The sequence below is a fragment of the Spirillospora sp. NPDC048823 genome, assembly GCF_043198445.1.
Classification (GTDB): domain Bacteria; phylum Actinomycetota; class Actinomycetes; order Streptosporangiales; family Streptosporangiaceae; genus Spirillospora.
Genome location: NZ_JBICUT010000005.1, coordinates 164,764 through 278,086, shown reverse-complemented (window position 1 = coordinate 278,086; position 113,323 = coordinate 164,764). Strand labels below are relative to the sequence as shown.

Annotated in this window: 105 protein-coding genes (2 of these 105 running past the window's edge); 62 read left to right on the top strand and 43 right to left on the bottom strand. The window is 72.8% G+C overall.

The window, feature by feature from the left end; genetic code table 11:
- Positions 1-156 carry the 5' portion of a magnesium/cobalt transporter CorA gene (gene corA / locus ACGFK0_RS14735; RefSeq protein WP_392904738.1) on the bottom strand. It extends 816 nt beyond the left edge of the window, so the window shows 156 of its 972 coding nt (coding positions 1-156); its start codon is at positions 154-156; the stop codon falls past the left edge of the window.
- A gap of 76 nt (positions 157-232) precedes the next feature.
- Here corA and ACGFK0_RS14730 point away from each other — a divergent pair, with 76 nt between their 5' ends.
- From ACGFK0_RS14730 to ACGFK0_RS14720, 3 genes are read left to right on the top strand one after another with little or no spacing between them, the layout of a single operon-like run.
- Positions 233-946, top strand: coding sequence for a histidine phosphatase family protein (locus tag ACGFK0_RS14730; RefSeq protein WP_392904736.1), 714 nt, complete (start codon positions 233-235; stop codon positions 944-946).
- Positions 947-956: 10 nt separating this feature from the next.
- Positions 957-1,505, top strand: a complete 549-nt coding sequence (locus ACGFK0_RS14725) for a DUF3090 domain-containing protein (RefSeq protein WP_392904733.1) — start codon at positions 957-959, stop codon at positions 1,503-1,505.
- A 53-nt stretch (positions 1,506-1,558) separates the two neighbouring features.
- Positions 1,559-2,347 carry an SCO1664 family protein gene (locus ACGFK0_RS14720; protein WP_392904730.1) on the top strand — a complete coding sequence of 263 codons (789 nt, stop codon included), beginning with the start codon at positions 1,559-1,561 and terminating at the stop codon, positions 2,345-2,347.
- 13 nt (positions 2,348-2,360) lie between these two features.
- On the opposite strand, the gene ACGFK0_RS14715 is transcribed toward ACGFK0_RS14720, so the two are convergent.
- From ACGFK0_RS14715 to ACGFK0_RS14645, 15 genes are all read right to left on the bottom strand, one after another.
- Positions 2,361-3,104 (bottom strand): arylmalonate decarboxylase, encoded by a 744-nt coding sequence (locus ACGFK0_RS14715; protein WP_392904728.1) that lies wholly within the window; start codon positions 3,102-3,104, stop codon positions 2,361-2,363.
- Entirely contained in the window at positions 3,101-3,712 is a 612-nt protein-coding gene (locus ACGFK0_RS14710; RefSeq protein WP_392904725.1) for a hypothetical protein, read from the bottom strand. Before ACGFK0_RS14710 ends, ACGFK0_RS14715 begins: the two co-directional genes overlap by 4 nt.
- Positions 3,709-4,497, bottom strand: a complete 789-nt coding sequence (locus ACGFK0_RS14705) for an SDR family oxidoreductase (RefSeq protein ID WP_392904722.1) — start codon at positions 4,495-4,497, stop codon at positions 3,709-3,711. The genes ACGFK0_RS14710 and ACGFK0_RS14705 overlap by 4 nt, the downstream gene beginning before the upstream one ends.
- Positions 4,494-5,441, bottom strand: coding sequence for a hypothetical protein (locus ACGFK0_RS14700; protein ID WP_392904720.1), 948 nt, complete (start codon positions 5,439-5,441; stop codon positions 4,494-4,496). Before ACGFK0_RS14700 ends, ACGFK0_RS14705 begins: the two co-directional genes overlap by 4 nt.
- Positions 5,434-6,195 carry a hypothetical protein gene (locus tag ACGFK0_RS14695; RefSeq protein WP_392904718.1) on the bottom strand — a complete coding sequence of 254 codons (762 nt, stop codon included), beginning with the start codon at positions 6,193-6,195 and terminating at the stop codon, positions 5,434-5,436. Before ACGFK0_RS14695 ends, ACGFK0_RS14700 begins: the two co-directional genes overlap by 8 nt.
- Positions 6,192-7,445, bottom strand: a complete 1,254-nt coding sequence (locus ACGFK0_RS14690) for a Rieske 2Fe-2S domain-containing protein (RefSeq protein ID WP_392904715.1) — start codon at positions 7,443-7,445, stop codon at positions 6,192-6,194. Before ACGFK0_RS14690 ends, ACGFK0_RS14695 begins: the two co-directional genes overlap by 4 nt.
- Positions 7,446-7,454: 9 nt before the next feature.
- Entirely contained in the window at positions 7,455-8,384 is a 930-nt protein-coding gene (locus ACGFK0_RS14685) for an alpha/beta hydrolase family protein (protein WP_392904712.1), read from the bottom strand.
- On the bottom strand, positions 8,381-9,184 hold the full coding sequence (locus ACGFK0_RS14680) for an oxidoreductase (RefSeq protein WP_392904709.1): 804 nt from the start codon (positions 9,182-9,184) through the stop codon (positions 8,381-8,383). Before ACGFK0_RS14680 ends, ACGFK0_RS14685 begins: the two co-directional genes overlap by 4 nt.
- On the bottom strand, positions 9,181-10,788 hold the full coding sequence (locus tag ACGFK0_RS14675) for a nitrilase-related carbon-nitrogen hydrolase (RefSeq protein ID WP_392904707.1): 1,608 nt from the start codon (positions 10,786-10,788) through the stop codon (positions 9,181-9,183). The genes ACGFK0_RS14680 and ACGFK0_RS14675 overlap by 4 nt, the downstream gene beginning before the upstream one ends.
- A 145-nt stretch (positions 10,789-10,933) precedes the next feature.
- Positions 10,934-11,926 (bottom strand): hypothetical protein, encoded by a 993-nt coding sequence (locus tag ACGFK0_RS14670; RefSeq protein ID WP_392904704.1) that lies wholly within the window; start codon positions 11,924-11,926, stop codon positions 10,934-10,936.
- 153 nt (positions 11,927-12,079) lie between these two features.
- Positions 12,080-13,519, bottom strand: coding sequence for an aldehyde dehydrogenase family protein (locus tag ACGFK0_RS14665; protein WP_392904701.1), 1,440 nt, complete (start codon positions 13,517-13,519; stop codon positions 12,080-12,082).
- Positions 13,516-14,655: an FAD-dependent oxidoreductase gene (locus ACGFK0_RS14660; RefSeq protein WP_392904698.1), complete on the bottom strand. Its 1,140-nt coding sequence runs from the start codon at positions 14,653-14,655 to the stop codon at positions 13,516-13,518. Before ACGFK0_RS14660 ends, ACGFK0_RS14665 begins: the two co-directional genes overlap by 4 nt.
- Positions 14,652-16,100 carry an aldehyde dehydrogenase family protein gene (locus ACGFK0_RS14655; RefSeq protein ID WP_392904695.1) on the bottom strand — a complete coding sequence of 483 codons (1,449 nt, stop codon included), beginning with the start codon at positions 16,098-16,100 and terminating at the stop codon, positions 14,652-14,654. Before ACGFK0_RS14655 ends, ACGFK0_RS14660 begins: the two co-directional genes overlap by 4 nt.
- The gene (locus tag ACGFK0_RS14650) at positions 16,097-17,362 is read right to left on the bottom strand and encodes an acyl-CoA dehydrogenase family protein (RefSeq protein ID WP_392904692.1); all 1,266 of its coding nucleotides are present in this window, start codon (positions 17,360-17,362) and stop codon (positions 16,097-16,099) included. The genes ACGFK0_RS14655 and ACGFK0_RS14650 overlap by 4 nt, the downstream gene beginning before the upstream one ends.
- Positions 17,363-17,387: 25 nt before the next feature.
- Positions 17,388-18,647, bottom strand: a complete 1,260-nt coding sequence (locus ACGFK0_RS14645; RefSeq protein ID WP_392904689.1) for a flavin reductase — start codon at positions 18,645-18,647, stop codon at positions 17,388-17,390.
- A gap of 155 nt (positions 18,648-18,802) precedes the next feature.
- Here ACGFK0_RS14645 and ACGFK0_RS14640 point away from each other — a divergent pair, with 155 nt between their 5' ends.
- Entirely contained in the window at positions 18,803-19,648 is an 846-nt protein-coding gene (locus ACGFK0_RS14640) for an IclR family transcriptional regulator (RefSeq protein WP_392904684.1), read from the top strand.
- Here the strand turns inward: ACGFK0_RS14640 and ACGFK0_RS14635 are convergent.
- Positions 19,626-20,333, bottom strand: coding sequence for a hypothetical protein (locus ACGFK0_RS14635; protein ID WP_392904682.1), 708 nt, complete (start codon positions 20,331-20,333; stop codon positions 19,626-19,628). The genes ACGFK0_RS14640 and ACGFK0_RS14635 overlap by 23 nt on opposite strands.
- A gap of 71 nt (positions 20,334-20,404) precedes the next feature.
- Positions 20,405-21,085: a class E sortase gene (locus ACGFK0_RS14630; RefSeq protein WP_392904679.1), complete on the bottom strand. Its 681-nt coding sequence runs from the start codon at positions 21,083-21,085 to the stop codon at positions 20,405-20,407.
- A 265-nt stretch (positions 21,086-21,350) separates the two neighbouring features.
- Between ACGFK0_RS14630 and ACGFK0_RS14625 the strand changes: the two genes are divergently transcribed.
- From ACGFK0_RS14625 to mshC, 10 genes are all read left to right on the top strand, one after another.
- Positions 21,351-22,670 carry a hypothetical protein gene (locus ACGFK0_RS14625; RefSeq protein ID WP_392904676.1) on the top strand — a complete coding sequence of 440 codons (1,320 nt, stop codon included), beginning with the start codon at positions 21,351-21,353 and terminating at the stop codon, positions 22,668-22,670.
- 84 nt (positions 22,671-22,754) lie between these two features.
- On the top strand, positions 22,755-23,849 hold the full coding sequence (locus ACGFK0_RS14620) for a hypothetical protein (protein WP_392904674.1): 1,095 nt from the start codon (positions 22,755-22,757) through the stop codon (positions 23,847-23,849).
- Positions 23,846-24,973, top strand: a complete 1,128-nt coding sequence (locus ACGFK0_RS14615) for a hypothetical protein (protein WP_392904672.1) — start codon at positions 23,846-23,848, stop codon at positions 24,971-24,973. Before ACGFK0_RS14620 ends, ACGFK0_RS14615 begins: the two co-directional genes overlap by 4 nt.
- Complete coding sequence (locus tag ACGFK0_RS14610; RefSeq protein WP_392904669.1) at positions 24,970-26,871, top strand: hypothetical protein; 1,902 nt, start codon at positions 24,970-24,972, stop codon at positions 26,869-26,871. Before ACGFK0_RS14615 ends, ACGFK0_RS14610 begins: the two co-directional genes overlap by 4 nt.
- A complete protein-coding gene (locus ACGFK0_RS14605; RefSeq protein WP_392904666.1) occupies positions 26,868-27,467 on the top strand; it encodes a neocarzinostatin apoprotein domain-containing protein in 600 nt (199 codons plus the stop codon). The genes ACGFK0_RS14610 and ACGFK0_RS14605 overlap by 4 nt, the downstream gene beginning before the upstream one ends.
- A complete protein-coding gene (locus ACGFK0_RS14600) occupies positions 27,464-28,102 on the top strand; it encodes a neocarzinostatin apoprotein domain-containing protein (protein WP_392904664.1) in 639 nt (212 codons plus the stop codon). Before ACGFK0_RS14605 ends, ACGFK0_RS14600 begins: the two co-directional genes overlap by 4 nt.
- A gap of 113 nt (positions 28,103-28,215) precedes the next feature.
- Positions 28,216-28,980, top strand: coding sequence for an NRDE family protein (locus ACGFK0_RS14595; RefSeq protein ID WP_392904662.1), 765 nt, complete (start codon positions 28,216-28,218; stop codon positions 28,978-28,980).
- A gap of 177 nt (positions 28,981-29,157) precedes the next feature.
- Positions 29,158-30,204, top strand: coding sequence for an ABC transporter permease (locus ACGFK0_RS14590; protein WP_392904660.1), 1,047 nt, complete (start codon positions 29,158-29,160; stop codon positions 30,202-30,204).
- Positions 30,205-30,210: 6 nt separating this feature from the next.
- The gene (locus ACGFK0_RS14585; protein WP_392904656.1) at positions 30,211-31,155 is read left to right on the top strand and encodes an ABC transporter permease; all 945 of its coding nucleotides are present in this window, start codon (positions 30,211-30,213) and stop codon (positions 31,153-31,155) included.
- A gap of 103 nt (positions 31,156-31,258) precedes the next feature.
- Positions 31,259-32,509, top strand: a complete 1,251-nt coding sequence (gene mshC, locus ACGFK0_RS14580) for a cysteine--1-D-myo-inosityl 2-amino-2-deoxy-alpha-D-glucopyranoside ligase (RefSeq protein ID WP_392904653.1) — start codon at positions 31,259-31,261, stop codon at positions 32,507-32,509.
- 46 nt (positions 32,510-32,555) lie between these two features.
- Here the strand turns inward: mshC and ACGFK0_RS14575 are convergent, their stop codons facing one another.
- From ACGFK0_RS14575 to ACGFK0_RS14565, 3 genes are all read right to left on the bottom strand, one after another.
- Positions 32,556-33,089: a TrmH family RNA methyltransferase gene (locus ACGFK0_RS14575; protein WP_392904650.1), complete on the bottom strand. Its 534-nt coding sequence runs from the start codon at positions 33,087-33,089 to the stop codon at positions 32,556-32,558.
- Positions 33,090-33,200: 111 nt separating this feature from the next.
- Entirely contained in the window at positions 33,201-34,049 is an 849-nt protein-coding gene (locus ACGFK0_RS14570) for a PAC2 family protein (protein WP_392904647.1), read from the bottom strand.
- 168 nt (positions 34,050-34,217) lie between these two features.
- Entirely contained in the window at positions 34,218-34,676 is a 459-nt protein-coding gene (locus tag ACGFK0_RS14565; protein ID WP_392904644.1) for a universal stress protein, read from the bottom strand.
- Positions 34,677-34,783: 107 nt separating this feature from the next.
- Here ACGFK0_RS14565 and ACGFK0_RS14560 point away from each other — a divergent pair, with 107 nt between their 5' ends.
- From ACGFK0_RS14560 to ACGFK0_RS14530, 7 genes are all read left to right on the top strand, one after another.
- On the top strand, positions 34,784-35,452 hold the full coding sequence (locus ACGFK0_RS14560; protein WP_392904641.1) for an HAD family hydrolase: 669 nt from the start codon (positions 34,784-34,786) through the stop codon (positions 35,450-35,452).
- 254 nt (positions 35,453-35,706) lie between these two features.
- A complete protein-coding gene (locus tag ACGFK0_RS14555; RefSeq protein WP_392904639.1) occupies positions 35,707-36,129 on the top strand; it encodes a hypothetical protein in 423 nt (140 codons plus the stop codon).
- 438 nt (positions 36,130-36,567) lie between these two features.
- Entirely contained in the window at positions 36,568-37,560 is a 993-nt protein-coding gene (locus ACGFK0_RS14550) for an ABC transporter permease (RefSeq protein ID WP_392904636.1), read from the top strand.
- Positions 37,561-37,613: 53 nt separating this feature from the next.
- Positions 37,614-39,368, top strand: coding sequence for an ABC transporter substrate-binding protein (locus tag ACGFK0_RS14545; RefSeq protein WP_392904632.1), 1,755 nt, complete (start codon positions 37,614-37,616; stop codon positions 39,366-39,368).
- Between the two features lie 105 nt (positions 39,369-39,473).
- Entirely contained in the window at positions 39,474-40,487 is a 1,014-nt protein-coding gene (locus tag ACGFK0_RS14540; protein ID WP_392904630.1) for an ABC transporter permease, read from the top strand.
- Positions 40,487-41,554, top strand: a complete 1,068-nt coding sequence (locus ACGFK0_RS14535; protein ID WP_392904627.1) for an ABC transporter ATP-binding protein — start codon at positions 40,487-40,489, stop codon at positions 41,552-41,554. The genes ACGFK0_RS14540 and ACGFK0_RS14535 overlap by 1 nt, the downstream gene beginning before the upstream one ends.
- A 23-nt stretch (positions 41,555-41,577) precedes the next feature.
- Complete coding sequence (locus tag ACGFK0_RS14530; protein ID WP_392904625.1) at positions 41,578-42,702, top strand: ABC transporter ATP-binding protein; 1,125 nt, start codon at positions 41,578-41,580, stop codon at positions 42,700-42,702.
- Positions 42,703-42,840: 138 nt separating this feature from the next.
- Here ACGFK0_RS14530 and ACGFK0_RS14525 read toward each other — a convergent pair whose 3' ends face one another.
- The 5 genes from ACGFK0_RS14525 to ACGFK0_RS14505 all read right to left on the bottom strand — a co-directional run bounded on the left by ACGFK0_RS14525 (position 42,841) and on the right by ACGFK0_RS14505 (position 49,699).
- Positions 42,841-45,342, bottom strand: a complete 2,502-nt coding sequence (locus tag ACGFK0_RS14525; protein WP_392904623.1) for an ABC transporter permease — start codon at positions 45,340-45,342, stop codon at positions 42,841-42,843.
- A complete protein-coding gene (locus tag ACGFK0_RS14520) occupies positions 45,339-46,178 on the bottom strand; it encodes an ABC transporter ATP-binding protein (RefSeq protein WP_392904620.1) in 840 nt (279 codons plus the stop codon). Before ACGFK0_RS14520 ends, ACGFK0_RS14525 begins: the two co-directional genes overlap by 4 nt.
- 326 nt (positions 46,179-46,504) lie before the next feature.
- Entirely contained in the window at positions 46,505-47,185 is a 681-nt protein-coding gene (locus ACGFK0_RS14515; RefSeq protein ID WP_392904617.1) for a response regulator, read from the bottom strand.
- A gap of 189 nt (positions 47,186-47,374) precedes the next feature.
- Positions 47,375-48,598, bottom strand: coding sequence for a sensor histidine kinase (locus tag ACGFK0_RS14510; protein WP_392904614.1), 1,224 nt, complete (start codon positions 48,596-48,598; stop codon positions 47,375-47,377).
- 132 nt (positions 48,599-48,730) lie between these two features.
- Positions 48,731-49,699 (bottom strand): RecB family exonuclease, encoded by a 969-nt coding sequence (locus ACGFK0_RS14505; RefSeq protein WP_392904611.1) that lies wholly within the window; start codon positions 49,697-49,699, stop codon positions 48,731-48,733.
- A gap of 106 nt (positions 49,700-49,805) precedes the next feature.
- On the opposite strand from ACGFK0_RS14505, the gene ACGFK0_RS14500 reads away from it, so the two are divergent.
- The 12 genes from ACGFK0_RS14500 to ACGFK0_RS14445 all read left to right on the top strand — a co-directional run bounded on the left by ACGFK0_RS14500 (position 49,806) and on the right by ACGFK0_RS14445 (position 63,092).
- Complete coding sequence (locus ACGFK0_RS14500) at positions 49,806-50,981, top strand: site-2 protease family protein (protein WP_392904609.1); 1,176 nt, start codon at positions 49,806-49,808, stop codon at positions 50,979-50,981.
- A gap of 75 nt (positions 50,982-51,056) precedes the next feature.
- Positions 51,057-52,010, top strand: coding sequence for a tRNA (adenine-N1)-methyltransferase (locus tag ACGFK0_RS14495; RefSeq protein ID WP_392904606.1), 954 nt, complete (start codon positions 51,057-51,059; stop codon positions 52,008-52,010).
- A gap of 280 nt (positions 52,011-52,290) precedes the next feature.
- Complete coding sequence (arc, locus tag ACGFK0_RS14490; protein WP_392904604.1) at positions 52,291-54,054, top strand: proteasome ATPase; 1,764 nt, start codon at positions 52,291-52,293, stop codon at positions 54,052-54,054.
- 132 nt (positions 54,055-54,186) lie between these two features.
- Positions 54,187-55,704, top strand: a complete 1,518-nt coding sequence (gene dop / locus ACGFK0_RS14485; RefSeq protein WP_392904601.1) for a depupylase/deamidase Dop — start codon at positions 54,187-54,189, stop codon at positions 55,702-55,704.
- Positions 55,705-55,987: 283 nt separating this feature from the next.
- On the top strand, positions 55,988-56,197 hold the full coding sequence (locus ACGFK0_RS14480) for a ubiquitin-like protein Pup (protein ID WP_392904599.1): 210 nt from the start codon (positions 55,988-55,990) through the stop codon (positions 56,195-56,197).
- A 77-nt stretch (positions 56,198-56,274) separates the two neighbouring features.
- The gene (locus tag ACGFK0_RS14475; protein WP_392904596.1) at positions 56,275-57,417 is read left to right on the top strand and encodes an endonuclease VII domain-containing protein; all 1,143 of its coding nucleotides are present in this window, start codon (positions 56,275-56,277) and stop codon (positions 57,415-57,417) included.
- Positions 57,418-57,625: 208 nt separating this feature from the next.
- The gene (gene prcB / locus ACGFK0_RS14470) at positions 57,626-58,414 is read left to right on the top strand and encodes a proteasome subunit beta (protein ID WP_392905124.1); all 789 of its coding nucleotides are present in this window, start codon (positions 57,626-57,628) and stop codon (positions 58,412-58,414) included.
- A 21-nt stretch (positions 58,415-58,435) separates the two neighbouring features.
- On the top strand, positions 58,436-59,239 hold the full coding sequence (gene prcA / locus ACGFK0_RS14465; RefSeq protein ID WP_392904593.1) for a proteasome subunit alpha: 804 nt from the start codon (positions 58,436-58,438) through the stop codon (positions 59,237-59,239).
- A 219-nt stretch (positions 59,240-59,458) separates the two neighbouring features.
- A complete protein-coding gene (pafA, locus tag ACGFK0_RS14460; RefSeq protein ID WP_358466927.1) occupies positions 59,459-60,817 on the top strand; it encodes a Pup--protein ligase in 1,359 nt (452 codons plus the stop codon).
- A gap of 100 nt (positions 60,818-60,917) precedes the next feature.
- Complete coding sequence (locus ACGFK0_RS14455; RefSeq protein WP_392904590.1) at positions 60,918-61,847, top strand: FKBP-type peptidyl-prolyl cis-trans isomerase; 930 nt, start codon at positions 60,918-60,920, stop codon at positions 61,845-61,847.
- Between the two features lie 54 nt (positions 61,848-61,901).
- Complete coding sequence (locus ACGFK0_RS14450) at positions 61,902-62,561, top strand: helix-turn-helix transcriptional regulator (protein WP_392904588.1); 660 nt, start codon at positions 61,902-61,904, stop codon at positions 62,559-62,561.
- A gap of 33 nt (positions 62,562-62,594) precedes the next feature.
- The gene (locus ACGFK0_RS14445; RefSeq protein ID WP_392904581.1) at positions 62,595-63,092 is read left to right on the top strand and encodes a DUF3291 domain-containing protein; all 498 of its coding nucleotides are present in this window, start codon (positions 62,595-62,597) and stop codon (positions 63,090-63,092) included.
- Between the two features lie 4 nt (positions 63,093-63,096).
- Here the strand turns inward: ACGFK0_RS14445 and ACGFK0_RS14440 are convergent, their stop codons facing one another.
- A complete protein-coding gene (locus tag ACGFK0_RS14440; protein WP_392904578.1) occupies positions 63,097-64,179 on the bottom strand; it encodes a DUF3866 family protein in 1,083 nt (360 codons plus the stop codon).
- A gap of 101 nt (positions 64,180-64,280) precedes the next feature.
- Here ACGFK0_RS14440 and ACGFK0_RS14435 point away from each other — a divergent pair, with 101 nt between their 5' ends.
- From ACGFK0_RS14435 to ACGFK0_RS14410, 6 genes are all read left to right on the top strand, one after another.
- Positions 64,281-65,306 (top strand): helix-turn-helix transcriptional regulator, encoded by a 1,026-nt coding sequence (locus ACGFK0_RS14435; RefSeq protein ID WP_392904575.1) that lies wholly within the window; start codon positions 64,281-64,283, stop codon positions 65,304-65,306.
- The gene (locus tag ACGFK0_RS14430) at positions 65,303-66,331 is read left to right on the top strand and encodes a helix-turn-helix transcriptional regulator (RefSeq protein ID WP_392904573.1); all 1,029 of its coding nucleotides are present in this window, start codon (positions 65,303-65,305) and stop codon (positions 66,329-66,331) included. The genes ACGFK0_RS14435 and ACGFK0_RS14430 overlap by 4 nt, the downstream gene beginning before the upstream one ends.
- Positions 66,332-66,353: 22 nt before the next feature.
- Positions 66,354-66,575 carry a hypothetical protein gene (locus ACGFK0_RS14425; protein WP_392904571.1) on the top strand — a complete coding sequence of 74 codons (222 nt, stop codon included), beginning with the start codon at positions 66,354-66,356 and terminating at the stop codon, positions 66,573-66,575.
- 24 nt (positions 66,576-66,599) lie between these two features.
- Complete coding sequence (gene tatA, locus ACGFK0_RS14420) at positions 66,600-66,923, top strand: Sec-independent protein translocase subunit TatA (protein WP_392904568.1); 324 nt, start codon at positions 66,600-66,602, stop codon at positions 66,921-66,923.
- Between the two features lie 83 nt (positions 66,924-67,006).
- A complete protein-coding gene (gene tatC, locus ACGFK0_RS14415) occupies positions 67,007-67,828 on the top strand; it encodes a twin-arginine translocase subunit TatC (protein WP_392904565.1) in 822 nt (273 codons plus the stop codon).
- A gap of 72 nt (positions 67,829-67,900) precedes the next feature.
- Positions 67,901-70,672, top strand: a complete 2,772-nt coding sequence (locus tag ACGFK0_RS14410) for a DEAD/DEAH box helicase (protein WP_392904563.1) — start codon at positions 67,901-67,903, stop codon at positions 70,670-70,672.
- On the opposite strand, the gene ACGFK0_RS14405 is transcribed toward ACGFK0_RS14410, so the two are convergent.
- Both ACGFK0_RS14405 and ACGFK0_RS14400 read right to left on the bottom strand, forming a co-directional pair.
- Positions 70,654-71,487 (bottom strand): hypothetical protein, encoded by an 834-nt coding sequence (locus ACGFK0_RS14405; protein ID WP_392904560.1) that lies wholly within the window; start codon positions 71,485-71,487, stop codon positions 70,654-70,656. The two genes, ACGFK0_RS14410 and ACGFK0_RS14405, sit on opposite strands and share 19 nt — an antisense overlap.
- 22 nt (positions 71,488-71,509) lie before the next feature.
- The gene (locus tag ACGFK0_RS14400; protein ID WP_392904557.1) at positions 71,510-72,370 is read right to left on the bottom strand and encodes an oxygenase MpaB family protein; all 861 of its coding nucleotides are present in this window, start codon (positions 72,368-72,370) and stop codon (positions 71,510-71,512) included.
- Positions 72,371-72,588: 218 nt separating this feature from the next.
- On the opposite strand from ACGFK0_RS14400, the gene ACGFK0_RS14395 reads away from it, so the two are divergent.
- A complete protein-coding gene (locus tag ACGFK0_RS14395) occupies positions 72,589-72,948 on the top strand; it encodes a hypothetical protein (protein WP_392904555.1) in 360 nt (119 codons plus the stop codon).
- Positions 72,949-73,038: 90 nt separating this feature from the next.
- Here the strand turns inward: ACGFK0_RS14395 and ACGFK0_RS14390 are convergent, their stop codons facing one another.
- Complete coding sequence (locus ACGFK0_RS14390; protein ID WP_392904552.1) at positions 73,039-73,908, bottom strand: aldo/keto reductase; 870 nt, start codon at positions 73,906-73,908, stop codon at positions 73,039-73,041.
- A gap of 190 nt (positions 73,909-74,098) precedes the next feature.
- On the opposite strand from ACGFK0_RS14390, the gene ACGFK0_RS14385 reads away from it, so the two are divergent.
- The 9 genes from ACGFK0_RS14385 to ACGFK0_RS14345 all read left to right on the top strand — a co-directional run bounded on the left by ACGFK0_RS14385 (position 74,099) and on the right by ACGFK0_RS14345 (position 81,678).
- Positions 74,099-75,076 carry an ABC transporter ATP-binding protein gene (locus ACGFK0_RS14385; RefSeq protein WP_392904550.1) on the top strand — a complete coding sequence of 326 codons (978 nt, stop codon included), beginning with the start codon at positions 74,099-74,101 and terminating at the stop codon, positions 75,074-75,076.
- Positions 75,073-75,918 carry an ABC transporter permease subunit gene (locus ACGFK0_RS14380; protein WP_392904547.1) on the top strand — a complete coding sequence of 282 codons (846 nt, stop codon included), beginning with the start codon at positions 75,073-75,075 and terminating at the stop codon, positions 75,916-75,918. Before ACGFK0_RS14385 ends, ACGFK0_RS14380 begins: the two co-directional genes overlap by 4 nt.
- 164 nt (positions 75,919-76,082) lie before the next feature.
- Complete coding sequence (locus tag ACGFK0_RS14375; protein WP_392904544.1) at positions 76,083-76,742, top strand: TetR/AcrR family transcriptional regulator; 660 nt, start codon at positions 76,083-76,085, stop codon at positions 76,740-76,742.
- A complete protein-coding gene (locus ACGFK0_RS14370; protein ID WP_392904542.1) occupies positions 76,729-77,493 on the top strand; it encodes an ABC transporter ATP-binding protein in 765 nt (254 codons plus the stop codon). Before ACGFK0_RS14375 ends, ACGFK0_RS14370 begins: the two co-directional genes overlap by 14 nt.
- 13 nt (positions 77,494-77,506) lie before the next feature.
- Positions 77,507-79,876 (top strand): FtsX-like permease family protein, encoded by a 2,370-nt coding sequence (locus ACGFK0_RS14365; RefSeq protein ID WP_392904539.1) that lies wholly within the window; start codon positions 77,507-77,509, stop codon positions 79,874-79,876.
- Between the two features lie 47 nt (positions 79,877-79,923).
- On the top strand, positions 79,924-80,211 hold the full coding sequence (locus tag ACGFK0_RS14360; RefSeq protein WP_392904537.1) for a hypothetical protein: 288 nt from the start codon (positions 79,924-79,926) through the stop codon (positions 80,209-80,211).
- Positions 80,178-80,312: a hypothetical protein gene (locus ACGFK0_RS14355; RefSeq protein ID WP_392904534.1), complete on the top strand. Its 135-nt coding sequence runs from the start codon at positions 80,178-80,180 to the stop codon at positions 80,310-80,312. The genes ACGFK0_RS14360 and ACGFK0_RS14355 overlap by 34 nt, the downstream gene beginning before the upstream one ends.
- 49 nt (positions 80,313-80,361) lie before the next feature.
- The gene (locus ACGFK0_RS14350; protein ID WP_392904532.1) at positions 80,362-80,841 is read left to right on the top strand and encodes a MarR family winged helix-turn-helix transcriptional regulator; all 480 of its coding nucleotides are present in this window, start codon (positions 80,362-80,364) and stop codon (positions 80,839-80,841) included.
- Positions 80,842-80,949: 108 nt separating this feature from the next.
- Positions 80,950-81,678 carry a DUF4142 domain-containing protein gene (locus tag ACGFK0_RS14345; protein WP_392904529.1) on the top strand — a complete coding sequence of 243 codons (729 nt, stop codon included), beginning with the start codon at positions 80,950-80,952 and terminating at the stop codon, positions 81,676-81,678.
- 14 nt (positions 81,679-81,692) lie between these two features.
- Here ACGFK0_RS14345 and ACGFK0_RS14340 read toward each other — a convergent pair whose 3' ends face one another.
- Together ACGFK0_RS14340 and ACGFK0_RS14335 are read right to left on the bottom strand one after the other, a co-directional pair.
- Positions 81,693-82,505: an NAD-dependent protein deacetylase gene (locus tag ACGFK0_RS14340; protein WP_392905121.1), complete on the bottom strand. Its 813-nt coding sequence runs from the start codon at positions 82,503-82,505 to the stop codon at positions 81,693-81,695.
- Between the two features lie 217 nt (positions 82,506-82,722).
- Positions 82,723-83,694 (bottom strand): DUF3068 domain-containing protein, encoded by a 972-nt coding sequence (locus tag ACGFK0_RS14335; RefSeq protein ID WP_392904527.1) that lies wholly within the window; start codon positions 83,692-83,694, stop codon positions 82,723-82,725.
- Positions 83,695-83,914: 220 nt separating this feature from the next.
- On the opposite strand from ACGFK0_RS14335, the gene nirB reads away from it, so the two are divergent.
- From nirB to ACGFK0_RS14320, 3 genes are all read left to right on the top strand, one after another.
- Positions 83,915-86,413 (top strand): nitrite reductase large subunit NirB, encoded by a 2,499-nt coding sequence (gene nirB, locus ACGFK0_RS14330; RefSeq protein WP_392904525.1) that lies wholly within the window; start codon positions 83,915-83,917, stop codon positions 86,411-86,413.
- Positions 86,414-86,469: 56 nt separating this feature from the next.
- On the top strand, positions 86,470-87,954 hold the full coding sequence (locus ACGFK0_RS14325; RefSeq protein WP_392904523.1) for an FAD-dependent oxidoreductase: 1,485 nt from the start codon (positions 86,470-86,472) through the stop codon (positions 87,952-87,954).
- Positions 87,955-88,265: 311 nt separating this feature from the next.
- Complete coding sequence (locus ACGFK0_RS14320) at positions 88,266-88,484, top strand: hypothetical protein (protein WP_392904520.1); 219 nt, start codon at positions 88,266-88,268, stop codon at positions 88,482-88,484.
- Between the two features lie 38 nt (positions 88,485-88,522).
- Here the strand turns inward: ACGFK0_RS14320 and ACGFK0_RS14315 are convergent, their stop codons facing one another.
- The 3 genes from ACGFK0_RS14315 to ACGFK0_RS14305 form a co-directional block, all read right to left on the bottom strand.
- Positions 88,523-89,956: an RNB domain-containing ribonuclease gene (locus ACGFK0_RS14315; RefSeq protein ID WP_392904517.1), complete on the bottom strand. Its 1,434-nt coding sequence runs from the start codon at positions 89,954-89,956 to the stop codon at positions 88,523-88,525.
- 85 nt (positions 89,957-90,041) lie between these two features.
- Complete coding sequence (locus tag ACGFK0_RS14310) at positions 90,042-90,767, bottom strand: Crp/Fnr family transcriptional regulator (RefSeq protein ID WP_392904515.1); 726 nt, start codon at positions 90,765-90,767, stop codon at positions 90,042-90,044.
- Between the two features lie 216 nt (positions 90,768-90,983).
- Positions 90,984-91,904: a 5'-3' exonuclease H3TH domain-containing protein gene (locus ACGFK0_RS14305; RefSeq protein WP_392904512.1), complete on the bottom strand. Its 921-nt coding sequence runs from the start codon at positions 91,902-91,904 to the stop codon at positions 90,984-90,986.
- Positions 91,905-92,002: 98 nt separating this feature from the next.
- Between ACGFK0_RS14305 and ACGFK0_RS14300 the strand changes: the two genes are divergently transcribed.
- The 5 genes from ACGFK0_RS14300 to ACGFK0_RS14280 all read left to right on the top strand — a co-directional run bounded on the left by ACGFK0_RS14300 (position 92,003) and on the right by ACGFK0_RS14280 (position 98,317).
- Positions 92,003-93,112 (top strand): M24 family metallopeptidase, encoded by a 1,110-nt coding sequence (locus ACGFK0_RS14300; RefSeq protein ID WP_392904510.1) that lies wholly within the window; start codon positions 92,003-92,005, stop codon positions 93,110-93,112.
- A gap of 265 nt (positions 93,113-93,377) precedes the next feature.
- Positions 93,378-94,607: an ABC transporter ATP-binding protein gene (locus tag ACGFK0_RS14295; protein ID WP_392904508.1), complete on the top strand. Its 1,230-nt coding sequence runs from the start codon at positions 93,378-93,380 to the stop codon at positions 94,605-94,607.
- Positions 94,608-94,678: 71 nt separating this feature from the next.
- Positions 94,679-95,983, top strand: a complete 1,305-nt coding sequence (locus ACGFK0_RS14290; protein ID WP_392905119.1) for an ABC transporter substrate-binding protein — start codon at positions 94,679-94,681, stop codon at positions 95,981-95,983.
- A gap of 10 nt (positions 95,984-95,993) precedes the next feature.
- On the top strand, positions 95,994-97,382 hold the full coding sequence (locus ACGFK0_RS14285; RefSeq protein ID WP_392904506.1) for an ABC transporter permease subunit: 1,389 nt from the start codon (positions 95,994-95,996) through the stop codon (positions 97,380-97,382).
- Positions 97,379-98,317, top strand: coding sequence for a carbohydrate ABC transporter permease (locus tag ACGFK0_RS14280; protein ID WP_392904504.1), 939 nt, complete (start codon positions 97,379-97,381; stop codon positions 98,315-98,317). The genes ACGFK0_RS14285 and ACGFK0_RS14280 overlap by 4 nt, the downstream gene beginning before the upstream one ends.
- Before the next feature lie 82 nt (positions 98,318-98,399).
- On the opposite strand, the gene ACGFK0_RS14275 is transcribed toward ACGFK0_RS14280, so the two are convergent.
- On the bottom strand, positions 98,400-99,653 hold the full coding sequence (locus ACGFK0_RS14275; protein WP_392904501.1) for an ABC transporter ATP-binding protein: 1,254 nt from the start codon (positions 99,651-99,653) through the stop codon (positions 98,400-98,402).
- A gap of 151 nt (positions 99,654-99,804) precedes the next feature.
- Here ACGFK0_RS14275 and ACGFK0_RS14270 point away from each other — a divergent pair, with 151 nt between their 5' ends.
- Together ACGFK0_RS14270 and ACGFK0_RS14265 are read left to right on the top strand one after the other, a co-directional pair.
- Entirely contained in the window at positions 99,805-100,824 is a 1,020-nt protein-coding gene (locus tag ACGFK0_RS14270; protein ID WP_392904499.1) for a LacI family DNA-binding transcriptional regulator, read from the top strand.
- A 50-nt stretch (positions 100,825-100,874) separates the two neighbouring features.
- Positions 100,875-101,315: an Lrp/AsnC family transcriptional regulator gene (locus tag ACGFK0_RS14265; RefSeq protein ID WP_392904496.1), complete on the top strand. Its 441-nt coding sequence runs from the start codon at positions 100,875-100,877 to the stop codon at positions 101,313-101,315.
- Positions 101,316-101,328: 13 nt separating this feature from the next.
- Here ACGFK0_RS14265 and ACGFK0_RS14260 read toward each other — a convergent pair whose 3' ends face one another.
- The 5 genes from ACGFK0_RS14260 to ACGFK0_RS14240 form a co-directional block, all read right to left on the bottom strand.
- On the bottom strand, positions 101,329-101,868 hold the full coding sequence (locus ACGFK0_RS14260; RefSeq protein WP_392904493.1) for an FHA domain-containing protein: 540 nt from the start codon (positions 101,866-101,868) through the stop codon (positions 101,329-101,331).
- Between the two features lie 147 nt (positions 101,869-102,015).
- The gene (locus tag ACGFK0_RS14255; protein WP_392904490.1) at positions 102,016-103,230 is read right to left on the bottom strand and encodes an acyl-CoA dehydrogenase family protein; all 1,215 of its coding nucleotides are present in this window, start codon (positions 103,228-103,230) and stop codon (positions 102,016-102,018) included.
- A gap of 85 nt (positions 103,231-103,315) precedes the next feature.
- Entirely contained in the window at positions 103,316-104,395 is a 1,080-nt protein-coding gene (locus ACGFK0_RS14250; protein WP_392904488.1) for a DUF3616 domain-containing protein, read from the bottom strand.
- 61 nt (positions 104,396-104,456) lie between these two features.
- Positions 104,457-105,641, bottom strand: coding sequence for a cytochrome P450 (locus tag ACGFK0_RS14245; RefSeq protein WP_392904485.1), 1,185 nt, complete (start codon positions 105,639-105,641; stop codon positions 104,457-104,459).
- Positions 105,642-105,716: 75 nt separating this feature from the next.
- Complete coding sequence (locus ACGFK0_RS14240; RefSeq protein WP_392904483.1) at positions 105,717-107,105, bottom strand: KamA family radical SAM protein; 1,389 nt, start codon at positions 107,103-107,105, stop codon at positions 105,717-105,719.
- A gap of 154 nt (positions 107,106-107,259) precedes the next feature.
- Here ACGFK0_RS14240 and ACGFK0_RS14235 point away from each other — a divergent pair, with 154 nt between their 5' ends.
- The gene (locus tag ACGFK0_RS14235) at positions 107,260-108,333 is read left to right on the top strand and encodes an L-erythro-3,5-diaminohexanoate dehydrogenase (RefSeq protein ID WP_392904480.1); all 1,074 of its coding nucleotides are present in this window, start codon (positions 107,260-107,262) and stop codon (positions 108,331-108,333) included.
- A 56-nt stretch (positions 108,334-108,389) separates the two neighbouring features.
- Positions 108,390-109,721 carry a DUF2252 domain-containing protein gene (locus ACGFK0_RS14230; protein ID WP_392905117.1) on the top strand — a complete coding sequence of 444 codons (1,332 nt, stop codon included), beginning with the start codon at positions 108,390-108,392 and terminating at the stop codon, positions 109,719-109,721.
- Between the two features lie 16 nt (positions 109,722-109,737).
- On the opposite strand, the gene ACGFK0_RS14225 is transcribed toward ACGFK0_RS14230, so the two are convergent.
- A complete protein-coding gene (locus tag ACGFK0_RS14225; protein WP_392904478.1) occupies positions 109,738-111,327 on the bottom strand; it encodes a SpoIIE family protein phosphatase in 1,590 nt (529 codons plus the stop codon).
- Between the two features lie 98 nt (positions 111,328-111,425).
- On the opposite strand from ACGFK0_RS14225, the gene ACGFK0_RS14220 reads away from it, so the two are divergent.
- Positions 111,426-112,220: an SAM-dependent methyltransferase gene (locus ACGFK0_RS14220; RefSeq protein ID WP_392904476.1), complete on the top strand. Its 795-nt coding sequence runs from the start codon at positions 111,426-111,428 to the stop codon at positions 112,218-112,220.
- 29 nt (positions 112,221-112,249) lie between these two features.
- On the opposite strand, the gene ACGFK0_RS14215 is transcribed toward ACGFK0_RS14220, so the two are convergent.
- Positions 112,250-113,323 carry the 3' portion of a hypothetical protein gene (locus ACGFK0_RS14215; protein ID WP_392904474.1) on the bottom strand. It continues 1,008 nt past the right edge of the window, so 1,074 of the gene's 2,082 nt are visible here — the last part of the coding sequence; its start codon lies off the right edge, out of view; the stop codon is at positions 112,250-112,252.

Here is a 113,323-nt window from a genome sequence, read left to right as displayed (position 1 = left end):
GTCCCTGACCAGTTCGAACTCGGCCTCGTCCGGCTCGAACATGCCGATCCAGAGGAAGCAGTCGCCGTCCTGGCGGGCGAGGTCGAAGGCGTCGCTGATGTCGCCCTCGATGTCGCGGCGCGTGCCGCGCGCGTAGATGGCCTTGTCCACGATCACGGCACGCATTCTCCCGTATCCGCCGGCGCGGGGGCGCCCACCACCAGGCTGCCCGTCATCTCCTAGAGTGGCTGCTGTGACCACACTCCTGCTGGTGAGGCATGGCCTGACCGCGATGACCGGACCCGTGCTCGCCGGCTGGACGCCCGGGGTCCGGCTCGACGACCGAGGCCGCGCGCAGGTCGCCCGCCTCGCCGGCCGCCTGGCGTCCCTCCCGCTCGCCGCGGTCGTCACCAGCCCCCTGGAACGCTGCGCCGAGACCGCCGAGGCGATCGCCGCCGGGCACGACGGCCCCATCGAGAAGATCGAGACGGACGAGCGGTTCGGCGAGGTCCGCTACGGCGACTGGACGGGCCGTCCCCTCAAGGAACTGGCCGAGGAGCCGCTCTGGCGGGTCGTGCAGGCCCATCCGAGCGCCGTCCGGTTCCCCGGCGAGGCCGGCGAGTCCCTCGCGGGCGCGCAGCACCGCGCCGTCACCGCCGTCCGCGACTGGAACGAGCGGATCGCCGCCGCGCACGGCCCCGAGGCCCTCTACGCGGTGTGCAGCCACGGCGACATCATCAAGTCCGTCGTCGCCGACGCGCTCGGCCTCCACCTCGACCAGTTCCAGCGGATCCAGGCCGACCCCGCGTCGCTCACCGTCATCCGGTACACCGAAACGCGCCCGTTCGTCGTCCGCGTCAACGACACCGGCGGCGATGTGGCCGGTCTCGTTCCAGAGCAGCCGGTGGAAGGTTCCGGGAAAGACGGACTCGGGCCGGGGGACGCGCCCGTCGGCGGCGGCGCGTAGGGTCGATGTCATGCCCGTCATCTCCTACGACCCGCCGGAGCGTTTCGTCGCCGGCGCCGTCGGGCGGCCAGGCGACCGCGCCTTCTTCCTGCAGGCCCGCTCGGGCCGCCGCGTCACCAGCGTCGGCCTGGAGAAGTTCCAGGTGACGCTGCTGGCCGAACGGCTGGAGGAGTTGCTCGACGAGGTGCTGCGGCGCACCGGCGGGGAGGCCACGGTGCCGGCGGTCACGCCGTCGGAACTCCAGGACGACGGCCCCCTCGACCAGCCGGTGGAGGAGGAGTTCAAGGTCGGCACGATGGCGCTGGCCTGGGATCCGGACGACGAGCAGGTCGTCATCGAGGCGCAGGAGGTCACCGAGGCGGAGGAGGACGCCGAGGTCGGGGAGGAGGACCCGGCCATCGCGGTGCTGCGGGTGCGGATCAGCGCCGCGCAGGCCCGCGCGTTCGCCGAGCGGGCCCTGAAGGTCGTCGCCGCCGGGCGGCCGCCCTGCCCGCTGTGCGGCCTGCCCCTCGACACCGAGGGGCACGTGTGCCCCCGCCAGAACGGATACCTCGGCTGAGATGACCTCCACCCATGCTGGATCATGGACGACGCGGCCGGGAGAATGATCGCATGACGCAGTCCTCCCGCGACCGGGCGCCCGCGGACGGCTCCGGGCGGAGCGAGCCCGGACGCCGGGTCTCCCCCCGCGACGTCGAGGGAGCCGAGCGGCTGCTGTCGGCCGGGCGGCTCAGCGTGGAGGGCAGGCTCGTCCAGGCGTCCAACGCCACCCTGTACTGCTCCGTCGACCACGACGGCCTCTCCGCGGGCTGCGTCTACAAGCCGGTCGCCGGGGAGCGCCCGCTGTGGGACTTCCCCGACGGCACCCTCGCCGAGCGGGAGGTCGCCGCCTACGAGGTCTCCAAGGCGATGGGGTGGGGGACCGTCCCGCCCACCGTGCACCGCGACGGCCCGTACGGGCCGGGCATGGTTCAGCTGTGGGTCGAACCCGATCCCGACATCGACCTCGTCGCCCTGTCCCGCTCCGACGACGACGCGATCCGCCGCATGTCGGTGTTCGACGCCGTCGTCAACAACGCCGACCGCAAGATCGGCCACCTGCTGCCGCCCGGCGACGGCCACGTCTACGGCTGCGACCACGGCGTCTGCTTCTCCGCCGACTACAAGCTCCGCACCGTCCTGTGGCAGTGGCGCGGCAAGCCGCTGACGGCCGAGGCCCTGGAGGCCCTCGGCCGCGTGGACGACGGCCTGCGCGGCGGCGCCCTCGGCGCGCGTCTGGCCGAACTCCTCACCCCCGACGAGGTCGACGCCACCCGCCGCCGGGTGGAACTGATGCTCAAGCACCGGATCCACCCGTATCCGCCGGAGGACTGGCCCGCCATCCCCTGGCCGCCGCTGTAGCCGGCCCCCGGGGTCAGTGGTCGCGCAGGAGGCCGCCGGCGCCTTCGACCCGGTCGTCGACGCCGTTGTCGCGCAGGGCCATCCACCAGGTGGCGGCGTTGATCGCGATGACGGGCAGGCCCAGCCACCGTTCGGCCTCGTCGGCCAGGCCGACCATCGACAGGTTCGTGCCGCACTGGACGATGGCGTCCACCTCGCCGGCGGCCAGCTCCCGCAGGGCCGTGCGCAGCTCGTCCACGGTGACGTGCGCGATGGACACCGCCGTCGGGCATTTCAGGCCGATGATCTCGTCGACGGTGAAACCGATCTCGGTGAAGAACCGCCGGACGTTCTCGTCGCCGACCGGCTGGTAGGGCGTGACGACGCCGATGCGCCGGGCGCCGTACAGCTTCAGGGCCCGCTCGCACGCCTCGGCCCCGGTCGCCACCCGCAGGCCGGTGATGCCGTGGATCTGGCGGACGAACTCCTTGTTGCCCTCCACGCCGCCCCAGAACGTCTCGGCGGACATGCCCATCACCATGTAGTCCGGTTCGCAGGTCAGCACGCGTTCGCAGGCCGCGCCGATCTCGTCGCGGATCTGCTCCAGCAGCCGCTCCATGCCCGCGTCGCCGTCCATGTTCTGGTCGCGGATGTGGATGCGGGAGAAGTGCGACGTCACGCCGGCGACGCCCATCCGGTGGAAGTCGGGCTCCACGATGGTGTTGGTGGACGGCGCGATGACTCCGAACTTGCGCCGCCAGCCGAGTGCGTCGGTCATGCCGGCACCGCCTCCTTGGTCTCGTTCGCTTCGGTGGTGCGGGCGAGCCGCCAGGCGGCGGCCGCGAAGGCCGCCTGGGCGATGGTGTTGCAGGACTGCTCGGCCCACTGCAGGGCGATGGACTGCTCGGCCCGTGCCGCCATCGGGCCGAGCAGGTACTGGGCGGCCAGCCACAGCGTGAACAGCGCCGCCGTTAACGGGTCGCCGCGGCGGCGGGCCTCCAGCGCCAGCAGCACCGCCGCGGCGGTCACCGCCGCGATCGTCCACACCATGGCGGGCCAGGTGTCGCGCAGGGCCGCCGAGGCGGCCAGGGCGGCGGCGGGGGGGACGGGCAGGACGGCCCGCCACCGGCCCCGCGTCAGCGCGAACGCCAGCAGGGTGAATCCGGTGGCCAGCAGCGGGAACAGCGCGTGATGCAGCCACTGCAGGTCGGGGCCGCCGAGCGCGACGATGAGCTTCCACGTGGCCTTGGCGAACCCGCCGGACACCACCAGGACCGCCGCGGGCAGGACGAGGGGATGGCGGTGCCGCAGCGCCGCGACGCCGAGCGCGGTCAGCGCGACGGGGACGAAGTCCTCGACGGCGAGGGAGACCGGGTAGCCGGTCATGGCGCGTCGGCGAACAGGTCGCGCTTGCGGAACCGCGCCGCGGCGAAACGTCCCATGATCTTGGGTGTGGTCAGCCAGGCGACCTTCCCGCCGTTCCGGGTGCCGGCGAGGATCTTCGCGGCGAGCCAGGGCGTCACGGTCTCCACCCGGTCGGCGAGGATGTTGAAGATCTTCTTGGCCTTCTCCAGCTCCTCGGGGGAGTAGTCCCTGAGCAGCAGGTCGGTGACGACCATGCCGGGGGACAGGTGCGCGACCTTCACGGGGCCGCCCTGGACCTCCTTGGCGAGCCCGGTGGTGAGGTAGTCGGAACCGCGTTTGGTGGCGCCGTAGGCGATCAGTCCGGGAACGGTGCGGCCGTCGCTGCCGAGGCCGGCCATGTTCCAGACCGTCCCGCCGCCCTGCGCGGTCATGCCCGCCACCGCCACGGCGCTGCCGTGCAGCGTGCCGAGCAGGTTGACGGCGACGATCGTGTCGAGCTGCCCGGCGGGCGTTTCGGCGAGCGGCACGCGGGACGTGGAGACGCCGGCGTTGTTGATCCAGTGGTCGATGCGGCCGAGTTCGGCGGCCGCCCAGTCCCACAGGGCCTGCACCTGGTCGCGGTCGGCCACGTCGCAGACCGTCCCGATCGCGCCCTCGCCGAGTTCGGCGACGGCCTTGCCGACGCCTTCGCGGGACCGGCCGCAGATCGCGACCCGCGCGTCCCTGGCGAGGAACTCCCGTGCCAGGCCGAGGCCGATGCCCCGGGTGCCGCCCGTGATGACCACGGTGGCCGCCTGGCCGGTCATGCCGCCTCCCAGGTGAGGACGCCGTGCAGCACGCACGTCAGCACGTTGCCCTCGAACAGCTCGTAGACGGCGGTCAGCGTCTCGCCGGCCGACATCCCCGGGGAGGCGTCGATCATGAACTCGCGGCCCTTGGCCTTCCACACGTCGGTGAAGTGCAGGCTGGGGTAGTTCGCGCGGCCGAACGAGATCGCGTTGCCCCAGGCGTCCGGGCCCTCGTAGAAGTGCCGGAACCCGTCCCGCCGGGCCTCCACCGTGTACGTGCGGTCGAGGGCGCCGGACCAGGTGACGTGCCGGCGGGTGCGCAGCAGGTCGACCGGCTCCAGCTCGACCGACACGGTCACGTCGCCGATGAGCTTCTGGTCGGCGCCCCACAGCTCGCAGGTGCCGGAGTAGGCGCCTGCCTGCTTGGTGGGCAGGATGTGGGGCGTCGGGCCGTTGCGGGTCTCGTCCTTGAGGAACGCCGCGATCGCCTCCCTGGTCCCGGGGTTGGCGTCGTAGTCGGTGGTGCGCCGGTAGACGCCGTTGAAGCAGCCGACGAGCGCCCAGCCCTGGTAGAGGGTGGACGAGTAGACCTGCGTCTCGCCGTCCGGGAGCACGTGGTTCCAGGTGTTGAGGTCGACCTGCCAGCCGGGCCCGTAGTAGTGCGCGTCGACGAACCCGCCGTAGGGCTGGCCGGTGCCGTGGAAGTCGGGGCCGGTGTAGATGCGGTCGCTGTCTGAGTCGACGACCCCGAACGCGAACGGCGCGCCCAGCCGGAACCGCCCGGCCAGCGGGCCGCCGCCCTCCAGCCCGCCGTCCATGTAGTAGGTGGTCGTCCCGTCCTCGAACACCGACGACCGGCGGATGTCCTCGTAGCCCTGCCAGGTCCCGGTGCCGTCGAACAGCGACGGGCGGCCGTGCCATTCGCCGGCGATCCGGGTCTGCCACTCGCTGGGCTCAGCCACCCCGCACCTCGTTCGCCGGCACTTTGTTCGCCGGCAGCTCGTTCGTCAGCAGCTCGCCGCGCAGCGCCTCGGTCTGCTCGTCGCCGAGCAGCCGCGTGACGTTGGCCCAGACGGGGTCGACCTCCGGGCTGAACAGGTTCGCCCGGCTGCGCTCGTCGCGCGCCGCCAGGTCGGTGTCGGCGAGGGTCGCCAGGACCTCGGCGGGCAGGCCCTTGTCGACCAGGCCCCGCCAGTGCTCGAAGTACCGCTCCAGGTAAGCGCCGATCCGGGTGAAGTGCTCCTCGTCGGCCCGGTTCACCAGCATCCAGGGCGACATCATCGCGTGCTGGCGGGGGCCGATCGCGGCGGTGGACGGCCCGAACCGCTCGCGGACCTCCTCGAACGCCGGGGTGAGGGGCTGGTAGACCGCGTCGGTGTACTCCAGGTGGCAGGCCAGGTCGGCGCGCTGGACGAGGTCGATGTGGTAGGCGAGCCGGCCGCCCGCCATGACCGAGTCGAGCGTGAAGTGCGGGACGGCCGAGTCCGCCGGGGTGAACGCGAAGATCATGTGGCTGTCCATGCCGATCTGCCCGACCGTCAGCGCGATGCGGACGACCTTGGCGATGCGCTCGCCGCGCAGGACCTCCAGTTCGCCGACCGGGCCGGGCGACATCGGGCTCGTCAGTTCCCGTTCGGCGACCCGGGTCAGGTTCTCGACGCCGGCCAGCGCCGCCATCGTCCGGTCGCTCAGTGCCTTGGGCAGGGACGTCGTCACTTGTCCTCTTCTCCTTCGCCGGTCGCCTGCGCGGCCGTCACGGTGTCCTCCGCGGGCGCGCCGCCCGCGGGCGCGTCCTTCGCCGTGCCATTGGGCGTCTCCGTGCCGGGCGTCTCCGTGCCTGGCGTCTTCGCGCTCGGTGTTTCCGCGCCCCGCGCTCTGTGCATCCAGGCCCGCGCCAGCTCGGGGTTCTCGCGGCGGGCGGGCGAGGCGATGACGACGGCGCTCTGGCGCGGCCCGGCGTCGGACATCATGTCCTCGTCGCCGATCCACCAGCCGTCGGCCATCAGCTGCCGCCGGCGGCGCCGGTAGGCGACCTGGAGGGCGTCGCTGCGCAGGTGGAGTTCGGCGGGCAGGTCGTAGGGCAGCAGCTCGGGGCGCTGGCTCTCCACGACGGGCTTGTCCTGGAGCAGGATGCTCGCGATGCGGCGGCGGGCGTCCCGGTCGGCCCACTTCCCGGTGAAGAAGTTCCGGTAGCCGACGATCTTGACGAGGGTGCGGTCCCGGCTCAGCGGGACGTTGTGGTCGTAGAGGATCATGTCGCCGAACGGCAGCCGGACGTGCAGCTTGACGATGTTCGGCAGGAACCAGCCGTTGGTGACGACCAGCTCGCTGGGCCCCTCCTTCTTGTAGAGGCGTTTCCACAGGCCCCGCGCGGGCGGCGGGCTGAGCAGGATGTCGGCCACCGCCGACCAGTCGTCCTGGGTGATCTCGTAGTCGGGGATCTGCGGCTTGTCCGGGTTGCCGAACCGGGTGCCGTGGACGAACGGCGTGTGGGCGGCGTCCACGACGTTCTCGAACGTCCGCTCGTAGTTGGCCTCGATGACCATCTCGACGTTCACCCGGGCGAACGCCGGGTCGTCGTCCTCGGGGAAGTGCGGGATGGGGGGCCGCTCGCCCTCCGGAAGATCGCCGAGGAACGCCCAGATCATGCCGTACTCCTCCCGGACGGGATAGGAGTCGACGCGGGCCTTCTTGGGGATGCCGCGGCCCTCGGGATTGGCGGGGATCAGGGTGCAGCCGCCGCCCGGCTCGTAGCGCCAGCCGTGGTAGGGGCAGGCGATCTGGTCGTCCACCACCTTGCCCATCGACAGCGCGGCGCCGCGATGGGCGCACAGGTCGGACAGGCAGACCGCGCCGCCGTCGCGCTTGCGGTAGAGGACGAAGTCCTGGCCGAGGCAGGTGACGCGCTTGGGGGCGCGGGTGACGGCGTCGGCGAACTCCACCGCGTACCAGAAGTTCTTGAGCATGTCGGCTCCCTATCGGCGCCGCAGGTCGATGTGCGCCGGGTCGGCGGACGGCGCCGTCTCCTCGCCGCGCAGGTGGGCGCGGAGGAAGGCGACGGTGAGGTCCGTGTAGGCGCCGCGGGCCGCGGCGGGGTCGGTCTCGGGCTCCAGGTCGAGGAAGGCGCGGGCCGCGGTCGGGTCGACGGGGTCCGCGATGGCGAAGTGGTTGGCGCCCTTGAGGACGGCGAGCAGGTCATCGGGGCCCGACAGGGCCTCGGTGAAGGTGCGGGTCACCGGATCGGCTCCGGCGTCCTGCCCGTACCGGTCGGAGCTGCCCGCGATCACGCCGTCGCGGCTGCCGACGCCCAGCAGCACCGGGCATTCGACCTGCGCGGGCAGGACGGTGCCCGCCGGCCAGCCCAGCATGGTGGCGACCATCGTGTGGGCGCCGTAGGCGAAGCAGGCGCGGACGCCGGGCACGAACCGGGCCGACTGCAGGACGACGGTGCCGCCCGCCGAGTGCCCGCCGAGCGCGATCCGGTCGAGGTCGAGCACCCCCTTTAGCGGGCCGATCTCCTCCAGCGCGCCGATCACGGCGGGCAGCGCCGGGCAGGTCGGGCGGGTGCCGTAGGCGTCGGGACGGGCCGCGTCCAGGTCGACGCCGGGGGTGAGCCCGACCTGGCCGCCGAACAGCTCGGCGACCCGGTCGAACGTCACCACGGCGAAACCGGCGGCGGCGATCGCGGCGGCGAACGGGCGGTACACGGACTGCTCGACGTTCACGCCGGAGCAGAACACCACGACGGGGTAGGGCGCGCCGGCGGGGTCGGGCGGGATCCGCCCGGAGAGCCGCTCGGCGTCGGTGCCCTCCGCGCGCGCCGGGTAGTAGACCTTGATGTGGGCGGTGCCGAAGGGCGGGCTGCCGCCGGTTCCCGCCGACCACCACAGGGACCGGACGTTCATGGGCGCGGCAGTTCCCGGTCGCCGCCCCACAGCCCGCGGACGAGGCGGTCGGTGGTCTCCTGCCCGAAGTAGCGGACGCCCATCACGTTGGCGGGGTCGCGGTCGGCGATGTTGCGGCGGGTCGCCAGGTCGGCGGCGGCGAGCGCGGGCCGTTCGGCCTCGGGGACGGGTTCGGCCTCGTCGACCCAGCCGAGCCAGCGGCCGACGTGCTCCTCCAGCACCTGCCCCACCAGCTCGATGTTCTTCTCCCCGCGGGGGAAGGAGTGGCAGTGCGCGGTCGGCGACAGGCTCGCCCGGATGAAGCCGGCGCGGCTGGTGAACCACTCGAAGTCGGGGTTCTGCTCGCGGAACGCCAGCCACCCGTCGTTCAGCGGCTCGTAGTACCGGTCGTAGTACGCGCCGTCGGTGAGCAGGTTCGCCCGCGGCACGGAGTCGGCGTAGAACCAGCCCTCCGGCCAGACCAGCAGCGCGATGCCGAGGTGCGGTACCCGGATCTGCGGGCCGAGCCACACGGTCAGGTGCAGGTTGGCGAAGCTCGCGGCCGGGTTGCCGAGCCAGGAGCGCACCATCCAGTCGACCTCCGGCCCGCTGTAGGCGGCGAGCGTCCCGCCCGGCCCGTCGGGGTAGGTGCCGTAGGACTCCAGCGCCTCGGTGGACGGGTCGCGCGTCAGCTCGAACCGGGCGTCGATCTTCGCCTTGAGCCCGTCGAGGATCGCGCCGAACCGGTGGAAGGTCTCGGTCACGTCCACGGTGGGGGACTCGTCGAGCATCTGCTCGACGTGCTGCAGGGTTTCCTTCAACGGGGCGCTCCGCTCGGTGCGTCGTCGGCCAGCGCGGCGACCGCGTGCGCGGGGCGCCCGCCGACCAGGTCGGTGTTCTTGGAGACGAGCCGGTTGACGGCCTGGGCGGGGTGGACGGCCGCGATGGTCATGGGCTCTTCGGTCCGGGTGACCAGGGGGTGGCTGATGCGGCCCTCGAACGGGCCGTCCCACGACGTCCACAGCGTGAAGTCGGCCGGCAGGGCCAGGATCAGGCCGCCGTCCGGGCCGGACGCGACGACGTTCAGCCGGTTCTCGGCGGACCGCTCGGGCAGCCCCAGCCCGGTCTCCCACGGTTCCAGCGGGGTGAACGGCACGGCGACCACGTCGGCGTCGGCGATCGCGGCGAGCCGGAACGTCTCGGGGAACAGCGCGTCGTCGCCGGCGATCAGCACGAGCCGCCCCCAGGGGAGGGTGAAGATCTCCAGGCGTTCCCCGGCGCCGCCGTGCAGCCGGGGCTGGCGGCCCGCGATGCCGCCGGCGCCGACCAGGTACGCCGTGTGCGCGCCGCCGTCCCGGACGGTGGTCACCGCGTGGGCGCCGGTTCCCCGGACGGCGGCGGCGAGCGCGCGGGCGACCTCGCCGGGCCCGGCTGCGGCGCCGAACGCGAGTTCGGGCAGGACGACGAGCTCGGCGCCCGCCCGCGCCGCCTCGGCGACGAGCCCCGGGGAGCGGACCACGGCGGCGGTGAGCTTCGCCGCCCCGGCGGGCGCGGTGCGCGGCCCCGGCGTGGCGACGATCGGCGCGTAGAGCGCGGGCCTGCGCGCCGCGAACAGGTCCGTCCCGTCCGGGCGGACCTTGTCGTCGGCGAGCGCGGGGTCGATGTCGGCGACGACGACCGCCTCCCCGGTGCGCGGCGCCTTGGCCACGACGGTGCCGTCGGGGGCGACGATCTGGCTTTCGCCCGCGCCGTCCAGCAGGTCGGCGGGGACGCCGAGCCGTTCGCCGATGGCGGGCAGCAGTTCCGCGGGCAGCAGCGGGCCGACCTTGTTGGCCGCCACCACCCACACGCGGTTCTCGGCGGCCCGCACGGGGATGTGCAGGCTCGCCTCGTCCACCGCGAACGAGTTGAGGCTGTTGAGCAGCACCTGCGCGCCCCGGACGGCGAGGTCGCGGGGGACCTCGCTGGTGACGCCCTCCATGCACGCGTACATGCCGAGCCGGCCGAGCGGGGTGGCGATCACCGGCCCGGCCCGGGTGCCGGGGTCGAGGTGGTCGCCCTCGGCGCCCATGAGGACGAGCTTGTCCGAGCGGCCGAGCAGGGCGCCGTCCGGTCCGTAGAGCAGGTTCGCGACGGTGACGCGGCCGTCCGCGCCGGCCAGCGTCACATTGATCTTGACGTGCGCGCGGTGCGCGGCGGCCCGGGCGGCGACGGCGGTCAGGAACGGCCCGTCCGGGAGGCAGGCGTTCCCGACCGCCGCGTCACGGTCGTCGTACCAGGAGATGCGGTTGCAGAACTCCGGGAGGACGATGAGGTCAGCGCCCGTGCCGGCCGCCTCGTCGATCAGCCGCAGGCAGGTGGCCAGGTTCGCGCCGGCGTCCCGCCCGGCCGCGAACTGGACGGCGGCCACCCGGACCGGACCCATGGGGACCTCCTGGTTCCACTGGCGAAACGCTGTTTCCAAACCCTACAATCGCGGTCCGGTGGCCGCCATAGTCCCGCCGAGAAACTTCGGGTCCGGCGGCGGGCCCCGGCGCCCGCGGGAACGGAGGCCGGGGCCGCGCGTCCGGTCAGGAGGCCCCGGTCAGGGTCTCGATCGTGCCCGCCGACAGCAGGTTCTGGTAGTAGGCGCCGCCGGGCAGGTAGGCGGGCGTCCGGGTGCCGTCGAAGGCGTCCCTGGCCCACGCCACCGCGAACGTCTGCAGGGCGGCGACGTTCCCGGCCTCGGGGGTGCCGCAGGCGATCGTGCCGATCGAGTCGGTGCTCGCGCCCTCGGCGTCGGTGTGGTCCCCGCTGGTGAGCCGCACGCCGACGAACGGGCCGTGCACCTCGGACTGGACGGCCTCGGTGCCGGAACTGCCGTTGTTGCAGGGGTTGTCGGGCGCGGAGATCGTGCGGATCTGCCGGCCGGTGCCGTCCAGCCCGTCCAGGCCCGTGACGAGGTTGTCGCCGATGAAGGACTTCACCGGGTCCAGCAGCACCAGGCCGCGCAGGCCCGTCCACGCCGCCGGGTGGTCGGTGCGGACCCGGTTCGCGACGTAGGCGACCGCCTCGCCGCCGGCCGAGTGGCCGGAGAAGACCATGGAGGACGGGATGGTCACCTCCGGGCGCCCGGCCTCGGCCTTGGCCCTGGCCAGGCTGCGGCCGAGCTTGCCGCCGGGGTCGGACGCCCTGCCGAACAGGTCGGCGACGTTGCCGAGGAAGTCGGTGTTGTTGCCGATGTTCTGCAGTGTGCAGCCGAAGATGTGCCCGCTGGGCAGGGTCGGGGCGAACACCAGGTAGCCCGCGGACGCGTACTCGCCCGCCAGGTCTGCGACGTGGTCGTTGGCGCGGGCGAAGCCGTGCTGGAGCCAGACCAGGCCCTCCGGGGTCCCGGACGGGAAGTACCAGTCGGCGCTCTGGTCGAGGGTCGTGAACGCGCACCGGATCTCGACCGTGGTCTGGATCCTGGTGGCGGCGGCCCGGGCGGGAGCCGCGGCCGCCGGCGCGGTGGCGACGGCTGTGGCGGCGGCGACGGCGGTGGTGGCGACGGCCAGGGCTCGGGCTGCGCGGGTGGCACGCATGCTGCCTCCGGAGCTTGTCGTTCCACTCTGTGAAACGACGTTTCCATTGTTTCCTCAATTAGCGGCCTCCGGGCGCCGCCCGTCAACGGCCCGCAGAGCGCGATCCGGTAACGCTTGCCCGGGACGGGCCGGACCTCGGGAAGGGGCCGATGCTCAGGACGGGTAGGCGCCCGCGCCCATGCCCGCGCCGCCCGCCCGGAACGCCGCCGGAGCGTGCACGGCGCACGTCTGCACGTACTCCAGCAGCCCCTCGGTGCCGTACTCGCGGCCGTGACCGCTGCGCTTCACCCCGCCGAACGGCGCGCGCAGCGACATGCCCGTCCGGTTGTGGGTGTTGACGAACGTGAACCCCGCCTCGAACCCGCGGGCGAACGCGAACGCGCGATCCTCGTCGGCGGACCAGACCGAGGCGCCGAGGCCGAGCTCACCGGCGTTCGCGCGGGCGAGTACCTCGTCCTCGCCGTCGTAGGGCAGCAGCGGCACCACCGGCCCGAACTGCTCCCCGGCCACCACCGGGTCGTCGTCGCCGGCCCCGGTGACCAGCGCCGGCCGGACGAAGTGGCCCCGGGCGAGGTCGACGCGCACCGCGCCGAGCGCGGTGGCCGACGCGCCGCGCCGCGCCGCGCCGGTCACCAGTCCCCGTACCCGCCGCGCCGCGTCCGCGGAGATCACCGGGCCGACCGTCGTCCCCGCGTCGAGCGGATCGCCGAGCACGATGGTGCGCGCGGCTGCCGCGACGTAGGCGTCGCGGACGTCGGCGAACCTCGACCGCGGCACGTAGACGCGCTTGGCGGCCATGCACACCTGCCCGGCGGTCGCGAAGGACGCCATGACGAGCCGGTCCATGGCCGCGTCGTCCAGGCGGGCGTCGTCCAGCAGCACCACCGGGTCGTTGCCGCCCAGCTCCAGCACGGACGGCGTGATCGCCGAGGCGGCGGCCGCGCCGATGTCGCGCGCCGCCTCCGCGCCGCCGGTGAACGCCACCCGGTGGACCCGCGGGTGCGCCACCAGCGCCCGTCCCGTCCCGGCGCCGCCGTGCACGACGTGGACGAGGTCCCGCGGGAACGACTCCAGCACCCGCGCCACGGCCAGCGGCGCCAGCGGCGAGGGCTTCACCACGGCGGCGTTGCCGGCCGCGAGGGCCGGGCCGACCTTGAGCAGCGCCAGGATGACCGGCGCGTTCCACGGCGTGATCGCGGCGACGACCCCGTACGGGCGGTGCCGCAGGAGCAGCCGGCCCGCCGCGTCGTCCACCTCCCGGTCGGCGTACGCGGCGGGCGCGTGGCCGGCGACCCAGCGCAGGTACGCCGCGGCGAACCGGATCTCGCCCTCGCAGTCGGCCAGGGGCTTGCCGGACTCCCGCGCGAGCAGCACCGCCGTCCCGCCGGCGGACTCGACCGCCGCGGCCGCCCGGCGCAGGGCCTCCGCCCGTTCGGCGGCGGGGACGTCCCGCCAGTCCCGCTGGGCGGCCTCGGCAGCCCGGACGGCGCGGTCCACGTCCGCGGCGTCCGCCACCGGCACCCGGCCGACGGTCTCGCCGAGCCGCGCCGGGTTCTCCCGGACGATCTCGGCGCCCGGCCCGGCGCGGGTCACGCCACGTCCCGCAGGGAGGCGATCATCGAGCTGCGCAGCAGATGCCGCCGGGCCGCGCCGGGATCGGCGGCGAGGGCCCGCAGTTCGGCGTGGTAGAGCCCGGGGTCGCGCATCCGCTCCCAGTTGGCGTGGGTCGCGCGTCCCACGTACGTCAGCGCGACGTCGCGGCGGGCGGCGGCGACGGCGTCCACCTCCGACTCGGGGCCGCCGGCCAGCACCCCGGCGAGCGCGTCCGCCATCAGGACGGCGTCGTGGATGCCGCTGTTCATGCCCATCCCGCCGAGCGGGTTGTTGACGTGCGCGGCGTCCCCGGCCAGCAGCACCCGGCCGGTCCGGAACCGGTCGGCCACCCGCTGGTGGACCCGGTACAGGCTCGCGTGCGCCACGTCCCACCCGGTGTCGGCGACGCCGCGCAGCCGGTCCGGCAGCCGCGCCAGTTCGTCCGCGTCGGGGGTGCCGGCGGGGGTGGGGAACAGCACCCGCCAGTGGTCGGGGGTGCGCAGCAGCACCAGCCACTCGTCGGGGTCGAACACGTAGTTCACGTCCGCGATCCCGGGCAGCAGCGCCGCCACGTCGGTGCGGGTGGACGCGACGAGGAACCGCTCGGGGTAGGTGAGCCCGTCGAACTTCAGGCCCGCGCACCGCCGGACGGCCGATCCGGCGCCGTCCGCGCCGACGAGCCAGCCGCCCCGGTACGGGACGCCGTCCTCGGTCGTCACCTGGACGCCGCCTGCGTGGGTCAGGACGTCGCGCACCCGCGCCCCGAACCGCACCTCGCCGCCCGCCTCCAGCAGGTGCGCCAGCAGGAGCGGCGTGAGCCTGCCCTGCTCGCACTGGACGCGGAACGGGTAGGGGGTGTCGCCCGACAGCAGCGACAGGTCCAGCTCGGCGATGACGCCGCCGCGCCGTTCCCGGTACTGGAACGTGCGGGAGATCCGGCCGCGCTCCATCAGCTCGTCCAGGACTCCGAGACCGGCGAGCATCTCCAGCGACGGCGGGTGGAAGGTGGACGCCCGCGACTCGGCGGCCAGCGCGTCCCCGGCCTCCAGCACGGTCACCGCGATGCCCCGGCGGGCCAGCGCCAGCGCGGCCGTCAGCCCGACGGGGCCGGCGCCGGCGACCAGGACCGGTGTCACGCGTCCCCCCGGGCGTGCAGGGCGCCGGCGTTCTCCACCCCCACGACCTGCGGGTTGGTGAAGAAGCGGAGGGTCTCGGCGGTGCCCTCCTCGCCCAGCCCGGACGCGCCCCAGGCGGGACGCGGCGCGAACAGGTGCAGGCTCATGACGCTCGACCCGTTGACCTTGACCTCCCCGGCGCGGATCCGGCGGGCCACGGCCAGCGCGGCGTCCTCGTCGGCGCCGGCGACATAGCCCTCCAGGCCGTAGGCGGTGCCGTTGGCCAGGGCCACCGCCTCGTCGAGCGTCCGGTACGGGTGGACGGTCGCGACCGGCCCGAAGATCTCCTCGGTGGCGTCGCCGGGGTCCACTCCGGTGACCAGCGCGGGGGCGAGGTAATTGCCTTCGGCGGGGACCTCGGTGGTGGCGATGACCCGCCCGCCGAGCGCGTCGCGCCTGCCCCGCACCAGGGCACGGTGGCGTGAGTGCACGAGGGGGCCGAGGTCGGTGTCCTCGTCCAGGGGCGGGCCCGCGCGGAGCGCCGAGAGGCGCCCGGCGATCTCCTCCAGGATCGCGTCCTGCGATTCCGCCGGGACGATGAGGCGGCCGAGGGCGCGGCACCACTGGCCGTTGAGGGTCGTCAGCAGGTCGGCGGCCGCGCGGGCGGCGCGGCCGGGGACGGCGTCCGGCATGACGACCAGGGGGTTGTTGCCGCCGAGTTCCAGCTGGACGGGCTTGAGCCCGGCCGCGCAGGCGGCGGCGACGGAACGGCCGCCGGCGGCGCCGCCGGTGAACGACACCGCCCGGATCCGCGGGTCGCCGGTGAGGCGGGCGCCGGTCGCCGCGTCCCCGTGGACGAGCTGGAACACGCCGCCGGGCACGTCCCGTCCGGCGAGGACGTCCGCGACGGCCCCGGCGAGGACCTGGGTGCCGTGCGGGGCGTACTCGCTGGGCTTGAGGATCACGGGGCATCCCGCGGCCAGGGCGTTGGCGACCTTGTGCGCCGCCATCGGGGCGGGCGCGTTCCACGGGACCAGGCACAGCGCCGGCCCCCACGGCAGCCGCCGCACGTGCACGGCGCGGCCGTCCTCGCGGCGCAGAATCTCGCCCGTGCCGCCGCGCAGCTGCTCGGCGGCCAGCCGGAAGGACCCGGTCACGATCATGCCGAGCGGCGCGGCCTGGCGGATGGGGACGCCGGTCGCGGACGCCTCCAGCCGGACGATCTCGCCGAGCACCCCTTCCAGCCCGTCCGCGACGGCGTCGAGGAGTTCGGCGCGGTCGCCGCGCGCGGCCCAGCCCTCCGCCGCCGCCTCGGCCGCGGCCAGGGCGCACTCGACGCGGTACCCGCCGGTGGCCGGGGCGGGCCCGAGCGGGCGGCCGGTCGCCGGGTCCTCCAGGACGAGGTCCAGGCGGCCGCCGCAGTCGGCCCATCCACCGGCGACCAGGTCGCGGTGCGGCGGTGTCATTTCTCGACGCTCGCGAACAACTCGTTCTCCCTGGCCCCCGTGACGATCTGCGCGGCCTCCAGCCTGCCGCGTTCGGCGGGGAACGTCATCACCAGCCCCATCGCCAGGTCGCGCATGGCCCGGCCGATGACGCCGTCGAGCGTCGCCGCCGACGTCCCGCACGCCTTGAACGCGCCGAGCACGACCTGGAAGCACGACTCGGCGATGTCGCCCTTGGCGATCCGCCACTGCCGGTACACGTCCTGCTTGGGCAGCAGCGGCGGGGTGGAGGTCTCCAGCTGCAGCTGCCGGCGGATCCACAGGTAGGCGGTCTCCAGCCGCTCCGTCATGTCGCCGATGATCACCTGGTGCATGGGGGAGGAGGCGATCGGGCGGCCGGAGTCGGCGAACGTCGCGCGGGTGAGGCGGTCGAGGGCGAAGTCGTAGACCGACTGCGCGGCGCCGAGGTAGCACGCCGAGATGGCCAGCTGGTTGCCGACGAAGCTGCCCCGGCTCATCGTCAGCATCCGCACGAACGAGCCCGGCACGGTCAGCGCCTCGTCCGCGGGGACGAACACGTCGGTGAGCGTGATGCCGTGGTTGTTGGACGCGCGCATCCCGAGACCGTTCCAGGGGGTGCGGGACGCGACGCCCGGCGCGTCCCGGGGGACCAGGAACAGCGCGAGGCCGTCGGCGCCGGTCGTCCCGTCCAGCCGCGCGGTCACCAGGTAGGTGTCGGCGACGCCGGTGGCGCAGCCGAACGACTTGACGCCGTTGAGCGTCCAGCCGCCCCCGGCCGGGACCGCGGTCGTGGCGATCGCGATGTTGGCGCCGGAGCTCTTGACCTCCTCGCTGGCGAAGTTGGCCGTCCACGTCCCGCCGGCCATCCGCGTCAGGACCTTCTCGGCGAACGCCCGGACCGGCTCGGCCTCCTCGCCGGTGAACAGCCCCGCCTCGATCGCCTCCAGCGGCAGCAGCCCGCGCGAGGCGCTGGTGTTGTGGAAGAAGAACGACAGCCCGGTGGACGGGCACGCGCTCCCCATCGCGTACGTGGCGGCGGCCAGGTCGCGCAGCCCGCCGCCGAGCCCGCCGTGCTCTTCGGGCACGACGAGGCCGAGCAGCCCGGCCTCGCGGATCAGGTCGATGTGCCCGGAGGGGAACGCGGCCTCGGCGTCCGCCCGCGCGGCGGCCTCGCGCAGCGCGGGCAGCACCTTCTCGACGCGGGCCGCGCGCTCGCGTTCGGGCTCGGTCATGTTCTCGATGAGCCGTTCGCCGGTCAGCATCTCTGGGCGATTCCTTTCACGATGGTCAGGACGCGACCCGGTGGGCGCGGCCCGGCAGGGCCGCGCCCCAGATCGCCTCCAGGTCGGCGGAGGCCGCCGCCAGGGCGGCCCGGTCGATCGGGGTGGCCACCTCCAGCTGGGCGGCCAGGAACAGCACGTCCTCGGCGCACAGGCCGCCGTCGACGCCGCCGAGGGTGACGTCGAAGTGCCGCACTCCGCTCTTCATGGCGGTCAGCGCGTTGACCAGGCCCAGGCCGCGGGATTCGCGCAGGCGCACGCGCTGCGTCAGCGGCCGTGTCCGGGCGACCGCGTCCTGGAGCACGTCGCGGACGCGCAGCGGTGACGCGGCGGCGGGCCCCTCGTCGAGCGCGATCTCGGCGCAGCCCGCCTCGGCGAACCGGTCGACCGCGGCGAGCACGGCGGCGTGCCGGTCGGCGCGGAAGGCGTCCGGGACGCGTCCCACCGCCGCGAGGCCGCGCAGGCGGGCGGCCCTGACGAGGTCCGGCGCGCAGGGCCCGTCCACGACCTCCACGACGAGGCCGGCGCCGGGCGGTACGAGCGCCAGCCGGGTCTCGTCCTCCACCAGCACCGATCCCGCCGGGAACGGTCCCGCCGTCACCGGTCCGCCGGGCGCGGGCCCGGCGGGCAGGGGGCCGCGGAGCCGGACGCCGGCGTCGCGCACCGAGGCCAGCAGCCTGGCCGCCTCGGCGGGGGAGACGCGGGACGCGGCGGTGCCGTGGGCGCGGAGCCTGCGGTGCAGCGCGGCGGCCAGGCCGGTGTCGGCGATGCCGACCGTGTCGGGGAGCGGGTCGGCGAGCTGCCCCCAGGTGCGGGAGTGGAACAGCAGCGGGGCGGTGCGGCGCGGGACGCGCGCGGCGGTGACCTCCCCGACGAAGATCGTGTGGTCGCCGCCCGGGTAGGCGTGCGCGACCCGGCAGTCCAGCCAGCCGAGCGCGGCCCCCAGCACGGGGGCGCCGGTCGGCGCGGCCGCCCAGGGCTGCCCGGCGAACCGGTCGCCGGGTTCGCGGCCCGCGAAGCGGTGCCCGATCGCGGCCTGGTCCTTGCCGAGGAAGCTGACCGCGAAGATGCCGCTGCGCTCGACCAGCGCGTGGGTGTGGATGTCGCGGGCGAGGCAGACGAGGACCAGCGGCGGGTCGAGGCTGACGCTGCTGAACGAGCTCGCGGTCATGCCGTGCCAGCCGTCCCCGGCGGTGGTCGTGACGACCGCGACGCCCGTCGGCCACTGGCCCAGCACCGTCCGGAAGGTCTCCGCGTCGACCCCCACGGCATCGGCCCTTCGTTTCGCATATGGAAACATCGTATCGATCACGGTAACGATGGCCGTCCGGCCATGTCAACGGCCGCGCGCCGGTGTTTCCCTGCGGGAAACGCCTTGCCCTAAACTGGGCGCCCGTCCCGACGTCCCGCGAAGGAGCCGCAGTGCCGCGCAGTGCTACGAACCAGGCCGAACGCGCGTCCGAGGGCGGCGAGGGCCAGAGCCGCTCGATCGCGGCGGTGGAGCGCGCGATGGACGTGCTGCTGCTGTTCGGCCGCAGCTCGCGCCCCGACCTGGGCGTCACCGAGATCGCCACCGAGCTGGGGCTGACCAAGGCGGCCGTGCACCGCATCCTGACCGCGCTGCGCAGCCGCGAGCTGATCACCCTGGACCCGGGCACCCGCCGCTACGCCCTCGGGCACGCCGCCATCGCGCTCGGCCGCGCCTACCTGGCCCGGATGGACCTGCGCGCGATGGCCGCCCCCGAGCTGCGCCGCCTCGCCCAGCGGGTGGGCGAGACCGCCACGCTGTCGATCCGGCGGGGCGACACGCGGCTGTACGTCGACCAGGTCGTCCGGCCCCACGAGCTGCGCGTCGAGGTCAGCCTCGGCATCCCCTACCCGCTGCACGCCGGGAGCTCGTCCAAGGCGATCCTGGCGTTCCTCGACGACGCCGAGGTGGACGGCTATCTGGAGCGCCATCCGCTCGAGGCGCTGACCGAGCGGACCATCGTGGACGAGGAGCGCCTGCGCAAGGAGCTCACGGTGATCCGCAAGCGCGGGTACGCGGGCTCGACGGGCGAGCGCCAGGAGGGCACCGCCTCGGTCGCGGCCCCGATCTTCGACCACGACGGGCGGGTCATCGCGGCGCTGAGCGCGTCCGGGCCGCTGACCAGGTTCAAGCCCCGGATGAGCGAGTGCGCCCCGCTGGTCGTCGAGGCCGCCGCCCAGGTCTCCGCTCAGCTCGGCCACACCGGCGGGGGCCATGTCACAGGTGGGCGCCCGGCTTGAGGACGCCGAGCGCGGCGGCGCCCAGCACCGCCGCCCAGATGCCGAACACGTAGGGCAGGCAGCCGTCCACCGACCGCTTGAGGGTCCGCTCCACCTCGGGTGTGGAGCCGCCGCCCATCAGCGCGCCGAACGCGGGCCCGAAGGGGCGCAGCGTCACGCGGATGCCCAGGCCGCACAGCAGGGCGATGGTGTAGAGGGCGACCTTGGCGCCGAGCCAGCGCGGGTTGGTCGCCACCCCGAACGGTTCGGCGGCGAGCAGCGTGTAGGCCGCGGCCGCGCAGAGCGCGGCGGCCAGGACGATGCGGATCGTCCAGTCCGCTCGTTTCACCCACGGGAACCGGCCGTGCGTGCGATGGTCGGCGATGGTGGCGGCCAGCCAGGCGAGCGCGAACATCCACACCGGCACGACCTGCCATGTGCCGAAGGCCGGCACGCCGAACAGCTCCGCCCCGTGCGGCTCCAGCGCCATCAGCGTCACGCCGCTGGGGAGGAACAGCACCAGGCAGATCTTGGGTCCGAGGTCCAGCCCGCTCATGATCTGCAGCGCCGCCGAGCGCGCCGCCGGCGTCAGATCGGGCCGCAGGACGTACCGGCTGGAGTAGAAGACGCCGAGGTCGCCGCCCAGCCAGAAGACGAACAGGACCACGTGCAGCAGGATCCACCAGCCGTGCGGATGCGCTCCCACATCGCCTCCCGGTTCACGAGATTTGCGAAACGCCGTTTCCTTGTGGGGAACGGTAGCAGACCGCGGCCGGGTCAGGCGGTGCGTGCGCGCCGCCCCTCCAGCTCGGCGAACACCACCAGGCGGTAGGCCGCGGAGAACTTCGGGTGGCAGGTGGTCAGGGTGAGCATCCGCTTGACGGGCTTGCGGCCCGGCCTGCGCGGGACGGGCGCGGTCACGTCGGTCCGCCCGGGCCGCACGACGACCCGCCCGGTGACCTCGTAGACATAGGTGGTGGTGGCGGTGTCCACCAGGATCTCGTCCCCGCGCCCCAGCTCGCCGTTGCGGTCGAACGGCGCCCCGTAGGTGGTGCGGTGGCCGGCGATCGCCATGTTCCCGACCTCGCCGGGCCCGGCCGTCCCCGGGTAGTGGCCCGGACCCCGGCGCAGGTCCTCGACGCCGACGCCCTCGATGACGGCGTACCGGTAGGACGCGCCGAAGCGCGGGACGCGCAGGATCGCCAGCGCCTCGCCTTCGGCCGGGACGGGGGTCTTCTTCGCCGCGGCGCCGGAGCCGCCGCGGCCGGAACCCGCCCCGGCGGCGGCCGCCTGCCGGGCGCGGGTCGCGCTCCACTTCCGCTCCAGGTCGTCCTGGAGACCGCCCTGCTGCCCGCGCGTGTACTGCCCGGTGCCCCACGCCAGGTAGCCGACGAAGAGGGCGAGCAGCAGGCCCGCGGTCACCAGTGCCTCGGCCAGTCCTCGCAGCACCGTGCGCATGGTGTGGAACGGTAACGGCTCGAAAGGGAAACGACGATTCCCTACATGAAACGATTGTGTTTCGCCCGGCCGATGTCTTGACACGGTGCGCGCGTACCGGCTTCGCTATGTGCACCTTGCGAAACTTTGTTTCCCTGTACGGAACAGAGGTCGTGGGCAGGGCGCTGGTTCGGATGGCGGACCGGTGGTGCGGCATCCAGCTGCCCGGATTCCCCGTCCCGCCGTCCCGGCGGGGCGGCCGGCTGGGAAGGAGCAGCGGCACGCGATGAGATCCAGACGAACGGCACTGCGCGGTGCGGCGGCGGTGGTCACGGCCGCCGGAGCGGTGGTGGTCCCGCCGGCGGTGGCCGCCGCGGCGCACGCCGCGACCGGCCAGGTCCCCTACTCCTGCACCATCTTCGGCTCCACGTTCGACTACGACGCGACCGTGACCGTCACCGCCCCCGCGTCGGCGGGCGTCGGCGACGAGGTCACGGTCGAGGCGGACTTCTCCAACCTCCCCGGGGTCGCGCCGCTGCCGGTCAACTCGTGGACGACCACCGGCTCGCTCACCGTCTCCGGCGCCCAGACGGGCTCGGTCGACATCTCCGTCCCGGAGCGGACCGGGCCGGTCCCCGCGTACGGGGAGCTCCCGATCGGCACCGCCACCGGCACCCTCACCCTCGGCGCCGCCGGGGACGTCCACCTCGCCCCCGCGGCCCTGACGATCGTCGCCGAGGCGGGCGCCCAGGCGACGATCACCTGCACGCCCAAGAGCGCACCGGAGCCGCTGGCCACCATCGGCGTCGACGCCGCAGGCCCCAGCGTCTCGGTCACCCCGCCCACCGTCGTCCAGGGCGGCGGCATCACCCTCACCGGTGCGGGCTGGCAGCCCGGCGCGGTCGATGTCGCGCTGTGCGACGCCAACGGCGCCCAGTGCGCGGCGGGCGACCTGACCGACGTGACCGCCTCGGTGGACGGCACCGGCATGCTGACCGCCTCGGCGACCGTCGCCGGCACGGCCGCCGCCGGATCCCGGACCATCGTCATCACCCAGGGCGCCGTCAGCCAGAGCGCCGCGCTGAACGTCACCGAGAAGACCGCGCCGCCCACCGGCGAATGCGCCGGCCGGCCGGCCGAGCGCTGCGATGAGCAGAAGATCAACCTGACCGTCAACGGCGGCCCGCTGACCATGGCCCGCGAGGCGGGCGAGGTCGAACTGACCCCCGTCACGCTGAACGGCACCCAGCAGAGCGCCACGGGCGACCTGCGCGAGGTCACGGTCGTGGACGCGCGGGGCGGCACCACCGGCTGGTCGCTGACCGGCACGCTGACCGACTTCTCCTCGGCCGCCGGGACGAAGATCCCCGCCGGGAACCTGTCGTGGACGCCGTCGTGCACGCCCGCCGCGGGCGCCGGCGCCGTCGTCGCCGGCAGCGCCGGCGCGCTCGACGACACCACCGCCGCCACGCTGTGCAGCGGCCCGGACGGCGCCGGGCAGATCGTCGGCGGCACCTACACCGCCGGGGCCGCGCTGAACCTGACGGTTCCGCCGGTGACCGGTGCCGGCGAGTACACCGCCGTCCTCACCCTCACCCTGTCCTGATCCGCGCCGGATCCCGATCCGCACCGACCGCGGCCGGGGGGCGGCGCCGCGCCCGCCGCCCTCCCGGCCGCACCGAGGTGATCCATGAGACCGTGCCTCCGGATCGCCGCCGTCGCGGCGGCGGCCCTGTCCGCGACCGGTGCCGCCCTGCCGGGCGGAGCCGCCGCGGCCGGAGCCGCCGCGGCCGCCGGAGGAACCCCGCCGGGCCGGAGCATCGCGCGGGCCGCCGAACCCGCCCCTCCTCCCATGGTCCCTCCCGCGACCGGGAACGGATCGTGGTCGGTGGGGCCCGTCAACGGCAGCGGCGCGGCGGCGGCCCGGCCGGCCTTCGCCATCGAGGCGCCGCCCGGCGAGACCGTCCAGGACACCGTGCGGGTCACCAACCTGACGGACGGGCCCCTCACCTTCCGGCTCTACGGGGCCGATGCCTACAACACGCCCCGCGACGCCGGGTTCGCGCTGCGCACCGCCGGGGAACCGCGCCGCGGCGTCGGCGCCTGGATCACCCTGAAGCACGGGACGCTGAAGGTCCCGGCGAACAAGGCCGTGAAGGTCCCCTTCACCCTGAAGATCCCCGAGAACGCCACGCCGGGTGAGCACATCGGCGGCATCGTCGCGCTCAACACCGCGATCGAGAGCGTCCAGGAGAGCGGCGGCGCCCGCGTCGGCGTGCGGCGGGCCGTCGGCGCCCGCGTCTACCTGCGCGTCGCGGGGCCGCTGACCCCCGGCCTGCGGATCGGCGGGCCGGACACCGCCCGCACCGAGCCGCTGGTGCCCTACGTCCACCGGAGCCGGGGGACGATCCGGTACACCGTCATCAACACCGGCAACCAGCGGATCTCGCCCACCGCCCGCGTGTGGGCCACCGGGGTCTTCGGCCGCCGCGTCAAGCGGTGGCCCGACCGGCGCCTGCCCGAGATCCTGCCCGGCCAGCGGACGGAGATCACGGTTCCGTGGAACGGGGTCCCGCCGCTGGACGCGGTCACCGTCCGGGTCGAGCTGACCGCGGGGGACGGCCTCCGCGCCCGCGGGCAGACGCAGTTCACCGCGGTGCCGTGGGCTGCGCTGCTGGTCCTGGTCGGGACGGTGTTCGTGGTGTGGTCGGTGCTGCCCAGGCTCATCCGCCGCTGGCGGGAACGGGCCGGCCTGGCCTCCGGCGGCGAGGGGATCTTCGGATGAGAACTCTTTCCCGCGCCGCCGCGGCCGCACTGCTCGCCGCCTCGCTCGTCCCGGCGGTGCCCGCGGGCGCGTCCGCCCGCACCGGACCCGGCGTGAGCGTCGAACCCGCCCGGGCGGCCGCCGGCACCTCCGCCCGGGTGCGCGGCAGCGGATGGACGCCCGGATCGACCGTCCAGGTCCAGGTCTGCGGCGCCAGGGCCGTGCACGGGTCGGCCGACTGCGACACCGGACGGGCCGTCACCGCCATGGTCGCCCCCACCGGGGCGTTCGAGGCGGGCCTCACCGTGGGCGCGCCGCCGTCCGCGTGCCCGTGCGTCGTCCGGGTGAGCACCCTCCCGGGAGGGACGGGGATCCCGGCGACCGTCGACACGCCGTTCACCGTGCTGGGGCACCCCGTCCGGGCCATCGTCCCCGAGGTCGTGCCCGTGCGCGCCGACGTGGTCGGCGCCGAACTGGTCGGCGGGGGAGGACGGGGCGAGCTGTTCGGCGGCAAGCCCCGGCGGACGCTGGTGCTGCAGATCCGCAACGCGGGCGCCGACCCCATCGAGGACGCCCCGCTGGTGGTCGGCTGGGGCGCCGGCGGCGTCCCCGACACCCCCCTGACCGCCCCCGGGACCGGCGTGCTGAAACCCGGTGAGACGGCCACCTACCGCGTCCCCGTGGAACTGCCGCGAGCGTCGTTCGGCACCTTCGTGGTCGGCGGCCGGTACGCGGGACAGGTGCCGTTCGAAACGTCCTTCAGCACCTACCCCTGGGGTCTGCTCGGCGTGAACCTGCTGGCCGCGATGCTGCTGCTGCTCGGCATCCGGCTCGCACTGGGCCGCCGCGCGGCCCGCCGCCGGCGCCGCCGCCAGGGCGCCGTGCCCCCGGCGCCCGGGGCCGCCACCGCCGCCGGTGAGAGCCCGGCGCACCACCGGGCGGCCCCGGGTCCCGCCGGGACCGTGGAGATCGACGACCTGATCGGCTACCTGGACGCGATGACGCGGTCGCCGTCGGGCGCGTACGTGGTGGACCGCGACGCGCTCCTCGGCTACCTGGAGGAGCGGCGCGGCGGGGAGCTCCGGCAGGTCGACGTCGACGCGCTGGACCGGTTCCTGTCCTCGTCCCCGGGAGAGGCGCGATGACGGGCCCGACGACGACGCGGGCGTACGCCCGCCGCCGCGCCCCGGCCCCCCGGGCCGCCGTCGCGGGGGCCGGGGCGACGGCCGCGGCCGCGGCGGGCCCGCTGGCCGCCGGGACCGTGCTGCTGCTCGCCGACGCGCTCGGCGGCACCGTCGGGGTTCCCGGCGACGTCGTCACCTACATCGGCCTGACCGGGCTGGTGCTCGCCTGCGCGGCGCTCCCGGCGGCCCTGTGGCTGGTCCGCCGGATGCCCGCGCCCGGCCTCGCCGCGGTCACCGGCGCCTGCGCCGCGCTCGCCGTCGCGGTGGCGGGGCTGGTCCCGGCCGTCCCCGTCTTCGCGACGGCGCTGATGGCGGCGGGGCTGCTCGGCGGGCCGCCGCTGGCCGTCGCCCGCGCCTCCGCCGCGCGGCTGGAGTCCCCCGGCGCCCTCGCCCGATGGCAGGCCGCGGCGCTGGCCGGGGTCGCCGGGGCGGCGTGGCTCGCGTCGTCCCTGTCGGGCTCGCCCCGTACCGCGCTGGTCTCCGCGGGGGTGGTGGGCGCCGTCCTCGCCGTCGCGGCCGTGCTCGCGCCCCGCGCGCAGGACCCGGCCGCGGGGGACCGCGCAGCCGCCCGCCTCCGGGACGCGGTGAAGGAACGGGACGTGCGTGCGGCGCTCCCCGCGTACGCGCTGACCGGCTGGGCGGCGGCGGTCCCGGTCGCCGCCGGCCTGCACCTGCTGACGTTCCGGTGGAACCTGGTCGCCGAGGAACCCGTCCGGCATCTGGCCTGGGGGCTGACGGCGGCCGTCGCGCTGGTCGCCGTGCTGCGGCGCGCCGCCGCCTCCGTGCGCGCCGTGCCGTGGCTGCTGCTGGCCGCGGCCGCCGCGCCGGTGCTGATGGCGACCGCGCCCGGCCCGGCCCGGCTGGCGGCGGGCTTCGCGGTGGCGGCCGCCGCCGGATGCCTGGCGGCCGCCGCGCTCGACCGGGCGGTCCTGCGGCCGCTGCCCGACGACCGGCGCCCGGCCGCCGCGGCGCTCACCGCCGTGGCCGCCGTGCTCGGCGGCCTCGCCGGATACGGCTGCGCCGCCCTCCTGCGCGAGGTGATCGCGGAGGGCTCGGCGGTGACGCTGACGGCCGTCCCGGTCGCCGCGGGCGCGGTACTGGCGGCCCGCGTCCGCGGCCCGGCCGTCGAACCGTCGTTCCTGGACGTGCGTGCCCTGTCGGTGCGGCGCACCCCGGTGCCGCTCCGCCGGATCATGGTGCGCGTGGACGCTGGCGAGTGCGTCGCGGTGTTCGGCGCCGGCTCGCGGACGCTCCTGGCCGCACTGGCCGGGAACGTCCCCGTGCGGGGACGGGTCCGGCTCGGCGGCGCCGACCTGGCGGCGGTCCCGGCCGGGCGGCGGATGCGGCTCGGGCTGTACCACCTCGCAGAGTCCGTCCCGGACACGGGCGCCAACGCGGGCGCAGACGCGGACGCGGACGGGCGGACCGTCGCCGGCCGCCTCGCCGGCCACGCCCACACGCTCGGCCACGCCGACCCCGCCGCGTCCGCCCGCGCCGTCCTGGAGGTCTTCCCGGCGCTGCACCGGCGCCGCACCGAGCCCGCGGGCGCTCTCGGCGCACCCGATCGCGACCTGCTCGGCCTCGCCGAGGCGCTGCTGACCCGCCCGAGGCTGCTGCTGGCGGACGGTGTCGCCGACGGCCCCCGCGGCGACGCGGCCGGCACCGTGCTGCGCCGCCTCGCCGCGTCCGGAACCGCCGTCGTCGTCACCGGCCGCCCGGTTCCCGCGCTCCTCGACCTGGTCTCCCGCGCCTACGTCCTCGACCGGGGACGCGTCGTCGCCGAACTCGCCCGGCCCACGCCCGACCAGGTCCGCCGGCTGCTGCCGGGGAACCCCGACGCAGGAGACGCCGCCCCGTGATCGTGCTCGCGTTCGCCGCCCTCGCGCTCTCGGCGCCCGCCGCGCCCGCCGCCGCCCCCGGCGGGGACGCGCCCGCCATCCAGGTCAGCAGGTTCACCGACCTGTCCGAAGGCGAGCGGATCACGGTGTCCGGGACGGGATTCCGCCCCGGCCTGAAGGCGGTGGCCGTCGGGCTGTGCAAGGAGGGCTACGCCAACGGCCTCACGGACTGCGACCTCGGCGGCGGGGCCACGTTCGTCAACATCGACGACAAGGGCGCCTTCACCGGGGTCACGCTCAAGGCGCACTCGAAGTTCAGCGAGATCGACTGCATGACCCGCCAGTGCGTCATCGGAGCCGCACCGCTGCCCGACACCAGCCCGCCGGCCGTCATCGAGGCCAACACCGCGATCGTCCGCGTCGGCTTCAAGGGGTCGGCGTTCAAGGGCGGCGCCGTCGCCGCCGCGCCCGCCACGGCGGCCGCCCCGGGACCCGGCACGGGCGGCCCCTCGGCTCCGCTGTGGGCCGCGACCCTCGTCCTCATCGCCGGCGCCGGTGCCGCCGCCGTCATCGTCCAGCGCCGCAACACTCCCCCCCACGCAAGGAGCACATCATGATCCGAGTCCGACGCCGTACCGGTGCCATCGCCGCGATCGCGGGTGCGTGCGTGCTGGCGCTCGCGCAGCCCGCACTGGCCGCACCGAAGATCGGCGTGAGTGAGACCACCGGGCTGAAGGCGGGCCAGACCGTCACCGTCACGGTCACCGGCCTGACCCCTGGGGAGACCTTCGTCACCCTCGGCCTGTGCGAACCCGATCCCAAGCTGCCCTCGGACTGCGCGTCCCAGGACAGCGGAGGCGCGGTGCAGGGCACCTCGAACGGCGCCGGCGAGTTCCTCACCAAGGACGGATCCAAGGAGGCGAAGATCAAGCTGGCCGCGAAGGCCGGGGACGCGACGTGCGCGTCCAAGGCGGGCGCCTGCGTCATCGCCGTGACCGCGCTCGGCGCCAACATGGACGCCAACACCGCCCAGGTCCCGCTCACCTTCACGGGTGGCGGCGGAGGCGACGACGGCGGCGGAGCCGGCGGCGGAGACGGCGGGACCGGCACGGGCGCCGGCGACGGCGGAAGCCTGCCGAACACCGGCAGCCCCGACGGGCTGCCGACGTACGCCCTGGTGGCGTCGGCGATGGTCATGCTCGGCGCCGCCGCGCTGCTGATCCTGCCCCGCCGCCGCCGGGGCGGCGCGTAAAGGCCCGCCCGGCCGCCGCCGTCTCCGCCGGACGGCCGCCTTCGCGGCGCCCGCGCGGTGGAGCAGGCACCCCCGGGGTTCTGGCGATTCGCGGCAGATGCTCCAATTGGGGCATGTGCACGGCGATCATCAGTGTCGATCCCGCCTCCCCGGTCCCCGTCCTGCTGGTCGGCGTGCGGGACGAGTTCGTCGCCCGCGACTGGGAGCCGCCCGGCCGGCACTGGCCGGACCACCCCGGGCTCGTCGGCGGGCGCGACCTGCGCGCCGGCGGCACCTGGCTCGCCGTGGACCCGGACGCGCCCCGCGCCGCGCTCGTCCTGAACGGACGCGGCCGGATGGCGCCCGAGGACGGGCGCGTGTCCCGCGGCGGGCTGCCGCTGCGGGTGGCCGCCGACGGCAAGCTCGGCCGGCCCGGCCTGCCGGCGTTCGACCCGTTCCACCTCGTCGGCGCCGAACCCGGCCGGGTGCGGCTGTGGAGCTGGGACGGCGCCGCCCTCACCGAACGCGACCTCGGCCCCGGCCTGCACATGATCGTCAACAGCGGGCTGGAGGGCGAGGGCCAGCAGGAGGGCGAGACCGAGGACGCCTACATGACGGCGCGGCTCGCCCACTTCCGGCCGCGCCTGGCCGCCGCGCCGCGTCCCGTGCCCGGCGGCGACGAGCCTGTGGAGCGGGCGTGGGAGCCGTGGCTGGCGCTGGTGAACGGCGACGGCCTGCCCCGCGCCGACCACCGGGCCCTGCTGCCCCTGCTCGACCTCGGCGACGGCCGCGTCTGGGGCACCACCTCCGTCACCCTCGTCGCGCTCACCGCCACCGGCGTCCGCTACGACTTCTCCGCCGCCCCGGGCGACGCCGCCGGCTGGACCCGCGTCCTGTAGGGCGGCCCCGGCGGCCCATGACCGTTTCGGCATCGCGGCCGCGGGACCGTGACGGTCGGTGCTACGTTGGCCACTCAATGCGATCTCCGCGGGATCGCGGGGGCCGCCCGCGGAGACCGGGAACGGCGGACGGGGAACCGGGGCCTCCACCGGACCGGGGCTCCCGGAGGCGGAGGGATGAGCGGCTACGCCGAGCCCGCTGCGCGGGAGCCGACACACCGGGGACCGGGCGGCGGCACGTCCGGCGCACCCGGCCCGGACCGGGCGGACGGGGGCGGGGCCGCGCTGCCGCGGGCCCGTCCCGCCACCGGGCCCGAACGGGTGCGGGGCCGCGGCCCGTCGCGGCTCGCCTGGGATCGGTTGAGGCGCGACCGGGCCGCCGTCGCGTCCATCGCCGTGCTGCTGCTGATCGTGGCGTTCGCGGCGCTGGCACCGCTCTGGGAGCACCTGACCGGCCACCCCTACGACGCGACGTTCCCCCGGACCGGCCTGGACGCCGACGGGCAGCCGCGCGGACCCGGCGGCGAGTTCCCGCTCGGGGCCGACCAGCTCGGCCGCGACGTCCTGGTCCGCGCCGCCTACGGCGCACGGATCTCGCTGGCCGTCGGGGTGTCGGCGGCGCTGCTGGCCTCCGTCGCCGGGACCCTCGCCGGGACGTTCGCGGGGTTCGCCGGCGGCGCGGTGGACACGCTGCTGTCGCGGCTGATCGACATCACGCTCGCGCTGCCCTACCTGCTGGTGGCGATCCTGCTGTCGACCACCTTCCAGCCGTCCTCGGTCGGCGCGGGCCTCGCCATGACGATCCTGGTGATCGCGTTCTTCTCCGCCGCGGCGTTCGCCCGCGTCATCCGCGGCCAGGTGCTGGCGCTGCGGCGGCGGGAGTTCGTCGAGGCGGCCCGGCTGCTCGGCGCCTCCGACGCGCGGATCATGGTGGTGGAGATCCTGCCGAACCTGACCGCGCCGGTCACCGTGCTGACCGCGCTGCTGGTGCCGGCGGCGATCGTGTTCGAGGCGACGCTGTCGTTCCTCGGCGCCGGGGTGCGCCCGCCGATGCCGAGCTGGGGGTCGATGCTCGGCGAGGGCGGCGACGTGTTCCAGACGGCGTGGTGGCTGCTGGCCGCCCCCGGCGTCCTGCTGCTGGCGACCACGCTGTCGTTCAACCTGCTCGGCGACGCCGTCCGCGACGCCTTCGGCCCGCGCGACCGCGCCGCCGGGGGGAGGTGAGCCGCCATGGCGCGTTTCGCCGCCCGCCGCCTGCTGCACGCGCTCATCGTGCTGTGGCTGGTGGCGACGCTGGTGTTCGTGTTCCTGCACGTGTCGCCCGTCCCGGTGGAGCGGGTCATCGGCGGGCCCCGCGCCACCACCGAGACCCTGGACCAGATCCGCGCCAACCTCGGCCTGGACCGGCCGCTCCTCGTCCAGTACTGGAGCTTCGCCGGGCGGCTGCTGCACGGCGACCTCGGCGACTCCTACGTCAACGGGACGCCGGTGACGGCGCTGATCGCCGCCCGGCTCCCCACGACGCTGTGGCTGGTCGCCGGAGCGGGGATCCTGTGGTTCGCGGGCGGCGTCGCCCTCGGCGTGCTCAGCGCGGCCAGGGCGCGGAGCCTGTGGGACCGGGCCGCGACGGCGTTCGTGCTGGTGGGCCTGTCCACGCCGCCGTTCGTGATGGCGCTGGCCCTGCTGTACGTGTTCGCGACCCGGCTCGGCGAGAGCGGCATCGGCTTCTTCGAGGCCGGCCCGCCGCTGCAGGAGCACTTCCTGCGCCGGATGGTCCTGCCGTGGGCGGCGCTGGCGTTCCTGATGCTCGCCGCCTACGCGCGCCTCACCCGCGGGGCGATGCTGGACGTGCTCGGCGAGGACTACGTGCGCACGGCGCGGGCCAAGGGCCTGCCGGAGCGACGCGTCGTCGGACGGCACGGGCTGCGGCCCGCGATGACGCCCGTCCTCACCCAGTTCGGCATCGACCTGGGCGCGCTGATCGGCTCCACGATCGTCACCGAGAAGGTGTTCGGGCTGCAGGGCGTGGGCCAGCTCGTGCACCACTCCATCGCTGCCGGCGACACCCCGGTGATCATCGGGGTGACGCTGCTGGTGACGCTGTGCGTGATCGTCGCGAACCTGCTGGTGGACATCGGCTACTCGGTCCTGGACCCCCGCGTCCGCGCCACATGAGCCCGCCCCGCGTTGGCGGTCGGCCGTCCGATCCGGACGGTCCTGGACACTTACCAATGATCTCGGCGTAACCCCGCGAGCTGGGCATGGATAAGCTTTCCGTATGCGATCGTGGTCCGCCTCCGATGTCCCCAGCCTTCCCGACATGGGGCTGCCCGCCGCGGTGCGGCCGCTGAGCCTGCACGACACGGGGACGGGGACGACGCGTCCCGCGGGCCCCGTCCCCGGTGCGGTAGCCGGCGGCGGCACAGCCCGGATGTACGTGTGCGGGATCACCCCCTACGACGCGACCCACCTCGGCCACGCCAACACCTATCTCGCGTTCGACCTCGTCAACCGCGTGTGGCGCGACTCCGGCCACCGGGTGCACTACGTACAGAACACCACCGACGTCGACGACCCGCTTCTGGAACGTGCCCGGGAGACGGGGGAGGACTGGCGGGAACTGGCCGACCGGGAGATCCAGCTGTTCCGCGACGACATGACCGCGCTGCGGATCCTGCCGCCCGACCACTACATCGGCGCGGTCGAGGCGATCCCGCTGGTCATCGAGATGATCGAGAAGCTGCGCGGCCGGGACGCCGCCTACGAGGTGGACGGCGACGTCTACTTCCCCGTCGCGGCCGACGCGGCGTTCGGGCGGGTCAGCCGGCTGACCCGCGAGGCGATGGCGCCGCTGTTCGCCGAGCGCGGCGGCGACCCGGACCGCGCGGGCAAACGCGACCCCCTCGACGCCCTGCTGTGGATGGCCAGGCGCCCCGGTGAGCCCGGCTGGGACTCGCCGTTCGGCGAGGGCCGCCCCGGCTGGCACGTGGAATGCTCGGCGATCTCCGTCGAGTACCTCGGGATGACGTTCGACGTCGAGGGCGGCGGCTCCGACCTCGCGTTCCCGCACCACGAGATGAGCGCGTCCCACGCCCAGGTCGCCACCGGGGAGCGCCCGCACGCCCGCGCCTACGTCCATGCCGGCATGGTCGGCCTGGACGGCGAGAAGATGTCGAAGTCGCGCGGCAACCTGGTGTTCGTGTCGAAGCTGCGGCAGGCCGGGACCGACCCGATGGCGATCCGGCTGGCGCTGCTCGCGCACCACTACCGCGCCGACTGGGAGTGGACGCCGCGCGGGCTGGACGAGGCGCAGGCACGACTGGACCGCTGGCGCGCTTCGGTGACCCGCGCGTCCGGGCCGCCCGCCGCGCCGGTGGCCGCCGCCGTCCGCGACCACCTGGCGGGCGACCTGGACGCCCCGGCCGCACTGGCGGCCATCGACGCCTGGGCCGCCGCCGGCGGCGCCGACGAAACCGCCCCGTCCCAGGTCAAGGCCATCGCCGACGCCCTCCTCGGCGTCGCGCTCTGACCTGCCGCCGGGGACCCCTTCCGTCCGGCCGCCGGCGCGGCCGCCGTCACAGCAGGCCCGCCAGCTTGTACAGCACCAGTGAGCCGGCGACGGCCACGTTCAGGCTGCTCCCGCCTCCCACCATGGGGATCTCCACGGCCAGGTCGAGCAGGTCGAGCGCCTCACCGGGGATGCCGGACTGCTCGTGACCGAGCACCGCGACCGTCGGCACGCGCGCCGCCGGCAGGTCCGCGAGCCGGACCGCCTCGTCGGCCAGCTCCACCCCGACGACCCGCGAACCGGCGTCCCGCCGGCGCTCCAGCCAGCCGACCGGGTCGTTCACCCAGTGGACGCAGGCGGGGCGGCGGAGCGTGTTGCCGCGTGCGAGCGCGTCCGGCACCCATGAGAACCGGGGGACCGCCATGCACGCGCCGACCGCGTCGCAGGTGCGCAGAAGGGTCCCGAGGTTGGCGCCGTGCAGCGGCCACAGCGGCGCGGCGATGAGATGGTCCCAGCAGGGATGGGAACGGCGGCGCCGCTGGCGGCGCAGCTCGCGCGGGGGCCGGACCCGGATCGCCGGGCCGCCCCGGGGGCGGCTCACCGGCCCCGGGCGCCACCGCCCTCCGGAGAAGAAACGATCATTGTGAACGCACTTGGCGGCGTGCGCGGGCCATCACCGGGAAACGGACACGACCGAGTGTAACCCCGGGCCTCAGCCCCGGCCGGGATCTCTGCGCCGCAGGTAGCGCTCGAACTCGCGGGCGATCGCGTCGCCGCTCGCCTCGGGCAGCTCGGTGGCGTCCTTCTGCTCCTCCAGCGTCCGGACGTACTCGGCGACCTCGGAGTCCTCCTCGGCGAGCTCGTTGACGCCGTGCTCCCAGGCCCGGGCCTCCTCGGGCAGTTCACCGAGCGGGACGGTCACGTCGAGGAGGTCCTCGACGCGGCGCAGCAGCGCGAGGGTCGCCTTGGGCGACGGGGGCTGGGCGACGTAGTGGGGGACCGCGGCCCACAGCGACACCGTGTCGAGGTCGGCCCTGGCGCACGCCTCCTGCAGCACCCCGAGGATGCCGGTCGGCCCCTCGTAGCGGGCTGGTTCCAGGTGCAGCGCGCCGACGAGCCCCGCCTCGGACGCCGCCCCGGTCACCGGCACCGGCCGGGTGTGCGGCGAGTCGGCGAGCAGCGCGCCGAGCAGCACCACGTTGCGGATCTCCAGCTCCAGCATCAGCCCGATCAGCTCGCGGCAGAACGACCGCCACCGCATGTTCGGCTCGATCCCGTGCAGGAGGACGACGTCCTTGCCGTTCGGGAGACGCGCCCACGACACGCGGGTGGTCGGCCAGGTGATGCCGCGGGTCTCGCCCTCGGTCATCTCCACGATCGGGCGGGTGACCTGGAAGTCGTAGTAGTCGTCGGGGTCGAGTTCGGCGATGGGCACCGCTTCCCAGGTGGACTCCAGGTGCGCGATCACCCCGCTGGCGGCCTCCCCGGCGTCGTTCCACCCTTCAAAGGCGGCCACGAGCACCGGATCGACGAGTTCCGGCACGCTTTCGAGCTCGACCACGCGCTGCCTCCTTCCGACGCCCAGGTACAGCGTCACCGACGGGGGCCGTCATTCCCGGGGTCGGGGGCCCCGCTCATGATCGGTGGCTGTCAGCCTACGTCCTGCCCCTGACCTACCCCACCCTCCCGGCGGCAGACCCCCGCCCTGTACGCCCGCGGCGGAACCCGGCTACTTTCCGTCCGTCGTGTGCACGATCAGCACGTCGCAGGGGGAGCGGTGGGACAGGTTCGCCGGGACCGACCCCAGGAGCCGGCCGGCCAGGCTGTTCAGCCCGCGGTTGCCGATCACGACGAGCTCCGCGCCGCGGTCCTTGGCCAGCCTGGAGATGACGTCCACGGCATCGCCCTCGACGGCGACCTCGTCGATGTCGAGGGCGCCCGCCGCGACGGCCCGCTCCCGCGCGGCCCGCAGCGCGTCGTCGGCGGGGGTGGAACCCTGCACCTTGTAGGCGAGGTCCCCGAGCCGGTCCGCGGCGTTGGCGCGCTCCCGCTCGGGCATGGGGCTGTAGGCGGAGGCGAGCAGAAGGGTGGCGCCGGTGGCGGCGGCCAGCTGCGCCGCCCGGTCGACCGCGCGGAAGGAGGAGTCCGAGCCGTCGGTGCCGACGAGGATGGTGCGGTACGCGCTCATGCCGTTCCTTACCGGGTAGTAGTTTACTGAGGGCACGGTATCGGTCCGGTGACCCATCCGTCACCGTCTCTTTGCACACCCCGTCCAAGAAGGAACGAAGGAGCGACGTGACCCGTGGCGGCCCGCAGGCCGTGCTGTTCGACATGGACGGCCTGCTCATCGACTCCGAGCGCGTCTGGCTGGAGGTCGAGTCGGAGGTCATGGCCTGGCTGGGCGGCGAATGGAGCCCCGCCCACCAGGAACGGCTCGTCGGCGGCTCCCTGGACATCGCCGTCCGCTACATGCTGGAGCTGACCGGCGCGGACGCCGACCCCGGGGAGGTGGGGCGGCGGATGCTGGACGGCATGGCCGAGCGGCTCGGGACCTGCGTCCCGATGATGCCCGGCGCCAAGGACCTGCTCTCCGAGATCCGCGCCGCCGGGGTCACCGCGGCGCTGGTGTCCTCCAGCCACCGGCGGCTCATCGAGCCGGTGCTGGACGCGGTCGGCCGCGAGCACTTCGCGCTCAGCGTCGCCGGCGACGAGGTGTCGCGGACCAAGCCCGACCCCGAGCCCTACCTCACCGCCGCCGCCCGGCTCGGCGCCGATCCGGCCCGCTGCGTCGTCCTGGAGGACTCCCCGAACGGCGTCGCGGCGGCGGAGGCGGCGGGCTGCGTCACCGTCGCGGTCCCCGGCGTCCTGCCGATCCCGCCCGTGCCGGGCCGCGTCGTGGTCGCGTCGCTGCGCGAGGTGAGCCTGGCGACGCTGCGGTCACTGCCGCCGTTCGCCGGCGCGTGAGGGACGGCCGCCCGCCCCCGTGACGGGAGCCGCCGCCTGATACCCCCGGGGTGGTCCCTCAGGGACGGGTCACGCGGGAGGAGGAGACCGGCCCGCCGCAAACCGTCCGCCGGGAGGATCGGAAACGGCCCCGGGCGTGTGACGATGGGAGTGAAGGCTTCCATCCGGGCTGCCGCCCAGGCCGTCACCTGGCGCGGGCCGCCGAGGATGAGAGGCGTTCGGCGAGGCATCACCGTAAGGAATGAGGGGCCGGCATGACCGACACAGCCATTTTCGCGATCAGCCTCGGAGTGACCCTGGTCGGGCTGGTCATCAGCTGGGGGGTGTACCGCCGGCGCGGCGCGGGCACCGGCCTGCGCGGCGCCGCCCTGTCCCTGGTGCCGCTGGCGGCCGCGATGACGGGGGTGACGGAGTTCTTCGTCGACCTGGCGTTCAGCCCCGTCAAGTGGGCGGGCGTCGCGGTCGCGGGGCTCGCCGTGCTGCTCTACATGACCTCCGGCGCCATGATCAGCCGCCGCGCCGGCGCGGCGGGCGGGGGCAAGGCCGCCGCAGGGGAGCCGAAGGCGGCGGGGCGGTCCGCGAAGCCGAAGAGGTCGGTGGAGGGGCCCGCGCCGGGCGGCGGCGACCCGGAGATGGCCGAGATCGAGAAGATCCTGCGCGACCGCGGCATCTCCTGACCCTCCGGCCACCCTGTTCCCGCGCGACACGGCGGGCCGGGACGCCCTCGCACGACGCGAGGGCGTCCCGGCCCGCCGTTTTCCTGTTGCAAGACGCTGACCTGCGGAGAATCGATATCGGATCGGACTCGGTACGGTAAAGTTTCGCGGTCTAGACCGGCTCGGAGTGTCCGCCGGTACTGCGTGGAACGTACTATTCGGGCGATTTGTCCGATGTGGTGTCTCGGTGCGTGTTCCCCAGATGACGACGAGATCACAAGTCAGATACGGGTACTGGCGTGAGTCGGCTCACGGATGGACAGTCGTGCCCGAAGGGCTACCTTTCCCTTCAGCGAACGCGGCGCGACGCGCACGGAAGCAGCGGATGATCTCCGCCGCGGCCGGCCACGCGTCGGCGGCGTGGCCGAACCAGTGGCCTGACGGTAGGAGGTATGGAGCGTGGCCGCACCCATCGAGGTGACCGGATCCGACACCGAGGCGCAACCGGAATCGGTGCTCACCGGTGTCGACCGCAAGAAGATCCAAGGGCGCTCCCTTGGGCAGATCGCCTGGATGCGGCTCAAGCGCGACAAGGTCGCGCTCACCGGCGCCGTCGTGGTGGTCCTGCTGATCCTGATCGCGATCTTCGGCCCGTACTTCGTGCAGAACCCGCTGGCCTACCACCAGAACCTGATCGACCCGACCTACAACCGGCCCAAGTCCGGGTTCTGGCACTCGGGCATCAGCAGCGACCACTGGCTCGGCGTCGAACCGGGCACCGGCCGCGACATGCTGGCCCGCATCGTGCACGGCGCCAGGATCTCCCTGCTGGTGTCGTTCCTGGCCACCCTGATGTCGGTGGTGCTCGGCACGGTCCTCGGCATCACCGCCGGCTACTTCGGCGGCTGGGTCGACTACGTGATCAGCCGCACCATGGACGCCTTCCTGGCCTTCCCGCTGCTGCTGTTCGCGATCGCCCTGGTCGGCGTCGTCTCCGACGGAGCGTTCGGGATGAGCGGAAACGGGCTCCGCGTGTCGGTGCTCGTCATCGTCATCGGGTTCTTCAACTGGCCCTACATCGGCCGCATCATCCGGGGCCAGACGCTGTCGCTGCGCGAACGCGAGTTCGTCGACGCGGCGCGCAGCATGGGCGCCCGCAACTCCTACATTCTCTTCAAGGAGATCCTGCCGAACCTGGTCGCGCCGATCCTGGTCTACTCGACCCTGCTGATCCCGACCAACATCCTGTTCGAGGCGGCCCTGTCGTTCCTCGGCGTCGGCGTGATCCCGCCCGCCCCCTCGTGGGGCGGCATGCTCACCCTCGCCGTGCCGATCTACTCCTCGGACCCGATGTACATGATCATTCCCGGTATGGCGATCTTCATCACCGTCCTCGCCTTCAACCTGTTCGGTGACGGGCTGCGGGACGCTCTCGACCCTCGGGCCAAGTGACTCGGGTTCTATCGACCCGCCTAATTGAAGGGGTGCGCCTGCACATGAACAAAATGAGACCAATCGCGGTCTTCGCGGCCGGTGTGGTCGCGGCCGCGGGGCTCGCCGCCTGTGGCGGCGGCGAGTCCGGCGACGGAGACGGCGGCGCCGGCTTCAATGCCGCCGTCAACGAGGTCGTCAACACGTCGGACAAGAAGGGCGGCACGCTCAAGCTCGCCAGCTCCGACGACTTCGACTCTCCCGACCCCGGCAACACCTACTACGCGTTCTCGCAGAACATCGCGCGTCAGTACGGCCGCGCGCTGACCACGTTCAAGCCCGGCGCCGGCAAGGAGAGCCTGGAGGTCATCCCGGACCTGGCGACCGACCTCGGGACGCCCAGCGACGGCGGCAAGACCTGGACGTACAAGCTGCGCACCGGCGTCAAGTACGACGACGGCACCACCGTCACGTCCAAGGACGTCAAGTACGCGGTCGAGCGCAGCAACTACACCGAGGAGCTGCAGCTCGGGCCGAAGTACTTCAAGCAGTACCTCGTCGACAACGACCCCGCGTACAAGGGGCCGTACGACGACAAGGGCGAGAAGGGCCTGGAGTCCATCGAGACGCCGGACGACCAGACCATCATCTTCCACCTGAACGAGCCGTTCGCCGAGTTCGACTACCTGGTCTCGATGTCGCAGACCATGCCCGTGCCGAAGGCCAAGGACACCGGCCTGAAGTACGAGAACTCGATCGTCTCCAGCGGCCCGTACAAGGTCGACAACTACACGCGCGGCAAGTCGATGACGATGTCGCGCAACACGCACTGGAACAAGAGCACGGACCCGATCCGCAAGGCGCTGCCCGACAAGATCGAGATCCAGCTCAAGCAGAACGCCGACGACATCGACCAGCGGCTGCTGGCCGGCACGCTCGACATGGACATCTCCGGCGTCGGCGTGCAGTCGGGAACCCAGCCGAAGGTGCTGGCCGCGGACCAGAAGCCGTACGTGGACAACCCGATCCAGGGCTTCCTGCGGTTCATGTCGCTGAACGTCCACGTCAAGCCGCTGGACAACGTCCACTGCCGCATCGCGGTGCAGTACGCGACCGACAAGGTCGCCGCTCAGACCGCCTACGGAGGCCCGCTGGCCGGCGGTGACGTCGCCACCACGGTGCTGCCGCCGACGGTCGACGGCTACACCAAGTTCGACCTGTACCCGCAGAAGCAGGCCGAGAACGGCGGCCTCGACGAGGCCACCATGGCCAAGGCGAAGCAGGAGCTGCAGGCCTGCGGCAAGCCGGACGGCTTCAAGACGAAGATCTCGGCCCGGTCCGACCGGCCGAAGGAAGTCGCGATGGCCCAGGCGATCCAGCAGAGCCTGAAGAAGGTCGGCATCGAGACCGAGATCGTCCAGTGGCCCGCCGGTGACTACTTCAACAAGTACGTCGGCGTGCCGGACTACGTGCACGAGCACGGCGTCGGCATGATGATCATGGCGTGGGCGGCGGACTGGCCCACCGGCTACGGCTTCCTCGCGCAGATCGTGCACGGCGACGCCATCAAGCCGTCCGGCGGCACCAACCTCGCCGAACTGGACGACCCGAAGATCAACGATGCGCTGGACGGCGCCATCGCCAACACCGACAAGGCGGCCCGCCTGAAGATCTATGGCGAGGTCGACAAGATGGTCATGCAGTCGGCGACGCAGGTTCCGCTCGTGTACGCCAAGGCGCTGATGTACCGGCCGGAGCGCGTCACCAACGCCGGGATCACCCTCTCCTACGGCGGCATGTACGACTACCTCAACATGGGCGTGGAGTAAGGGTTCCACTCGTCCATGCGTCCCTCTGAAGGCAGGTGAAGGCGACGCCCGCCGGCCGTGCCCGGACCTACAGGTCCGGCCGGCCGGCGGGTGGGGCCGCGTAATGTGTTCCCATACATCATCAGGCGCCTGATCGGTGCCTTCGTCATGTTGCTGCTGGTCAGCCTGGTGACCTTCGGTATCTTCTTCTGGCTGCCGAAGCTCGCGGGACAGACGACCGACCAGCTCGCCGCCTCGTACGTCGGCAAAGCGCCGAGCCAGGAGGCCATTGAGGACACCAAGGAGCGTCTCGGCCTCGACGACCCGGTCGTCGTGCAGTACGGGAACTACCTCAAGGCCATCGTGGTCGGCAAGGACTACAAGGCCGGCCCGGTCACCGACCACTGCCCGGCGCCGTGCCTCGGCTACTCGTTCCGCAGCAGCCAGCCGGTGCTGCAGACGCTGATGGACCGCGCCCCCGCGACCGCGTCGCTCGCCATCGGAGCCGCGATCATCTGGCTGGCGGGCGGCATCACCACGGGCGTCATCTCAGCCCTCAAGAGAGGGACTCTCTGGGACAGAACCGCGATGATCATCGCGTTGAGCGGTGTGTCGCTGCCCATCTACTTCACCGGGCTGGTGTCACTCGCGCTGTTCTCCTACACTTTCAAGATCTTTCCGGGCGGCGGAAGCTACAACCCATTCACCGAGAATCCCGTGACGTGGTTCCAGTCGCTGGTGCTGCCCTGGGTCACCCTGGCGTTCCTGTACGCCGCGATGTACGCGCGGCTCACCAGAGCGGGCATGCTGGAGACGATGAACGAGGACTACATCCGCACCGCCCGCGCCAAGGGGCTGCCGGAGAAGACCGTCGTCACCAAGCACGCGCTGCGCGCGTCGCTGACGCCGCTCCTGACGATCTTCGGCCTCGACCTCGGTCTTCTGCTGGGCGGCGCCGTGCTGACCGAGAACACCTTCGGCATCCCCGGGCTGGGCCAGCTCGCGATCGGCTCGATCCGCAGCGGCGACCTGCCCATGGTGCTGGGGGTCACGCTGATCACCGCCACCTCCATCGTGGTGATCAACCTGATCGTCGACCTTCTGTACGCCATCGTCGACCCGAGAGTGAGGCTGGGCTGATGACCGGCACCGCGCCGGCCGCGAAGACCGCGGACGAGGGCGAGGCTCCCACGGCGTTCCTCGAGGTCCGCGACCTGAAGATCCACTTCCCGACCGACGACGGCCTGGTCAAGTCCGTCGACGGGCTGTCGTTCCAGCTGGAACGCGGCCGCACGCTGGGGATCGTGGGGGAGTCGGGCTCGGGCAAGAGCGTCACGAGCCTCGGCATCCTCGGCCTGCACAACAAGCGCAACGCCAGCGTGTCCGGCGAGATCTGGCTGGACGGCAAGGAGATCGTCGGCGCCTCGCAGAGCGAGGTCCGCCGCCTCCGCGGCCGCAACATGGCGATGATCTTCCAGGATCCGCTGTCGTCGATGCACCCCTTCTACACGATCGGCAAGCAGATCGTGGAGGCCTACCGGGTGCACAACGACGTGTCCAAGCAGGTCGCGCGCAAGCACGCCATCGACATGCTGGGCAAGGTCGGCATCCCCAGGCCGGACAAGCGGGTCGACGACTACCCGCACCAGTTCTCCGGCGGCATGCGGCAGCGCGCGATGATCGCGATGGCGCTGTCGTGCGACCCGGAGCTGCTGATCGCCGACGAGCCGACGACGGCGCTGGACGTGACCGTCCAGGCGCAGATCCTGGACCTGATCCGGGACCTGCAGCAGGAGTTCAACTCCGCCGTCATCATGATCACCCACGATCTCGGGGTGGTCGCGGAACTCGCCGACGACATCCTGGTGATGTACGCCGGCCGCTCGGTCGAGCAGGCGTCGGTGGACGACACCTTCCACCGGCCGCTGCACCCCTACACGTGGGGGCTGCTCGGCTCGATGCCCCGGCTGGACCGCGAGCGGTCCGAGCGGCTCATGCCGATCACCGGGACGCCGCCGAGCCTGATCAACGTCCCGTCCGGGTGCGCGTTCCATCCGCGCTGCCCCTACCGGGACCTGAACGACGGCAAGAGCGAGACCGTACGGCCCGAGCTGGTCGAGGTCGAGCCGGGCCACAAGGCGGCGTGCCATCTCCCGCTGGGCAAGCGGCGGGAGATCTGGAACGACGAGATCCGGCCGAAGCTGTGACGAGCACGGGTGGTAACGAGACTGTGAGCACATCGAAGACCCCGGCGGCCGAGCCCCGTTCGCGTGAGAACGGCGAGGTGCTGCTGGAGGTGGACAATCTCGGCAAGCACTTCCCCGTCACCGCGGGGCTGCTGCGCCGGCAGGTGGCGGCGGTCAAGGCCGTCGACGGCGTGTCGTTCTCGGTCCGCAAGGGCGACACGCTCGGGCTGGTGGGGGAGTCGGGCTGCGGCAAGTCCACCACCGGCCGGATGATCATGCGGCTGCTGGACCCGAGCTTCGGGAAGATCACCTTCGAGGGCGAGGACATCACGAAGATGTCCCAGGGCCGCCTCCGGCCGCTCCGCCGCGACCTCCAGATGATCTTCCAGGACCCGTACTCGTCGCTGAACCCGCGCAAGACGGTCGGCGCGATCGTCGGGGCCCCGTTCCGGCTGCAGAACATCGAGGCCAAGCAGGGCGTCAAGAAGGCCGTCCAGGACATCCTGGAGCTGGTCGGGCTGAACCCCGAGCACTACAACCGCTACCCGCACGAGTTCTCCGGCGGGCAGCGGCAGCGCATCGGGATCGCCCGCACCCTCGCCCTCAAACCGAAGCTGATCATCGCGGACGAGCCGGTGTCGGCGCTGGACGTGTCGGTGCAGGCGCAGGTCGTGAACCTGCTTGAGGACCTGCAGGACGAGCTCGACCTCACCTACGTGGTCATCGCGCACGACCTGTCGGTGGTGCGGCACATCTCCGACCGCGTCGCCGTCATGTACCTCGGCAAGATCGTCGAGGTGGCGGACCGGGCGGACGTGTACCAGCGGCCCATGCACCCCTACACCAACGCGCTGCTGTCGGCCGTGCCGATCCCGGACCCGAGCGAACGCGAGAACCGCAAGCGGATCCGGCTGCAGGGCGACGTGCCGAGCCCGCTGGACCCGCCGCCGGCGTGCCGCTTCCACACCCGCTGCTGGAAGGCGCAGGACATCTGCAAGCAGGTCGAGCCGCCGCTGGTGGAGCTCAGCCCGGGCCACCAGGCCGCCTGCCACTTCCCGGAGAACACCACCGTCAGCGCGACCGACGCGGTCGCCAAGGCCGCGGTGACGCTCGGCAAGGCCCCGTCCGACGACGCCGAGCCCGAGCCCGGCGCCGAACCCGCGGAGTAGGGCGCCCGCCGGACCTTCCCCCCGGCGCGCCTCCCGCACCGGAAAGACCCGGCCCCCTCACCCGAGGGGACCGGGTCTTTGCGTGCCCGCACCGGGCCGCCGCACCGCGCCGCCGGGGTTCCGGCGGCGCGGCGGGCGTCACTCGGTGGAGATCGCCTTCAGGACGTCCATGCGCCCGGCCCGCCACGCCGGCCACAGCGCCGCCAGCACACCGATCACCGCGGCCACCACCAGGTAGACGACGAGCGTCCCGTACGGGATGGCGAGGACCCCGAGACCGTCATCGGCGAGGGCGTTCTGCAGCGCCGCGCCGAACGCGACCCCGATGCCCATGCCGAGCACCGCCCCGAACAACGCGATCATGATGGACTCCAGGCGGATCATGCGGCGCAGCTGCCGCCGGGAGATCCCGATCGCGCGCAGCAGCCCGATCTCCCGGGTCCGCTCGATCACCGACAGCGCCAAAGTGTTGATCACCCCGACGGCCGCGATGATGACCGACATGATCAGCAGGATCGTCAGGAACGTCACGAACCCGTCGACCTGGGCGCGGGCGTCCTCCTTCAGCGACGCCTGGTCGGCGACCTCCAGGTTCGGGTAGCCCGCCAGCGCCGACTCCAGCGCCGTCCGCGTCGCCGCGTCCGCCTCGGCCGTGTCGACCACCATGATGGACACGGCCGGCTTCACCGTGTGCTTCAGGTGCGCCTGCGGCGACAGCAGCCGCGGCCCGATCAGGTCGCTCTTGGCGTACACGCCGGACAGCGTGAGCCGCTCGGTCTTCCCGTCGGGGAACTGGGCGGGCACCACCGTCCCGACCTTCCACCCGCGGTCCTTCGCGGTGTCCTCGTCCACCATGATCGCGGACGGGCCGGTCGCGGCGCCGCCCGACACGATCTTCAGCCGGGCTGCGCCGGTGAGGACCCGCGCGTCGCCCGCGACGTAGAACACCTCCTTGCCGTCGATCTTGACCTCGCCGTCGTAGGTGGGCGACGCGGTCACCACCCCGGCGACGCTCTCGATCTTCTGCCGCGCCTCGGCGTTCACGCCGCCCGCGCCCTGCGACTGCACCAGGTAGTCCGCGCCGAACTGCGCGTCCACCTGCTCGTCGATCGACGCCCGCATCGTCGCGCCCAGCACGTTCACCGTGGTGATCAGCGCCAGGCCGATCATCAGCGCCGCCGCGGTCGCGGCGGTCCGGCGCGGGTTGCGCAGCGCGTTCTGCCGCGCCAGCCGCCCCGGCGACCCCATCAGCCGCGCCGCCGGCGCCCCCAGCACCCGCAGCACCGGGACGCTGATCACCGGGGCGAGCATCGCGACACCGATGAACACCGCGAACGCGCCCGCGCCGACGGGGATCGCCGGGTTCCCGCCGCCGCCCGCGAGACCGAGGCCGATCAGCCCCGCGCCCACGGCCGTCAGCAGCGAACCGAGCGCGATCCGGATCCGCATCGACCGCTGCGGCAGCGCCACGTCGTCGCGCATCGCCGCCACCGGCGGGATCTTCGCGGCGCGCCGCGCCGGGAAGTACGCCGACACGACCGTCACCACGATCCCGACCACGTACGACCAGATCACCGGCGTCGCGGTGAACGTCAGGCCGCCCTCCCCGGCGTCGCCCATCTGCGTCTGCAGCAGCGACGCCAGGCCCGCCCCGGCCGCCAGCCCGAGCGTGGACCCGACGATCCCGACCGCGACGGCCTCACCGATCACCGCCCGCGTCACCTGCGCGCGGGCCGCGCCGATCGCGCGCAGCAGCGCCAGCTCACGGGTCCGCTGCGCCACCAGCATCGAGAACGTGTTGAAGATGATGAACGCCCCGACGAAGATCGAGATCAGCGCGAACGCGAGCAGGAACGTCCGGAAGAAGCCCATCATCCGCGCGACGTCGCTCTGCGCCTCCTCGCGCAGCTCCGTCCCCGTGATCGCCTCCAGGTTCTGCGGCAGGACCTTCGCGACGCGGTCGCGCAGCTCCCCCTCCGACGGCCCCGCCGAACCCATCTCGATGTCGCTGAAGTAGCCGGGCTTCAGCAGCAGCCTCTGCGCCGTCGGGGTGTCGAACGCGGTGATGGTCGTCCCCATCATGTTCCCGGTGTCGGTCAGCCCGACGATCTTCATCCGCTGCGGCGGCCCGGCCGTGATGACCTGGGTGGTGTCGCCGACGGCCAGCCCGCCGCTGTCGGCGGTCGCCTCGTCGACGACGATCTCGGCCGGCCCCCGCGGCGCGCGGCCGGACGTGAGCTCGAAGAACCCGCTGCTCGTCCAGTTCACGCCGAGCTGCGGCGGGCCGTTCTGCGGCGTCCCGACGATCTCGCCGTCCTTGCCGACGACCGCCGCGTACCCGGTGACGTTCCCGATCGGGTCCTTGACCCCGTCCACGCCCTTGACGGTCTCCAGCACCGACGCCGGCACCGGCTGCGCCGACATTCCGTCGTCGTTGCCGCCCACGACCTTCTTCGCCCGCACGTCGACGGCGATGTCCTCGCTGATGCTGCTGAACACCTCGTCGAAACGCTTGTTCATGCTGTCGGTGAAGATCAGCGTCCCGGCCACGAACGCCACGCCGAGGATCACCGCGACGGCCGTCAGCACCAGTCTGATCTTGTGCGCCGCGAGGTTGCGGAGCGTGACCTTGCCCATCATCGCGCCGCGACCCCCGGCCCCTGCGCGTCGGCGCCGGCCGGCCGCGCGTCCGCCGCGCCGCCGGACTCGAAGCCCTTCATCCGCTCCAGCACCCGCTCGGCCGTCGGGCCCGCCATCGTGTCGACGATCTGCCCGTCGGTCAGGAACAGCACCTGGTCGGCGTACGCCGCCGCCGTCGGGTCATGCGTCACCATCACGATCGTCTGGCCCATCCGCCGCACCGAGTCCCTCAGGAACCCCAGCACCTCCGCGCCGGACCGCGAGTCCAGGTTCCCCGTCGGCTCGTCCGCGAAGATGATCTCCGGGCGGGCCGCCAGCGCGCGGGCGCACGCCACCCGCTGCTGCTGCCCGCCCGACAGTTCCGACGGGCGGTGCTTCAGCCGCGGCCGCAGCCCCACCGTGTCGATCACCGTGTCCAGCCACTCCCGGTCGTGTTTGCGTCCCGCGATGTCCATCGGCAGCGTGATGTTCTCCAGCGCCGTCAGCGTCGGCACCAGGTTGAACGCCTGGAAGATGAAACCGACCTTGTCGCGGCGCAGCCGGGTGAGCTGCTTGTCCTTCAGCCGGGTCAGCTCGGTGTCACCGATGAACACCTCCCCGGAGTCCACCGAGTCCAGCCCCGCCATGCAGTGCATGAGGGTCGACTTCCCGGACCCGGACGGACCCATGATCGCCGTGAACCGGCCGCGGGGAATGCCGACCGTGACCCCGTCGAGCGCGACGACCTGGGCGTCGCCGCGCCCGTACACCTTCGCGATCTGACTGGTCCGTGCGGCGAAGTCGCCCGCCCCGGGCGCGGTCTGCGCGCCGGCGGTCGATGGGGCGGTGTTCGTCACGTGAAACTCCCGGAATGTAAGTGAATGCGAGCAGAACATGTCCGGATCACGCGATGCCCCCGGGCGATCCGACGTACAAAACAGTAGAAGCCCAGCGGCCTTCCGACATGCACCCCAGGAACGGACTTGCCCGTCCCCCCAGGGCAGGAGGCGCCACCCTCCGGTCGTCCTACCGGAGTAGACGCCTCCTCCTCGAAGACGGGGTCACCTCAGGGTCCGACCCTGACACCGCACGCACCCGCGCAGCCGCGGCCAGCGCGAACACCCCACCGGCCCCCGGACGCACCCACCGGGCCGCTCACCCGCGGCGACGCGCCGGCACCGGGTCAGCTCTGCCCCGGCCGGCTCATCCCCGTCTCGTACGCGTACACGACCGCCTGCACCCGGTCCCGCAGCCCCAGCTTCGCCAGGACGTTCCCCACGTGCGTCTTCACCGTCGTCTCGCTGACCACCAGCTCCGCCGCGATCTCCGCGTTCGACTGGCCCCGCGCCACATGCGACAGCACCTCACGCTCACGCTCGGTCAGCGTGTCCAGCCCCGGCGGCGGCGACTGGTCCCGCACCGCCGGCAGCCGCGACGCGAACCGGTCCAGCAGCCGCCGCGTCACGCTCGGCGCCACGATCGCGTCGCCCGCCGCCACGATCCGGATCGCCGTCACCAGATCCTCGGGCGGCGAGTCCTTCAGCAGGAACCCGCTCGCCCCCGCCCGCACCGCCTCGATCACGTACTCGTCCAGATCGAACGTCGTCAGGATCAGCACCTTCGGATCGTGTGACGCCGCACCGTCCCGGACGATCCGCCGGGTCGCCTCGATCCCGTCCACCCCCGGCATCCGGATGTCCATCAGCACCACGTCCGGCAGCAGCGACCGCGTCAGCTCCACCGCCACCGCGCCGTCCCCGGCCTCACCCACCACCGCGATGTCGGTCTCGGCCTCCAGGATGAGCCGGAACCCCGTCCGCAGAAGCGGCTGATCATCGACGAGGAGCACCCGCACCGCGCTCATCGCCGCGCCCCGCCCGCCCGGCGTTCCCGACGCTTCATCGTCCCGCTCCTCGCCTCACGACGCTCCGCCCGAACCACGGCGATCACGCCCAACCTACGGTGATTCCGCCCAACCTACGGTGATCCCGCCCAACCTACGGCGATCCGCCGGACCACGGCGATCCCGCCCAACCTACGGCCTGCCGCGGCCTCACGCCTCCAGCGGGAACCGCGCCCGCACACCGAACCCGCCGCCGACCCGCGGCCCGATCCTCAACTCGCCACCGTACAGCGCCACCCGCTCGTACATCCCGACCAGGCCATGCCCCGGATTGTCGTCGTTGTCCGCCATGAACGTCGCCGTGCCACGCCCGTCGTCCTCGATCTCCACCGTCAGATCACGATCCCCGTAGTACAGCCGCACCCACGCCCGCGCCTGCGGCCCCGCATGCTTCAGCGTGTTCGTCAGCGCCTCCTGGATCAACCGGAACGCCGCCACGTCCACCCCCGGCGACGGCGACCGCGCCTCACCCTCGATCCACAGCTGCACCGACAGACCCGTCTCCCGCACATGATCCAGCAGCTCCGCGAGATCACCCAGACCCGGCTGCGGTGCCAGCTCCCGCCCCGCCTGCTCGGCGTCCCGGTCCGTCCGCAGCACCCCCACGATCCGCCGCATCTCGCTCAGCGCCGTCCGCCCGACCTCCTCGATCGTCGACATCGCCTCCCGCGCGCTGCCCGCGTCCCGGTCGATGATCCGCCGCGCCGCCCCCGCCTGCACCGTCATCACGCTCACATGATGCGCCACCACATCATGCAGCTCCCGCGCGATCCGCGACCGCTCCTCGATCCGCGCCGCCCGCGCGTCGGTGCCCCGCGCCCGCTCCAGCCGCGCCGCCCGGTCCTCCAGCTCCGCGAAATACGCCCGCCGCAGCCGCAGGTTCCGGCCCAGCACCCACACCCCCACCACCAGCGCACAGTCCGTCACCACCACCGGCAGCGACGACGACACCGGCAGCAGCATCAAATACACCAGGAAATAGACGAACCCCGCCAGCCCGCCCAGCGCGCTCTGCGCCAGACCCCGATGCGCCGCCACGCTGTACACCGCGATCAGGAACGCCACCACGTCCGGCACCGACGGCGGATACCCCGCCACCGCCATCACCAGCTCGCCCCCGATGATAAACGCCAGCACCTGCAGCGGATGACGCCGCCGCCACGTCAGCGACATCGTCACCGCCGCGACCAGCAGCCCGCTCCACACATCCGGATCCCGGAACTGCTCGTAATCCGCACCCTTCGGCAGCTCCTCCAGGAACAGCTGCGGCAGCCCCACCAGCAGCAGACCCAACGCGAGCAACGCGTCGGCCGCCTGAGGACGCACCTTCAACCAGGCGCGGCAGGCACGAAGACCACGGATGCGGGGTGACACGCTTTCACCCTAGGAGCTCACACCAGGCCTCGGCCCCTCCTGAACGCGGATCCGCAGTCCTCCCCAAGGATGACGCACCCGCCCTCACCCTTCACCTGACCTCCCCGCGCACGGCCCAACGTCACCGCACCACTACAGATCGTCACGCTCCCGGGCGGCACCGCCCGGCGCCGCCGCACCCTCCAGATCCGCGGGAGACGGCCGGGACACCGGCACCACCGGCAACGGCGGGGGAGTACCCCCGAACTCCGGGCACCGCTCCTTGTGATCACACCAGTCGCACAGCCGCCCCGCCCGCGGCCGCCACTCCCCGGTGTCCATCGCCCGCCGGATCGCCAGCCACAGCGCCTCCACCTTCCGCTGCGTCGCCCGCAGATCCGCCTCATCAGGCTCGTACCGCAGAACCTCGCCGTTACCCAGATACATCAGCTGCAGCAGCCGCGGAACCCGCCCCCGCAACCGCCACAGCACCAGCGCGTAGAACTTCATCTGGAACAACGCCCGCGCCTCGAAATCCGCACGCGGCGCCGTCCCCGTCTTGTAGTCCACGATCCGCACGTCACCGCCCGGCGCCACATCCACCCGGTCGATGTACCCCCGCAGCTTCAACCCCGAATCCAGCACCGTCTCCACGAACAGCTCACGCTCCGCCGGCTCCAGCCGCCGGGGATCCTCCAGCGTGAAATACCGCTCCACCATCCGCCGCGCCTGACCCAGCCACGCCGACCGCTCCGCGTCCCCCGCATCGCCCTCCGCGAACAACTCCGCCAGCTCCGGCTCCTCCACCAGCAGCCGCTCCCACTCCGGCCCCAGCAGCTCCACCGCCGCCTCTGCCGTCCGCCCGCCCCGCGGAAGATCGAACAACCGCTCCAGCACCGCATGCACCAGCGTCCCCCGCGCCGCCGCCGCACTCGGCCGCTCCGGCAACCGGTCGATCACCCGGAACCGGTACAGCAGCGGACACGTCATGAAATCGCCCGCCCGCGACGGCGACAACGACCCCACCACCGCCACACCCGCCCCGCCGCCGGCGCCCCCGTCCCCGGCACCGCCGCCCCCGGACGGAACGGACGAAGAACTACCCGCCTCGGTCGTCGTCATGGCACAGCACACTAGGCGACACCCCCGACGAAAATCCGCATCGGCCGCACCACGACCCGCCACACCACCGGCCGATCCGCCCAACCGGGGCCGTAGCATCGGTCACGTGACACACAGCGCGCCCCCGACCGAGGGAAAGACGCCCGCCGGAGACCCCGGGCCCGAAAACGGCCGCACGGCACGCCCCGGCCTCCTCATGGGCCGCCCCTTCGGCATCCCCGTCTACGTCTCACCCAGCTGGTTCCTCGTCGCCGCGCTCATCACCGTCATGTTCGAAGGACAAGTCCACGACGTCGTCGAACGCCCCCTCAGCTACCTCGTCGCCTTCGCCTACGCCGTCCTCCTCTACGGCTCCGTCTTCATCCACGAACTCAGCCACGCCGTCACCGCCCGCGCCTTCCGCCTCCCCGTCCGCTCCGTCACCCTCCACGTCCTCGGCGGCGAAACCGCCATCGAACGCGAAGCCCCCACCCCCGGCCGCGAATTCCTCATCGCCTTCGCCGGCCCCCTCGTCAACCTCGTCCTCGCCGGACTCGGCCTCCTCACCCACGCCCTCATCCCCCTCCCCGACGTCGCCCTCCTCCTCGTCGACGCCCTCACCTTCGCCAACCTCCTCGTCGGCGTCTTCAACCTCCTGCCCGGCCTTCCCCTCGACGGCGGACGCCTCGTCCGCGCCGCCGTCTGGAAAGCCACCGGACACAGCCGCAGCGGCGCCATCATCGCCGGCTGGGTCGGCCGCGCCGTCGCCATCGCCTGCCTCGTCGCCGGCGCCTACCTCGCCACCTACGGAACCGGAACCGGCATCGGCTGGCTCGCCCTCCTCTGGTCCGCCCTCGTCGCCTCCTTCATCTGGGTCGGCGCCACCCAGGCCATCCGCGCCGAACACGTCCGCGACCGCATCCCCCTCCTCGCCGCCCGCCGCCTCGCCCGCCGCGCCACCCTCGTCACCGCCGACACCCCCCTCGCCGAAGCAATCCGCCGCGCCCACCACGACCACGCCGGCGCCATCGTCATCGCCGACCACGACGGACGCCCCCTCGGCCTCGTCAACGAGAAGGCCGTCACCGCCACCCCCGAACACCGCCGCCCCTGGATCACCGCCGGCGACCTCTCCCGCGGCATCGACGACGACCTCACCCTCCCCGCCGACATCACGGGCGAAGACCTCATCGAAGCCCTCCGCCGCGCCCCCGCCTCCGAATACCTCCTCATCGAACCCGGCGGCCGCGTCTACGGCGTCCTCGCCGCCACCGACGTCGACCAGGCCTTCACCGGCATCTGAAGCACCCCCCCGCCCCACCCGCCCGACCAGGGCAGCCGTCAGCCGCGCCCCCACGCGCCGCTAGCCTTGACCCCCATGAGCGAACCCCAGCCGAACGGCCCCGCACCCACCCCCGGCCGCATCCCCCACGGCCCGTTCCGGCCCGGAGACCAGGTTCAGCTCACCGACACCAAAGGCCGCATCAACACCATCACCCTCCAACCCGGCAAGCAGTACCACTCCCACAAAGGCTCCGTCCCCCACGACGACATCATCGGCAGCCCCGAAGGCACCGTCTACCGCACCACCGGCGGAACCGAATACCTCGCCTTCCGCCCCCTCCTCACCGACTTCACCCTCCGCATGCCCCGCGGCGCCGCCGTCGTCTACCCCAAAGACGCCGCCCAGATCATCGCCACCGCCGACATCTTCCCCGGCGCCCGCGTCGTCGAGGCCGGCGCCGGATCCGGCGCCCTCAGCTGCTTCCTCCTCCGCGCCGTCGGTGAACACGGCCTCCTGTCCTCCTACGAGCGCCGCACCGACTTCGCCGACATCGCCCGCACCAACGTCGAGAAATTCTTCGGCGCCCCCCACCCCGCCTGGCGCCTCACCGTCGGCTCCCTCGAACACGCCCTCGCCGAAACCGAGATCGACCGCGTCGTCCTCGACATGCTCGCCCCCTGGGAATGCCTCGACACCGCCGCCAAGGCCCTCATCCCCGGCGGCATCCTCTGCGCCTACATCGCCACCACCACCCAGATGTCCCGCATCGTCGAAGACCTCCGCGCCCACGGCAACTTCGCCGAACCCCACGCCTCCGAAACCATGCTCCGCACCTGGCACGTCGACGGCCTCGCCGTCCGCCCCGACCACCGCATGATCGGCCACACCGGCTTCCTCGTCACCGCCCGCCGCCTCGCCGACGGCGTCACCCCGCCCACCCGCCGCCGCCGACCCGCCAAAGGCGCCCACGCCGCACCCGCCGGCACCGCACCCGCCGGCACCGCCCCCGGCGACACCGCCACGCCCGGCCACCCCACCGAGGCATAGATCACACCCCGGCGCGCCCCGCACCGCCCCGACACACCCGTGTCCCACCCCACACATCCACCGAACTCGGCAAACCCCCCGCCACGACACGCCCGAACCCACGAACCCCCAGGTCCAAGCCCCGTAACCCCACACCCCATACCGCCCCCGCAGCACCCCTCCCAACCCTCCCCGAACACCCCCGCACGACACGAACACCGAATGGGCAGGTTACGGAAGCCCTCCAGATAGGTAGGGTCTCAGTAGGTCGTCGGCTCTCTTCGTGAGGAGGTGACGGGGCGTGGCCGCTCGTGACGATGCTGGGGCGCGCAAGGCGCAGCACGAAAAGGAGGTCAGGGACCTTCAAACGCAGATCTCCTTCCTGGAGGAGGAGATCTCCGTGCTGCGCCGGAAGCTCGCGGAATCCCCGCGCCAAGTACGTGTGCTGGAAGAACGCCTCCATGAGGCACAAGCCAACCTGGCCGCCGTAACCGGTCAGAACGAGCGTCTCGTAGCGACCCTCAAAGAGGCTCGCGAACAGATCGTGGCGCTCAAGGAGGAGGTCGACAGGCTCGCACAACCACCATCCGGATTCGGAGTCTTCCTCGAAGCCCGCGACGACGGAACCATCGACATCTTCACCGGGGGACGCAAACTCCGCGTCAACGTCAGCCCCGCCGTGGACGTCGATGACCTCCAGCGCGGCCAGGAGGTCATGCTCAACGAGGCCCTCAACGTCGTCGAAGCACTCAAGTTCGAAGAGCAAGGCGAAGTCGTCATGCTCAAGGAACTCTTCGACGACGGCGAACGCGCCCTCGTCATCGCGCACGCCGACGAGGAACGCGTCGTCAAACTCGCCGAACCCCTACGCGGAGTACCCCTCCGGGCCGGCGACTCCCTCATGCTCGAACCCCGATCCGGATACGCCTACGAGAAGATCCACAAGGCCGAGGTCGAAGAACTCGTCCTCGAAGAGGTCCCGGACATCTCCTACAACGAGATCGGCGGCCTCGGCTCACAGATCGAAATGATCCGCGACGCCGTGGAACTTCCCTACCTGCACGCCGACCTCTTCCGCGAACACCAGCTCAGGCCACCCAAGGGCGTCCTGCTCTACGGACCCCCCGGATGCGGAAAAACGCTCATCGCCAAGGCGGTCGCCAACTCCCTCGCCAAACAGGTCGCCGAGAAGACCGGGCAGGAAGGCAAGAGCTTCTTCCTCAACATCAAGGGCCCCGAGCTCCTCAACAAATACGTAGGCGAAACCGAACGGCACATCCGCCTGGTCTTCCAGCGCGCCCGCGAAAAGGCATCCGCCGGAACACCCGTCATCGTCTTCTTCGACGAAATGGACTCCATCTTCCGCACCCGCGGATCCGGAGTCTCCTCCGACGTCGAGAACACCATCGTCCCGCAGCTCCTCAGCGAGATCGACGGCGTCGAAGGCCTGGAGAACGTCATCGTCATCGGCGCCTCCAACCGCGAAGACATGATCGACCCGGCGATCCTGCGCCCCGGCCGCCTCGACGTCAAAATCAAGATCGAACGCCCGGACGCCGAAGCCGCCAAGGACATCTTCTCCAAGTACATCCTCACCGGCCTCCCACTCCACCCCGACGACCTCAAGGAACACGGCAGCTCCGAGGACGCCACCGTCGAGGCCATGATCCAGCGCACCGTCGAACGCATGTACACCGAAACCGAGGAGAACCGCTTCCTGGAGGTCACCTACGCCAACGGTGACAAGGAAGTCCTCTACTTCAAGGACTTCAACTCCGGAGCAATGATCCAGAACATCGTCGACCGCGCCAAGAAAATGGCCATCAAACAATTCCTCGACACCGGCCAGAAAGGCCTGCGAGTCAACCACCTCCTCGCCGCCTGCGTCGACGAGTTCAGCGAGAACGAAGACCTCCCCAACACCACCAACCCCGACGACTGGGCCCGCATCTCCGGCAAGAAGGGCGAACGGATCGTCTACATCCGCACCCTCGTCTCCGGCACCAAGGGCTCCGAAGCCGGCCGATCCATCGACACCGTCGCCAACACCGGCCAGTACCTGTAACACGACCCACACCTTGACACCGGCGCGGCGGCCCCCCAGACGGGAGGCCGCCGCGCCCGCATGCCCCGGCACACCCCCCGCGAACACCGGGTCCCATGGCTCCACCCCCCACACCCCGATAGGCTCGACGATATGAGTGTTCGGCGGGTGATGGGCATCGAGACCGAGTACGGCATCTCCGTACCCGGGCAGCCAGGGGCCAACGCGATGGTGACCTCCTCACAGGTCGTCAACGCCTACCTCGCGGCGTCGGCGGCACGGGCCCGCAGAGCCCGCTGGGACTTCGAAGAGGAGAACCCCCTCCGCGACGCCCGGGGATTCGACCTCGCCCGCGAAGTCGCCGACCCCACCCAGCTCACCGACGAAGACCTCGGCCTCGCCAACGTCATCCTCACCAACGGTGCACGCCTCTACGTCGACCACGCCCACCCCGAATACTCCGCACCCGAATGCACCAACCCCCGCGACGCCGTCATCTGGGACAAGGCCGGAGAACGCGTCATGGCCGACGCCGCACAGCGCGCCGCCATGGTCCCCGGCACCCACCCCATCCAGCTCTACAAGAACAACACCGACAACAAGGGCGCCTCCTACGGCTGCCATGAGAACTACCTCATGCGCCGCGAGACCCCCTTCGCCGACATCGTCCGCCACCTCACCCCCTTCTTCGTCTCCCGCCAGGTCGTCTGCGGCGCCGGCCGCGTCGGCATCGGCGTCGACGGCCGCGGCGACGGCTTCCAGATCAGCCAGCGCGCCGACTTCTTCGAAGTCGAGGTAGGCCTCGAGACCACCCTCAAACGCCCCATCATCAACACCCGCGACGAACCCCACGCCGACCCCGAGAAGTACCGCCGCCTCCACGTCATCATCGGCGACGCCAACATGGCCGAGCTGTCCACCTACCTCAAGCTCGGGACCACCTCACTCGTCCTCGCCATGATCGAAGACGGCTTCCTCACCGTCGACCTGTCCGTCGACATGCCCGTCGCCGCACTCCGCGCCGTCTCCCACGACCCGTCCTGCAAGCATCTGCTCACCCTCCGGGACGGCCGCAAGATGACCGCCGTCCAGCTCCAGATGGAGTACCTCGAGCAGTCCCGCAAGTACGTCGAGGACCGCTTCGGCTCGGACGTCGACGAGATGACCACCGACGTCCTCGACCGCTGGGAATCGGTCCTCCACCGCCTCGGCGACGACCCGATGCAGCTTTCCCGCGAACTCGACTGGGTCGCCAAACTCGCCCTCCTGGAGGGCTACCGCACCCGCGACAGCCTCGACTGGTCCCACTCCCGGCTGCAGCTCATCGACCTGCAGTACGCCGACATCCGGCCCGACAAGGGCCTCTACAACCGGCTCGTGGACCGCGGCCGCATCGACCGCCTCGTCACCGAATCCGTCGTGGACGCCGCCGTCGACGACCCCCCGGAGGACACCCGCGCCTACTTCCGGGGCCGCTGCCTGCGCCAGTACGCCGACTCCGTCGCGGCGGCCTCCTGGGACTCCGTCATCTTCGACGTCCCCGGACGCGAGTCCCTGCAGCGCGTTCCCACCCTGGAGCCCCTGCGCGGCACCAAGCAGCACGTAGGGCCCCTGCTGGACCGCTGCCGGACGGCGGCCGACCTGGTGGCCACCCTGACCGGCCAGAGCTGATCCAAGCGGTCTGAGCCCGGACGACGCACGAGCGCCGTCCGGGCTCATTCGCGCGCCCATTGGATAGTTGAACTATCGATACCACTGTCGCTTCGCTGACCTGCACCGACAGGCGACATCTCGGTTTCGTGACCGGTATGCCCGTTTCAGGGAGCGGCCGACGGGCGATAACCCGAGCAAGTCCCCCGGCCCCCGGGTGGAGACGGCGAAACGGGTTCCAAGATCCGCTGGCCGTCGAAGATCGGAGATAGGGTCGGAAGGACCGGCAGAGCGGAGGTACGGGATGGCCACGAAGGACACCGGCGGTCAGAAGCAGACCCCCCGGCGCACGGAAGAGGTCGAGGAGACCGAGGCCACGACCACCGAGGACGTGCAGGAGCGCCAGGAAAAGCTCACCGACGACGTGGACTCAATTCTGGACGAAATCGACGAAGTTCTCGAAGAGAACGCAGAGGACTTCGTACGCGGGTTTGTACAAAAGGGCGGCCAGTGATTAAAACGGACATCTGTGCAATATAAGGAGTTGGGCAGTTTATCCGGCCCACTCGATAATCGAATAGGCTGACGAACATGAGCGAGGCCGATAAGGTCTCGCTCATGTTTTCGAAAAGATGCCCGGACTGCGGAGAGACGAAGCCGGCTGTAGAGTTCTGGAAGCTCAAGGCGTCCAAGGACGGCCTGGCGTACTACTGCAAGGCCTGCTTCGGACTGCGCAATAGCCGCTCATATCGGAAAAAGCAAGCCGAGTTGGGCAAGAAGACCGAAGCCTATGAGAGGCGACGTCAGGTTCCGGAGGGAAAGAAATACTGCCCAAGGTGCGAGACGGTGAAGCCGGTCGCCGAGTTCGGTCGTAACCGCTCCGAAGAGTCCGGGATCACCGGCTACTGTCGAACCTGCTACAACGTGATCAAAAGGGAGAACCGGGAGCGCAACCACGGTAGCGAGCGCAACTACCTCCTGAAGTTGCGGTACGGCGTCACCGAGGAGCAGGTCCGGCGAATGATCGCCGAGCAGGGCGGCATCTGCGTCATCTGCCTCCGCGCCGAGCCGAAGCACGTCGACCACGACCACATGACGGGGCTCGTCCGCCGGGTGCTGTGCTTCAGGTGCAACGGCGGTCTCGGGCAGTTCGAGGACGACCCGGAGCGCCTGCGGCTCGCGGCGGAGTACCTGGAGCTGGAGGGCTCGCAGGCGCGGTGGCTGGAGCGCGAGACCGGCTCCCGGGTCTTCGGCGGGCCGGATCGGGTGCGTTCGGACCCGGGCTGGCGGACGAGGTCGGATTCGCCGGGTTCGGCGAGGCATTACCACTTGCGCCAGAAGTACGGGATCAATGCCGCGGACGCCGACTGGCTGCTCAAGATGCAGGTCGGCCTGTGCGCCGTCTGTTTCGACTTCCCGGCGAAGCACGTCGACCATGACCATGAGACCGGCGCCGTGCGCGGCATCGCCTGCCATGGCTGCAACACCGGCATGGGCCAGTTCGGCGACGATCCGGTCGCCCTCCGCCGCGCCGCGGATTATCTGATGGGCGGCCTGGTCGAGTACGTTCCGGCTCCCGGCGGCGGGACGCGCCTGTCGTTCACTGTCCCGGACATGGATCCTGCGGAGGTGCCGCCGGGGGGCTGGACGGTGCATTGGGAGGCGGACGGGCGGCATCGCAAGGAGAATCCGAAGCTCGGGATCCTGCGTGTGGGGCCTGTCTGGGTGGAGTGACGGCGGGGGATGTGGTCAGGGTTCGCCGTGGGCGGACTCGGCGGGGGATCATGCGGCATGCGCGTGGGCGACCTTGAACAGTAGGGTCGTAGTCGTCCGCGCCGGTGGGGTTGTGAGGAGCCGGTGCCTTGGTCGAAGGGAAGGGAGTCGCGTGGCGTCCCACGAATCGCACACCGGGCGTCTGCCGGGGTTGTTCGCGAGCCCGGACATGTCGTCGTTCACGGAGTTCCTGGGGGCGTACTCGCCGGAGTCGCTGCCCGGCAGGCGGACGCCGCCGGCGTCGCGGGTGGGGGATGAGATCCCGCACGGGACGACGATCGTGACGGTGAGTTTCCCCGGCGGGGTGGTGATGGCGGGGGACCGGCGGGCGACCGCGGGGAATGTGATCGCGCAGCGGGACATCGAGAAGGTGTTCCGGGCGGATGAGTTCTCGGCGATCGCGATCGCGGGGACGGCGGGGATCGGCATCGAGATGGTGCGGTTGTTCCAGGTGGAGCTGGAGCATTACGAGAAGCGTGAGGGCCGGACGCTGTCGGTGGAGGGCAAGGCGAACCGGCTGGCGACGATGGTGCGGCAGAACCTGGCGATGGCGATGCAGGGGCTGGCGGTGGTGCCGTTGTTCGCGGGCTATGACGAGGAGCGCGACGAGGGGCGGATCTTCTCCTACGACCCGGCGGGGGGCCGGTATGAGGAGCGGGATTTCCACTCGGTCGGCTCGGGGTCGGTGTTCGCGCGGGGTGCGCTGAAGAAGCTGTACCGGCCGGAATTGTCGGCGGAGGACGCGGCGCTGGTGTGCGTGCAGGCGTTGTACGACGCGGCCGATGATGATTCGGCGACGGGTGGGCCCGATCTGACGCGCCGGATTTTTCCGGTGGTGGCGTCGGTGACGTCGGAGGGGTATCGCCGGCTGGGCGAGGACGAGGTGGGCGCGTTGGCGCAGACCGTCGTCGATGGACGTTACGACTCGCCGGGCGGGCCGACCGCCCCGCTGCGATAGAAGGGATCCAGACCGGTGTCCATGCCGTTCTACGTTTCGCCCGAACAGCAGATGAAGGACAAGGCGGACTATGCGCGTAAAGGGATCGCGCGTGGCCGCAGTGTCGTGGTGCTGCAGTATGACGACGGCATCCTGTTCGTGGCGGACAATCCGTCGCGGGCGCTGCACAAGATCAGTGAGATTTACGACCGGATCGCGTTCGCGGCGGTGGGGAAGTACAACGAGTTCGAGAATCTGCGGCTGGGCGGGGTGCGGTACGCGGACATCAACGGGTATCAGTACGACCGCCGGGATGTGACGGCGCGGGGTCTGGCGAACGTGTACGCGCAGTCGCTGGGGACGATCTTCACGGAGACGAACAAGCCGTACGAGGTGGAGCTGGTCGTCGCGGAGGTGGGCGATGGCGCGGAGACGGATCAGATCTACCGGCTGACGTTCGATGGTTCGGTGGCGGACGAGCACGGTTATGTGGCGATGGGCGGGCAGGCGGACGCGGTCGCGGAGTCGTTGAAGGACGGCTACCGGGAGGGTTCGTCGCTGGCGGAGGCGTTGCGGACGGCGGTGCGGGCGCTGGAGGCGCAGGATACGGACCGGCATCTGGAGGCGACGTCGCTGGAGGTCGCGGTGCTGGACCGCAATCGTGAGCACCGGCTGTTCAAGCGGCTGGCGGCGGCGCGGATCGGTGATCTGCTGTCGGCGGCGGACGAGGGGGCGTCCGGGGGGTCTTCGGGCGGGGAGGACGCGGAGGTGGACGCCGGGCCGGGTGCGGACACCGGTTCGGGTCCGGCGCGGCCGGCGAAGGGCGCCGGGGAGGACGAAGACTGATCGGCTGGACGAGGGCTGATCGGCTGGTCGGGGACTGATCGGCTGGTCGGGGCGTCGCCTGGTGGCGGGGTTCCGGCCGGGTGCGGGCCCGTCGTGGCGGGGTGGTGGTGGCCGCCCTTGCCGTGGCGGGCCTGTCGTGTGTGCGGCGGGGGTCGGTTCGGGGGAAACGGTGGGCTGGAGAGACTGCCAAGTCGGGGCTCGGCCGCATAGGGTCGTGATGTGGACAGGCGCATCTTCGGGCTTGAGAACGAGTACGGCGTCACCTGTACCTTCCGGGGGCAGCGGCGGTTGTCACCGGACGAGGTGGCGCGCTATCTGTTCCGGAGGGTGGTGTCGTGGGGTCGTAGCAGCAACGTGTTCCTGCGTAATGGGGCGCGGCTCTACCTGGACGTGGGGAGTCACCCGGAGTATGCGACCCCGGAGTGCGACAGTGTCGTTGATCTGGTGACGCATGACAAGGCGGGTGAGCGGATCCTGGAGGGTCTGCTGGTGGACGCCGAGCGGCGGCTCCGTGAGGAGGGCATCGCCGGTGACATCTATCTGTTCAAGAACAACACGGATTCGGCGGGGAACTCGTACGGCTGCCATGAGAATTATCTGGTGGGGCGGCATGGGGAGTTCGGCCGGCTGGCGGATGTGCTGATTCCGTATCTGGTGACGCGGCAGATCATCTGTGGTGCGGGGAAGGTGCTGCAGACGCCGCGTGGGGCGGTGTACTGCGTTTCGCAGCGGGCGGAGCACATCTGGGAGGGTGTGTCGTCGGCGACGACGCGGTCGCGTCCGATCATCAATACGCGGGATGAGCCGCATGCGGATGCGGAGCGGTTCCGGCGGCTGCATGTGATCGTCGGTGACTCGAACATGAGTGAGACGACGATGCTGCTGAAGGTGGGCGCGACGGATCTGGTGCTGCGGATGATCGAGGCGGGCGTGGTGATGCGCGATCTGACGCTGGAGAATCCGATCCGGGCGATCCGTGAGGTCAGTCATGACATGACGGGGCGGCGGAAGGTGCGGCTGGCGAACGGCCGGGAGGCGAGTTCGCTGGAGATCCAGAAGGAGTATTACGGGAAGGCGCGCGATTTCGTGGATGCGCGTGGCGGGGACGCGACGGCGAAGCGGGTGCTGGAGCTGTGGGAGCGGACGCTGCGTGCGGTGGAGACGGGCGAGCTGGATCTGGTGGCGCGGGAGATCGACTGGGTGGCGAAGTATCAGCTGATCGAGCGGTATCGGCGGAAGTATGATCTGCCGTTGTCGTCGCCGCGGGTGGCGCAGCTGGATCTGACGTATCACGATGTGCATCGTGAGCGGGGGTTGTATTACCTGCTGGAGAAGCGGGGGGCGGTGGATCGGGTGACGCGGGATCTGGACATCTTCGAGGCGAAGTCGGTTCCGCCGCAGACGACGCGGGCGCGGCTGCGGGGTGAGTTCATCCGGAAGGCGCAGGAGAAGCGGCGTGATTTCACGGTGGACTGGGTGCATCTGAAGCTGAACGATCAGGCGCAGCGGACGGTGTTGTGCAAGGACCCGTTCCGGTCGGTGGATGAGCGGGTGGACAAGCTGATCGCCGGTATGTAGGGGTGGGTGCGACACGCGGGCGCCGGGGGCTACCGGCCGGTCACTTGGGCGGTAGGGTGAGCGCGCAGTAGCGCTCGCCCACCCCTCGAAGGACCCCCGTATGCGTCGTCGTGTCCGGTTGTTGCCCGTGGTCGCCGTGTTGACCGCGCCGTTGGTGTTGTCCGCGTGTTCGGGTGGCGGTTTGGACGTCACGGTGCGCGGTGATTTCGGGAAGCTGCCGGACGTGGAGTTCCCGGAGGGCGCGCCGGGTGAGTCTCTGGCTGTGGAGACCCTCAAGGAGGGGGACGGCGCGGCGGCGCGCAAGGGTGATCTGGTGGTGGCCGATTATGTGGGTTACCGGTGGAGTGAGTCTGAGCGGAAGCTGCTGGCGAGCAGTTATCCGAAGGGGCGGCCGGGTGCGTTCCCGACGGGTCAGCTGGTGCCGGGGTTGACGAAGGCGCTGGAGGGGGCGCGTCCGGGGTCGCGTGTGGTGGCGCGGATTCCGCCGAATGAGGGTTTCGGTGAGAAGGGCGACCCGAAGCATCAGGTGGGCAAGGACGACACGCTGGTGTACGTGCTGGACGTGCGGGCGGTGTATTCGCGGACGGCGGGTCCGCGCGGGGAGAAGCAGGCGCCGCTGAGTGATCCGGGGCTGCCGAAGGTGGGGGACGCGGCGGCGGGGCAGGCGCCGGCGGTGGCGATGCCGAAGGGTGCGGCGCCGAGGAAGCTGCAGGTGCGGGCGCTGGTGCGGGGGGATGGCCCGGCGGTGCGGAAGGGGCAGCTGCTGGCGTTGCAGTATGGGGGGTATTTCTGGCGTGACGGGAAGGTGTTCAACTCGTCGTGGTCCGAGGGGCATCCGGCGGCGGTGACGATCGGGACCGGTCAGGTGATGAAGGGCTGGGATCAGGGTCTGGTGGGGCAGCGGGTGGGGAGCCGGTTGCTGCTGGTGGTGCCGCCGTCGCTGGGGTACGGGGAGAAGGGCCTGGCGCAGTTCGGGATCAAGGGGAGCGACACGCTGGTGTTCGTGGTGGACCTGCTGGGCGCGCATTGACGGTGGTGGCCGCTCCGTTCTAAGCGGAGTCCTCGTTGTTCTTAGAATGGCGGGGTGGAGGACATCGACGCGATCGCGTTGCTGCAGGATCCGGTGCGGCGGCGGCTGTACGAGTTCGTGGCGGGGCGGGGCCGTGAGGTGGGGCGGAACGAGGCGGCCGAGGCTGCGGGTGTGGCGCGGACGCTGGCGGCGTTTCATCTGGACAAACTGGTGGACGCGGGGTTGCTGGAGGCGGGGAGCCGGCGGCTGACGGGGCGTTCGGGGCCGGGTGCCGGGCGTCCCGCGAAGGTGTACCGGCGGTCGGCGGGGGAGCGGGGCGTGTCGGTGCCGGCGCGTGATTACCGGACGGCCGCGGGGTTGCTGGCGGAGGCGGCGGAGGCTGCCGGGCTGGACGTGGAGGTGCGGGAGGCGGCGCGGCGGCGTGGCCGGGCGCTGCGTGGGCCGGGCGGGGCGTGCGGGGATCTGGACGAGTTGGCGGGCGTGTTGTCCGCTCGTGGCTATGACCCCGTTCGGGATGAGGGCGGCGCGGTTCTGCGGATGCGCAATTGCCCGTTCCATGTGGTGGCTGAGGCGTTCCCGCCGTTGGTGTGCGGGATGAATCTCGCGTTGCTGGAGGGGCTTGTGGAGGGGTCTTCGCAGGTGCGTGTGCGGATGGATCCGCGGCCGGGCTGGTGTTGTGTGGTGGCCGAACCTTCTAAAAACAATGAGCGTTGACATAGAAGCGGGCGCCGTGGTGGGGTGAAGCCCATGACCGGACACGAGCGCGCCCGCGCGCACCACCTCGCCCAGTTCAACGTCGCCACGCTCAGCTTCCCGCTGGACGATCCGCGGACGGCGGACTTCGTCGCGATGCTCGAACCCCTCAACGCGCTCGCCGACGCGGCCCCCGGGTTCGTGTGGCGGCTGACGGAGGAGGGCCGGCCCGACGCCACCGGGATGCGCCCCGCCGGTGAGGACGTGATCGTCAACTTCTCGGTGTGGGAGTCGGCCGAGTCGCTGTGGGACTTCGTCTACCGCAGCGCGCATTTGGAGACGATGCGGCGCCGCCGGGAGTGGTTCCGGCGGCATGTGGACGCGCACGCCGTCATGTGGTGGGTCCCCGCCGGGTACATCCCGACCGTCGAGGAGGGCCTGGAGCGCCTGGCCCGGCTCCGCGAGGAGGGCCCGTCCCCGGGCGCCTTCACCTTCGCCTCGGCCTACACGGCCGGGGAGGCCGCGGGCAGCGGGGAGCCCGCGGCCGTCTGAGGCGTCAGGCGAGGAGGGCGGCGGTGTGGCGGCCCGCGGCGGCGGCGGCGAGGAAGTAGGGGAGGTCCTCGTCGAGGCGGCGGCCCATGGTGGACAGCCGGACGCCCCAGTCCTCCTCGGCGGCGCCGAGGGTCTCGCGGAGGCCGTCGACGGGGACGGGGACGAGGCGGTGGCGGTCGCCCAGGGGCGCGGCGGCGGCGGCGACGCGGGCGCCGAAGGGGCCGCCGAGTTCGGGGACGGGGATGTCGGCGGCGGCGAGGGCGACGCGGCCGTAGGCGGTGAGGGAGTGGTGGGAGACGCCGATGTGGCGTTCGCGCTTGTCGCCTTCGCTGACGCGCAGGGACCCGACGGGGCGGCCGCCGAGGACGGACGCGGCGTTGACGGCCTCCCCGGCCGTGACGCCCGAGAAGCCCCAGCGGGTGCCCGTCCCGAGGTTCCCGGGGCCTTGTGCGAGGACGGCGGCGTCGGCGCCCAGGATGAGGCGTGCGGCGAGGAGGCCGGTGTGGACGGTGACGGCTTCGAGGTCGCCGCCGAAGGCCTGCCCGGCGGTGACGGTGCCGGCGAGGACGCCGGCGTCCTTGAGGCGGGCGATGGACATGGAGAACCAGGACGGCAGCGCCCCGCCGTCCGGCATGACGTACACGACGCGGGCGGACGGCCGCTCGGCCAGGAGCGCGGCGAGGATCGGCGGGAGCGCGGAGTGCAGGTCGGCGATGACGACGGGCATGCCGCCGAGTGAGTCGGCGTCGCGGAGGACGTCGTGGTGGGGGGAGTCCTGCTCGTCGGCGCCGAGGACGGTGGCCTGCAGGGGCGTGTAGCGGGCCTTGACGAGGTGGCCGGGGCCGGCCGGGTCGGGCGGGAGCCGGTCGGGGATGGCGACGACCATGGCGTAGCCGCCGGTGCCGAGGCCCATCGCCAAGGCCGTAGTGTTGAGCAGGACGGTGTCGCCGGGTTCGGGACGTCCCACGAGGGCGGGATAGGCCAGGGCGCGGTGCGTGCCGTCGCCCCCGATCGAGACGTTCAGCTCGACCGCCCCGGGCCATTCGCGGCGGATGTCCTCAACTGTGCCTTTGCGCCATCGGATCACACCGGGAAACGGTAGCGTCCTGAACGGCGGGGCGCGGCCGTGGACGGCCGGACCCGCCGAGCGCGGTTCAGGGGTCGATGGAGCGATGAGGTGGTGACGAGGTGTCGCGGCGCAAGACCGAGCGGCTGCTCAATCTGGTGGTCTGCCTGCTCGCCACCCGGCGCTATCTGACGGCCGAGCAGATCCGCCGCGCGGTGCCCGGCTACCCGGACTCCGACGAGGCGTTCAAGCGGATGTTCGAGCGGGACAAGGAGGAGCTGCGGGAGCTGGGCGTGCCGCTGGAGGTGGGCAGCGACCAGCAGGGCGGCGGCGGTGAGGAGATCGGGTACCGGATCCCGCCGCAGGCCTACGAGCTTCCCGACATCCATCTGTCGCCGGACGAGGCGGCGGTGCTGGGGCTGGCGGCGCGGGTGTGGCAGCGGGCCAGCATGGCGGAGGCGGCGTCCGGGGCGCTGCTGAAGCTGCGGGCGGCGGGAGTGGAGACCGACGCGCCGGCGGCGGTGGGCATCGAGCCGCGGGTCGACACGCAGGATCCGGCGTTCCCGGCGCTGTGGGAGGCGGTGCGGGACGGGCGGCCGGTCGCGTTCGACTACCAGGGGATCGGGCGGACGTCGGTCGTGCGGCGGCATCTGGAGCCGTGGGGCGTGGTGAGCCGGCGGGGCCGCTGGTACGTGGTGGGGTTCGACCGGGACCGTGACGAGCAGCGGGTGTTCCGGCTGAGCCGGATCGCCGGGGACGTGGCGGCGGACGGGCCGGCCGGGTCGGTGACCGTCCCCGACGGGGTGGACGTGCGGCGCATCGCGTTCGACTGGGGCGATCCGGTGAGCGAGCCGCGCCCGGCGGCGGTGCTGCTGCGGGCGGGTGCGGCGCAGGGGCCGCGGCGGTGGGCCAGGGACGTGCGGCCCGCGCAGGACGGGCCCGCCGACGGGGAATGGGACGAGGCGACCCTCACGTTCCGTGACGCGGACCGGTTCGCGCCGTATCTGGCGCGGTTCGCCGACGACGTGGTGGTGCTGGATCCGCCGGACCTGCGGGAAGCGGTGATCCAGCATCTGAAGTCGGTGCTGGCCGGGCAGCAGGGGGCGGCCGGGATGGACGGGACGGACGGGACGGTGAACGGCCGGTGACCGCGAAGGCGACCGCGAAGGCGACCGGGAGGAGCGCCGCGAAGGGGCCGGCGACGACGTCGACGGACCGGCTGGGGCGGCTGCTGGCGCTCGTCCCGTACGTGGTGAACCGCGACTCGGTGGCGCTGGAGGAGGCGGCCGCCGCGTTCGGGGTGACGGAGAAGCAGCTGATCGACGACCTGAACCTGCTGTGGTGCGTGGAGCTGCGGGCGCCGGATCCGTACTGCCCGATCGACCTGTCCTACGAGGGCGGGGAGATCACGGTGGCGGAGGCGGAGTCGATCGCGCGGCCGCTGCGGCTGAAGGTGGACGAGGCGTCGGCGCTTCTGGTGGCGCTGCGGATGCTCGCGGGCATCCCCGGCCTGGACGACCGGGACGCGCTCAGCAGGGTGATCGCCAAGCTGGAGAACGCGGCGGGCGCGGCGGCGGCGGTGTCCAGCCAGGTCGCGGTGGAGGTGGACGCGTACGGCGGGTCGGACGACCCGGGGCGCAGCGGTCTCGGCACGCTGCGGGACGCGATCGCCCGGGGCCGCCGCGTGCACCTGACGTACTACGTCCCGGCGCGGGACGAGAACACCGAACGCGATGTGGACCCGATGCGGCTGCTGGTCGTGGAGGGCAACACCTACCTGGAGGGCTGGTGCCGCCGGGCGGAGGCGGTGCGGCTGTTCAAGCTCGACCGGATCGCCGATCTGGCGGTGCTGGACGTGCCGGCGAGCGTGCCGGACGACGCCGAGCCGATCGACGTGGACGCGGGCCTGTTCCGCCCGTCGCCGCAGGACGAGGCGGTGACGCTGGAGCTGACGCCGCGGGGCCGGTGGGTGGCCGACTACTACCCGTGCGAGAGCGTCGAGGAGCTGGGGGAGGGGCGGCTGCAGGTGGTGCTGCGCACGCCCGACACCCGGTGGGTGCGGGGCCTGGCGCTGCGGCTCGGCGACCAGGGGCGGGTCGTGTCGCCCGCGCGGCTGGCGTCGGGGATCCGCGAGGACGCGGTGCGGGCGCTGGCCCGCTACGGCATGGCCTGAGCGGATCGGCTACCGTGGCGGTGTGGCGTGGGTTGCGGTGTCGGTGTCGCTGGGCTTCCTCGGCCTGGCCGTGCTCGCCTGGTGCGCGTTCAAGGTGTGGCTGGGCGTGCGGCGTTTCGGGCGTGAACTGGAGCGGACGAGGCGGCGGCTGGAACCGAAACTGTCGGTGCTGCGCGATGAAGTCCCCCGGATGGAGGAAACGCGTGCGTCACAATCACCCGAAGACGGCGTACGATCGTCCTGAGCGCCCCTGCTGAAGAGGAATGTCATGGCTGGACTTGGCACGACCGAGATTCTGATCATCCTGGCAGTCGTTCTGCTGCTGTTCGGATCGGCGAAGCTCCCGACGCTCGCGCGGTCGCTGGGCAAGTCGGCGCGGATCCTGAAGGCGGAGACCAAGGGCCTGCACGACGACGACGACGGCGACGCGGACGGCAGGACGGCCAAGGCCGCCGGGTCCGCGCAGGAGGGGCAGGCCCCGCGGGACGAGGCGGCCGGCGACGCCCAGCGTGCCCGCGGCGCGCTCGGCGCCGGCGAGCCGATCCAGGGCGTGCCGGTCTCGGACCCCGGCAGGGCCCACAAGGGCGGCTGACCGCCGCACGCGACCGCCGCCCGCCCCCGACCTGAATGCCGACGATGAAGCTGAGCAGGAGCGACACCGCCCCCGAAGGTCGCATGCCTCTCTTGGAGCATCTCCGTGAGCTGCGCAACCGGCTGATCAAGGCGATCCTGGGCCTGGTGCTCGGTGCGATCGTCGGGTGGATCCTTTTCGAGCCGATCTGGGACTTCCTCAAGCAGCCGTACACGCGGATCCCGGCCGAGCACTGCCTGGAGGGCAAGTGCGACCTGGTCGTGCACGGGATCTTCGACGGGTTCTTCGTCCGGCTGAAGGTCTCGCTGATGGTCGGGGCGGTGCTGTCGTCGCCGGTGTGGCTGTACCAGCTCTGGGCGTTCGTCGCGCCGGGCCTGTACAACAAGGAGCGCCGCTGGACGTATGTGTTCCTGGCGGCGGCGGTTCCGCTGTTCTGCCTCGGCGCGGCGCTGGCGTACGTGACGATGGACAAGGGCCTGGAGATCTTCATCGGGCTCGCGCCGGGCGACACGACCGTCCTGGTCGGCGTCCAGGACTATCTCGGCTACGCGCAGGCGATGCTGTTCATCTTCGGGCTGACGTTCGAGCTGCCGCTGTTCGTGGTGATGCTGAACCTCGCCGGCGTTCTCACCCACGAGCGGATCCGCAAGTCGCGGCGGATGCTGGTCTTCGGCGTGTTCGTGTTCGCCGCGATCGCCACCCCCAGCCAGGACCCGTTCACGATGCTGGCGCTGGCGCTCCCGACGATCGTGCTGTTCGAGGTCGCCGAGCTGATCGCGTTCCTGCACGACCGCCGCCGGGCCCGCGAGCCCGACCCGTACGAGGGCCTGGCCGACGACGAGGTGTCCCCGCTGGACCTGGAGAAGATCGACGCGGAGCTGGAGAAGGGCGGCCGGACCGGCTGACGTTCCGCGCCGTCCGGCCCGGCTCGGGAACTGATTGGGAATCGGGCCGGTCGGAACCGTAGGCTCGAAGGCATGACCTCCCCCGACACGACGTCGGCCGGGCAGACCCCGGCCCAGCGGTACGCCGCCTACCGTGAGCGCACCGAGGGCAGCGGCCCGGCCCTGCTGGACTTCCGCACCCTGTACGACTTCGACCTGGACCCGTTCCAGATCGAGGCGTGCCAGGCGCTGGAGGGCGGCAGCGGCGTCCTGGTCGCCGCGCCCACCGGATCGGGAAAGACGGTGGTGGGGGAGTTCGCCGTGCACCTCGCCCTCACCGGCGGCACCAAATGCTTCTACACCACGCCGATCAAGGCGCTGTCGAACCAGAAGTACGCCGACCTCGTCCGCCGCTACGGGCCCGAGAAGGTGGGGCTGCTCACCGGCGACAACAGCGTCAACGGCGAGGCGCCGATCGTCGTGATGACGACCGAGGTGCTGCGCAACATGCTGTACGCGGGGTCGCACACCCTCGGCGGGCTGGCGTTCGTGGTGATGGACGAGGTGCACTACCTCGCCGACCGGTTCCGCGGCGCCGTCTGGGAAGAGGTGATCATCCACGTTCCCGAGTCGGTGCGGATCGTGGCGCTGTCGGCGACGGTCAGCAACGCCGAGGAGTTCGGCGAGTGGCTCCAGGAGGTCCGCGGCGACACGTCGGTGATCGTCGATGAGCACCGTCCCGTCCCGCTGTTCCAGCACATGCTGGTCGGCGCCCGCCTGTACGACCTCTTCGTCGACACCGGCAAGGGCGGGGACCGGCAGGCCCGGCTGAACCCGCAGCTCACCCGGATGGCGGTGGAGGAGGTCCGCCGCGCCAAGGTCAACCAGGGGCGCCGCACCGGGCGCCGCCGCACGGCCCGCCCGCAGCGGTTCCGGCCCCCGCCGCGGGCCGACGTGATCGAGCGGCTGGAACGCGCCGGGCTGCTCCCGGCGATCACGTTCATCTTCAGCCGCGCCGGCTGCGACGCCGCCGTCCTGCAGTGCCTGCACGCCGGGATCCGGCTCACCTCCAAGGAGGAGGCCGAGGAGATCCGCGCGCACGCCGAGCTGCGCACCGCCGACATCGCCGCGGAGGACCTGCGGATCCTCGGGTACGGCGACTTCCTCGCCGCCCTCGAACGCGGCGTCGCCGCCCACCACGCCGGGATGCTGCCGACGTTCAAGGAGATCGTCGAGGAGCTGTTCACCCGCGGGGTGATCAAGGCGGTGTTCGCGACGGAGACGCTCGCGCTCGGCATCAACATGCCCGCCCGCACCGTCGTGATCGAGAAGCTCGACAAGTGGAACGGCGAGGCGCACGTCGACCTCACGCCCGGCGAGTACACGCAGCTGACGGGCCGCGCCGGGCGCCGCGGCATCGACGTCGAGGGGCACGCCGTCGTGGTGTGGGGGCCGAGTGTGGAGCCGGCGTCGGTCGCGGGCCTGGCCGGCACCCGCACCTACCCGCTGAACTCCAGCTTCCGGCCGTCGTACAACATGGCCGTCAACCTCGTCGGCGCCGTCGGCATCGAACGCGCCCGCACGCTGCTGGAGGAGTCGTTCGCGCAGTTCCAGGCCGACCGCGCCGTCGTCGGCCTGGCCCGGCAGGTGCACAAGAACGAGGAGGCCCTCGACGGGTACGCCAAGGCCGCCGAGTGCCATCTCGGGGACTTCATGGAGTACGCGGCGATGCGGCGGCGGCTGTCGGACCGCGAGGCGGAGCTGTCGCGGGAGCGGGCCGGCGCCCGCCGCGCCGAGGCCGCGAAGTCCCTGGAGCACCTGCGGCCCGGGGACGTCATCATCGTGCCGTCGGGGCGCCGCTCCGGCCTCGCCGTCGTCCTGGACCCCGGCGTCGGGCGCCGCTCCGACGGGCCCGCGCCGCTCGTGCTGACGGTGAACCGGTCGGTGCAGCGCCTGTCGATCCAGGACTTCCCCCGCGCCGTCGAACCCGTCGACCGGGTCCGGATCCCCAAGTCGTTCAGCCCACGCAACCCGCAGGACCGCCGCGACCTGGCGTCCACGCTGCGAAACAAGGTCCCCGACGACGTGCGGGCCCGCAAGCGGTCCCGGGCCGACTCCGCCGCCGCCGACGACGACGCGGAGATCACCCGGCTGCGCGCGGACCTGCGCCGCCACCCTGTGCACGGCTGCGACCAGCGGGAGGAGCACGCACGGTGGGCGGAGCGGTACCACCGCCTCGACCGCGAGACCGAGCAGCTGCGCCGCCGCGTCGAGGGCCGCTCCCAGGTCATCGCGCGGACGTTCGACCGGGTCTGCGCCGTCCTGCAGCAGCTCGGGTACCTGGAGGGCGACTCGGTCACCGAGGAGGGCCGCCGCCTCGGCCGCATCTACAACGAGCTGGACCTGCTGACCGCCGAGAGCCTCCGCGAGGGCCTGTGGGAGAAGCTCGGCCACGCCGAGCTGGCGGCGTGCGTGTCCGCGCTGGTGTACGAGTCGCGGCAGCCCGACGACGCCGCACCGCCCCGCACGCCCGCGGGTCCCGCGCAGGACGCCCTCGCGGCGATGGTGCGGCTGTGGGGCGTGCTAGAGGCCGTCGAGCACGACAACCGGGTGTCGTTCCTCCGCGAGCCCGACCTGGGGTTCGCGTGGACGGCATACCGGTGGGCCAAGGGCGACGACCTCGATGAGGTCCTCCTCGAAAGCGACCTGACCGCGGGCGACTTCGTCCGCGCCGTGAAGCAGCTCCTGGACCTGCTCGGCCAGGTCGCCGACGCCGCCCCGCCGAACAGCCACATCCGCAAGACCGCCCGCCGCGCCATGGACGCCATGCGCCGCGGCGTCGTGGCCTACTCGTCGGTGGGGTGATCGGCGGGCAGCGCCAGGTCGGTGATCATCTGGGCGGCGAAGGCGCCGCGGGCGGCGACCGCCGCCCACAGGACGGGGGCGACGGCCGCGAGCGCGACCCATCCGATGCCGTGCACCAGCAGTGAGATCAGCGCGGCGACGGCGGCGATGCCGGCGGCGGTGACGGCGGCGGCGAGCCCGGCGCGCAGCGGGCCGGGGCCGTCGGCGGCGGCGTCGGTCAGCCCGAACTGGTGCAGCACGCACATGATCAGCGCGAGTGCGCCGAGGGTGACCGCGCCGGTGGCGTAGAGGGTGACGGCGAGGCCGGAGGTGAGGAAGACGGCCACGTGCCCGGCGACGGCCGCCGCGTCGGCGGCGCGCACGAACTCCGGGAAGTCCGCGAACGCGGCGGGGTCGGCCGACACGAACCGCTTCCACCCGTCGCCGCCGGGTCCGTGGACGACGGCCAGGCACATCGCCAGGCACCCGAAGAGCACCTGGCAGGCCGCCCACCGGGACCGTCCCGCGGCCAGCAGGAACCGGGTCGCCAGGAAACCCGCGGCGGTGAGCGCGATCTCCGCCGCCGCCAGCGCGGCCAGAGGGACGCCGTCGCGGTGGTGCAGCGTCGCCCACCGCGGATAGGCGTGCGCCACCAGCAGGCTCGCCGGGACGAACACGACGACGCTGTAGGTCATCGCGAGCATGAAGTACCGGCCCGTCACACCCCGGGCGGGGCGCGGTTCGGGACCGGCGCCGCCCAGCTGGTGCGCCGCGGCCAGCGCGATGCCCGCCCCGGCCGCGTACGACCAGGGCAGGTCGGCGAAGACGCCCAGCATCGGCGAACCTCCCGGGGGTGTGTCAGGCGTGGGCGCGGCGGCGGGAGCGGCGGGCAGACAGCGTCCGGTCGACGCGGTGGCTCGCCAGCTTGACCAGGAGCGGCTGGGGCGGGCGCCGCAGCGGGCCGGGCGTCAGGTGGTGCAGGTCGGTGGCCGTCCGCAGCAGCAGGTCCGCGGTGCGGCGGCGGTTGTGCGTCCACGGCAGCCCGTACTGCGCGCGCAGCGTCTCGGGCAGCAGCGCCGCGGTGAGCAGGCGGAATACGGCCATGGCCGGGGCCAGGGGGCGCAGCTTGCGGGGCCACAGGACGGCGGCGGCGACCTCGCGGGCGGTGTCGGTCACCTCCAGCCCGGCGAGCGTCTCGGCCATGTAGGCGCGGAACGCGGCCAGGTCGGCGGGCTGCGACTCCAGCGGGCAGCCGAGCACCTCGGCCACGATGCGGGACTGGCGGTAGTACTCCTCGGCCAGGTCCGGCTCGTCGTCGCCGGGCCGCATGACGTGCTCGTAGATGTGCAGGGCCGAGTCGATGAGGGTCGCGTTCACCCACAGCTGAAGGTCGGCGTCGTTGCCGGAGTAGCCGTCGCCGCGGACGGTCGTGTGGATGCCGCGGACCTTCGCGGCGATCCGCGCGACCTCCTCCGGCGTCCCGTAGGTGACGATCAGCAGGAAGTCGAGGGTGCCGAACAGCCGCGCCAGGGGACGGTCGGCGAAGTCGCTGTGCTCGGCGACGCCGCGGGCCACCCGCGGGTGCGCGAGCTGCATCAGCAGGGCACGGCCGGCGCCGAGGCCGATGAGCGGCTCGGCGGCGAGAGCGCGCAGCACGTCCCGGTCGGCGAGCCGGTCGGCGAGGCGTTCCGGCGCGGGCATCTGCGGTGTGGCGGGCACGGGGCCTCCCGGCGGGTTCGGATCCTGGCGGCCATCCTCGCCCAGTTATTGGCAAACGGTCAATAAGTGCCCCAGGACGGGCGAAGATGTCCCAAAGTCGGGAAATCGTCACAACCGGTGGTGATTGGTGCCACAATCGGTGCGCCCGATCACTAGGGAGGGCCGTGGGACCAGCGAGCACGGTGGTGCCCACGTGTTTCACGAGAAAGGTCCCGACCGTGGCCATCCGCGACAAGATGCGCGCCAACGCGGCCCACGTCCTCCAGGAAGGCGAGAACGTCCAGGCGGTGTTCGGCGCCCAGACCACCAGCCAGTACTTCGCCTTGCTGTCCTACTGGATCATCATCTTCAGCAACGCCTACCGGGTCGTCGTCGTCACCGACCGGCGCATCCTGGTGTGCCGTTCCGGGCGCATGCGCATGACGCCGGTCAACGAGGTCCTGCGCGAACTGCCGCGCAACACCCGCATCGGCCCGCCGAGCGGCCTGTGGTGGCGCTGCGAGACGCTCGGCGAGCGCCTGTACGTCCACAAGCGCTTCCACAAGGACGTCAACGCCTCCGACGGCGTCGCCGCCTGACGGCACCGCCGGACGGCGCGCCCTCCCGCCGCGGCGGGAGGGCGCCTGCGCGTCTCAGGAGGGTGCGGCGCCTCAGGGAGGTGCGGTGTGTCAGGACGTCCGGGCGTTCAGCGCGGCGACCTGCTCGGCGCCGAGGGCGACGCCCGCGGCGGCGACGTTCTCCTCCAGATGCGCCACGGTGGACGTCCCGGGGATCGGCAGCATCACCGGGGAGCGCGCCAGCAGCCACGCCAGGCTGACCTGCGCCGGGGTGGCGCCGGTGGCGCGGGCGATCTCGTCCACCGGCCCGCCCGGCTCGGCCAGCTTGCCCGCCGCGATCGGGAACCACGGGATGAACCCGATGCCCTGCGCCTCGCAGTGCTCCAGGACGTCCTCGGACCCGCGGTCGGTGAGGTTGTAGCGGTTCTGTACCGTGACGATCTCCGCCGTGCGGCGGGCGTCCTCGATCTCCCGCACGCTCACCTCCGACAGACCGATCGAGGCGATCTTGCCCTCATCGCGCAGCGCCGCCAGCTCGCCGACCTGGTCGGCGAGCGGCACCTCCGGGTCGATCCGGTGCAGCTGGAACAGCCCGATCCGCTCCACGCCCAGGCGCCGGAGGCTCATCTCCACCTGCTGGCGCAGGTAGGCGGGACGGCCCAGCGTGTGCCACCGGTTCGGACCCGTCCGCACGAAACCCGCCTTGGTCGCGACCAGCAGGCCGTCCGGGTAGGGGTGCAGCGCCTCCCGGATGATCTCCTCGCTGTGGAACGGGCCGTAGGAGTCGGCGGTGTCGATGAAGTCCACGCCCAGGTCGACGGCGCGGCGCAGCACCCGCACCGCCTCCGCGCGGTCGCGCGGCGGCCCCCACACCCCCGGGCCGGTCAGGCGCATCGCGCCGTACCCGAGGCGGTGGACGGACCGGCCTGCGACGGTGAACTCGCCGGACGCGTGCGCCGGTGCGGAAACGGGAAGCGACATGATCCCGACCCTACCGGGGTCCGCGGGCATGGTTCCCCCGTCCTGATGTGGGAACCCCTGTCCGCCGGGACCACTTCCCCCTGCGAAGGTCGGAGGCGGATCCACCCCAGGGATGAACCGCGCCCGGTGTCCGGGACGCTACCGTGATCCCGATCACGGTTTTCGTCAGTGAAACATCCAGGATGTGTGCATGATCGAGGCGGAGAACCTCACCAAACGCTATGGCGGCAAGGTCGCCGTGGACGATCTTTCCTTCACCGTCGCCCCCGGGCGGGTGACCGGCTTCCTCGGCCCGAACGGCGCCGGGAAGTCCACCACCATGCGGCTGCTGCTCGGCCTGGACCGGCCGGACCGCGGCGACGCCCGCATCCACGGCGTCCACTACCGCGACCTGCCCGCCCCGCTGCGCTCCGTCGGCGCGCTGCTGGAGGCCAAGGCCGTCCACACCGGCCGCAGCGCCCACAGCCACCTGCTGGCACTCGCCCAGACGCAGGGCATCGGCAAGAAGCGCGTCGACGAGGTCGTCGAACTCGTCGGCCTCACCGGCGTCGCCCGCAAGCGCGCCGGGGGCTTCTCCCTCGGCATGGGGCAGCGGCTCGGCATCGCCGCCGCGCTCCTCGGCGACCCGTCGGTGCTGATCCTGGACGAGCCCGTCAACGGCCTCGACCCGGAGGGCATCGTCTGGATCCGCACCCTGATGCAGCGGCTCGCGTCCGAGGGGCGGACCGTGTTCGTCTCCAGCCACCTCATGAACGAGATGGCCGTCACCGCCGAGCACCTCATCGTCATCGGGCGCGGCAGGCTCATCGCCGACTGCTCCACCGAGGACTTCGTCGAGCGCAGCACCGAGAAGATGGTGACCGTCCGCAGCCCCGACGCCGGCCGGCTCGCCGACGTCCTCACCGCCGAGGGCGCCAAGGTGCGGGCCGACGGCGACTCCCTGCTCACCGTCACACAGATGGAGGCGCCCCGCGTCGGGGAACTCGCCGCCGCCGAGGGAGCCGTCCTGCACGAGCTCACCCCGATGCGCGGCTCGCTGGAGGCCGCGTTCATGGAACTGACCCGCGAGAGCGTCGAGTACGGCGCGGCCGGTGGGCCCGCCCCCGGCGCGATCCCGCCCGGCACCGATCTCGATGCGGGTCCCGCCGAGAAGGGGGAGACCCGATGACCGCCGCCACCACCGAGCCCGCCGCGCAGCCCGCCGGCGACCCCGCCGCGCACCCGCGGCCCGGCTTCACACGGCTCCTGCTCGCCGAATGGACGAAGATCCGCACGGTCCGCTCCACCCTGTGGACGCTGATCCTGCTCGTCATCGTCAGCCTCGGGTTCACCACCCTGCTGGTGGGCCTGACCATGGCGCAGTGGGACGACATGACCGCCGCCGACCGGGCGTCGGTCTCCGCGGACCCGGTCAGCTTCATCCTCGGCAGCGGGTTCTTCCTCGGCCAGCTGACCGTCTGCGTGCTCGGCGTCCTGGTGATCGCCTCGGAGTACTCCACCGGCATGATCCGCGCCAGCCTGCTGGCGGTGCCGCGGCGGCTGCCGATGCTGTGGGCCAAGGCCCTGGTGTTCGCTCTGATCGTCCTCGCCGTCGGTCTCGCGGTGTCGTTCACGTCGTTCTTCATCGGCTCGGCGCTCATCGGCGACAAGATGCAGGTGTCGCTCGGGGACGAGGGCGTGCTGCGCGCCGTCGTCGGCGGCGGCCTCTACCTGGCGATGCTCGGGCTGTTCGCCCTGGCCATCGGCGCGATCGTGCGGCACACCGCCGGCGCCATCACCGGCGTGATCGGGTTCGTGCTCGTGCTGGCGCCCCTCGCCATGCTGCTGCCCGGCAAGATCGGCGACTACATCTACTCCTACCTGCCCTCGGAGGCGGGCTACCTGATCACCAAGGCGCAGCAGGGCGAGGACGACCTGCTGACGCCCTGGCAGGGGTACGGCGTGTTCGCGCTCTGGACGTTCGCGCTCCTCGCGCTGGCAGCGTTCCTCCTCAAACGCCGCGACGCGTAACCCGCACCACCCGGACGTCCCCGCGCCGCCGAACCGGCCAGGCGCGGGGACGTTCCGCATTCTCAGGGCCCGTCCCGCATCCGACCGTTGCATGGTGCAAGAGTCCGGCGTACGCTCCAATTAAGCAGTCGCTTAAAGCAAGCGACCAAGAGGTGGGGGAGAGCATGGCCGGCGACGAGGTTCCGACGCGGATCCGGCTGCTGGACGCGGCCGTCGCGGTGATGGCCGAGAGCGGCTGGTCCGGGGTGACCTCGCGTGGGGTGGCGGAGCGGGCGCGGGCCAACAACGCGCTCGTGCACTACTACTTCGGGTCGGTGGACGCGCTCCGGCGGGCCGCGGTGACGCACGCCGTGGAGCTGGAGCTGGCCGGCCCCGTCGAGGCGATCCTCCGGAACGAGGACGTGCTGGACGGCGTCGCCGACGCCGTCCGGGCCCTCATCGACCGCGGTCCCGGCTCCTCCGGGCAGCGCGTGCTCGTCGAGGCGCTGATGCACGGTCTCCGCGACGGCGAACTGCGCGAGGAGAGCGAGCGGCAGATCCGGATGTTCCGGGACCTGCTGTCGGCCCGGCTCGCCGAGAACCGGGCGGCGGGCCTGCTGCGCGCCGACGCCGATCCCGAAGGCCTCGCCGTGGTGCTCGCCGCGCTGATCGACGGGCTGCTGCTGCATGTGCTGATCGACGCCGGGACCGACGTCGGCGGCCCGATGGCCGGGCTGCTCGCCCTGCTGCGCCCGGCCGGCGCCCACGGCGACCACGGCGCCCACGGCGGCGAAGCAGACAAAGCAGGCGACGCAGGCGAAGGAGACGACCATGAGGCGTCGTGACCGCGGGCGGCCGGCGGTCCGGGAGGACGGCCCGGCCCCCGCCGGTGCCCCCGCCGTGCTGCTGCGCGGGGCCGGCAAGACCTACGGCGCCGGCCACGCCGAGGTGCGCGCGCTGCGCGAGGTGGACCTGGAGGTGCGGCGCGGCGAGTTCGTCGTCCTGCTCGGCCCGTCCGGGTCCGGCAAGACGACCCTGCTCAACCTCATCGGCGGGATCGAGCCCGCCACCGCCGGCGTCGTCGTCGCGGGCGGCCGCGACATCTCCGGCCTGGACGAGGACGCCCGCACCGCCTACCGCCGCGACACCGTCGGCTTCGTGTTCCAGTTCTTCAACCTCGTCCCGTCGCTGACCGCCCTGGAGAACGTCCGGCTCGTCGCCGAGCTCACCGGACGCGGCGGGCGGGAGCGCTCCGCCGCCGCGCTGGAGGCCGTCGGGCTCGCGGGCCGCGGCGGCCACTTCCCCGCTCGGCTGTCGGGCGGCGAGCAGCAGCGCGTCGCGATCGCCCGCGCGATCGCCAAGGACCCCGAACTGCTGCTGTGCGACGAGCCGACCGGCGCGCTGGACCTGGAGACCGGACGCGGCGTCCTGCACGTCCTGCAGGACCTCAACCGGCGGGGCCGCACGGTCCTGGTCGTCACCCACAACGCCGCGATCGCCGCCATCGCGCACCGTGTCGTGCGGATGCGCTCCGGCCGCGTCGCCGAGGTGACGACCACCGCGGAGCCCGCCACCGCCGACGAGGTGTCCTGGTGAGCGAGGTGTCCCGGTGAGCACGCTCAACGTCAAGCTGCGGCGCGACCTGCGCCGCCGCCCCGCCCAGCTGGTGTCGGTGGTCGTGCTGGTCATGCTCGGCGTCGCGCTGTTCGGCGCGTCCTACGACGCCTACAAGAACCTGGACTCCGGATACCAGGACCTTTTCGCCGAGTACCGGTTCGCGGACCTGACGCTGTCGGGCGGCGACACCGCCGCGATCGCGCGGGAGGCCCGGTCGCGGCCCGGCGTGCGGGCCGCCGTCGCCCGCACCGTCGCCGACGTGCCGATGCGGACACCGGACGGGAACACCTTCGTCGGCCGCGTCGCCGGGTTCCCCGCCGGATCGCAGCCGGACGTCAACCGGGTCAAGGTGCTCAAGGGCCGGTACCTGGACCCCGCCGCGCCGTCCGGCGTCCTCGCCGACAAGCACCTCGCCGAGGACGCCGGCCTGGAACCGGGCGCGAACGTGTCGGTGTGGGACGGGCGGGCGTGGCGGAGGCTCGGCGTGCGCGGAACCGCGTCCTCGCCCGAATACCTCTGGCCCGCACCCAGCCGGCAGGACATCCTGCCCGCGCCCGGATCGTTCGGCGTCCTGTACGTTCCCGAGCCGCTCGCCCGCCGGATCGCCGGCACGGACACGCCCAACGAGGTGGCCGTCCACTACACCGCCGCCGGACGCGACCACGCCGCGCGGCTCGGCGCCTCCCTCACCGCGGCCGCCCGGGAACACGGCGCGGTCGCCGCGGTCACCCGCGCCGAGCAACCCAGCAACGCGACCCTCGCGCAGGACATCAAGGGGTTCTCCCAGCTGGCCGTGATGTTCCCGCTGCTGTTCCTCGCCGCCGCCGGCGTCGCCGTCTACGTCGTGCTGACCCGCCGTGTGGCACGCGACCGCGTCATCATCGGGACGTTGCGCGCCGGCGGGTTCCGCCGCCGCACGGTCGTGGCGCACTACCTGGCCACCGGCGTCGCGGCCGGGCTCGCCGGGGCGCTTCCCGGCGTCGCCGCCGGGCTCGCGCTGGCCGGGTCGGTCACCCGCCTGTACGGCGACGCGATCGGCCTGCCCGAGACGACGGTGACCGTCCGCGCCACCACCATGCTGTCCGGGCTGGCGTTCGGGCTGGCCGCGGGCGGCCTCGCGGCGCTGGCGCCCGCGGTGTCGGCGGCCCGCGTCCCGCCCGCCGAGGCGATGCGCGGGACCGTCCCGTCCACCGGGGGAGCGGGCCTGATCGCCCGCCTGGAGCGGTCCGTGCCCGCCGCCGGGCGGCTGCCCGCCGGGGCGTGGCTGGTGCTGCGCGGCCCCACCCGCCAGTTCCGCCGCACCCTCTACACCATGACCGGCGTCGTCCTCGCGCTCGTGCTCATCCTCGTGTCGTGGGGGATGCTCGACTCGTCGCAGGCGACCGTGTCCCGGCAGTTCGACCAGGTCCAGCGGCAGGACGCCGAACTCACCCTCGGCCGTCCCCCCGACGCCGCCGCCCTGGCCGCGATCTCGGGGACCGAGGGTGTGCGGGCCGCCGAACCGTCCGCGCACCTGCCCGCCACGATCACCGCCGGCGACCGGGGCTACACCACCACCGTCGTCGGGCTGCCCGCCGCCACCCGGATGCACCGGTTCCTCACCCCCGGCGGCGGCGAGCGGTCCCTGCCCGCCGGCGGCGCGCTGCTCGGCGCGGCGCTGCGCGACGAGCTCGGCGTGAACGCCGGCGACCGCGTCGGGCTGCGCCTCGCCGGCGGCCGGACCGTCACCACGACCGTCGCCGGGTTCGTGGACGAGCCGCTCGGCACCTACGCCTACGCGACGCTGGACCAGGTCGCCGCCTGGGCGCCGTCCGCGCGGCCCACATCCGTGCTCGTCCGGTTCGGGCCGGACGCCGACCGCGCCGCGGCCGAGCGCGCCCTGTCGGCCCAGCCCGGCGTCGTCGCCTACACCGACTCCCAGGCCCTCAAGAAGACCATGGACGAGTACATGAACCTGTTCTACGTGTTCATCGCGGTCATGCTCGCGTTCGGCGGGCTGCTGGCCTTCACCGTCCTGTTCGCGACGCTGTCGGTGAACCTCTCCGAACGCGGCACCGAACTGGCCACACTGCGCGCCGCCGGTGTCGGCCGGCGGCGGCTGGCCCGCCTGGTCACCGCCGAGAACCTCCTCGTCGTGGCGGCGGGCGCCGTCCCCGGGCTGATCATCGGGAGGATCGCCACCGGCGCGTTCCTGGGCGCGTTCAACAGCGACCTGATGTCCCTGCACACCGAGATCCGGCCTGCCACGTTCGCCTGGTCGGCGCTCGCCGTGATCGTGGTCGCCCACCTGGCGCAGCGACCCGGCCTGCGGGGCCTGGCCCGCATGGACCTCGGCACGCTCGTCCGGGAAAGGGCCGGCTGACGCACGGCGGCGCGATTGAAGGGCCCGGCAGGGGTAAGCGTCCCGGCATGGCTGTTTCGGCGGAAGGCACCAGGCACGGCGAGCGGACGGAGGCGGGCGCCGCGGCCCGCGGCGGGGACGCGTTCCGGCGCGCCCTCGCCGGCCGCGTGGACGGCGAGATCCGGTTCGACCCCGGCACCCGCGCCGCCTACGCCCACGACGCGTCCGACTACCAGCAGCCGCCCATCGGGGTGGTGGTGCCGCGGACGGTCGGAGCACCGTGCCGCGCGCCCTGCCGTCGGAGCCGCCCGCCCTGGAGGGCATGGACGAAAGGCCGCCCGCCGCGCCCGAGCTGATGGAGGGCGACGACGTCGAGGACGACGTCAAGCGGCTCCGCGACCAGACCAGGACCCTCGCCGAACTCCTCGCCGGCCTGCTGCCCGGGGAGCGCCGGTGACCACCCGGGCACGTGGCGCGCCGCGTCCGCGGCACTGTAGAAAGTCGTCATGAGCGAACATGCCGGCGACGGCGCCGACGAGGTCACCTCGGCGGTGCTGACGGCGTCCCGGCTCCTGGTGGCGATCTCCGTGCGCTCCCTGGCCGCCGTCGAGGACACCGTGACGCTGCCGCAGTTCCGGCTGCTCGTCGTGCTGTCCTCGCAGGGCACGTCCAAGCTCGTCACGCTGGCCGGGCTGCTGGAGGTCAACCCCTCCACCGCGATGCGGATGGTGGACCGGCTGGCCGCGGCCGGCCTGGTGGACCGGCAGGCCAGCCCGCACAGCGGGCGCGAGGTCAGCATCCAGCTCACCGGCGCCGGCCGGGCCATCGTCGACGACGTCACCGCCCGCCGCCGCGCCGGCATCGCCGAGGTCGTCTCCCGCATGCCGCCCGGCCAGCGGCACGCCCTGGTGGACGCGCTGCGCGCCTTCACCGAGGCCGGCGGCGAACCCCCCGTCCCCACCCTGGTCCAGCTCGGCTGGACCTGACCCGCACCCCGCCGCCGGGATGAACCCCGCCGCCGCGGCGTGCGTACCGCCCGGGTGAGGTCTCCCTTCCCGACCGGGTTGCCCTCTCGACCGAAAGGACGGCGGCGCATGCGAGGACCCCGACCGGCCGCCGCCGCGGCGGCGTGCGGGCTGGCGGCGGTGCTGCTGGTGGGCGGCTGCACCCCGGTGGGCCGCCAGACGACCGACGGGGGCGTCCGCCCGGCCGGGCCCGCCGCGGCCGGCGGCGGTGAGGCGGGCGGTGCGGACCGGGGAGCCGCCGAGGCCGGCGGGGGGCTGCTCGCCGCCGCCGACCGCCTCCTCCTCGTCCAGCTCAGGCAGGCGGCGCTGTGGGAGATCCCGGTCGGCCGGGCCGCCGCGAAACGCGGATCCCAGGAGGCCACCCGCAAGAACCTCGGCCAGATCGCGACCCGGCACATCCGGTTCGACGAGGTCAACCGCCAGATGGCCGCCAAGCTGAACGTTCCGCTGCCCGACAGGCCGACCGCGGAGCAGACCAGCTGGATGTCGGAGATCACCGGGAAGTCCGGCACCGACTACGACAAGACCGCCGTGGCGCGGATGCGGACGGCGCAGGGCGAGCTGTACACGCGGGCCGCCGCGGTCCGCGCCAGCACCCGCAACACCGTGATGCGCACGTACGCCCAGCAGGTCCAGGCCTTCCTCAACGGGCAGCTGAAGCGGCTGGAGAACACCGGGTTCGTCACCGTCGACACCCTGCCCGAACCGCCCGTCGTCACCGGCGCGCCCGCGCCCGGCAGCCCGAACGGGCGGCGGTCTCCCGCGCCCGCCGCGACCTCCGTGCTCCGGGGCGGCTGACCGCGCCGCGGCCCCTACGGGCCGAGTTCGGCGAGCAGCGCCTCCAGCGTCGCGCCGAGGGGCGCGTCCATCGTGATCAGGGCGTGCTCGTCGCCCCTGGTCGTGCCCCGGTTGACGATCGCGACGGGAACGCCGTGCCGGGCCGCGTGCCGGACGAACCGGTACCCCGACAGCACCGTCAGCGACGACCCGAGCACCAGCAGCGCGCCCGCGCGCTCGGTCAGCGCATAGCAGTCCCGGACGCGGGCCGGCGGCACGTTCTCCCCGAAGAAGATCACATCGGGTTTGAGGGCGCCGCCGCACCGCTCGCAGTCCACCACCCGGAACGCCTCGACCGCCTCGTCGCCGAGGACGGCGTCGCCGTCGGGGTTGACCCGGGTGCCCGCCGCCCGCGCGTCCCAGCCCGGGTTCGCGGCCCGCAGCCGCGCGTCCAGCCGCCCCCGCGGCGTCCTCTGGCCGCACGACAGGCACAGCACCCGGTCCAGCGCGCCGTGCAGCTCGACGACGCCGTCCGCTCCGGCGGCCTGCTGCAGACCGTCGACGTTCTGGGTGATGATCCCCGCGACCAGCCCCCGCCCCTGCAGCTCCGCCACCGCGCGGTGCCCGGCGTTCGGACGGGCCGCGGCGATGTGCCGCCAGCCCAGATGGCTGCGCGCCCAGTACCGGCGGCGCGCCGCGGCCGACGCGGTGAACTCCTGGTAGGTCATCGGCTCGGCCCGCCGCAGGCGCCCCGTCTCACCCCGGTAGTCCGGGATGCCCGACTCGGTCGACAGGCCCGCGCCGCTCAGCACCACCACCTCGCCGTCCGAGACGAGATCGGCCAGCATCCGCAGCCGGGTCCCCTCGCCGCCCGCCGGGCGGCTCTCCGCAACGCTCGTCACCCCTCCATCGTGCACGACCGGGACGAGTGGCGGACGAAACAAAGGCGTGACCGGGCATGTCCCCACCCCGGCGTGAGCCGACGGGGTGCGTGACTCGCCCGTCACGCACCCCGCGGCTCCGATGGTCCGGGTTCCCGGGCCCTCCTACGCGCCCGTCCGGCCGCTAACGGCGCGCCGCCGGGGACTCGCCGCGGCGGGTCCCGCGCCGGCCGGGACCGCGTCCGCCGAAGACCAGGACCAGCCCGGCCACCATGATCGGCAGGCCCGCCCCGATGCCGGCCAGGGGGACGACGGTCTCCAGCAGCCGCATCTGCTCGGCGCCCTCATCGGACTTGGCGCTCAGGGCCTCGCGCGACTCCGGCGTCATCCGCAGGTTCAGGTCCGCCACCACGAGGCTGCCCGGCCCCTGCTTGGGCCGCAGCGTCGTCACCACGTGCCGCTGCTGGTCGATCGGGGCGCCGGTCCTCGGGTCGACCCAGTACGTGGCGTCCAGCTTGGTGTAGCGGTCCGTCTCGACGGCGGGATCGCCCTCGGGACGCCCGAACATCTCGGCGGGCAGGGCGGGCACCTTGCCGGCGACCTTGGTCTCCGGGACGTGCTGGACGAACCGGTAGGTGCGCTTGCCGTCGACGCGCTCCTCACCGTCGAAGGTGACCGGCCAGGCGCGGAGGCTGCCGGTGTCGAACACCTCCAGGCCCTTCTTGCGGACCTCCAGCGGCCAGAACAGCGCGACGCCGTCCATGCGGACGTTCGTGTCGCCCTGAATCGCCGCGCCGCAGCAGTCCTTCAGCTGCCCGGTCTTGCGGTCGAAGGCGTACCGCGCCTTCTGGATCTCGATCGTGTTGCCGCGCACCGTGTCCTGGATGATCGTGCCGCTGTCCCAGACGGCGACGTCGTCACCCGACGCCTTCACGTCGGCGCGGGTGGTGTTGGTCGCCACCACCGTGGCGCCGGTACGCAGCGTGACCGACGAGGCGTCGAGGTAGGTGGCGTTGTCGGCCTTCAGCCGCGTCACCTGGTAGACGTCGGTGGGCGCACCGATCAGCGTGGGACCGACGTAGAAGCGCACCAGCAGGCCGGTGGCCAGCAGGAACACGCCGAGCCCGGTGAGCACAACGCCGATGATCCTTCGCACTGCCGCCTCCGGATATGTCGTTCGTTCTATGATTTTGGATACTTTTTCACCTTCTGGATCCTCTCGTGTCACCTTCGAGAAAGGAACGGGTTACGGCCACGAACCGTGAAGTCTGTGCGGTCGCCCAGTCCCCGGCACGGAGACGGGCGTGAGGCGCAGTTAACGTGCGAGTGACGTCCGGGATCCCTACGGGAAATACGGGCCGCCGAGGATCGGGCCCATGGGAGCCGACAGCAAACCGGACAAGCGGCTGGTCGTGGCCGGCCACGGCCCGGCCTCGCACCGCCTGGTGGAGGCCCTGCGCGAACGCGACACGGCCGGAACGTGGACGATCACCGTCATCGGCGAGGAGACGCGCACGGCCTACGACCGCGTCGCGCTGACGACGCACCTGGAGGGCGCCGACCTCGCCTACCCCGCGCACGGCGGCGAGGTCACGGTCGTCACCGGGGAGCGGGTCACCGCGATCGACCGCGACGCCCGGACCGTCACCACGTCCGCGGGACGCGTCGCCGGCTACGACGCGCTGGTCCTGGCCACCGGGTCGGCGCCGTTCGTCCCGCCGGTCGAGGGCCGCGACCTGCCGGGCGTGTTCGTGTACCGCACCATCGACGACCTGGACGCCATCCGCGAGTACGCACGGGGGAGGACGACCGGCGCGGTCGTCGGCGGCGGACTGCTCGGCCTGGAGGCGGCCCGCGCGATCCAGGGCCTGGGGCTGCGCAGCGGCGTCGTGGAGGTGGCGCCGTGGCTGATGCCGCGCCAGCTCGACGAGGGCGGCGGCGCGATGCTGCGCCGCCACATCGAGGGACTCGGCATGGCCGTCCACGCGGGCGTCCCCATGCGCGCCCTGGAGGCGGGGGAGGACGGCGCGGTCCGCCGGGTCGTCCTCGCCGACGGCGCGGTCATCGACGCCGAGGTCGTCGTGTTCTCCGCCGGCATCCGGCCGCGCGACGAGCTGGCCCGCGGCTGCGGCCTGCCCGTGGGGGAGCGCGGCGGGATCGTCGTGGACGCCTCGTGCCGCACAGAGGACCCGGCCGTCTGGGCGATCGGCGAGTGCGCCCTCGTCGGCGGCGCCGTGTACGGGCTGGTCGGGCCGTGCTTCTCCATGGCCGAGGTCGTCGCCGACCGGCTGCTGTCCGACACCGGCACCGCCGTGTTCGAGGGCGCCGACATGTCGACGAAGCTGAAGCTGATGGGCGTGGACGTCGCCAGCTTCGGCGACCCGCTCGTCGGCCCCGAGGACGCGCTCGGCGTCACCTACACCGACCCCGTCGCCGGCGTCTACAAGAGACTCGTCTTCAGCGACGACGCGCAGACCCTCCTCGGCGGCGTCCTCGTCGGCGACGCCGAGTCGTACGGGACGCTGCGCGCCTACGTCGGCGGGACCCTGCCGGGCGCCCCCGAGCAGATGCTGTTCGGCGGAACGGAGACGGCGGGCGGCGACCTGCCGGGCGCGACCGTCATCTGCTCCTGCAACAACGTCACCGCCGAGGGCATCCGCTGTGCGATCTCCGAGCACTCCCTCACCGACGTGCCCGGCGTCAAGGACTGCACCAGGGCCGGAACGAGCTGCGGAAGCTGCGTCCCACTGGTCAAGCGGATCCTGGACGCCGAGTTGACCGCCGCCGGGATCGAGGTCAGCAAGGCCATCTGCGAGCACTTCGACTACAGCCGCGCCGAGCTGTTCGACATCGTCCGCGGCGGGCGGGTCACCAGCTTCACCCAGCTCGTCCAGGAGCACGGGACGGGCCGCGGCTGCGACATCTGCCGCCCCGCCGTCGCCTCCATCCTGGCCAGCCTCGGCAACGGCCACATCCTGGAGGGCGAGCAGGCGGCGCTGCAGGACACCAACGACCACTTCCTCGCCAACCTGCAGAAGAACGGCACGTACTCGGTGGTGCCGCGCGTCCCCGGCGGGGAGATCACCCCCGAGAAGCTCATCGTGATCGGCGAGGTCGCCCGCGACTTCGGCCTCTACACCAAGATCACCGGCGGGCAGCGGATCGACCTGTTCGGCGCCCGCGTCGAGCAGCTCCCCGAGATCTGGCGGCGGCTCGTCGACGCCGGGTTCGAGTCCGGGCACGCCTACGGCAAGGCGCTGCGGACGGTGAAGTCGTGCGTCGGGTCCACCTGGTGCCGCTACGGCGTGCAGGACTCCACCGCCATGGCGATCCGCCTCGAACTGCGCTACCGGGGGCTGCGCGCCCCGCACAAGCTGAAGTCGGCCGTGTCCGGGTGCGCCCGCGAATGCGCCGAGGCGCAGAGCAAGGACTTCGGCGTCATCGCCACCGAGAACGGCTGGAACCTCTACCTTGCCGGGAACGGCGGCATGCGCCCCCGGCACGCCGACCTGTTCGCCACCGACCTCACCGACAAGCAGCTCATCACCTACATCGACCGGTTCCTGATGTTCTACATCCGCACCGCCGACCGGCTGCAGCGCACCGCGACGTGGCTGGAGTCCCTCGACGGCGGCCTGGACTACCTCCGGGAGGTCATCGTGGACGACCGGCTCGGCATCTGCGCCGACCTCGACGCCGCCATGGAGCGGCACGTCGGCGGCTACTCCGACGAATGGCGCGACACCCTCGACGACCCCGGCCGGCTCCGCCGGTTCGTCTCGTTCGTCAACGCCCCGAAGACCCCCGACCCGAGCATCGAGTTCGAGGTCGAGCGCGACCAGATCAAGCCGATCCCGCTGGAGGTGAAGCGATGAGCGCCGCAGGAGGAACGGGCACGGGAGACGGGGCGGGTACGAGAGACGGGGCGGGCATGGGAGATCGGGCGGGCACGGGAGATCGGGCGGGCATCGTCGTCGTCGGCAACGGCATGGCCGGGGCGCGGTTCGTGGGCGAGCTGCGCGCCCGCGACCGCCGCACGCCCGTGACGGTGTTCGGCGCGGAGCCCCAGCGCCCCTACAACCGGGTGCTGCTGTCGAACGTCCTCGCCGGGGTGACGCGGCCCGACCACATCAGCCTCGTGGACGCCGCCTGGTACGCCTCCCACGGCGTGGACGCCCGCCTCGGCGTCGAGGTCACCCGCGTCGACCGCGCGGCGAAGACCGTCCACGCCGCGGACGGGACCGTCACCCCGTACGAGACCCTCGTCCTGGCGACCGGCAGCACCGCGTTCATCCCGCCGATGCCCGGTCTGCGGGACGGGCTGCCCGAAGGCGCGCTGGTGTTCCGCACCCTGGACGACTGCCGCCGCATCTCCGAGCTGGCCGACGCGGCGCGCCGCGCGGTCGTCGTCGGCGGCGGGCTCCTCGGCATCGAGGCCGCCCGCGGGCTGATGGGCCGCGGCCTGGACGTGACCGTCCTGCACCTGGCCGGTCACCTCATGGAACGCCAGCTCGACCCCGCCGCCGGGAAGGTCCTTGCCCGGACGCTGGCGAGCCTCGGCATCGGCACCAGAATGCAGGCCGACGTCGCCGCGCTGCGCACCGCCGGCGGCGCGGTCACCGGCGTCGAGCTGGCCCTTCCCGGCGGCGGGACGGAGGTCATCGACACCGACCTGGTCATCCTGTCGTGCGGCGTCCGCCCCGAGGTGGCCCTCGCCCGCGACGCGGGCCTCGCGATCGGCCGCGCCGTGATCGTCGACGACGAGCTGCGCTCGGTCACCGACCCGTCCGTCCGCGCCATCGGCGAGTGCTCCGAGCACCGCGACGAGGTGTACGGCCTGGTCGCGCCCGCGTGGGAGCAGGCCGGCGTGCTCGCCGGGCTGCTCGCCGGCACCGATCCCGCGGCGCGGTTCACCGGCGCCCGGCAGATCACCCGGCTCAAGGCCGCCGGGATCGAGCTGGCCTCGATGGGCGAGACGCACTTCGGCGACGACGACGCGGGCGTCGAGGTCGTCCGGTTCACCGACGCGGCGCGCGGCACCTACAAGAAGGCGATCATCCGGGACGGCAGGCTGATCGGCGCGATCCTGCTCGGCGAGACGTCCGCGGCCGGAACGCTGACCCAGCTCTACGACCGCGCCTCGCCGCTGCCCGCCGAGCGGCTCGGCCTCCTGTTCCCCGGCTTCGGCGGCGCGGCCGAGGCCGGATCACCCGTCCGCATGCCCGACGCGGCGACGGTCTGCCACTGCAACAACGTCAGCAAGGGGGAGATCCGCGCGTGCTGGCAGGCCGGCGCCCGCACCGCCGGCGACGTCGCCCGCGAAACGAGGGCGGGCACCGGCTGCGGAGGCTGCCGCGGCGCGCTGGAGGGCATCGTGGCCTGGCTGGACGAGCAGGAGTCCGCGGACGTCGCCTGAACCGCGGCGGGTAGGCTCCGAGCCCGACCGCATCCGGCCCCGACACGGGAGGCGTTCATGTTCCGCTCCCCCCACCCGCGGCCCGGATGACCGGGATGGACGCCGCGCCCTGGGACGCCGCCGAGCAGGACCGCGTCATCGACGAGGTCAAGGCCGCCTACCGGCTCACGCCGCCGTCACCGAGGAGCTCGGCGAGAGCCTGAGCCCCTCCGCCGCCTGACACGGGCGAACCACCGTCCACCGGGATTTCGGTCCGACCGAAAAGGGCAACGCGGTTTGCGTGGCGGGCACGCGGACATCTGGTGGGAAAGATGCCCCCGACCCACTGGAAGGCCCCCATGCTCGCGATCGCCGCCGCGGCCGTCTTCGCCCTCGCCCTGCTGTTCGACCTGGCCGACATCACCTCGGACGCCATCAACAACGGGACACTCACCCTGCTCGGCCTGCTGCTGATCGCGCTGCACTTCGCCGGCGTCGGGACGAACACCACCTGGCGCCCCCGCAGCCGCACCCGCACCCGCCGCCGCTGACCGGCCCCGCGCCTCCGACGAGCACGCGCCTCCGAGGATCACGCCACCCGGGAGAAACGGACGTGGCGGCGCGCCGGGTCCGCCTCCTCCAGCCGCACCCTGACCCGCTCGCCGAGCGGCAGCCCGTCCCCGTCGCAGCGGCCGAACACCGGCGGCGTCACCAGATGGACGCGCCCGCCGGAACGGTCGGCGCTCACGTCCACCACCACCGCGTCGAAGACCTCCCCGACCCGGTCGCGCAGCAGCAGCGCCTCGACCAGGTCGACGCAGGCGTGGTCGACGTCCGCGGCGCGGCGCAGCGCCCGCTGCATCACCTCGGGCAGACCGGGCAGCGCCTCGCGCACCCAGCCGGGGACGGGACGCCCCGCAGCGAGCGCCAGGCACACCTCGGTCGCGTGCCGGTCGGCCAGCCGCCGGATCGGGGCGGTGACGTGCGCGTACGGGGCGGCGACCGCGGCGTGCGCCGCCTGGCCGGGCGGCGCCCCGTCGAACGCGGTGTAGCCGGCGCCGCGCATCAGCCCCGCCGCGTCGTGCAGGAACGCGGCGTGCCCGGGCAGTGACGGGTCGAGCGCGCGGACGATGTCGCCGTAGGAGGACCCGTCAGGCCAGGCGACGCCGAGGGCGCGGGCGGCCAGCCGCAGCCGCGCGACGGCCTCGGCGGGCGCCGGCGGCATGGTGCGCAGCAGCCCGACGCCGCCGTCCAGCATCATCCGCGCGGCCGCCCGCCCGGTCAGCAGCGAGATCTGCGCGTTCCACGCCTCGGTCGCGAGGTCGCCGCGCAGCTTCAGCGCCCAGCCGCCGCCGGCGTGCACGACCTTCTGCTCGGGCAGGGGGAGGCTGACGCCGCCGCGCGCGGCCTCGGCCGCGATGAGCCGCTCGCCGATCTCGCCGAGCAGCGTGATGCGGGGGTCGCCGCCGCCGTGCCGGGCGCCCGCGTAGTCGAGCCTGGCGCGGCTGCGGACGACGGCGCGGCGGACGTCCACATCGGTGATCCGCCCGGCGTCGTCGATGTCGATCGTCCATGCCACGGCCGGGCGGTCCCGGCCCGGCAGCAGGCTCGCGGTGCCCTCCGACAGGCGGCGCGGATGCAGCGGCGCGTTGGCGTCGGGCAGGTAGAGCGTGACACCGCGGGCGCGCGCCTCGGCGTCGAGTGCGCCGCCCGGCCGGACGAACCCGGCCATGTCGGCGATGGCGTACCGGACCCGGTGCCCGGACCCGCGCCGTTCCAGATGCATGGCCTGGTCGAGGTCGAGGGAACCGGGCGGGTCGAGGGTGAAGAACGGGACGCCGCGCAGGTCCGCTCGGCCGTCCTCGGGCGCCGCGTTCCCGGTGGCCTCCGCGAGGACGCCCGGCGGGAACGGGCCGGGCACCGAGTACTCGGCGCGGATCCGGTCGAGCCCGGCCCGGACCTCGGTGTCGGCCCGCCTCGCGGGCGATAGGGCGGTGAGCAGTCGCGGCGGTCGGCGCGGCACAGCATCGAGGGTACGGGACGGATCCCGCACCTCCGCTAAAAATCTACAACGTAAAGACGCTGGGCGGCGCGGCCGTCCGGCACGGTCACCCCGGCCGCCGCGCGAACGCCCGCAGGCCCGGCGGATCCACCACGGTGATCCTCCGCCGGCCGGTGCGCACCAGCCCCTCGGCGCGCAGGGTGCCGAGCGCCCGCGCGACCGTCTCGCGCGAGGAGTCCATCCAGCTGCCGAGTTCCTCCTGGGACAGCGGCGGGCCGATCACGACGCCGCCGGAGACCTCCGGCGGGGCCTGGCTCGCCGACCGTTCCGCCAGGTCCGACAGCAGGATCGCCAGCCGCCGCGCGCCCTGCGCGGACACGTGCGCCTGCAGCCGGCGGTCGGCGTCGTCGAGCCGCCCCACGAACGTGCCGCTGACCAGCAGCCACACGCCGGGATGGGCGTCCAGGAAGCCGGTGAACCGGGAGGCGGGCACGACCAGCGCCCGCAGCGGGCCGAGCGCGGTCACGGTCGCCGACCGCTCCCGACGGCCGAGCACCGCGCTCTCGCAGACCAGGTCGCCCGGCCCGCGGACGGCGAGCACCACCTCCCGGCCGTCCTCGCTGGAGGACGTCACCTTGGCCCAGCCCGACTCGATGACGATGAGGTGATCGGAATCGTCGCCCTGATAGCACAGCGGCATCTTCGGGTGGTACCGGCGCGGCCGCGAGACGCCGCGCAGCGCCGCGCGCTCCGCGTCGTCCAGCGTGTCCCAGAACGCGGCTGCGGGGCCGCCGTGCGGCGTGGTCCTCCGTGTCAGCAGGTGCTCGCTCACGGTCGTGCGTCTCCGGTTCCGGCGGGCGGGTGAACCGGTACCCACGGCAGTTGGGGGGAGTGGGGCGGTGAGGCCCAGTGCCGCGGGTACCGGTCGCTCATGTGCCCATGAGAACCCATCACCGTTGTGGATGCTGCACGCGCGAGAACGCGCTGTCTGCGTCATCTGACACTTTTGGCGAAATTTGCAGCGATGATCGGCGGCCCCGGGCCGGAGTCAGCGGGCGAGGGCGTTCAGGAGGCGGTTGACGGGGCTGCCGAGGTTCCAGCGGTCCGCCAGCGCGACGAGCGCCTCGGGGTCGCGCGCCCCGGCGGGGAGCCGGTCGTCCAGCGCCGCCAGCTCGGGCGCGTCGATGTCGGTGACGACCCGCACGACCGTCTCGGCGGCGGCCAGGTAGTCGCGCGCGGCCTCCATCCGGCGCCGCGCGCCCGCCGGGAACCCTTCGTCGCTGCCGGAGTCCAGCGCGGCGAGGATGCCCTCGACCGAGCCGAACCGGGTGACCAGCGCGGCGGCGGTCTTGTCGCCGACGCCCGGGACGCCGGGCAGGCCGTCGCTGGGGTCGCCGCGCAGCGTCGCGTAGTCGCCGTAGCCGCGGCCCGGGATGCCGTACTTGGCCGCGATCTCCTTCTCGCCCATCACCTGCAGGTTCCTGATGCCGCGCGCGGTGTACAGGACGGCGACGGGGGCGCGGTCGTCCACGAGCTGGAACAGGTCGCGGTCGCCGGTCACGATGTCGACGGGGCCGTCCGCCGCGCCCCGCACCGCCAGGGTCCCGATGACGTCGTCGGCCTCGTACCCGGGGACGCCGGCGCGCGCCAGCCCGAACGCGTCCAGCACGGCGTCGATGACGGGCAGCTGCGCCTCCAGCGCGCCGGGCGTCTGGTCGCCGCCGCCCTCGGCCACCCGGTGCGCCTTGTAGGACGGCAGCGCCTCGACCCGGAACGCGGGCCGCCAGTCGGCGTCCATGCAGCACACGAGACGGTCCGGGGAACGGTCCTGGACGAGCCGCGCGATCATGTCGATGAGCCCGCGCACGGCGTTCACCGGCGTGCCGTCGGGCGCGGTCACCGACTCGGGCACCCCGAAGAAGGCGCGGAAGTACAACGACGGCGTGTCCAGCAGCATCAGCCCGCTCATGCGCCACATGCTCCCATGCGACACGGACAGAGGCGCGGGGACGCGCCTCTGCGATCCTGGTACCGGCCATTGGACAGAACCACAGAACGGAGACGGGTGTGACAACGGAGTTGTATCCGCGTGAGCGGCTCGGCCTGGTGCGGGACGCGGCGGCCAAGGCGGGCCTCGGGGCGGTGCTGCTGACGCCCGGCCCGGACCTGCGCTACGTCACCGGGTACGACGCCAAGGAGCTGGAGCGGCTCACCTGCCTGGTGGTCCCGTCCGGAGGGGAGGCGTTCCTGGTCGTCCCGCGGCTGGAGCTGCCCGCCGCGCAGGAGTCGCCGGCCGGGGCGCTCGGCGTCGAGCTGGTGCCGTGGGACGAGACCGCCGACCCGTACGCGCTGGTCGCCGGGCGCCTGCCCCGGGACGTGCGGACGGTGGGCGTGGCCGACCGGATGTGGGCGGTGATGGCGCTGCGGTTCCGCGCCGCGATGCCGGACGCCGAGCAGGTCGCGGCCGGGGGAGTGCTGCGGGAGCTGCGGATGCGCAAGAGCGCCGCCGAGGTCGCGGCGCTGCGGGAGGCGGGTGCGGCGATCGACCGGGTGCACCGCCGTGTGCCCGGCCTCCTCAAGGCGGGCCGCACCGAACGCGAGGTCGCCCGCGACATCGCCGACGCGATCACCGCCGAGGGTCACGCGCGCGTCGACTTCGTCATCGTGGGGTCCGGCCCGAACGGCGCGAACCCGCACGCCGAGCCGTCGGACCGGGTCATCGGGCCAGGCGAGCCGGTCGTGGTCGACATCGGCGGGACGATGCCGAGCGGCTACTGCTCGGACTCGACCCGCAACTACTGCGTGGGGGAGCCGCCCGCCGAGTACCGGGAGTACTACGCGGTGCTGGAGGAGGCGCAGCGCGCGTCGTGCGAGGCCGTCCGTCCCGGGGCGACGCCCGAGGCGGTGGACGCCGCCGGGCGCGACGTCATCGCGGCGGCCGGGCACGGCGAGCACTTCTTCCACCGCACCGGGCACGGCATCGGGCTGGAGTCGCACGAGGACCCCTACATCGTCGCGGGCAACCTGGAGCCGCTGGAGCCGGGCATGGCGTTCTCGATCGAGCCGGGCATCTACCCCGGCCCGCACGGCGCCCGCATCGAGGACATCGTGGTGTGCACCGAGGACGGTTTCGAGTCGATGAACGTCACCGAGCGCGGCTTGGTGATCGTGGACTGACCGCCTGGCGCGGCGCCCGGGGCGGGGGCGCGGGACGGGTTTCCGTCCCGCGCCCCCGTGGCGTTTCGGACAACATAAATCCGCAGAAAATACGGGTCGGTAACGATCTCTGCACCAAATGCGTCAGCGTGCGCCGTGCGTGTTGCGGCGCGGCCCGTCCGCCATGTACCACCTTCATTGTTACGCGGGGGTAAGCCATGTTCCTTCCGCATCGCGGGACAGGTCCCGCGATGCGGAATCCGTGCCGTAAAGAAGAGGAGACGCCGTGGCAGAGGTCGATCTGACCAGCGTCGGGAAGGTCTATCCCGACGGCACGCGGGCCGTGACCGACCTGAACCTCCACATCGCCGACGGGGAGTTCCTGGTCCTGGTCGGCCCATCGGGCTGCGGCAAGACGACCGCGTTGCGGATGGTCGCCGGGCTGGAGGACATCTCCGAGGGCGAGGTCACGATCGGCGGCCGGGTCGTGAACCGGGTGCCGGCCCGGGACCGCGACGTCGCGATGGTGTTCCAGAGCTACGCCCTCTACCCGCACCTGTCGGTCCGCGACAACATCGGGTTCGGGCTGTCGCTGCGCAAGCTGCCGAAGGCCGAGATCAGGAAGCGGGTCGACCACGCCGCGCAGACCCTCGGCCTCACCGAGCACCTGTCGCGCAAGCCCCGCAACCTGTCGGGCGGGCAGCGGCAGCGCGTCGCGATGGGCCGCGCGATCGTCCGCGAGCCGCAGGCGTTCCTGATGGACGAGCCGCTGTCCAACCTGGACGCCAAGCTCCGCGTCCAGATGCGCGCCGAGATCGCCAGGATCCAGCGCGACCTGGCGGTCACCACCATCTACGTCACCCACGACCAGACCGAGGCGATGACGCTCGGCGACCGGGTCGCGGTGATGAAGAAGGGCGAGCTGCAGCAGGTCGCACCGCCCCAGGAGCTCTACGACAGGCCGGCGAACCTGTTCGTCGCCGGGTTCATCGGCTCACCCGCCATGAACCTGCTGCGGGGCACGCTGACGGGGGACGCGGAGAACCCGCGCCTCCGGATCGGCGATACGACCCTGACGCTTCCGGCACGGGTGCTGACCGAGCGCCCGGACCTGGCGTCGCACCTCGGGGGCGACGTCGCCGTCGGAATACGCCCCGAGGACATGGAGGACTCCGAGCTCGTGGACGCCCCGGAGGGGCACACGCTGACCTCCACCGCGGACCTGGTGGAGGCGATGGGCTCGGACGTGCTCGTCCACTTCGCGATCGAGGCGTCCCAGGTCGTCACCGAGGACACCAAGGAGCTCGCCCGCGACGCGGGCACCGACGTGCTGGGGAAGCTGGAGGCCCCGCGCACGGATCTGGTCGCGCGGTTCAGCCCGCGCACCCGCGTGAAGGTCGGCGACCCGGTGACGATCCGAGTCGACACCGGTCGCCTGCACTTCTTCGATATCGAGTCCGGCGCGTCGATCTGGGGATCGGACGACGCCGGGCCATCCAGGGAGGATGAAGAATGAGGGTCAGCTTCGCTCGCGGGGGGACGACCCCCCGCACCCCCCGGCCCGGCTCCGCCGGATACGGGAAGCGGATGATGGGAGCCGCCGTCGCGGCGGGAATGCTCCTGTCATCGGCCGCCGCGTGCGGTGGCGACGACGGCGGCGACGACGGGTCGACGCCCGCCGGCGACGGGGCGCTCAAGGGCACCACGATCGAGGTCGCGGCCAAATGGACCGGCCCCGAGGAAGAGAACTTCCGCAAGGTGCTGCAGGCGTTCGAGAAGAAGACCGGGGCGAAGGTCAACTACGCCTCCACCGGTGAGAACACCGACGCGTTCCTCGGCCCGCGCATCTCGGCCGGGAACCCGCCGGACGTGGCGATCCTGCCGCAGCCGGGCCTGATGCGCCAGTACGCCGAGAAGGGGTCGCTCAAGCCCCTCGGAGCGGACGTGGTGGCGGAGATCGACAAGAACTTCGCGCCGTACTGGAAGGAGCTCGGCTCCGCCGACGGCAAGGCCTACGGCGTGATGATCAAGGCCGCCTACAAGTCGATCCTGTGGTACCGGCCGCAGACGTTCTCCGACGCGGGCGTGCAGCCGCCGGCGACGTGGGACGAGCTGGTGAAGAGCTCGACCACCCTGCAGAACTCGGGCACCACGCCGTTCACGCTGGCCGCCGGGCCGCAGGACTCCTGGACGCTGACCGACTGGTTCGAGAACGTCTACCTCTCGCAGGCCGGGCCGGAGAACTACGACAAGCTGGCCAAGCACGAGATCAAGTGGACCGACCCGACGGTCGGCAAGGCGCTGGAGACGCTCGCCGAGATCTGGGGCAAGCCCGACTTCCTCAACGGCGGTGTCGCGACCGCGACCAAGACCAAGTTCGACGAGTCGGTCACGCAGGTGTTCGGCCAGGACAAGGCCGCCATGGTCTACGGCGGCGACTTCGCCGCCGCCAACATCGCCACCACCGACTCCAAGGTCGGCACCGACGCCAAGGTGTTCGCCTTCCCCAAGGCCGGCGACACCGCCCCGGCGATCCTCGGCGGCGACACCGCCGTCGCGCTGAAGGACGGCAAGGGCGCGCAGGAGCTGATGAAGTTCCTCGCCTCACCGGAGGCCGGCAAGGTCTGGGCCGGGCTCGGCGGCTACCTGACGCCGAACAAGAACGTCCCGCCGGACGCCTACTCCGACCCGATCGCCAAGGAGCTGATCGCTCAGCTGCAGAAGTCCGGCGAGGCCGCCCGCTACGACATGTCCGACCTCGCGCCCGCCGCGTTCGGCGCGACCCCCGGCGACGGCGAGTGGGAGGCGCTGCGCAAGTTCGTGCAGAACCCGACGGACGTCAAGGGCACCCAGGAGAAGCTGGAGGCCGAGGCCGCCGAGGCGTACAAGTAGGGAACCCTGGATGAAGGCTCCGAAAGATGAGGGGGTGCCGCCGGCCGTGACGGCCGGCGGCGCCGCCGCCGTCGCCGAACCCGCCCCCGCCCCGCCCCGAGAGCGCCGGGGACGCGAGCGGCTGACCCCGCCGTCGTGGCTGGCGCTGATGTTCCTGCTGCCGGCGCTGGTGCTGCTCGGGTTCCTCGTGGTCTACCCGATCGTCTATTCGGTGATCCGCAGTGTGTTCGACGCCTCGGGCGACACGTTCGTCGGCGCGGACAACTACACCGGGGTCTTCCAGGGGCGCGACAACGTCATCGCGGTCCGCAACACCGCCATCTGGGTCGTGGTGGCGCCGACGCTGGTCACCATCATCGGCCTGCTGTTCGCCGTCCTCACCGAGCGGATCCGGTGGTCGACGATGTTCAAGCTCGTGGTGTTCATGCCGATGGCGATCTCGTTCCTCGCCTCCGGCGTGATCTTCCGGCTGGTGTACCAGCAGGACCCCGACAAGGGCATCGCGAACGCGGCGATGGTCGCCGTCCACGACACGTTCGCGAAGGACACGAGCTACCCGGGCGCCGGCCCGCGCGGCGGCGACCAGCCGGTCCGCGCGGAGGCCGGCGGCGTCGTCACGGTGAACTCCTACTCCGCGGGGCAGAGCGCGCTCGTCCCGCTGGTGAAGGTCAAGCCGGAGTACCTGCCGAAGGACGCCGAGCCGGCCGCTCAGCCGCCGCCCGCCAAGGCGGGGCAGCTGAGCGGGACGGTGTGGTTCGACTTCACCAAGGGCGGCGGCGGGCAGCCCAACACCCCCAACGCGGGCGAGAGCGGGCTGCCCGGCGTCAAGGTCGAGGCGGTGCGGGACGGCACGGTGGTCGCCACCGCCACCACCGGCGCCGACGGCACGTTCACGATGACGAAGGTGCCGGACGGGACGTACACGATCCGGCTGCCCGCCGACAACTTCACCGCCGCCTACCGGGGCGCGGAATGGCTCGGCGGCACCCTGATCACGCCCGCGATCATCGGCTCGTACCTGTGGGTGTGGGCCGGGTTCGCGATGGTGCTGATCGCCGCCGGGCTGGCCGCCATCCCGCGTGACGCGCTGGAGGCGGCCCGCGTGGACGGCGCCACCGAATGGCAGGTGTTCCGGCGGGTGACGATCCCGCTGCTGGCGCCCGTCCTGATGGTGGTGGTGGTGACGCTGACCATCAACGTGCTGAAGGTGTTCGACCTGGTGTACATCATCGGCGGCGGCGATCCGAACGCCAGCGTGCTGGCACTGGAGATGTGGATCGAGTCGTTCGGCGGCGGCAACGACCAGGGCGCCGGCAGCGCCATCGCCGTGCTGCTGTTCGTGCTGGTGGCGCCCGCCATGCTGTTCAACGTCCGGCGAATTCGGCAGGAGCGCAAATGAGCACCGCGGAGAAGGCCGCCAAGGTGCCGTCCGGGGCCGGCGGCGACAACGGCGCGTCGGGGGCGCCGCGGCGGGGCCTGGCCGCCCGCATCGTCGGCCGTGTCGGCGGCGGCGCGGCGCAGGTCGTGCTGGTCCTGATCGCGCTGTTCTGGCTGGTCCCGACGCTCGGGCTGCTGGTGGCGTCACTGCGCTCCAACGAGGACAACGCCGCAGGCGGCTGGTGGAACGTGTTCACCGAGCCGGCGCAGCTGACCGTCGGGTCGTACCAGTCGCTGCTGGACAAGGCCGACTTCGTCGACTCGTTCTGGAACACCGTGCTGATCACCGTCCCGGCGACGCTGCTGGTGGTGGCGATCGCCTCGCTGGCGGCCTACGCGTTCGCGTGGATGGAGTTCCCCGGGCGGGACTGGCTGTTCCTGGTGGTGGTGGCGCTGCTGGTGGTGCCCGTCCAGGTGGCGCTGATCCCGGTCGCCAAGCTGTACGGGAAGATCGAGTTCGGCGGGTTCCAGATGTTCGGGTCCGTCACGGGCGTGGTGCTGTTCCACGTCGCGTTCGGGCTTCCGTTCGCGATCTTCCTGCTGCGCAACTTCTTCGCGGCGATCCCCCGGGATCTGCTGGAGGCGGCGCGGATGGACGGCGGCTCGGAGTGGACGATCTTCCGGCGGGTGATCTTCCCGCTGGGCGGCCCGGCGATCGCCTCGCTCGGCATCTTCCAGTTCCTGTGGGTGTGGAACGACCTGCTGGTCGCGCTGGTGTTCGCCGACACCGAGGCGCAGCCGATGACCAAGTGGCTGCAGTCGCAGATGCGGCAGTTCACCGGCAACATCGACATCCTGGCGCCCGGCGCGTTCCTGTCCCTGATCGTCCCGCTGGCGGTGTTCTTCGCCTTCCAGCGCTACTTCGTGCAGGGCGTGCTCGCCGGCTCGGTGAAGTGAGGACGCTCTTCAGGACGGTACGGAAAAGGACGGTGCCCACGGCCTGCGCAGGCCGTGGGCACCGTCGTCCGGCGGGGGACGATCAGCCGGACTTGCGCAGGGACGCCGGGTCCTGCGCGCCGTGCCGCAGGGCGTCCGGGTGCCCGACGGCCAGGCCGCTGGACGGGTCGAAGAAGTGCAGCCGGCGGGTGTCGACGGCGAGGTCGACGTGCTGTCCCGGGCGGACGTGCGAGCGGGAGTTGACCCGGGCGGTCCACAGCGCCTTGTCGTCGATCAGCGGGATCGTCATGTCCTCCTCGCCCTCGGCGGCGTCGGAGGCCAGGTCGGCGGTGTCCTTGTGCTCGACCGGCGGGGCGTCGATGGTGAAGATGACGTTGATCTCGCTGCCCAGCTCCTCGGTGACGCTGCTGCGGACCGCCATCGGCGCCCACTCGGGCTTGGCGTGCGCGGCGTCCTCGAAGTCCGAGGGGCGGATGCCGAGTATGACCTGGCGGCCGAGGTAGTTCTGCAGGCCGGGCCGGTCGTTGAGCACCGAGGCCGGGACCGGCAGCGTGTACCCGGCGAAGGAGACCTGGGCGCCGCCGTCGCCGGTGGCCAGGTCGGCGGTGACGAAGTTCATCGCGGGGGAGCCGATGAAGCCCGCCACGAACAGGTTGACGGGGTTGTCGAAGAGCCGCTGCGGGGTGTCGACCTGCTGCAGCCTGCCGTCGCGCAGCACGCAGACGCGCGAGCCGAGCGTCATGGCCTCGACCTGGTCGTGGGTGACGTACACGGTGGTGACGCCGAGCCGCTCGTGCAGCTGGCTGAGCGAGGCGCGCATGGACACGCGGAGCTTGGCGTCCAGGTTGGACAGCGGCTCGTCCATCAGGAACGCCTGCGGTTGGCGGACGATCGCGCGGCCCATCGCGACGCGCTGCCGCTGGCCGCCCGACAGGGCGGCGGGCTTGCGCGCCAGGTACTGCTCCAGCCCGAGCATCTTCGCGGCGTCGCGGACCTTCTGCTTGATCTCCGCCTTCGGGGTGCCGCGCAGCTTGAGGCCGAACGCCAGGTTCTGCTCGACGGTCATGTGCGGGTACAGGGCGTAGTTCTGGAAGACCATCGCGATGTCGCGGTCCTTGGGCGCGAGGTCGTTGACGACCTGCTCGCCGATGGAGATCTTCCCGCCGCTGATCTCCTCCAGGCCCGCGATCATCCGCAGCGCGGTGGACTTGCCGCAGCCGGACGGGCCGACCAGCACCATGAACTCGCCGTCGCGGATCTCGAGGTCAAGGGCGTCCACGGCTTTGACGCCGCCGGAGTACACCTTGTCGACCCGGTCCAGAACGATCTTGGCCATCGAATCCCCTTCATGGAAACGTTTCCATTATCCCCCGGCAAACAGGGGTTATGTTGCACTTATCGGAGTAAACATCATGGAATCGTTTCCAGGGGAGAGGAGTCCGTGAGAAGGTGATCGAAAACCCGGGAGGCGGAGGGGGCGTGACCGGATGACGCGGCGGCCGGCGACGATCAAGGATGTGGCGGCGTCGGCGGGCGTCGGCATCGCCACCGTGTCGCGGGTGTTCTCCGGCACCGGCTCGGTCAGCGCCGCCACCCGCGAACGCGTCCTGGCAGCGGCCCGCGACCTCGACTACCGCCCGAGCGCCCTCGGCCGCGGCCTCAAGCTGCGCCGCAGCGGCGGCATCGGCCTGATCGTCCCGGACGTCACCGACCCGTTCTGCGCCGAGCTGACCGCCGGCGTGCTCGCCTGCGCCCGCACGCTCGGCGAGCACGTCGTCGTGGACGCCGCGGACGGCGACCCGGCCCGCGAGGCCGAGATCGTCGAACGGCTCGTCGGGCAGCGCGTCGACGGCGTCATCGCGCTGCCCGCCGGCACCGAGGCCGACTGGCGCGGCGCCGCCCGCGTGTGCTCCAGCGTCGTCTTCGCGGGCCGCGCCCTGCCGGGGCTGCCGGAGATCCCCGCCGTCCTCGCCGACGACGCCGGCGGCGTGCGGTCGGTCACCGAGTACCTCACCGGGCTCGGGCACCGCCGCATCGGCTTCCTCGGCGCCGCCCCCGGCAGCCCGTCGCGCGTGCGGGAGGACGCGTTCCGCGCCACCCTCGCCCAGCTCGGCGTGCCCGTGGAGGAGGACCTGGTCGTCGCCGCCCGCCCGGCCAGCGACGCCGCCTACGCGGCCGCCGCCGGCCTGCTGCAGCGCCGCGACGACGTCACCGCCGTCCTCGCCGCCGGGCACCTGCTCGGCGAGGCCGCCGTCCTGGTCGCCCGCGAGCTGGACCTGCGGGTCCCCGCCGACGTGTCGATCGCGATGGTCGACGACGTCGCGTGGGCGGAGCTGTGCGACCCGCCGCTGACCGCCGTCGCCCGCCCCGGCCGCGACATCGGCTACCGGGCCTGCGAGATGCTGCTGCGCGAGCCCGCCCGGCGGGGCAGGGGAGGGCCGCTCCTGCTGCCGACCGAGCTCGTCGTCCGCGGCAGCTGCGGCCCGCTGCGCACCGCGCGCCGATAGCACCGCGGAAAGGGTCCCGGAAACCGGCCCGGGCACGCTAGATTTCCCGCGTGGAGGAGATCGATCGTCAGATCATGGCGCTGCTGGCCGGCGACGGGCGGATGAGTTTCACCGACCTGGCGAAGGAGACCGGCCTGTCGGTGTCGGCCGTGCACCAGCGCGTCCGGCGGCTGCAGAAGCGCGGAGTCATCACGGGGTTCGCGGCGCAGCTGGACAGCCGCCAGATCGGGCTGCCGCTGACCGCGTTCGTCTCGATCAAGCCGATCGATCCGGCCGCGCCCGACGACGCGCCCGACCGGCTCGCCCATCTGCAGGCGATCGAGGCGTGCCACTCGGTGGCGGGGGAGGAGAGCTACATCCTCAAGGTGCGGGTCGGGTCGCCGAACGAGCTGGAGGACCTGCTGCAGAAGATCCGCGCCGCCGCGAACGTCGCGACGCGGACGACGGTCGTGCTCAGCACCCCCTGGGAGTCGCGCCGCCCGCCGCTCTGACCGGGCGGCCTGCTCAGGGCGCGGTCGCGATGAAGCTGGAGTTGCCGAAGCCGACCTCGTCGCCGGGCCGGACCCGGGCCGGGCCGGTGAGGCGCCACCCGTTGACCCGGGTGCCGTTCATCGACCCCAGGTCGGAGATCATCCAGCCCTCGTCGGCCCGGTAGATCTCGGCGTGGAAGCGGGAGACGGTCAGGTCGGTGAGGATGAACTGGCAGCCGGGTGCGCGGCCGACCACGATGCGTTTGAGGTCGCCGGGCGGCAGCATGAACCGCGGCAGCCGCGGCGCCCGCCAGGCCGCCTCGACCCGCGCCGTCACCTGCGACACCGAGGAGATGATGCCGGTCAGGCGGCGGACGACCCGGCCGGGCGGCGGCAGGTCGTGAACGATGTCGGCCAGCTCGGCCCGGTTGCGGGCCTGGAGCACCTGGTCGACGCGGCGTTCGAACGTCTCGTTCGACATCCGGCCCTCGGCCACGCGGTCGCCGAGGACCCGCAGAACCCGATCCCGTTCCGTGTCGGACGCTCTCACCGGGAATGAGGGCTGACCGTCCATAGCTGTGAGTATCCAGTCCCCATCGTCGGCTTGTCCAGAAAAGGACTTCGGCAGGGGACGGGTGATCGCCCTCACCCGCCCCCCACCTTTTCGACGGCGGGCCGTCCGCGAAAGTTCGCGGACACTTCGATCAGGACGGCGGTTCGGTCAGGACGACAGGAGGTCGCGGGCGATGTGGGTGATCTGGATCTCGTCGGTGCCGGCGTAGATCTGGAACGACTTGGCGTCGCGGGCGAGCTGCTCCACGCGGTACTCGCTCATGTAGCCGTTGCCGCCGAACAGCTGCACGGCCTCCTGCGCGACCTCGCTGGCGGCCTGCGCGGAGTACAGCTTCATCGCGGAGGCCTCGGCGAGGGTGGGGGTGCGGCCGGCGCGCTGCATCTCGATGTGCCGGAACACCAGGTTCTGGACGTTGAGCCGCGCGACCTCCATCTTCGCCAGCTTCAGCTGGATGAGCTGGAAGTCGCCGATCCGCTGCCCCCACAGCTCGCGGGTCTTGGCGTACTCGACCGACAGCTTCAGGCACTCCTCGATGACGCCGAGCGCCATCGCCGTGACGCCGGCGCGCTCGGTGACGAAGTTCTGCTTGGCGGACTCCTTGCCGCTGCCGGAGCCGGACGTCAGGAGCCGGTCGGCGCCCGCGCGGACGTCGTTGAGGAACAGCTCGCCGGTGGGGGAGGAGTGCAGCCCCATCTTGCGCAGCGGCCTGCTCTGGTCCAGGCCCTCCATGCCCCGGTCGAGGACGAAGGTGAGGATGTCGCGGTCGCGGGCGTCCCGCCCGTCGTCGAGTTTGCAGTAGAAGACGATCGTGTCGGCGTAGGGGCCGTTGGTGATGAAGGTCTTGCTGCCGTTGAGGACGTACTCGTCGCCGACCTTCTTCGCGGTGGCCTGCATGCCGCCGAACGCGTCGGAGCCGGAGCCGGTCTCGGTGATGGCCCAGGCGCCGACCTTCTCCAGGGTCAGCAGGTCCAGGGCCCAGCGCTCGCGCTGCTCGGGGGTCCCGCGCTTCATGATCGTCCCGGCGGCGAGGCCGAAGCTGACGCCCATCGCCGACACCAGGCCGGGCGCGACCTTGCACAGCTCGATGACCGGCAGCATGGACATCGCCGCGTTGCCGCCGCCGGGCCGGTCACCGTCCCCGTCCGCGCCGCCCGCCGCGTCCCCCCGCTCCCTGTCCTGGCGGGCGCGGAAGGACGCGCGGGCCATCTCGTCCATGCCGAACGTCTTGTAGAGCCCGCGGAGCAGGTCGTACGGCGGTAGGTCGCCCGACTCCAGCGCGTCCAGGTTCGGCCGGACCTCGGCGTCGATCCAGCCGCGCACCGCGTCCCGGATCATCAGGTCTTCGTCGGACCACTCGATCATGCTCGTCTTGCCTTCCTGCCGGATACCGGACCCATCCAAGCAGAATGCGCAAGCGAGCGCTTATTCGGGTGGGGGGCGGCGGGCGTCAGCCGCCGAGGCGCACCACGTCGGCGACGACGCCGCCGTCCTCGGTCAGCCGGGCGGGGGACGGGCTGTCGTAGACGACCAGGATGCCGAGCCCCGGGGCGTCCGGCTCGTCCAGGACGGCGATGCCCTCGGCGTGGTCGTCGCCGTCGCCGTAGGGGAGTTCGCCCAGCAGTTCGAGGTCGTCCGACGTGACGATCTCGGGCGCGTCGGCCTTGGCCGCGCCGCGCCACCGCATGACCCGCACGGGCCCGTCCAGGTCCATGCTCGGCCCGGTGAGGACGAGCAGGTCGTCGCCGTGGGGGCACAGGTCCCGGATGCCGAGGCCGCCGAGGTCCATGAAGTGGGTGTGGTACAGGGCGTCGTCGTCGCCGACGGGGAGCAGCCGCAGCCGCTGCGGGTCCTTCGGGTCGGTGCCGGGGCGGATCTCGATGAGGACGGCCCACCCGCGCAGCACCGGCCCCCGCAGGCCGATGTAGAGGCGGTCCCCGTGGGCGGCGACGCCCTCGATGTCGATGCCGTTGTCCTTGCTCGGGATCGACAGGAACGGCGCCAGGTGCGGGTCGTCCTCCAGAAGGTCGGTGATGGAGTCCTTGCGCAGGCCGAGCACGGCCGCGGTGCGGCCCCCGTCCTCGCGGACGACCTCGGGCAGCCCGTCCTCGCCGGTGACCAGGGGGAGGCGGGCCAGGATGAACCGGTTGTCCTCGCGCACGACGGTGGCCAACCGCTTGCGGGACTTGGCGCCGCTCTGCCCCGGCTTGACCTTCTTGCGCTTGAGGCTGTGCGACCCGATCGCCCACAGCCAGCCGTTGCCGCGGGCCAGGCCCTCGATGTCGGCCTCCTCGTCGGGGCCGGCCGGCAGCGAGACGAGGTCGGCGAGGTTCACGGTGACATGCCCGTCGTAGCCGGTGACCCGCCCGTCCTCGCCGACGACGGCGGTCAGCCGCTCGATGGTCGCCGTCTCGTCGCCCGCGACCCAGAGGCAGCGGCCGTCCTGGCGTACGGCGGACAGGTTGGTGTGCGTCTCGGCTTCGCGGCTCTCTTCAGCGAAGCGCAGTGTGACCCGGCGTTCGACGTCCATTCGGAGATGCTCCCATAAAGGCGAGGTCAGAGGCGCATTTGGAACGGTCCGGAACCGGCCGTCAGATGTCCCAGCGGACGTCCAGGCGTGGCGGCTTGCGGAACACGAGCCCGCGCGGCCGCGCGGGGCGGGACGGGTCGAGCCGCAGCCCCGGAAGCCGGTCCAGCAGTTCGGCGAGGGCCGTGCGGGCCTCCAGGCGGGCCAGGTGGGCGCCGAAGCAGAAGTGCGGGCCGTGCGCGAACGCCAGGTGCTCGGCGGCGTTGTGCCGCCGCACGTCGAAGCGGTCCGGTTCGTCGAACACGGCCGGGTCGCGGTTGGCCCCGGCGATCGACACGCGGACGAGGTCGCCCGCCCGCACGGCCGTGCCGCCGAGTCCGGTGTCGCGGGTGGCGTAGCGGTCCACGACCGACGCCGACGGCTCCAGCCGCAGCGACTCCTCGATCGCGGCGGGCAGCAGGCCCCGGTCGCCCAGGACGAGCCGGAGCTGATCGGGATGCCCGAGCAGGTGCAGGACGGCGTTGGCGATCATGCCTTCGGTGGTGTCGATGCCGCCGAACATCAGGATCGCCGCGTTCGCGACGACCTCGGCGGTGGCCAGACCCGCCTCGTCCCGGGCCGCCTCGGCGAGCAGCGACCCGGGACGCGACGCGGTGATCGCCTCCTCGACGGCCGCGCCGAGCAGCCGGTACGCCTCGTCCGAGCGCGCCGGGGCGGCGCCGCCCGCGGTGATCGCGGACACGGCCTCGACGAACGCGCCGTACCAGGACCGGACGGCCGCGGCGTCCACCCCGTCCAGGCCGAGCGCCTCGGTGACGACGGCGACGGCCAGCGGCCCGGCCAGCTCACCGCGCAGCTCGGCCCGGCCCGCGGGCGCGAGGGCGGCGACGAGCCGGCCGGCCTCGGCCTCCACGAACGCGGTGAACCGCTCGCGGGTCGGGGCGGGCCGGAAGGGACGCGCGAACGCGTCGCGGTGCCGGCTGTGGGCGGGCCCGTCCAGCGACAGCATGCTCGGCCCGACGACCTGTGCGGTGGAGAAGCGCGGGTCGTCGACGGTGAACGCGCCGGCGTCGCGCATCACCCGCAGCGCCAGGGCGCGGGAGGTCACCAGCCAGCCGTCCAGCGCCGGGATCCAGGAGACGGGCTCGCGCGCCCGCAGCCGCGCGAGATGCGGGTGCGGGTCGTCCTCCAGGTCGGCCGCGGTGACGGCCGCGCCGGCGGGGAACCGGGCGGTCGGGTCGGATGTCACCCGCACGAGGATAATCGGCCCCATTCCTGATCTACAACGTAAAGGCGCCGGGCCGGGTCACGAGACCCGCGGGACTCACGCGGCCTCCGACTGCTCCCGCCACCACTCACGGCCGCGCTCCGGCAGCGTGTAGATCGGGTCGTGGTACTCGTACCGCCTGGTCAGCGCGTCCGGGTCGGACGTCTCCAGCGCGGTGCGGTAGTTCTTCGTCCAGTAGGAGACGCCGCGCTCGCGGTCGTAGGCGGCGAGCTGGTGCACCCAGCGCTTGCCCACGTAGGGGACGTCGCACACGATCCGCGGGGTGGCGAAGCCGGGCAGGTAGCCCATGATGGCGTGCTGCAGTTCCTGTGCCTCCCAAACCGCCAGCCGCCAGTGCTCGCTGTAGGGGATCATGTCGCACATGTAGAGGTAGTACGGCATGATCCCGGCCTCGTCGAGCAGCGCGAACGACAGGTCGAGCAGCGCGGCGGGGGAGTCGTTGACCCCGCGCAGCAGCACGCCCTGGTTGCGGACGTCGCGGATGCCGGTGTCGAGCATCGCGCGGGCCGCCTTCGCCACCAGCGGCGTGACCGACTGGGCGGCGTTGACGTGGGTGTGGATCGCGATCTGCGCGCCCCGCTCGTGCGCCTTGGCGGCGAGCCGTTCCATGCCGGCGCGGACGTCGTCCTGCAGCCAGTGCTGCGGCAGTCCCATGAGCGCCTTGCTGGCCAGGCGGATGTCGCGGATGTTGTCGATGTCGAGCAGCGCGTCGACGAACGACTCCAGCCGCGCCCACGGCATGTTGGCGACGTCGCCCCCGGAGACGACGACGTCACGGACGCCGGGGGTGCGGCGCAGGTAGTCGAGCATGGCGCCGAGCCGGTCCGGCGGCTTGATCGTGAACTTGTGCTTGTCGACGTTCGGGGTGGAGTTGCCGACCAGGTCCATGCGGGTGCAGTGCCCGCAGTACTGCGGGCACGTCGGCAGCAGTTCGGCGAGGACCTTGGTGGGGTAGCGGTGGGTGAGGCCCTCGACCGCCCACATCTCGGCCTCGTGCAGCGAGTCGCGGGTGGCGTGGGGGTGGGACGGCCAGTCGGTGCGCCGGTCGCTGAAGACGGGGAGCATGTACCGCCGCACCGGGTCGGCGTGGAACGCCTCGGTGGAGGAGGAGTCCATCGTGTTGAGCATCTGGGGCGGCAGCAGCATCGACATCGTCGCGCGCTCGGCCTGGTCGCGTTCCAGGTCGGCGTAGAACGACTCGTCCAGCAGGCCGCCCATGACCCGGCGGAGCTGCCGCAGGTTCTTCACGCAGTGGGCGCGCTGCCACTGCGCCGATTCCCACTCGTCCCGCGTGACGTCGCGCCAGCCGGGCAGCCGCCGCCAGTCGGGTTCCTCCAGGGGGCGCCGCCGGTAGGCGTACGGCTGGTGTGCGGTCGCTTCGGAGAGGACGGCCGCGTCCTGGTCCGGGTGCAGGGCAGTGGTCATCGTCGACCGCCTCCTCGCCTCATCGCTCTGGCCTCATTGATCGCATAAAACTCTTGTATAGAGCCGACATTACGGGAAGAATTTCGCTAGAACCAGTGGTACCCGCTATATCTTGCGTCAGACCATCGGGTTTCAGGGAGAGGAAGGGACGGCGATGAGCGACGGCGGCGGCACCGGCACGGCGGTGGGACTGCACCGGGTGCTGGAGCCCGCGGGCGTACTGCCGCAGGCCGCGCGGCGGCTGGACGCCGACCCGCGGATCCGGCCGGACGAGGTCCGCATCGGGGTCGAGCGGCTCAATCTGGACGCGGCGTCCTACCGGCAGCTGCACACCGCGCACGGCGGCGACCCGGACGCGATCCGCGCCGAGGTGCTGCGGATCGTCGGCGCACGGGGCAAGATGCACAACCCCGTGACCGGGTCGGGCGGCATGCTCGTCGGCGTCGTCGAGGAGGCCGGCCCGGAGTCGCCGCTCGGGCTGGAACCGGGCGACCGCGTCGCGACGCTCGTGTCGCTGACGCTCACCCCGCTGGCGATCACCGACGGGCTGGCCGGCTGGGACGGGCTGTCGGAGCAGGTCCCCGCGCAGGGGCACGCCATCCTGTTCGCCCGGTCGATCGCCGCGGTGCTGCCGGGGGACCTGCCCGTCCCGCTGGCCCTCGCCGTCATGGACGTGTGCGGCGCCCCGGCCCTCACCCACCGCGTCGTCGCCTCCCGCGTCGCCTCCCGCGAGGACGCCCCCGCCGTGGCGGTGCTCGGCGCCGCCGGGAAGAGCGGGTCGCTGTCGCTGGCCGCGGCCCGCCGCGCCGGCGCGTCCCGCGTGATCGGGCTGGTGCCCACCGCAAAGGAGGAGAAGCGGCTGGCCGCCACCGGCCTCGCCGACGCCGTCGTCCGCGCCGACGCCCGCGACCCCGTCGCCGTCGCCGCGGCGATCGAGGGCGCCCACGGCGGGCCCGCCGACGTCACCGTCGTCTGCGTGGACGTGCCGGGCTGCGAGCACGGCGCGATCCTGGCGACCGCGCCCGGCGGGACCGTCGTGTTCTTCTCGATGGCGACGTCGTTCCCGGCCGCCGCGCTCGGCGCCGAGGGCCTCGCCGCCGACGTCACGATGCTCATCGGGAACGGCTACGTCCCCGGGCACGCCGAGGCCGCGCTGGACCTGGTGCGGTCCGAACCGGCGGTTCGCGCGTTGTTCACCGCCAGGACGGGGCACGATTCGGCACAATGACCGGGAAAAGCCCCGGCAGCGGCGGGGACCACCCGATCATCGAGGGAGAGCCGAGCATGGCGAGCATCACCGAGGACCTGCGCGGGCGGGACCCCAAGGAGCGTCAGGCGCAGATCGTCGACGTCCTGGTCGACGCGTTCTCGGACCTGATGGAGCGCAGCCCCGCCGAGTTCCGCCGCCGCTTCCGCAAGATGGCCTCCGACCCGTTCGCGTTCTACCGCGGCAGCGCCTGCCTGTTCTACGCCGACGTCGCCGGCGACGACGACCCGTGGGCCGACGAGCGCACCGGCCGCGTGTGGATCCAGGGCGACCTGCACGCGCAGAACTTCGGCACCTACATGAACGACGACGGCGTGTTCGTCTTCGACGTCAACGACTACGACGAGGCCTACGTCGGCCACTTCACCTGGGACGTCAAGCGGCTCGTCGCGAGCTTGGCGCTGCTGGCGTGGCAGAAGGCGATCTCCGACGCCGACATCCGCCGGCTCATCGAGACCTACGTGCACGCCTACGTCGACCAGGTCCGCAAGTTCGCCGCGCACCAGGGCGACGAGAAGTTCGCGCTGACGCTCGACACCACCGGCGGGTACATCCGGGACGTGCTGGTCGCCGCGATGGGCGGTACCCGGATCGGCCTGCTGGAGGGCATGACCGAGGTCGATGGGCCCGAGCGGCGGTTCCGCGACCGGTCCGGCGTCCGCCGCCTGGACGACGCGGAGCGCGCCAAGGTCGAGGCCGCCTACCTGGAGTACCTGGCGACCATCCCGACCGAGAAGCGCTTCGGCAGCTTGACCTACCAGGTCAAGGACATCGTCGGCGCGTCGGGGTTCGGCATCGGCTCGGCGGGCCTGTCGGCCTACAACATCCTGGTGGAGGGCAACACCCAGGCCCTGGAGAACGACGTCGTCCTGTCGATGAAGCAGGGCAACGTCGCCGCCCCCAGCCGCGTCGTCGACGACGCCCGCATCCGCGAGTACTTCCAGCACCACGGGCACCGCACCGCGGTTTCGCGCCGCGCGCTGCAGGCCAACAGCGACCCGTGGCTGGGCCACACCCAGATCGACGGCGTCGGCTACGTCGTCCAGGAACTGTCCCCCTACGAGGAGGACCTGGACTGGAGCGGCCTCACCGAGCCGGAGGAGATGCTGTCGGTCCTGGACGACCTGGGCCGCGCCACCGCCAAGGTCCACTGCGTGTCCGACTCCGACTCCGACCACTCCCTGGTCGACTTCCAGGTCGAGGACGCCATCAACGCGGTGATCGGCGCCGACGAGTCCCCGTTCGTCGAGGCCATGGTCGCGTTCGCCACCCAGTACGCCGAGATCGTCCGCGACGACCACACGTACTTCGTGGACGCCTTCCGCAACCACCAGATCCCGGGCCTGTAGGCGCGGGCCGCCCGGTTCATCGCGGGGCGGGGCGGATCAGGAGGAGGGCTACGTCGTCGTGGCCCTGCTGGTCGGACAGCAGGGCCAGGACGCCGTCGGCGGTCTCCTCCAGGTCCGCGGACTGCGAGGCGACCAGGGCGGACGCCAGCCGGGCGATGCCCTCGTCCACGTTGCGCATCCGGCTCTCGACCAGGCCGTCGGTGTAGAGGGCGAGGGTGGCGCCCGGCGGGATCGCCGCGGGCGCCTGCCCGTACACGGGTGGGTGCGTCTCGTCCGACACCCCGAGCGGCAGCCCGTCCGGGACGGTGAAGTGCCGCGCCGTCCCGTCGGGCAGCGCCAGCAGCGGCGGCGGATGGCCGGCGCACGCCACCTCGCAGCGCAGCGTCGCCGGGTCGCAGACCAGGCACAGGCATGTGGCGAACTGCGCGGCGTCCAGGCCCTGGGCGATCTGGTCGAGCCGCTCCAGCACCTCCCCGGGCGGGAACTCGCAGCCCGCCAGGGTGTGCGCGGCTACCCGCAGCTGCCCCATCGCCGCTGCCGCGGTGACGCCGTGGCCGACCGAGTCGCCGATCACGACGGCGATCCGGTCGCCGGTCAGCGGTACCACGTCGTACCAGTCGCCGCCGACGCCGCTGCGGGCCGGCAGGTAGCGGTGCGCGATCTCCAGGCCGGGCGGGACGGCGACGGCGGCGGGCAGCAGCCCGGCCTTCAGCGCCGTCGCGGTGCTGTGCTCGCGCCGGTACTGGCGGGCGTTGTCGATGCACGTCGCGGCGCGTGCGGCGAGTTCGGCGGCCAGCGCGGCGTCGGCGGAGGCGAACGGCAGCCTGCCGCGTTTGCGGCTGAACACCGCGAACCCGAGCGTGCGCCCCCGCGCGACCAGCGGCACCGCCAGCAGCGAGACGTGGTCGAGGAGGCCGTCGATGAGGCGGCCGGTGCGGTGGGCGAGGGTCTCCTGGATCGCGTCGCCGCCGAACTCGACCATGCGGCCGGTCGCCAGGCAGCGGGCGTAGGGGGTCGACGGCGGGTAGACGATGACCTCGTTGACGGGGAACTCGCGGGACCAGCCGCCGGGATCGTCGCCGGCGAAGGACACCGCCAGGCGCCGCACGACCGCGGATCCGCCGGCCTCCGCGGCGGGCCGGTCGTCGTCGGCGAGGAGCCGCTCCAGGACGTAGACGGCGCCGGCGTCGGCGAACCGGGGGACGGCGACGGCGACGACCTCGCGGGCGGTGCGGTGCAGGTCCAGGGTGGAGCCGATGCGGCGGCCCGCCTCGCTCAGCAGCTCCAGCCCGCCGGCCCACGGCGGCGCCACGGTCAGCGCGACGGCGGCGACCCCGTCCGCGCCGTCCATCGGGTCGCAGGAGGCCGACATGCCCGCGTCCGACAGCGGCAGCACCCCGGTCCAGCGCCGGCCCTCCGCGGCGGCCTTGAGCGCGGCCGTCAGCGGCTCGGCGGCCGCCGGCCGGCCGAGCAGGTCGGTGAGCGCCGCGCCGACCGCCTCTCCCGCGGTGCGGCCGAACAGGCGGGCGGCGCCCTCCCCCCATCCGGCGACACGGCCTTCCGGGGTCAGCAGGACGGTCACCGGGGTCGCGGGTTGTTCGGACATCGATCCTTCACTGTCGCGTTCATCGGGGCCGCCGGACGGTGCCCGCGTTAGGCTGATTCCGCCCCGCACGGCACCCCTCGGTCAAAGGGAGACGATTCATGGACTCCGAGTGGATACCACCCGAAGTCGACAGCCGGAGACCAAGCGTTGCACGGGTCTACGACTTCCTGCTCGGCGGAGACCACAATTTCGCGTCCGATCGTGATCTGGCGACGGGGCTGCTGCGGGTCGAACCGCAGGCGCGGGAGCTGGCGCGGGCGAACCGGGCGTTCCTGCGCCGCGCGGTCCGCGTGGCCGCCGAATCGGGGGTCGACCAGTTCGTCGACATCGGGTCCGGCATCCCGACCCAGGGGAACGTGCACGAGGTCGCGCAGGACGTGAACCCCGACGCGCGCGTGGTGTACGTCGACAACGACGACGTCGCCGTGGCGCACAGCCGCACCATCCTGGCGGGCAACGACCGCGCCACGGTGATCCAGGCCGACATGCGCCGTCCCGGGGACATCCTCGCCGGCGACGGCGTGACCGGCCTGATCGACCTCTCCCGGCCGGTGGCGTTCCTGCTCGTCGCGGCGCTGCACCTGGTCAAGCCCGAGGAGGAGCCGGAGTCGATCGTCGCGGCGCTGCGCGACGCCGCCGCCCCCGGCAGCCACCTGGTGATCTCCCACCTCACCCACGAGGCGGAGCCGGGCAAGACCGCGGCGATCGGCAAGCTGTACGACCGCGCGACCTCACCGGCCGTGGCCCGCTCGCACGCCGAGATCCTGCGGTTCTTCGACGGCTGGGACCTGCTCGACCCCGGCCTGGTGTACGTGCCGGTGTGGCGTCCGGACGGCGAGGTCGACGACAAGCCCGAGCGGTTCCTGATGTTCGGCGGCGTCGGCCGCAGGTAGCGCCTCCGGCCGACGCCGGGGGAGGCGCGTCAGCGGCGGGACAGGACGCGGGCCACGGCGGCGGCGATCACCGTCACCAGGATCCAGCCCGCGGCCACCAGCGCGTAGGAGAACCACTGGTGGCCGCCCGCCGGGTCGAAGGCGCGCTGCTGTCCCAGGTCGACCAGGGGGAGCAGCAGGTCGAGGGTGTAGACGACGGGGTTGAAGTGCGGGGCCTCGTCCGCCTTGAGGGGCTGCGGCGGGTGCGCGCCGTACACCAGGCCGCCCGCCGTCACCAGCAGGGCCAGCCACAGCACCGCGCGCCAGGGCTGGTAGCCGTAGGCGACCGTGGCCTCCTGCAGCAGGCCCCAGACCCGGCCGGCGGGGGTGCCGGCGCGGTGGGCGAGGCGTTCCTTGGCCAGCAGGACGCGGCGTGCCTCGGCCGGCTGCCCCAGGGCGGTGTAGTGGGCGGCCAGCCGCTCGTAGGGCTGGGGCTGGTGGCCGTCCGGGGCGAGGGCCAGCCAGCGCAGCCGCTCGCGGGCGGGCAGGCGCGGTTCCAGGCTCTCGTAGGTGAAGCCGTCCAGTGAAACCGACTGCGCCCATGTCCGCGGGTCGTCGCGGAGGACTCCGACGCGGGCGTGTGACAGGACGACCTCGCCTTGGACGGGTTCGGACGGCCGCAGAATGAGTTCGCCCGCCTGCAGGGTGGGGGCGTCCAGGGCGATGCCGCCGGGGCCGGCGAGGCGGGCACCGGTCAGGTCGACCTGGGCGCCGACCCTGGTGCCCGACAGCCTGACCTTTCCGGTGGCGTGCAGGCCCGTGCAGAACAGGTCGGCGGCGATCTCGGCCCGGGACAGCCGCAGGCAGGTGCGGCCGCCGGGTTTCTCGAGGCGGGCGTCGGTCAGCCTGAGGCGTCCGGCGATGCGGCCGACGACGGCGCGGACCTCGCCGCGGGCCCGCAGCCGCTCGCAGTCGAAGGTGCCGCCGACGGTGATGTTGTCGGCGACCAGCGCGATCCTCTCGCCGTCGCGCCGGGCGCCGCGGCCGGCGTCGAGGGTCGCCCCGGTCAGCGTGAGGTCGTTGCCGACCCGCGCGCCGACGAGGCTGACCCGTCCGCCCGCCAC

Bases quoted from the DNA above. Each gene is read 5' to 3' on its own strand.
- ACGFK0_RS14280 (WP_392904504.1), top strand. From the start codon at position 97,379: ATGAGCACCGCGGAGAAGGCCGCCAAGGTGCCGTCCGGGGCCGGCGGC.
- ACGFK0_RS14240 (WP_392904483.1), bottom strand. From the start codon at position 107,105: ATGACCACTGCCCTGCACCCGGACCAGGACGCGGCCGTCCTCTCCGAA.
- ACGFK0_RS14565 (WP_392904644.1), bottom strand. From the start codon at position 34,676: ATGAGCGCGTACCGCACCATCCTCGTCGGCACCGACGGCTCGGACTCC.
- ACGFK0_RS14585 (WP_392904656.1), top strand. From the start codon at position 30,211: ATGGCGCGTTTCGCCGCCCGCCGCCTGCTGCACGCGCTCATCGTGCTG.
- ACGFK0_RS14275 (WP_392904501.1), bottom strand. From the start codon at position 99,653: ATGGCCAAGATCGTTCTGGACCGGGTCGACAAGGTGTACTCCGGCGGC.
- ACGFK0_RS14230 (WP_392905117.1), top strand. From the start codon at position 108,390: ATGGCGAGCATCACCGAGGACCTGCGCGGGCGGGACCCCAAGGAGCGT.
- ACGFK0_RS14340 (WP_392905121.1), bottom strand. From the start codon at position 82,505: ATGCTGGCCGATCTCGTCTCGGACGGCGAGGTGGTGGTGCTGAGCGGC.
- ACGFK0_RS14380 (WP_392904547.1), top strand. From the start codon at position 75,073: ATGACCGCCGCCACCACCGAGCCCGCCGCGCAGCCCGCCGGCGACCCC.
- ACGFK0_RS14655 (WP_392904695.1), bottom strand. From the start codon at position 16,100: ATGACACCGCCGCACCGCGACCTGGTCGCCGGTGGATGGGCCGACTGC.
- ACGFK0_RS14270 (WP_392904499.1), top strand. From the start codon at position 99,805: ATGACGCGGCGGCCGGCGACGATCAAGGATGTGGCGGCGTCGGCGGGC.
- ACGFK0_RS14360 (WP_392904537.1), top strand. From the start codon at position 79,924: ATGGCTGTTTCGGCGGAAGGCACCAGGCACGGCGAGCGGACGGAGGCG.
- ACGFK0_RS14355 (WP_392904534.1), top strand. From the start codon at position 80,178: ATGGACGAAAGGCCGCCCGCCGCGCCCGAGCTGATGGAGGGCGACGAC.
- tatA (WP_392904568.1), top strand. From the start codon at position 66,600: ATGGCTGGACTTGGCACGACCGAGATTCTGATCATCCTGGCAGTCGTT.
- ACGFK0_RS14305 (WP_392904512.1), bottom strand. From the start codon at position 91,904: ATGAGCGGGCTGATGCTGCTGGACACGCCGTCGTTGTACTTCCGCGCC.
- mshC (WP_392904653.1), top strand. From the start codon at position 31,259: ATGCGATCGTGGTCCGCCTCCGATGTCCCCAGCCTTCCCGACATGGGG.
- ACGFK0_RS14480 (WP_392904599.1), top strand. From the start codon at position 55,988: ATGGCCACGAAGGACACCGGCGGTCAGAAGCAGACCCCCCGGCGCACG.
- ACGFK0_RS14705 (WP_392904722.1), bottom strand. From the start codon at position 4,497: ATGACCGGCCAGGCGGCCACCGTGGTCATCACGGGCGGCACCCGGGGC.
- ACGFK0_RS14595 (WP_392904662.1), top strand. From the start codon at position 28,216: ATGTGCACGGCGATCATCAGTGTCGATCCCGCCTCCCCGGTCCCCGTC.
- ACGFK0_RS14690 (WP_392904715.1), bottom strand. From the start codon at position 7,445: ATGCTCAAGAACTTCTGGTACGCGGTGGAGTTCGCCGACGCCGTCACC.
- ACGFK0_RS14590 (WP_392904660.1), top strand. From the start codon at position 29,158: ATGAGCGGCTACGCCGAGCCCGCTGCGCGGGAGCCGACACACCGGGGA.
- prcA (WP_392904593.1), top strand. From the start codon at position 58,436: ATGCCGTTCTACGTTTCGCCCGAACAGCAGATGAAGGACAAGGCGGAC.
- ACGFK0_RS14555 (WP_392904639.1), top strand. From the start codon at position 35,707: ATGACCGACACAGCCATTTTCGCGATCAGCCTCGGAGTGACCCTGGTC.
- ACGFK0_RS14285 (WP_392904506.1), top strand. From the start codon at position 95,994: ATGAAGGCTCCGAAAGATGAGGGGGTGCCGCCGGCCGTGACGGCCGGC.
- ACGFK0_RS14495 (WP_392904606.1), top strand. From the start codon at position 51,057: ATGAGCGAACCCCAGCCGAACGGCCCCGCACCCACCCCCGGCCGCATC.
- ACGFK0_RS14630 (WP_392904679.1), bottom strand. From the start codon at position 21,085: ATGCGCACGGTGCTGCGAGGACTGGCCGAGGCACTGGTGACCGCGGGC.
- ACGFK0_RS14720 (WP_392904730.1), top strand. From the start codon at position 1,559: ATGACGCAGTCCTCCCGCGACCGGGCGCCCGCGGACGGCTCCGGGCGG.
- ACGFK0_RS14505 (WP_392904611.1), bottom strand. From the start codon at position 49,699: ATGACGACGACCGAGGCGGGTAGTTCTTCGTCCGTTCCGTCCGGGGGC.
- ACGFK0_RS14515 (WP_392904617.1), bottom strand. From the start codon at position 47,185: ATGAGCGCGGTGCGGGTGCTCCTCGTCGATGATCAGCCGCTTCTGCGG.
- ACGFK0_RS14455 (WP_392904590.1), top strand. From the start codon at position 60,918: ATGCGTCGTCGTGTCCGGTTGTTGCCCGTGGTCGCCGTGTTGACCGCG.
- ACGFK0_RS14600 (WP_392904664.1), top strand. From the start codon at position 27,464: ATGATCCGAGTCCGACGCCGTACCGGTGCCATCGCCGCGATCGCGGGT.
- ACGFK0_RS14475 (WP_392904596.1), top strand. From the start codon at position 56,275: ATGAGCGAGGCCGATAAGGTCTCGCTCATGTTTTCGAAAAGATGCCCG.
- ACGFK0_RS14615 (WP_392904672.1), top strand. From the start codon at position 23,846: ATGAGAACTCTTTCCCGCGCCGCCGCGGCCGCACTGCTCGCCGCCTCG.
- ACGFK0_RS14405 (WP_392904560.1), bottom strand. From the start codon at position 71,487: ATGCTGGGCGTCTTCGCCGACCTGCCCTGGTCGTACGCGGCCGGGGCG.
- ACGFK0_RS14610 (WP_392904669.1), top strand. From the start codon at position 24,970: ATGACGGGCCCGACGACGACGCGGGCGTACGCCCGCCGCCGCGCCCCG.
- ACGFK0_RS14345 (WP_392904529.1), top strand. From the start codon at position 80,950: ATGCGAGGACCCCGACCGGCCGCCGCCGCGGCGGCGTGCGGGCTGGCG.
- ACGFK0_RS14320 (WP_392904520.1), top strand. From the start codon at position 88,266: ATGCCCCCGACCCACTGGAAGGCCCCCATGCTCGCGATCGCCGCCGCG.
- ACGFK0_RS14225 (WP_392904478.1), bottom strand. From the start codon at position 111,327: ATGTCCGAACAACCCGCGACCCCGGTGACCGTCCTGCTGACCCCGGAA.
- dop (WP_392904601.1), top strand. From the start codon at position 54,187: ATGAGTGTTCGGCGGGTGATGGGCATCGAGACCGAGTACGGCATCTCC.
- ACGFK0_RS14235 (WP_392904480.1), top strand. From the start codon at position 107,260: ATGAGCGACGGCGGCGGCACCGGCACGGCGGTGGGACTGCACCGGGTG.
- ACGFK0_RS14525 (WP_392904623.1), bottom strand. From the start codon at position 45,342: ATGATGGGCAAGGTCACGCTCCGCAACCTCGCGGCGCACAAGATCAGA.
- ACGFK0_RS14385 (WP_392904550.1), top strand. From the start codon at position 74,099: ATGATCGAGGCGGAGAACCTCACCAAACGCTATGGCGGCAAGGTCGCC.
- ACGFK0_RS14670 (WP_392904704.1), bottom strand. From the start codon at position 11,926: ATGCGTGCCACCCGCGCAGCCCGAGCCCTGGCCGTCGCCACCACCGCC.
- ACGFK0_RS14625 (WP_392904676.1), top strand. From the start codon at position 21,351: ATGAGATCCAGACGAACGGCACTGCGCGGTGCGGCGGCGGTGGTCACG.
- ACGFK0_RS14350 (WP_392904532.1), top strand. From the start codon at position 80,362: ATGAGCGAACATGCCGGCGACGGCGCCGACGAGGTCACCTCGGCGGTG.
- tatC (WP_392904565.1), top strand. From the start codon at position 67,007: ATGCCTCTCTTGGAGCATCTCCGTGAGCTGCGCAACCGGCTGATCAAG.
- ACGFK0_RS14715 (WP_392904728.1), bottom strand. From the start codon at position 3,104: ATGACCGACGCACTCGGCTGGCGGCGCAAGTTCGGAGTCATCGCGCCG.
- ACGFK0_RS14725 (WP_392904733.1), top strand. From the start codon at position 957: ATGCCCGTCATCTCCTACGACCCGCCGGAGCGTTTCGTCGCCGGCGCC.
- ACGFK0_RS14445 (WP_392904581.1), top strand. From the start codon at position 62,595: ATGACCGGACACGAGCGCGCCCGCGCGCACCACCTCGCCCAGTTCAAC.
- ACGFK0_RS14370 (WP_392904542.1), top strand. From the start codon at position 76,729: ATGAGGCGTCGTGACCGCGGGCGGCCGGCGGTCCGGGAGGACGGCCCG.
- ACGFK0_RS14220 (WP_392904476.1), top strand. From the start codon at position 111,426: ATGGACTCCGAGTGGATACCACCCGAAGTCGACAGCCGGAGACCAAGC.
- ACGFK0_RS14620 (WP_392904674.1), top strand. From the start codon at position 22,755: ATGAGACCGTGCCTCCGGATCGCCGCCGTCGCGGCGGCGGCCCTGTCC.
- nirB (WP_392904525.1), top strand. From the start codon at position 83,915: ATGGGAGCCGACAGCAAACCGGACAAGCGGCTGGTCGTGGCCGGCCAC.
- prcB (WP_392905124.1), top strand. From the start codon at position 57,626: ATGTCGTCGTTCACGGAGTTCCTGGGGGCGTACTCGCCGGAGTCGCTG.
- ACGFK0_RS14710 (WP_392904725.1), bottom strand. From the start codon at position 3,712: ATGACCGGCTACCCGGTCTCCCTCGCCGTCGAGGACTTCGTCCCCGTC.
- ACGFK0_RS14325 (WP_392904523.1), top strand. From the start codon at position 86,470: ATGGGAGATCGGGCGGGCACGGGAGATCGGGCGGGCATCGTCGTCGTC.
- ACGFK0_RS14685 (WP_392904712.1), bottom strand. From the start codon at position 8,384: ATGAACGTCCGGTCCCTGTGGTGGTCGGCGGGAACCGGCGGCAGCCCG.
- ACGFK0_RS14650 (WP_392904692.1), bottom strand. From the start codon at position 17,362: ATGCTGACCGGCGAACGGCTCATCGAGAACATGACCGAGCCCGAACGC.
- ACGFK0_RS14675 (WP_392904707.1), bottom strand. From the start codon at position 10,788: ATGGGTCCGGTCCGGGTGGCCGCCGTCCAGTTCGCGGCCGGGCGGGAC.
- ACGFK0_RS14290 (WP_392905119.1), top strand. From the start codon at position 94,679: ATGATGGGAGCCGCCGTCGCGGCGGGAATGCTCCTGTCATCGGCCGCC.
- ACGFK0_RS14535 (WP_392904627.1), top strand. From the start codon at position 40,487: ATGACCGGCACCGCGCCGGCCGCGAAGACCGCGGACGAGGGCGAGGCT.
- ACGFK0_RS14375 (WP_392904544.1), top strand. From the start codon at position 76,083: ATGGCCGGCGACGAGGTTCCGACGCGGATCCGGCTGCTGGACGCGGCC.
- ACGFK0_RS14390 (WP_392904552.1), bottom strand. From the start codon at position 73,908: ATGTCGCTTCCCGTTTCCGCACCGGCGCACGCGTCCGGCGAGTTCACC.
- ACGFK0_RS14545 (WP_392904632.1), top strand. From the start codon at position 37,614: ATGAGACCAATCGCGGTCTTCGCGGCCGGTGTGGTCGCGGCCGCGGGG.
- ACGFK0_RS14410 (WP_392904563.1), top strand. From the start codon at position 67,901: ATGACCTCCCCCGACACGACGTCGGCCGGGCAGACCCCGGCCCAGCGG.
- ACGFK0_RS14260 (WP_392904493.1), bottom strand. From the start codon at position 101,868: ATGGACGGTCAGCCCTCATTCCCGGTGAGAGCGTCCGACACGGAACGG.
- ACGFK0_RS14250 (WP_392904488.1), bottom strand. From the start codon at position 104,395: ATGGACGTCGAACGCCGGGTCACACTGCGCTTCGCTGAAGAGAGCCGC.
- ACGFK0_RS14255 (WP_392904490.1), bottom strand. From the start codon at position 103,230: ATGATCGAGTGGTCCGACGAAGACCTGATGATCCGGGACGCGGTGCGC.